Origin of the sequence: Micromonospora reichwaldensis (assembly GCF_031845925.1) — a bacterium.
In the GTDB taxonomy this organism is placed as follows: domain Bacteria; phylum Actinomycetota; class Actinomycetes; order Mycobacteriales; family Micromonosporaceae; genus Micromonospora; species Micromonospora reichwaldensis.
Window position 1 is genome coordinate 57,672 of the sequence record NZ_JAVRFL010000012.1, and the last position, 113,582, is coordinate 171,253.

Annotated in this window: 105 protein-coding genes, 1 tRNA gene, 2 pseudogenes and 1 riboswitch (2 of these 109 cut by a window edge); of the genes and pseudogenes, 48 read left to right on the plus strand and 60 right to left on the minus strand. The window is 73.8% G+C overall.

The window, feature by feature from the left end:
• On the plus strand, window positions 1–727 hold the final stretch of the coding sequence (locus RM555_RS12310) for a 5'-methylthioadenosine/S-adenosylhomocysteine nucleosidase family protein (RefSeq protein WP_311411860.1). 1,124 nt of this gene lie to the left of the window's left edge; the window shows 727 of its 1,851 coding nt (coding positions 1,125–1,851); its start codon lies off the left edge, out of view; the stop codon is at window positions 725–727.
• Window positions 728–729: 2 nt separating this feature from the next.
• Here RM555_RS12310 and RM555_RS12315 read toward each other — a convergent pair whose 3' ends face one another.
• Both RM555_RS12315 and RM555_RS12320 read right to left on the minus strand, forming a co-directional pair.
• A complete protein-coding gene (locus RM555_RS12315) occupies window positions 730–1,185 on the minus strand; it encodes a nucleotide triphosphate diphosphatase NUDT15 (RefSeq protein ID WP_311411861.1) in 456 nt (151 codons plus the stop codon).
• Window positions 1,186–1,347: 162 nt separating this feature from the next.
• On the minus strand, window positions 1,348–3,369 hold the full coding sequence (locus tag RM555_RS12320) for an N-6 DNA methylase (protein ID WP_396888746.1): 2,022 nt from the start codon (window positions 3,367–3,369) through the stop codon (window positions 1,348–1,350).
• Between the two features lie 672 nt (window positions 3,370–4,041).
• Here RM555_RS12320 and RM555_RS12325 point away from each other — a divergent pair.
• The gene (locus RM555_RS12325; protein WP_311411863.1) at window positions 4,042–6,132 is read left to right on the plus strand and encodes a hypothetical protein; all 2,091 of its coding nucleotides are present in this window, start codon (window positions 4,042–4,044) and stop codon (window positions 6,130–6,132) included.
• Between the two features lie 134 nt (window positions 6,133–6,266).
• On the opposite strand, the gene RM555_RS12330 is transcribed toward RM555_RS12325, so the two are convergent.
• Window positions 6,267–7,043: a DJ-1/PfpI family protein gene (locus RM555_RS12330; RefSeq protein ID WP_311411864.1), complete on the minus strand. Its 777-nt coding sequence runs from the start codon at window positions 7,041–7,043 to the stop codon at window positions 6,267–6,269.
• A gap of 204 nt (window positions 7,044–7,247) precedes the next feature.
• On the opposite strand from RM555_RS12330, the gene RM555_RS12335 reads away from it, so the two are divergent.
• Window positions 7,248–8,237 carry a GlxA family transcriptional regulator gene (locus tag RM555_RS12335; protein ID WP_311411865.1) on the plus strand — a complete coding sequence of 330 codons (990 nt, stop codon included), beginning with the start codon at window positions 7,248–7,250 and terminating at the stop codon, window positions 8,235–8,237.
• A gap of 12 nt (window positions 8,238–8,249) precedes the next feature.
• Here RM555_RS12335 and RM555_RS12340 read toward each other — a convergent pair whose 3' ends face one another.
• The 6 genes from RM555_RS12340 to RM555_RS12365 form a co-directional block, all read right to left on the minus strand.
• On the minus strand, window positions 8,250–10,238 hold the full coding sequence (locus RM555_RS12340; RefSeq protein ID WP_311411866.1) for a hypothetical protein: 1,989 nt from the start codon (window positions 10,236–10,238) through the stop codon (window positions 8,250–8,252).
• The gene (locus RM555_RS12345; protein WP_311411867.1) at window positions 10,235–11,389 is read right to left on the minus strand and encodes a 5'-methylthioadenosine/S-adenosylhomocysteine nucleosidase family protein; all 1,155 of its coding nucleotides are present in this window, start codon (window positions 11,387–11,389) and stop codon (window positions 10,235–10,237) included. The genes RM555_RS12340 and RM555_RS12345 overlap by 4 nt, the downstream gene beginning before the upstream one ends.
• Entirely contained in the window at window positions 11,386–12,120 is a 735-nt protein-coding gene (locus RM555_RS12350) for an NUDIX hydrolase (RefSeq protein ID WP_311411868.1), read from the minus strand. Before RM555_RS12350 ends, RM555_RS12345 begins: the two co-directional genes overlap by 4 nt.
• 132 nt (window positions 12,121–12,252) lie before the next feature.
• Complete coding sequence (locus tag RM555_RS12355) at window positions 12,253–13,245, minus strand: hypothetical protein (protein WP_311411869.1); 993 nt, start codon at window positions 13,243–13,245, stop codon at window positions 12,253–12,255.
• The gene (locus tag RM555_RS12360) at window positions 13,242–14,627 is read right to left on the minus strand and encodes a hypothetical protein (RefSeq protein WP_311411870.1); all 1,386 of its coding nucleotides are present in this window, start codon (window positions 14,625–14,627) and stop codon (window positions 13,242–13,244) included. Before RM555_RS12360 ends, RM555_RS12355 begins: the two co-directional genes overlap by 4 nt.
• A complete protein-coding gene (locus RM555_RS12365; RefSeq protein WP_311411871.1) occupies window positions 14,609–14,914 on the minus strand; it encodes a DUF6403 family protein in 306 nt (101 codons plus the stop codon). The genes RM555_RS12360 and RM555_RS12365 overlap by 19 nt, the downstream gene beginning before the upstream one ends.
• Before the next feature lie 164 nt (window positions 14,915–15,078).
• On the opposite strand from RM555_RS12365, the gene RM555_RS12370 reads away from it, so the two are divergent.
• Together RM555_RS12370 and RM555_RS12375 are read left to right on the plus strand one after the other, a co-directional pair.
• Complete coding sequence (locus RM555_RS12370) at window positions 15,079–15,873, plus strand: class I SAM-dependent methyltransferase (protein WP_311411872.1); 795 nt, start codon at window positions 15,079–15,081, stop codon at window positions 15,871–15,873.
• Between the two features lie 163 nt (window positions 15,874–16,036).
• Window positions 16,037–16,846 (plus strand): hypothetical protein, encoded by an 810-nt coding sequence (locus RM555_RS12375; protein ID WP_311411873.1) that lies wholly within the window; start codon window positions 16,037–16,039, stop codon window positions 16,844–16,846.
• Window positions 16,847–16,958: 112 nt separating this feature from the next.
• Here the strand turns inward: RM555_RS12375 and RM555_RS12380 are convergent, their stop codons facing one another.
• Window positions 16,959–19,085, minus strand: coding sequence for a DUF4153 domain-containing protein (locus RM555_RS12380; RefSeq protein WP_311411874.1), 2,127 nt, complete (start codon window positions 19,083–19,085; stop codon window positions 16,959–16,961).
• A gap of 466 nt (window positions 19,086–19,551) precedes the next feature.
• Between RM555_RS12380 and RM555_RS12385 the strand changes: the two genes are divergently transcribed.
• The 3 genes from RM555_RS12385 to RM555_RS12395 all read left to right on the plus strand — a co-directional run bounded on the left by RM555_RS12385 (window position 19,552) and on the right by RM555_RS12395 (window position 21,712).
• Window positions 19,552–19,821: a hypothetical protein gene (locus RM555_RS12385; protein WP_311411875.1), complete on the plus strand. Its 270-nt coding sequence runs from the start codon at window positions 19,552–19,554 to the stop codon at window positions 19,819–19,821.
• A complete protein-coding gene (locus tag RM555_RS12390; RefSeq protein ID WP_311411876.1) occupies window positions 19,821–20,858 on the plus strand; it encodes a hypothetical protein in 1,038 nt (345 codons plus the stop codon). Before RM555_RS12385 ends, RM555_RS12390 begins: the two co-directional genes overlap by 1 nt.
• A 176-nt stretch (window positions 20,859–21,034) precedes the next feature.
• Window positions 21,035–21,712, plus strand: coding sequence for a hypothetical protein (locus RM555_RS12395; RefSeq protein ID WP_311411877.1), 678 nt, complete (start codon window positions 21,035–21,037; stop codon window positions 21,710–21,712).
• A 91-nt stretch (window positions 21,713–21,803) separates the two neighbouring features.
• Here the strand turns inward: RM555_RS12395 and RM555_RS12400 are convergent, their stop codons facing one another.
• Window positions 21,804–22,961 (minus strand): acyl-CoA dehydrogenase family protein, encoded by a 1,158-nt coding sequence (locus RM555_RS12400; RefSeq protein ID WP_311411878.1) that lies wholly within the window; start codon window positions 22,959–22,961, stop codon window positions 21,804–21,806.
• A gap of 174 nt (window positions 22,962–23,135) precedes the next feature.
• On the opposite strand from RM555_RS12400, the gene RM555_RS12405 reads away from it, so the two are divergent.
• A complete protein-coding gene (locus tag RM555_RS12405; RefSeq protein WP_311411879.1) occupies window positions 23,136–24,065 on the plus strand; it encodes an LLM class F420-dependent oxidoreductase in 930 nt (309 codons plus the stop codon).
• A 96-nt stretch (window positions 24,066–24,161) separates the two neighbouring features.
• Here the strand turns inward: RM555_RS12405 and RM555_RS12410 are convergent, their stop codons facing one another.
• Entirely contained in the window at window positions 24,162–24,365 is a 204-nt protein-coding gene (locus tag RM555_RS12410; protein ID WP_311411880.1) for a hypothetical protein, read from the minus strand.
• Between the two features lie 75 nt (window positions 24,366–24,440).
• Between RM555_RS12410 and RM555_RS12415 the strand changes: the two genes are divergently transcribed.
• The gene (locus RM555_RS12415; RefSeq protein WP_311411881.1) at window positions 24,441–24,995 is read left to right on the plus strand and encodes a hypothetical protein; all 555 of its coding nucleotides are present in this window, start codon (window positions 24,441–24,443) and stop codon (window positions 24,993–24,995) included.
• Window positions 24,992–26,251, plus strand: coding sequence for an FAD-binding protein (locus tag RM555_RS12420; RefSeq protein ID WP_311411882.1), 1,260 nt, complete (start codon window positions 24,992–24,994; stop codon window positions 26,249–26,251). Before RM555_RS12415 ends, RM555_RS12420 begins: the two co-directional genes overlap by 4 nt.
• On the opposite strand, the gene RM555_RS12425 is transcribed toward RM555_RS12420, so the two are convergent.
• The 3 genes from RM555_RS12425 to RM555_RS12435 all read right to left on the minus strand — a co-directional run bounded on the left by RM555_RS12425 (window position 26,248) and on the right by RM555_RS12435 (window position 28,430).
• Entirely contained in the window at window positions 26,248–27,396 is a 1,149-nt protein-coding gene (locus RM555_RS12425; protein ID WP_311411883.1) for a site-2 protease family protein, read from the minus strand. The two genes, RM555_RS12420 and RM555_RS12425, sit on opposite strands and share 4 nt — an antisense overlap.
• 205 nt (window positions 27,397–27,601) lie before the next feature.
• The gene (locus tag RM555_RS12430; RefSeq protein ID WP_151453711.1) at window positions 27,602–27,805 is read right to left on the minus strand and encodes a cold-shock protein; all 204 of its coding nucleotides are present in this window, start codon (window positions 27,803–27,805) and stop codon (window positions 27,602–27,604) included.
• Window positions 27,806–28,109: 304 nt separating this feature from the next.
• Window positions 28,110–28,430, minus strand: a complete 321-nt coding sequence (locus tag RM555_RS12435; RefSeq protein WP_311411884.1) for a MerR family transcriptional regulator — start codon at window positions 28,428–28,430, stop codon at window positions 28,110–28,112.
• 950 nt (window positions 28,431–29,380) lie between these two features.
• On the opposite strand from RM555_RS12435, the gene RM555_RS12440 reads away from it, so the two are divergent.
• Both RM555_RS12440 and RM555_RS12445 read left to right on the plus strand, forming a co-directional pair.
• Window positions 29,381–30,508 (plus strand): DUF3103 family protein, encoded by a 1,128-nt coding sequence (locus RM555_RS12440; protein WP_311411885.1) that lies wholly within the window; start codon window positions 29,381–29,383, stop codon window positions 30,506–30,508.
• A gap of 363 nt (window positions 30,509–30,871) precedes the next feature.
• The gene (locus RM555_RS12445) at window positions 30,872–31,510 is read left to right on the plus strand and encodes an N-acetylmuramoyl-L-alanine amidase family protein (protein WP_311411886.1); all 639 of its coding nucleotides are present in this window, start codon (window positions 30,872–30,874) and stop codon (window positions 31,508–31,510) included.
• Between the two features lie 134 nt (window positions 31,511–31,644).
• Here the strand turns inward: RM555_RS12445 and RM555_RS12450 are convergent, their stop codons facing one another.
• Window positions 31,645–31,941 carry a GYD domain-containing protein gene (locus tag RM555_RS12450; protein WP_311411887.1) on the minus strand — a complete coding sequence of 99 codons (297 nt, stop codon included), beginning with the start codon at window positions 31,939–31,941 and terminating at the stop codon, window positions 31,645–31,647.
• Window positions 31,942–32,103: 162 nt separating this feature from the next.
• Here RM555_RS12450 and RM555_RS12455 point away from each other — a divergent pair, with 162 nt between their 5' ends.
• The 3 genes from RM555_RS12455 (at window position 32,104) to RM555_RS12465 (ending at window position 35,238) form a co-directional block, all read left to right on the plus strand.
• A complete protein-coding gene (locus RM555_RS12455) occupies window positions 32,104–32,385 on the plus strand; it encodes a hypothetical protein (protein ID WP_311411888.1) in 282 nt (93 codons plus the stop codon).
• A complete protein-coding gene (locus tag RM555_RS12460; protein WP_311411889.1) occupies window positions 32,382–32,792 on the plus strand; it encodes a type II toxin-antitoxin system VapC family toxin in 411 nt (136 codons plus the stop codon). Before RM555_RS12455 ends, RM555_RS12460 begins: the two co-directional genes overlap by 4 nt.
• Before the next feature lie 298 nt (window positions 32,793–33,090).
• Window positions 33,091–35,238 (plus strand): prolyl oligopeptidase family serine peptidase, encoded by a 2,148-nt coding sequence (locus RM555_RS12465; protein WP_311411890.1) that lies wholly within the window; start codon window positions 33,091–33,093, stop codon window positions 35,236–35,238.
• Between the two features lie 14 nt (window positions 35,239–35,252).
• Here the strand turns inward: RM555_RS12465 and RM555_RS12470 are convergent, their stop codons facing one another.
• The 5 genes from RM555_RS12470 to RM555_RS12490 all read right to left on the minus strand — a co-directional run bounded on the left by RM555_RS12470 (window position 35,253) and on the right by RM555_RS12490 (window position 39,340).
• On the minus strand, window positions 35,253–35,672 hold the full coding sequence (locus tag RM555_RS12470; RefSeq protein ID WP_311411891.1) for a PIN domain nuclease: 420 nt from the start codon (window positions 35,670–35,672) through the stop codon (window positions 35,253–35,255).
• Complete coding sequence (locus tag RM555_RS12475) at window positions 35,669–35,878, minus strand: type II toxin-antitoxin system VapB family antitoxin (RefSeq protein ID WP_151456768.1); 210 nt, start codon at window positions 35,876–35,878, stop codon at window positions 35,669–35,671. Before RM555_RS12475 ends, RM555_RS12470 begins: the two co-directional genes overlap by 4 nt.
• Before the next feature lie 150 nt (window positions 35,879–36,028).
• Window positions 36,029–36,934 (minus strand): L,D-transpeptidase, encoded by a 906-nt coding sequence (locus tag RM555_RS12480; RefSeq protein WP_311411892.1) that lies wholly within the window; start codon window positions 36,932–36,934, stop codon window positions 36,029–36,031.
• An 83-nt stretch (window positions 36,935–37,017) separates the two neighbouring features.
• Entirely contained in the window at window positions 37,018–38,466 is a 1,449-nt protein-coding gene (locus RM555_RS12485) for an alpha-amylase (RefSeq protein ID WP_311411893.1), read from the minus strand.
• Window positions 38,467–38,839: 373 nt separating this feature from the next.
• Complete coding sequence (locus RM555_RS12490; RefSeq protein ID WP_311411894.1) at window positions 38,840–39,340, minus strand: YcxB family protein; 501 nt, start codon at window positions 39,338–39,340, stop codon at window positions 38,840–38,842.
• A gap of 157 nt (window positions 39,341–39,497) precedes the next feature.
• Here RM555_RS12490 and RM555_RS12495 point away from each other — a divergent pair, with 157 nt between their 5' ends.
• From RM555_RS12495 to RM555_RS12505, 3 genes are all read left to right on the plus strand, one after another.
• Window positions 39,498–39,923 (plus strand): NUDIX hydrolase, encoded by a 426-nt coding sequence (locus tag RM555_RS12495; RefSeq protein ID WP_311411895.1) that lies wholly within the window; start codon window positions 39,498–39,500, stop codon window positions 39,921–39,923.
• Window positions 39,924–40,047: 124 nt separating this feature from the next.
• The gene (locus RM555_RS12500) at window positions 40,048–41,514 is read left to right on the plus strand and encodes a ferric reductase-like transmembrane domain-containing protein (RefSeq protein ID WP_311411896.1); all 1,467 of its coding nucleotides are present in this window, start codon (window positions 40,048–40,050) and stop codon (window positions 41,512–41,514) included.
• The gene (locus RM555_RS12505) at window positions 41,511–42,977 is read left to right on the plus strand and encodes an NADH-ubiquinone oxidoreductase-F iron-sulfur binding region domain-containing protein (protein ID WP_311411897.1); all 1,467 of its coding nucleotides are present in this window, start codon (window positions 41,511–41,513) and stop codon (window positions 42,975–42,977) included. Before RM555_RS12500 ends, RM555_RS12505 begins: the two co-directional genes overlap by 4 nt.
• 22 nt (window positions 42,978–42,999) lie before the next feature.
• Here the strand turns inward: RM555_RS12505 and serS are convergent, their stop codons facing one another.
• The 5 genes from serS to RM555_RS12530 all read right to left on the minus strand — a co-directional run bounded on the left by serS (window position 43,000) and on the right by RM555_RS12530 (window position 48,470).
• On the minus strand, window positions 43,000–44,283 hold the full coding sequence (gene serS / locus RM555_RS12510; RefSeq protein WP_311411898.1) for a serine--tRNA ligase: 1,284 nt from the start codon (window positions 44,281–44,283) through the stop codon (window positions 43,000–43,002).
• A gap of 169 nt (window positions 44,284–44,452) precedes the next feature.
• Window positions 44,453–45,529 (minus strand): DNA polymerase III subunit beta family protein, encoded by a 1,077-nt coding sequence (locus RM555_RS12515; RefSeq protein WP_311411961.1) that lies wholly within the window; start codon window positions 45,527–45,529, stop codon window positions 44,453–44,455.
• A 90-nt stretch (window positions 45,530–45,619) separates the two neighbouring features.
• Window positions 45,620–46,801 (minus strand): saccharopine dehydrogenase family protein, encoded by a 1,182-nt coding sequence (locus RM555_RS12520; RefSeq protein ID WP_311411899.1) that lies wholly within the window; start codon window positions 46,799–46,801, stop codon window positions 45,620–45,622.
• A gap of 44 nt (window positions 46,802–46,845) precedes the next feature.
• Window positions 46,846–48,024, minus strand: a complete 1,179-nt coding sequence (locus tag RM555_RS12525; RefSeq protein ID WP_311411900.1) for an alcohol dehydrogenase catalytic domain-containing protein — start codon at window positions 48,022–48,024, stop codon at window positions 46,846–46,848.
• Window positions 48,021–48,470, minus strand: a complete 450-nt coding sequence (locus RM555_RS12530; RefSeq protein ID WP_396888748.1) for a hypothetical protein — start codon at window positions 48,468–48,470, stop codon at window positions 48,021–48,023. The genes RM555_RS12525 and RM555_RS12530 overlap by 4 nt, the downstream gene beginning before the upstream one ends.
• A gap of 192 nt (window positions 48,471–48,662) precedes the next feature.
• On the opposite strand from RM555_RS12530, the gene RM555_RS12535 reads away from it, so the two are divergent.
• The gene (locus tag RM555_RS12535) at window positions 48,663–51,539 is read left to right on the plus strand and encodes a helix-turn-helix transcriptional regulator (RefSeq protein WP_311411901.1); all 2,877 of its coding nucleotides are present in this window, start codon (window positions 48,663–48,665) and stop codon (window positions 51,537–51,539) included.
• Window positions 51,540–51,660: 121 nt separating this feature from the next.
• Here the strand turns inward: RM555_RS12535 and RM555_RS12540 are convergent, their stop codons facing one another.
• Complete coding sequence (locus tag RM555_RS12540) at window positions 51,661–52,206, minus strand: DsbA family protein (RefSeq protein ID WP_311411902.1); 546 nt, start codon at window positions 52,204–52,206, stop codon at window positions 51,661–51,663.
• 83 nt (window positions 52,207–52,289) lie between these two features.
• A complete protein-coding gene (locus RM555_RS12545; protein WP_151457639.1) occupies window positions 52,290–52,976 on the minus strand; it encodes a BON domain-containing protein in 687 nt (228 codons plus the stop codon).
• A gap of 280 nt (window positions 52,977–53,256) precedes the next feature.
• On the opposite strand from RM555_RS12545, the gene RM555_RS12550 reads away from it, so the two are divergent.
• On the plus strand, window positions 53,257–55,971 hold the full coding sequence (locus RM555_RS12550; protein WP_311411903.1) for a cellulose binding domain-containing protein: 2,715 nt from the start codon (window positions 53,257–53,259) through the stop codon (window positions 55,969–55,971).
• Window positions 55,972–56,214: 243 nt separating this feature from the next.
• On the plus strand, window positions 56,215–56,853 hold the full coding sequence (locus RM555_RS12555; RefSeq protein WP_311411904.1) for a maleylpyruvate isomerase N-terminal domain-containing protein: 639 nt from the start codon (window positions 56,215–56,217) through the stop codon (window positions 56,851–56,853).
• A 291-nt stretch (window positions 56,854–57,144) separates the two neighbouring features.
• Here the strand turns inward: RM555_RS12555 and RM555_RS12560 are convergent, their stop codons facing one another.
• A complete protein-coding gene (locus tag RM555_RS12560; protein ID WP_121400322.1) occupies window positions 57,145–57,552 on the minus strand; it encodes a hypothetical protein in 408 nt (135 codons plus the stop codon).
• A gap of 161 nt (window positions 57,553–57,713) precedes the next feature.
• The gene (locus tag RM555_RS12565; RefSeq protein ID WP_311411905.1) at window positions 57,714–57,863 is read right to left on the minus strand and encodes a hypothetical protein; all 150 of its coding nucleotides are present in this window, start codon (window positions 57,861–57,863) and stop codon (window positions 57,714–57,716) included.
• A gap of 328 nt (window positions 57,864–58,191) precedes the next feature.
• On the opposite strand from RM555_RS12565, the gene RM555_RS12570 reads away from it, so the two are divergent.
• A complete protein-coding gene (locus RM555_RS12570) occupies window positions 58,192–58,554 on the plus strand; it encodes an STAS domain-containing protein (RefSeq protein ID WP_088998998.1) in 363 nt (120 codons plus the stop codon).
• 56 nt (window positions 58,555–58,610) lie between these two features.
• Here RM555_RS12570 and surE read toward each other — a convergent pair whose 3' ends face one another.
• Both surE and RM555_RS12580 read right to left on the minus strand, forming a co-directional pair.
• Window positions 58,611–59,435, minus strand: coding sequence for a 5'/3'-nucleotidase SurE (gene surE, locus RM555_RS12575; RefSeq protein WP_311411906.1), 825 nt, complete (start codon window positions 59,433–59,435; stop codon window positions 58,611–58,613).
• Entirely contained in the window at window positions 59,432–60,409 is a 978-nt protein-coding gene (locus RM555_RS12580; RefSeq protein WP_311411907.1) for a 1-phosphofructokinase family hexose kinase, read from the minus strand. Before RM555_RS12580 ends, surE begins: the two co-directional genes overlap by 4 nt.
• A 177-nt stretch (window positions 60,410–60,586) precedes the next feature.
• Here RM555_RS12580 and RM555_RS12585 point away from each other — a divergent pair, with 177 nt between their 5' ends.
• Window positions 60,587–61,054 carry an SRPBCC family protein gene (locus RM555_RS12585; RefSeq protein ID WP_311411908.1) on the plus strand — a complete coding sequence of 156 codons (468 nt, stop codon included), beginning with the start codon at window positions 60,587–60,589 and terminating at the stop codon, window positions 61,052–61,054.
• A gap of 87 nt (window positions 61,055–61,141) precedes the next feature.
• Here RM555_RS12585 and RM555_RS12590 read toward each other — a convergent pair whose 3' ends face one another.
• The 4 genes from RM555_RS12590 to RM555_RS12605 form a co-directional block, all read right to left on the minus strand.
• On the minus strand, window positions 61,142–62,227 hold the full coding sequence (locus RM555_RS12590) for a coiled-coil domain-containing protein (RefSeq protein ID WP_311411963.1): 1,086 nt from the start codon (window positions 62,225–62,227) through the stop codon (window positions 61,142–61,144).
• Between the two features lie 13 nt (window positions 62,228–62,240).
• Window positions 62,241–62,372, minus strand: a riboswitch (cyclic di-AMP (ydaO/yuaA leader).
• Between the two features lie 153 nt (window positions 62,373–62,525).
• Window positions 62,526–63,443, minus strand: a complete 918-nt coding sequence (locus tag RM555_RS12595; protein WP_311411909.1) for a cation diffusion facilitator family transporter — start codon at window positions 63,441–63,443, stop codon at window positions 62,526–62,528.
• A gap of 76 nt (window positions 63,444–63,519) precedes the next feature.
• On the minus strand, window positions 63,520–65,637 hold the full coding sequence (locus tag RM555_RS12600; protein ID WP_311411910.1) for a HelD family protein: 2,118 nt from the start codon (window positions 65,635–65,637) through the stop codon (window positions 63,520–63,522).
• A 265-nt stretch (window positions 65,638–65,902) separates the two neighbouring features.
• Window positions 65,903–66,838, minus strand: a complete 936-nt coding sequence (locus RM555_RS12605; protein ID WP_311411911.1) for an alpha/beta fold hydrolase — start codon at window positions 66,836–66,838, stop codon at window positions 65,903–65,905.
• 147 nt (window positions 66,839–66,985) lie between these two features.
• Between RM555_RS12605 and RM555_RS12610 the strand changes: the two genes are divergently transcribed.
• Complete coding sequence (locus RM555_RS12610) at window positions 66,986–67,573, plus strand: carbonic anhydrase (protein WP_311411912.1); 588 nt, start codon at window positions 66,986–66,988, stop codon at window positions 67,571–67,573.
• 166 nt (window positions 67,574–67,739) lie between these two features.
• Here RM555_RS12610 and RM555_RS12615 read toward each other — a convergent pair whose 3' ends face one another.
• A complete protein-coding gene (locus RM555_RS12615; protein ID WP_074313395.1) occupies window positions 67,740–68,069 on the minus strand; it encodes a hypothetical protein in 330 nt (109 codons plus the stop codon).
• Between the two features lie 307 nt (window positions 68,070–68,376).
• Between RM555_RS12615 and RM555_RS12620 the strand changes: the two genes are divergently transcribed.
• Complete coding sequence (locus RM555_RS12620) at window positions 68,377–68,868, plus strand: DUF3145 domain-containing protein (RefSeq protein WP_121400330.1); 492 nt, start codon at window positions 68,377–68,379, stop codon at window positions 68,866–68,868.
• 77 nt (window positions 68,869–68,945) lie between these two features.
• Entirely contained in the window at window positions 68,946–70,685 is a 1,740-nt protein-coding gene (locus RM555_RS12625) for a glycoside hydrolase family 3 protein (protein ID WP_311411913.1), read from the plus strand.
• A gap of 6 nt (window positions 70,686–70,691) precedes the next feature.
• Here RM555_RS12625 and RM555_RS12630 read toward each other — a convergent pair whose 3' ends face one another.
• Window positions 70,692–71,342 (minus strand): lipoprotein, encoded by a 651-nt coding sequence (locus RM555_RS12630; protein WP_311411914.1) that lies wholly within the window; start codon window positions 71,340–71,342, stop codon window positions 70,692–70,694.
• A 74-nt stretch (window positions 71,343–71,416) separates the two neighbouring features.
• A complete protein-coding gene (locus RM555_RS12635; protein WP_311411915.1) occupies window positions 71,417–72,316 on the minus strand; it encodes a helix-turn-helix domain-containing protein in 900 nt (299 codons plus the stop codon).
• A gap of 89 nt (window positions 72,317–72,405) precedes the next feature.
• Here RM555_RS12635 and RM555_RS12640 point away from each other — a divergent pair, with 89 nt between their 5' ends.
• Window positions 72,406–72,624 carry a hypothetical protein gene (locus RM555_RS12640; protein WP_311411916.1) on the plus strand — a complete coding sequence of 73 codons (219 nt, stop codon included), beginning with the start codon at window positions 72,406–72,408 and terminating at the stop codon, window positions 72,622–72,624.
• A gap of 58 nt (window positions 72,625–72,682) precedes the next feature.
• On the opposite strand, the gene RM555_RS12645 is transcribed toward RM555_RS12640, so the two are convergent.
• From RM555_RS12645 to RM555_RS12680, 8 genes are all read right to left on the minus strand, one after another.
• On the minus strand, window positions 72,683–74,122 hold the full coding sequence (locus RM555_RS12645) for an acyl-CoA carboxylase subunit beta (protein WP_225852393.1): 1,440 nt from the start codon (window positions 74,120–74,122) through the stop codon (window positions 72,683–72,685).
• A gap of 10 nt (window positions 74,123–74,132) precedes the next feature.
• Window positions 74,133–75,359 carry a beta-ketoacyl-ACP synthase II gene (gene fabF, locus RM555_RS12650; RefSeq protein WP_311411917.1) on the minus strand — a complete coding sequence of 409 codons (1,227 nt, stop codon included), beginning with the start codon at window positions 75,357–75,359 and terminating at the stop codon, window positions 74,133–74,135.
• Between the two features lie 2 nt (window positions 75,360–75,361).
• Complete coding sequence (locus tag RM555_RS12655) at window positions 75,362–75,601, minus strand: acyl carrier protein (RefSeq protein WP_007072348.1); 240 nt, start codon at window positions 75,599–75,601, stop codon at window positions 75,362–75,364.
• Between the two features lie 83 nt (window positions 75,602–75,684).
• Window positions 75,685–76,629: a beta-ketoacyl-ACP synthase III gene (locus RM555_RS12660; RefSeq protein ID WP_311411918.1), complete on the minus strand. Its 945-nt coding sequence runs from the start codon at window positions 76,627–76,629 to the stop codon at window positions 75,685–75,687.
• Entirely contained in the window at window positions 76,626–77,795 is a 1,170-nt protein-coding gene (locus tag RM555_RS12665; RefSeq protein WP_311411919.1) for an acyltransferase domain-containing protein, read from the minus strand. Before RM555_RS12665 ends, RM555_RS12660 begins: the two co-directional genes overlap by 4 nt.
• Before the next feature lie 78 nt (window positions 77,796–77,873).
• Entirely contained in the window at window positions 77,874–79,262 is a 1,389-nt protein-coding gene (locus tag RM555_RS12670) for a PucR family transcriptional regulator (protein ID WP_396888753.1), read from the minus strand.
• A 3-nt stretch (window positions 79,263–79,265) separates the two neighbouring features.
• Window positions 79,266–79,934 (minus strand): response regulator transcription factor, encoded by a 669-nt coding sequence (locus RM555_RS12675; RefSeq protein ID WP_311411920.1) that lies wholly within the window; start codon window positions 79,932–79,934, stop codon window positions 79,266–79,268.
• A 16-nt stretch (window positions 79,935–79,950) separates the two neighbouring features.
• Window positions 79,951–81,141 carry a sensor histidine kinase gene (locus tag RM555_RS12680; RefSeq protein ID WP_311411921.1) on the minus strand — a complete coding sequence of 397 codons (1,191 nt, stop codon included), beginning with the start codon at window positions 81,139–81,141 and terminating at the stop codon, window positions 79,951–79,953.
• Window positions 81,142–81,366: 225 nt separating this feature from the next.
• Here RM555_RS12680 and RM555_RS12685 point away from each other — a divergent pair, with 225 nt between their 5' ends.
• Together RM555_RS12685 and RM555_RS12690 are read left to right on the plus strand one after the other, a co-directional pair.
• A complete protein-coding gene (locus RM555_RS12685) occupies window positions 81,367–81,714 on the plus strand; it encodes a hypothetical protein (RefSeq protein ID WP_311411922.1) in 348 nt (115 codons plus the stop codon).
• Window positions 81,715–81,750: 36 nt separating this feature from the next.
• The gene (locus RM555_RS12690; RefSeq protein ID WP_311411923.1) at window positions 81,751–82,677 is read left to right on the plus strand and encodes an NADP-dependent oxidoreductase; all 927 of its coding nucleotides are present in this window, start codon (window positions 81,751–81,753) and stop codon (window positions 82,675–82,677) included.
• A 43-nt stretch (window positions 82,678–82,720) separates the two neighbouring features.
• On the opposite strand, the gene RM555_RS12695 is transcribed toward RM555_RS12690, so the two are convergent.
• Entirely contained in the window at window positions 82,721–83,371 is a 651-nt protein-coding gene (locus RM555_RS12695) for a hypothetical protein (RefSeq protein WP_311411924.1), read from the minus strand.
• 243 nt (window positions 83,372–83,614) lie between these two features.
• Between RM555_RS12695 and RM555_RS12700 the strand changes: the two genes are divergently transcribed.
• Window positions 83,615–84,241, plus strand: a complete 627-nt coding sequence (locus tag RM555_RS12700) for a copper resistance CopC family protein (protein WP_311411925.1) — start codon at window positions 83,615–83,617, stop codon at window positions 84,239–84,241.
• 184 nt (window positions 84,242–84,425) lie between these two features.
• Here the strand turns inward: RM555_RS12700 and gltX are convergent, their stop codons facing one another.
• The 3 genes from gltX to RM555_RS12715 form a co-directional block, all read right to left on the minus strand.
• Window positions 84,426–85,835, minus strand: a complete 1,410-nt coding sequence (gene gltX / locus RM555_RS12705) for a glutamate--tRNA ligase (RefSeq protein ID WP_311411926.1) — start codon at window positions 85,833–85,835, stop codon at window positions 84,426–84,428.
• 86 nt (window positions 85,836–85,921) lie between these two features.
• Window positions 85,922–87,199, minus strand: a complete 1,278-nt coding sequence (locus RM555_RS12710) for an MFS transporter (protein ID WP_311411927.1) — start codon at window positions 87,197–87,199, stop codon at window positions 85,922–85,924.
• Entirely contained in the window at window positions 87,196–88,527 is a 1,332-nt protein-coding gene (locus RM555_RS12715; protein ID WP_311411928.1) for a GH1 family beta-glucosidase, read from the minus strand. The genes RM555_RS12710 and RM555_RS12715 overlap by 4 nt, the downstream gene beginning before the upstream one ends.
• A gap of 186 nt (window positions 88,528–88,713) precedes the next feature.
• On the opposite strand from RM555_RS12715, the gene RM555_RS12720 reads away from it, so the two are divergent.
• Window positions 88,714–89,160, plus strand: a complete 447-nt coding sequence (locus RM555_RS12720; RefSeq protein WP_311411929.1) for an SRPBCC family protein — start codon at window positions 88,714–88,716, stop codon at window positions 89,158–89,160.
• Between the two features lie 138 nt (window positions 89,161–89,298).
• On the opposite strand, the gene aceE is transcribed toward RM555_RS12720, so the two are convergent.
• On the minus strand, window positions 89,299–92,043 hold the full coding sequence (gene aceE, locus RM555_RS12725; protein WP_311411930.1) for a pyruvate dehydrogenase (acetyl-transferring), homodimeric type: 2,745 nt from the start codon (window positions 92,041–92,043) through the stop codon (window positions 89,299–89,301).
• Between the two features lie 253 nt (window positions 92,044–92,296).
• Between aceE and RM555_RS12730 the strand changes: the two genes are divergently transcribed.
• The 6 genes from RM555_RS12730 (at window position 92,297) to RM555_RS12760 (ending at window position 97,134) form a co-directional block, all read left to right on the plus strand.
• Window positions 92,297–92,701 (plus strand): YjbQ family protein, encoded by a 405-nt coding sequence (locus tag RM555_RS12730; protein WP_311411931.1) that lies wholly within the window; start codon window positions 92,297–92,299, stop codon window positions 92,699–92,701.
• 67 nt (window positions 92,702–92,768) lie between these two features.
• The gene (locus RM555_RS12735) at window positions 92,769–93,251 is read left to right on the plus strand and encodes a MarR family winged helix-turn-helix transcriptional regulator (protein WP_311411932.1); all 483 of its coding nucleotides are present in this window, start codon (window positions 92,769–92,771) and stop codon (window positions 93,249–93,251) included.
• A gap of 51 nt (window positions 93,252–93,302) precedes the next feature.
• Complete coding sequence (locus RM555_RS12745; RefSeq protein WP_396888752.1) at window positions 93,303–95,879, plus strand: transketolase C-terminal domain-containing protein; 2,577 nt, start codon at window positions 93,303–93,305, stop codon at window positions 95,877–95,879.
• Between the two features lie 112 nt (window positions 95,880–95,991).
• Window positions 95,992–96,429 (plus strand): DUF3052 domain-containing protein, encoded by a 438-nt coding sequence (locus RM555_RS12750; protein ID WP_132237238.1) that lies wholly within the window; start codon window positions 95,992–95,994, stop codon window positions 96,427–96,429.
• An 83-nt stretch (window positions 96,430–96,512) separates the two neighbouring features.
• A complete protein-coding gene (locus RM555_RS12755; protein ID WP_121400357.1) occupies window positions 96,513–96,980 on the plus strand; it encodes a peroxiredoxin in 468 nt (155 codons plus the stop codon).
• A 79-nt stretch (window positions 96,981–97,059) separates the two neighbouring features.
• Window positions 97,060–97,134, plus strand: a tRNA-Val gene (locus RM555_RS12760).
• A 273-nt stretch (window positions 97,135–97,407) separates the two neighbouring features.
• Here RM555_RS12760 and RM555_RS12765 read toward each other — a convergent pair.
• The 4 genes from RM555_RS12765 to RM555_RS12780 form a co-directional block, all read right to left on the minus strand.
• Entirely contained in the window at window positions 97,408–98,202 is a 795-nt protein-coding gene (locus RM555_RS12765; protein WP_311411933.1) for an ATP-grasp domain-containing protein, read from the minus strand.
• A 101-nt stretch (window positions 98,203–98,303) separates the two neighbouring features.
• Window positions 98,304–99,206 (minus strand): aminoglycoside phosphotransferase family protein, encoded by a 903-nt coding sequence (locus RM555_RS12770; protein WP_311411934.1) that lies wholly within the window; start codon window positions 99,204–99,206, stop codon window positions 98,304–98,306.
• Between the two features lie 247 nt (window positions 99,207–99,453).
• Window positions 99,454–99,789, minus strand: coding sequence for a DUF6204 family protein (locus tag RM555_RS12775; protein WP_311411935.1), 336 nt, complete (start codon window positions 99,787–99,789; stop codon window positions 99,454–99,456).
• Window positions 99,790–100,020: 231 nt separating this feature from the next.
• A complete protein-coding gene (locus tag RM555_RS12780; RefSeq protein ID WP_311411936.1) occupies window positions 100,021–100,893 on the minus strand; it encodes a hypothetical protein in 873 nt (290 codons plus the stop codon).
• A gap of 132 nt (window positions 100,894–101,025) precedes the next feature.
• Between RM555_RS12780 and RM555_RS12785 the strand changes: the two genes are divergently transcribed.
• From RM555_RS12785 to RM555_RS12795, 3 genes are all read left to right on the plus strand, one after another.
• Window positions 101,026–102,906 (plus strand): sigma-70 family RNA polymerase sigma factor, encoded by a 1,881-nt coding sequence (locus RM555_RS12785; protein ID WP_311411937.1) that lies wholly within the window; start codon window positions 101,026–101,028, stop codon window positions 102,904–102,906.
• A 144-nt stretch (window positions 102,907–103,050) separates the two neighbouring features.
• Window positions 103,051–103,521 carry a GNAT family N-acetyltransferase gene (locus RM555_RS12790; protein WP_311411938.1) on the plus strand — a complete coding sequence of 157 codons (471 nt, stop codon included), beginning with the start codon at window positions 103,051–103,053 and terminating at the stop codon, window positions 103,519–103,521.
• A gap of 65 nt (window positions 103,522–103,586) precedes the next feature.
• On the plus strand, window positions 103,587–104,384 hold the full coding sequence (locus RM555_RS12795; RefSeq protein WP_311411939.1) for an alpha/beta fold hydrolase: 798 nt from the start codon (window positions 103,587–103,589) through the stop codon (window positions 104,382–104,384).
• Between the two features lie 17 nt (window positions 104,385–104,401).
• On the opposite strand, the gene RM555_RS12800 is transcribed toward RM555_RS12795, so the two are convergent.
• Window positions 104,402–104,983, minus strand: coding sequence for a dihydrofolate reductase family protein (locus RM555_RS12800; RefSeq protein ID WP_311411940.1), 582 nt, complete (start codon window positions 104,981–104,983; stop codon window positions 104,402–104,404).
• Between the two features lie 73 nt (window positions 104,984–105,056).
• Here RM555_RS12800 and RM555_RS12805 point away from each other — a divergent pair, with 73 nt between their 5' ends.
• The 3 genes from RM555_RS12805 to RM555_RS12815 all read left to right on the plus strand — a co-directional run bounded on the left by RM555_RS12805 (window position 105,057) and on the right by RM555_RS12815 (window position 107,345).
• The gene (locus RM555_RS12805) at window positions 105,057–105,635 is read left to right on the plus strand and encodes a TetR/AcrR family transcriptional regulator (RefSeq protein ID WP_311411941.1); all 579 of its coding nucleotides are present in this window, start codon (window positions 105,057–105,059) and stop codon (window positions 105,633–105,635) included.
• A gap of 20 nt (window positions 105,636–105,655) precedes the next feature.
• Window positions 105,656–106,132 (plus strand): GNAT family N-acetyltransferase, encoded by a 477-nt coding sequence (locus RM555_RS12810; RefSeq protein ID WP_311411942.1) that lies wholly within the window; start codon window positions 105,656–105,658, stop codon window positions 106,130–106,132.
• 67 nt (window positions 106,133–106,199) lie between these two features.
• The gene (locus tag RM555_RS12815) at window positions 106,200–107,345 is read left to right on the plus strand and encodes a polysaccharide pyruvyl transferase family protein (RefSeq protein ID WP_311411943.1); all 1,146 of its coding nucleotides are present in this window, start codon (window positions 106,200–106,202) and stop codon (window positions 107,343–107,345) included.
• Between the two features lie 9 nt (window positions 107,346–107,354).
• On the opposite strand, the gene RM555_RS12820 is transcribed toward RM555_RS12815, so the two are convergent.
• A complete protein-coding gene (locus RM555_RS12820; protein WP_121400365.1) occupies window positions 107,355–107,561 on the minus strand; it encodes a hypothetical protein in 207 nt (68 codons plus the stop codon).
• Between the two features lie 83 nt (window positions 107,562–107,644).
• Here RM555_RS12820 and RM555_RS12825 point away from each other — a divergent pair, with 83 nt between their 5' ends.
• Entirely contained in the window at window positions 107,645–108,166 is a 522-nt protein-coding gene (locus RM555_RS12825; RefSeq protein ID WP_311411944.1) for a DinB family protein, read from the plus strand.
• Between the two features lie 43 nt (window positions 108,167–108,209).
• Here the strand turns inward: RM555_RS12825 and RM555_RS12830 are convergent, their stop codons facing one another.
• Window positions 108,210–109,082 carry a carbohydrate kinase family protein gene (locus RM555_RS12830; RefSeq protein ID WP_311411945.1) on the minus strand — a complete coding sequence of 291 codons (873 nt, stop codon included), beginning with the start codon at window positions 109,080–109,082 and terminating at the stop codon, window positions 108,210–108,212.
• 135 nt (window positions 109,083–109,217) lie between these two features.
• Between RM555_RS12830 and RM555_RS31010 the strand changes: the two are divergent.
• The 3 genes and pseudogenes from RM555_RS31010 to RM555_RS12840 form a co-directional block, all read left to right on the plus strand.
• A pseudogene (locus RM555_RS31010) lies at window positions 109,218–110,220 on the plus strand (ATP-dependent helicase); the annotation flags it as partial.
• A 65-nt stretch (window positions 110,221–110,285) separates the two neighbouring features.
• A pseudogene (locus RM555_RS12835) lies at window positions 110,286–112,445 on the plus strand (DEAD/DEAH box helicase); the annotation flags it as partial.
• Complete coding sequence (locus tag RM555_RS12840; RefSeq protein ID WP_311411947.1) at window positions 112,442–113,497, plus strand: SWIM zinc finger family protein; 1,056 nt, start codon at window positions 112,442–112,444, stop codon at window positions 113,495–113,497. The pseudogene RM555_RS12835 and the gene RM555_RS12840, both read left to right, overlap by 4 nt.
• Window positions 113,498–113,528: 31 nt before the next feature.
• On the opposite strand, the gene RM555_RS12845 is transcribed toward RM555_RS12840, so the two are convergent.
• A protein-coding gene (locus RM555_RS12845; RefSeq protein WP_121400370.1) for a DUF3040 domain-containing protein crosses the window boundary here: on the minus strand, window positions 113,529–113,582 show its 3' end. Its footprint extends 204 nt past the window's final position; the window shows 54 of its 258 coding nt (coding positions 205–258); its start codon lies beyond the right edge, outside the window — the gene reads right to left on this strand; its stop codon occupies window positions 113,529–113,531.

Consider the following 113,582-nt stretch of genomic DNA (forward strand, 5'->3'; position numbering starts at 1 on the left):
GATCGTCACGGCGACCCTGGTGGAGAGCCGCGCCGTCTTCGATGCGGCTTCTGCTGACTGGAATGCAACGCCAGCACTGCACCACGTGGGGGACAAGTCGTACTGGGACCTCGGCCAGGTCGCCGGTGCCCGGGTACGGCTCGTGCAGACGGAGATGGGCAGCGGCGGCCCGTCGGGTTCGATACTCACCGTGACCGACGCGATCGCGGCCCTGAACCCCGGAGCGGTGGTGATGGTCGGGATCGCCTTCGGCATCGACCCTGAACACCAGGAGATCGGGGATGTGCTCGTGGCGCGCCAACTCCTGGCCTACGACCTGCAGCGAGTTGGCACGAACGGTAACCGCACGAGTGTCGTTCCTCGGGGTGATCGTGTGAGCCCTTCGCCTCGGCTCCTCGACCGCTGCAGGGCTGCCGCTGTGACATGGCACGGGTGCGCGGTGCACTTCGGTCTCGTGGTGTCCGGCGACAAGCTCGTCGACAACCGGGCGTTTCGTGATGCTTTGATGAAACTGGCCGGGGGAGAAGTGGAGGGCGGTGAGATGGAGGGATCGGGTCTCTACGCAGCCGCGCATCGGCGCAAGATCGACTGGATCCTGGTGAAGGCGATCTGCGACTGGGCGGATGGAGCCAAGGGGTTCCGAAAGGCGGAGAGGCAGGAGACTGCGGCTCGGAACGCCGCGCAGTTTCTGTGCCACACGCTTCGCCAGGGAGGTCTGACAGGCTAGGTTCACCTGGCTGAAAGGGTCGCCCCCCGAGGAGCCGGCAGGCAATCGCGCAGCAGCGAGTCCAGATCTGTCTGCCCCAATAGTTGCTTCCACGGATGAAACAGCGGGCCAGGAAGCTGGTCGGTGCCGACCCAGCGCAGGTCGGTGAACTTGTCGGGTTCACGCACCGTCGCCACTCCGCGGTGGAAGTCGCTGACCATCCAGATGGTCACATAATGCAGTCTCTCCTCGAACAGGTCGTTGGTGATCGCCCCGAAGCGGGTATTGTGGATTTCGACGCCTGTTTCTTCCCGCACCTCTCTTTGTGCGGCTTCGTCGAAGCTCTCCCCGTGTTCGAGATGCCCCCCCGGCAGCGACCAGGTGCCCTGACCGTGCGCTCCTTTCCGGAGACCCATCAGGAAGCGGCCGTCCCGTATTACGAAGACGCCTATTCCAATTCTGGGCGGTTGCATGTCCATTGACCCGAGAATCCTTCCGATCATTGCCCGGTAGTTGGCGGTACGTAATGTACCTGACCTCTCCCCGGTCTCACGGTGCGAAACCCTTCGACGCTCTCGTACGGGCGATCCCCGCCGCCGTCATGTGCCCGCCTTGAGCCTGTGGAGTCGCGCTGGAGGCGCCTAACTCGTCGCACCACCGGCGCGGCGAAGCCGGGTGAGGACGTCGGCGATCTCCTGGGTCTCATCGTGGTCCGGCCCGTAGAGCAGCAAGAGGTCCTCGTGCAGCGGCACCAGCTCGGCCACCGCCTGTGCCACGTTGCCTTCGGCGAGCAGCAGCATGCCGATGTTGCGGCGAAGCTCCAAGGCCTCGGCGGAAACTTCACCCTCGGCGGCGCTGACGTGCGTGAGCGGGAGCAGTGCACCGCCGGTGAGGCCGGCGGCCAGGGTGCGGGCGGTCTCGTCGGCGAGGCGGTTGGCGATGTCCGCCGCCACGCGGAGCGCGTGGAGCTGGTGGAACGCCCTGCCGTACCGCTGCTGTTCGGCGAGCGGCAGCAGGGGAATCCGCAGGCGTCTGGGGTCGACCCGGACCACGGTGGTGCCGGATGATGCTGCGCTGAGATTGTCCTCCGCGGCCAGGAAGCCGGCCAGGAACCACGGATCCAGGCGGGTCGGGTCGGGACGCAGCAGGTGGAGGTGTCGGCCGAGGAGCTGACCGGCGTCGCGGGTGTCGGCGACGCGGGCGGTGCTCACACCCTCGTGCAGCAGCTCGGGAAGGATGACGTCTCCCGCCTCGATGGTGACGTCCTCGTCCGAGCGGCTCTTTTCGGCGGCCCCCGAGGCCGGCCTGCGGGACACCACGTCGCGGGCGGTGAGTGTCCGGGGCGCCTCGGAGTCCTTCAGGGCGGGACTTGAGCTGCTGCGGATCGCCGCCGGCGCGCGCAGCAGGGTGAGGGCCCCGCCCCGCAGCAGGTCGGCGACGCTGGCGGTCCGCCAGGACCGCGCATCGGCGCCGGCGGGAGGCCAGGTCTGCCCGCCGCTGAGGGCCACCAGCCCGGTGGCCGCCAGCCGCAGGCGGCTCTTCAACTCGTACGCCATCTCGGCGAGTTCGTCGGGGTTCGCAGGCACCGGCGCGGCGAGTACGTGGCGGGCAGGGCTGAGGTCGACCGCCTCGTCGAGCAGATCGACGACCGGAACGGCCCGCGCCACGCCTGGCACCGGATCGTAGCTGTCGGGACGCCTGTCGAAGTCGCGCCAAGCGTCGAGCGCCGCGCTGCGGATCGCGGGCCAGTCCGACCTTCTACCCGGCACGTCATCGGCCCCAGCTGTTCCGCCGCCGACGGTGTCGACCATCAGGACGGTCGACGGCAGCGTCGCCTGGGGGTGTGGTCGTTCGAGCCGCCACAGCTGGAGTCCGATGTGCAGCGGTGGGGCCGTCCCGGGGGGTAGCGCGATCACGGCTCGCAGCGCTCCGCTGCGGATCATCTCGGCCCTGATCCGCCGCCCTGACGGCCGGAAGGCGGCGCCGGGAGGCATGAGCAGGACAGCCTGGCCACCCCGGGCCAGGTGCGCGAGGCAGTGCTGTAACCACGCCAGTTCCGACTCGCCCTTCGGCGGCAGCCCGAACATCCACCGCGGGTCGTACGCCAGATCCTCGTGGCCCCAGTCCCGGTGGCCGTAGGGCGGGGCGCAGAGCACCGCGTCGGCGAGCAGTGCCGGGAATGCGTCCTCGCGCATGCTGTCACCGGCCATGACCTGCGCGGCCGTCCCGTCGGCCTGGACGGCGAGGCGGGCGGCGGCCTGCGCTGCCACCGCCGGCACCAGGTCCTGGCCGTACAGCTCGCGCGCCCCGTGCGAGGCGGCGGCCAGGAGTAGGCCGCCGACCCCGCACGCGGGATCGAAGACCCGGTTCGGGTACGGCTCGCCCGGGGCGGCGAGAAGCTCTGCCATGAGATCGGCGACGGTCGCGGGTGTCCGGTAGAGGCCACTGGCCTTGCCGTCGTTGACTTCGCCCTCGGCGAGGACCTCCAGCGTCTGCGTCGCGCCCTCCTCGACGCAGCAGCGCAGCAGCGCGCCAAGCAGCTCGGCCTCTGCGGGTTGATAGGTGAGGCCACCCGCGCCGGGGATGTGGTCGGCGTACGACCGGCTTGTCTTCTGGGCCCATGCGGACAGCTGGTCATCGGGAAGCCGGACGGCTTTCTCCACCTCGATGTCGGCAATGCGACTCGTCGCGACGACGAGCGGTAGCAGTCTGCTTCGGTGGGCGAGGTCGGTCGCACTGGTCCGGAGGGCCGTACGCAGGTCATCGGCGGGTGAACTGGCAGGCAGTTGCCCACGCGCGGAGAGCCAGGCCCGGACGGCGTCCAGGTCGTACGCAGGGCTTGACTCCGTCCCGCCCGACGGGATGGGAAAGTCGGGGTGACGCCTACGCCAGTTGCTCACGGTTGCGCGTGTGACGCCAGCCAGTCGGGAGATCTCGGCGGCGGTCACCCGAGCGGGCTGCGGCATGGACGTCCTGTCGGTTGTGCTGCTTCTCGCCGACCACCCTACACGACCCCGATTGCGCTAGTGCCGTTTGACAGTGCTTTCAGTGAGAAGTGTGCTAGGGTCGCTTCGTCGAGACGGGCCGATCTGCGCGGCCGTCGCTGATTCCCCCTGCCCGCGTTCGACCACTCGGGCCTGCCATCCCCTCCAGGAGGACCCTTCGTGTCCATCGCCGTGCAGCCTCTCCACACCGCCACCAGGAGCCGTAACCAGAGTCGGGAGAGCTGGTCGGTCATCTTTCGGCACCCGGGCAGGATCGATGTAGGTACGGGTAAGCCCGGCCGCCGGGTTCGTCGGGGACTCGGGACGGCCGATGATGCCGAGGCTGGCCGGATGGTCGAGCAGCTCAACGAGATCCTGCGGACGCCGGATCTTTGGGAGCTGACCGCTCGGGTGAGCGCCGAAGCGCGATTCGACGCCCGGATCGTGGACATCTTCTACGAGGACTTGGAGCCTGTGCAGCTCGACTTCGCAGGCGTACGCGAAGAGCTTCTTCCGCTTCCCACCGCAGCGGACGGCTACGAGACCGTGATGATGCTCGGTACGACCGGGGCTGGCAAGACGACGGTGGTGCGGCAGCTCCTCGGCACCGATCCGGAGACCGAGCGCTTCCCGTCCACGTCGACGGCGAAGACGACCGTCGCCGATACAGAGCTGATTACCAGCACGGACCGGACGTACCGCGCCGCCGTGACGTTCACGCCTCGCGACGAAGTGATCGATTACCTCAGCGACAACGTGTCAGCCGCCGCGCTGACCGCCTTCAACGGCAAGGGCGACGCCGAGGTCGTCCGGCAGCTCCTCGATCACGTCAACCAGCGGTTCCGGTTCAGCTACGTGTTGGGCCGCGCCACCGTGCCGACCGCCGACGACCTCGTGGACGACGACGTCGACGACGGCGAGGATGTCGACCCGGCCGAGTACGGCCAGGTCGACATCGAGTTCACCCAGCAGGTGATCCAGAAGGCGGTGCGTTCGGTCCGGGCGATCGTTGAGAGGTATGCCAGTGCGATCCGTGACGAGTTCGGTTCCAGCGAGGAAGACGAACGGGTCGTCGCCGAATACATCGAGGAGAACCTCGATACCGAGTTGCGGCAGTCCGAGGAGTTCCACGGCGTCGTGGATTCCCTCATCGACGAGATCGAGAAGCGCTTCTCGACGCTGGAGGTCGGCCTCCTACGGCGAAATCGACAGGGCTGGCCGGTCAGCTGGTCGTGGAGCACCGACGACAGGGCGGCGTTCATCAAGAACGTCACCAGATTCTCCAGCAACTACGCGCCGCTGTTCGGTCGCCTGCTGACGCCCCTCGTCAATGGAATCCGTGTCAGCGGTCCGTTCGTCCCGGAGTGGGCCGCGCAGCCAGCCAAGCTCGTCCTGGTGGATGGTGAGGGTCTCGGCCACACCCCGAAGTCAGTTGCCACCCTATCCACCCGGGTCGCCGTGCAGCTTGAGAAGGTCGACGCCGTGCTTCTGGTCGACAACGCGGCGCAGCCGATGCAGGCGGCCCCGGTAGCAGCGCTGAAGGGCATCGCCGTCGCGGGCAACGCCATGAAGCTGCACTTCCTCTTCACCCACTTCGACCAGGTCAAGGGCGACAACCTGCCGACTTTTTCCGCCCGGGAGGAGCACGTCCTGGCTTCCGTGGAGAACGTGCTCAAGGCGATCGGCGACGAACTCGGCCCGGCCGCCGAGCGTGTCCTGCGTCGCCGCCTCGACAGTGCGCGATTCTTCGTCGGCGGGATCCACGAGCCACTCAGTGCGAAGAAGAAGATGGGTGGACGATCGATCCAGGAACTCCAACGGCTGCTTGATGTCCTGGCCCACCCGGAGCATGCCGTCGAAGCCGGCCCCAGCCGTCCTGTCTACGACCGGATGAATCTCTCTCTCGCGGTGACCGAGGCCGCGAAGAATTTTCACCTCCGGTGGCAGGGGCTGCTCGGGCTCGAGGTGAACCCGGACGCGCCGAAGGAGCACTGGACCCGCATCAAGGCGTTGAGCCGCCGTCTGGCGGAAGGGTGGGTGGACGAGTACGACAACCTCAGGCCGGTCGCCGATCTCCGCTTCGAACTTCAGCGACAGGTGTATCTCATGTTGCAGCGGCCAGTGCGCTGGGATGGGGGCGAGCCGAGCGACGACGAGAAGCAAAGAGTCATCGACGACGTCTCAAATGCCGTCACGAAGAAGCTGATGGATCTGACCCGGCGCAGGATGCAGGACGAAGTCCAGCCCGGCTGGCAGGCGGCCTACAGTCAGAGTGGCACGGGATCCACGTTCGTCCGCGCCCGCATCATCGCCTCCGATGTCTACGGCAAGGGTGCGCCGGTGCCGACCGTCAGTGCATCGCCGGACCAGAACCGCTTCCTCAAGGATGTCGCCGAAATCGTCTCGGAAGTGGCCCAGGAATTCGACATCGTGCTGGAGTGAGAGTTTCGTGACGTTCAAGGCGGCCTCGCGGCCCCGTCCTCTGCCGGGACGTCGTGCCCCCGGGCACCGTTACGACCCAGGGCGGCGCGATCGACGCCCTGGGCCGACGGGTACGGGTCGCGCTCGCGCTGCCGTCAGCGGGGTGCGGGCTGCCCCAGCAGTTCCAGCGCCAGGCGCACCAGTTCCGGGCCGGCCTTCTCGGGGCTGCCCGTGTCGAACGGCGGGTCGGGGTCGTATTCGACGACCAGTTGGAGCGCCTGCGCGACCCGTTCGCCGGCGATCCTCGCGGCGAGGTGCAGGGACATGTCGATCCCGGCGGACATGCCGGCGGCGGTCATGATCCGGCCCGCCTCGACGTAGCGGCCCGGGACGAACGTCGCGCCGTACTGGGCGAGCTGGTCCCGCAGGCTCCAGTACGTCGTCGCCCGCAGTCCGCGCAGCAGGCCGGCCGTGCCCAGGACCAGGGAGCCGGTGCAGACCGAGACGGTCCACGTCGTGTGCCGGTGGATGCGTTGGATCCAGCGGATCGTGTCGGGGTCGGTCTGGACGCCGTGGACGTTCCCTCCGGGCACCAGCAGCACGTCGGCCCGGCGTACCTGGCTGAGCGTGCGGTCCACCCCGAGGGTGAGCACGCCGTTGTCCGTCCGGACCGGGCCGGTCCGCTTGCCGACGGTCACCACGGAAGCGCCCGGGATCCGGGACAGCACCTCGTACGGGCCGATCGCGTCTATCGGGGCGATCCCGTCGAAGAGCAGGATCGCGATGCGGGGTCCCCGGGCGGGCCCGTCCGGGTCGGTGGGCTGACCCGCCCGGGCCGAGTCGCCGAGGCCGGTGGCGGCCAGGCCGACGCCGGCCCCGCCGGCCACCGCCGCCCGCAACACCGTCCGCCGGTCCACGTCCATGCTGAACATCGATCGCCTCCTGTCGGTCGAGCTGAGCTTCCGCATGTCCCGGTGGTCGGTCACCCCGCCGCCCTGGTTCCGCGGGCCGCGAGGCAGGTCCGGATGCGAGGGACCCCGGTCCGTATCGGCGGGGCCGTTGCCGCATCCCGCTCCGTACGTGCCGAAGGTGCCGCCCGTGGGAACCAGCCGGCCGTTACGGCGGACCTACAGAGTGTGACGGCAGAGAACGGGCACGAGATCGTCCTTGCGGTGTGGGACGGCGCGGTCCTCCTGGACGTGGCGGGGCCGGTCCAGGTCCTGAGCGGCTCCGGCGGCTACCGGACGCGGCTCGCGTCGCCCGACGGGAGACCGGTGCGCACCGACGTCGGCGTGCCCTTGGGGGTCGACCTGGCGCTGCCGGAGGTCCGTACCCCCGTCGACACGTTGATGGTCGCGGGCTACGGCACGAAGGCCGGCCACCGCCCACCCGTCGCCGTCGTCGAGCAGGTGCGGCGGATCGGCCTGGCGGCCCGGCGGGTCGCCTCGGTCTGCACCGGGGCGCTGGTGCTGGCCGAGGCGGGCCTGCTGGAGGGGCGGCGGGCCACCACCCACTGGGCGGCCTGTGCCGAGCTGGCGGCACGGTTTCCGCGCGTGGTGGTGCAACCCGACGCCATCTGTGTCCGCGACGGTCCGGTCGCCACCTCGGCCGGGGTGACCGCGGGCATCGACCTCGCGCTCGCCCTCGTGGCTGAGGACCTCGGCGTCGACCGGGCGCGGACCGTCGCCAAGCATCTGGTCGTGTTCCTCGAGCGGCCCGGTGGCCAGGCACAGTTCGACGCCCCGGGTGCCGGGCCCGCGCCGCGTGAACCGGTCCTGCGCCGGGTGCTCGACGCGGTCGTGGCGGAACCGTCGGCCGATCACAGCCTCGCCGCGATGGCCGCCCGCGCCGCGGTCAGCGAGCGCCACCTGACCCGGCTGTTCCGTCGCGGCATCGGCACCACTCCGGCCCGGTACGTCGAACGGATGCGGGTGCACGCGGCACGCGCGCTGCTCGAGACGGGGAACGCCGGCGTCGCGTCCGTCGCCCGCGCCTGCGGCTTCGGCTCGGCCGAGACGATGCGCCGTGCCTTCCTGCGGGTCGCCGGCGTCACCCCGGCCGAGCACCGCCGTCGCTTCCGCGGCCAGGACAAACCCGGTGCCGCCGTACGGTCGGCACCGCCGTGAGCGGCGCCGGTGTCAGCCGATCAGGCCGGTGACGGTGGCCGTGACCTCCGAGAGCCGTTCGTCGGCCCGTCGGTGCTGGTGCCTGATCCACTGCTTCCCCTCGGCCGCGATCCCCTCCAGGACGTTGAGGGTGTGGAGCAGGCCCGACGCGTCCAGCGCGACCCGGGACAGCACCCCCGGATCCTCGCCCGGCTGGATTCCGTCGGTGCTCGACTCGGTCACCCGGACGCGGATCGGATCGCCGTTGACGAGGGTCAGCTCGAACGTCTGCTGTTGGGTCGCCACGCCGTCGATGCGTACGGCGGCGACGGTGTCGAAGCGGTAGTTGAGCCGTTGGGTCCCGCGGGCCACACTCTCCTCGAAGTCGAGGTCGATGTTCACCTGGCGCACCCCGTCGGCGGTCAACAGGAAGAGCAGCAGCCGGTACCTCGAGTAGCGCCACGGCCCCCGGGGCACCCGGGCCCGCTTGTACGACCCGGCGGGCGCCTCGATGAAGGCGTGCGCGATTACCTGACTGGGCCGGAGCCGGTAGTGCCGCATCGCCTCGTCGACGAGGATCTTGCGGTCGGATTCCAGCCAGGAGGCCATCTCCGCGTCGGACGGCTTGCGGGACAGCTTCTTCTGCCAGCGTTCGTACGCTGCCTCGCGCTCCGCCAACTGCTGCGCCCGTTCCGCCTCGTCGGCCGGTACGCGTCGCCGCTCGGCGACGATGCGGAACCACGCCCGCGCCCCGATCACGGCGGACCCCACGGCGAGCAGCACCGACGCCGTACCGGTCAGCGGCGCTGTCAGCGCGGCGGCGGGCGCCACCCAGAGGGCCCCGGCGACGACGGCGGCCAGCCCGACCACGTACAGGGCCGTGCTTCGCCACGGGGTGCGAAGCCCGGTCCGGTAGGCCGACAGGGTGTCGTTCTCCCACCGCTGTCGTACGTCGCCGACCAGATGACGGACCAGCCAGGCGATCTCGCCTGCGTCGACCCGCTGCTCGCGGTAGATCTCGACGAGTTCGTCCCGCAGGTGTCTCCGGATCCCCGCGGTCTGGACCAGCCAGTGGGAGCGGCCCGTGTCCCTGGGCACGTAGCGCCCGAAGTAGGTGTCGAAGAGCCGGTCCACCTTGCGGGCGAAGCCGCCGGCCGGCGGCTTCGCCCGCCGCTGCGTCGGCGGGGTGAACTCCGCCTCCTTCAACCGCAGCCGCTCCCGCCGGAAGTGCCGGTCCGCCCCACCGACCACGAAGGCGGCGACTCCCGCCGCGGACACGAGGTAGGCGAGCATCGGCGGCAGCTCGTCGCGGTGCAGCAGCAGCCGCGCGATGTTGCCCGCGGCGAGGGCGAAGGCCACCGTGGCGGCGAGGGCACGCGACCATTCGCCCACCGGTGTCGCGGCCGGCTGGATGGGACGGACCCTCGGCGGCGCGGGGGAGGGGTGGAAGAACAGCCGGATCCGGTTCTTCCTGTCGCCGGCCTTCTGTCCGGCTCTGGCCCGCTCGACCGAGCGGTGCCACAGCTGGTCCTCGACCGGGCCTTCGAGCAGCACCCCGAGGTGGTCGAGGATCTTGTCGCGTTGGCGCGGCCCGAGCTCGTCGAGTTCCTTCACGATCAGCTCGGTGTCGGCGGTGTTCAGCGAGTTGAGCAGCCGCAGGACCGACCGCAGGCCGGCCGTCCACTCGCCCCGGCCGTGCACCCGGGTGATGCGCCCGCAGATGGCGGAGAGCGTGGTGAGGTCCTCGTTGCCCAGTTGTCGCAGGCTGCGTCCGCTCAGTAGGGCGAGCAGCCAGTGGAAGCGCACCTCGTCGGTCTCGTACCCGCGCGCGACGGCCTCCTCGATGAGCTCGCGGGCCCTGCCCGGCATCCGGGCGTCGAGGTACTTTACGCCGATACGGAACCTCTCCTTCGGCGAGGCGTCCGGGGGCAGTTGGTAGTAGACGTCGCCGTGGATCGCCTGGGCCTGGACCCCGACGTGGGCGTCGCCCTGCGCGACGTTCGTCGTGGTCGGCGTCGTCACGACAACCCCTTCGCCACGGCTATGATCGCGGCCAGCCTGGCGGCCAGCTCGGTCACGTCGGCCACCAGGCCGCGCATCCTCCGCAGCGACACCACCAGGGCGCTGCGGCCCTGCGGTGTCTCGTCCTTGAGGCAGTCACCGGCCGTGTCCAGCTCCGTCTCCGCCGCCGCGTAGGTGGCCTCGTCCAACTGGCCGTCCTGGTGGGCCTGTCGGAGCAGGCCGCGAAGGTCGCCGATGGCCGTCGCCAGGTCGGCCGGCGGCTCCGGCTCCCGGCCCACGGTCACGTTGCCGTGGATCTGCCCGGCCTGGACGCCCACCCGGGCGTTGCCGCTGGCGACGTTCCTGTTGGTCATGCCCATCTGCGCCTGCCTGTCCCTCTGCGCCGTCTCCCGTTGGCCGGCCGCCCCGTCGGCGACCAGTTCCTGCGCCAGTGCCGTCGCGAACGCGGCCGCGTGGGCCACCGCCCGTGGCTGCCAGTTCTCTCCGTCCGTGGCCGTCTTGGTGCCGTCGGCCCGGTCGCTGATGCCCCGCACCACGACCACGGGCAGCGCACGGTTGAGGTGACCGGCCTGTGCGACGCCGGCGGCCTCCATCTCGATGGCCACGGCGTCGTTGTAGTGCTGCCGCACCCACCGGGCCTGGTCGGAGACCGCCGAATCCTGCACGATCTCGCCCGCCGCGATCGGAGCGAAGTGGACCCGGGGCGCGGCGTCCCCGGGCCGGCCCCGGAACCACTCGCCGCCGCGCGCCAGGTGTTGCGCGATCTGGCCCGCGCTGTGCGGGATCTCCCATGCCTTCGGCCGGGCCTTGAGGCCGTCGTCCTCGCTCGTGCCGCCGTGGTAGGCGTAGACCTGGGACGCCACCACCACGTCCCCCAGCCGGATGCTCGGCCAGAGGGCCCCGGCGACGCCGACGAAGATCACCGCGGCGGGGGAGAACTCGGCCATGGCGCGCTCGGCCAGCACCGCCGCGGGGTGGTTGCCCTTGCCCACCAGGCCCAGCGCCACCCGGCAGCCGTTGCCACCGAGCCGGCCGACCTCGAAGCGGGTGCCGGCGGGATGCCGGTGCACCCGCAGGTCGGTCAGCCTGCTCCGGACCGCGTCGTACTCCAGGTTCAGGGCCGTGAGAATCACGACGAGACTGCTGTTCATGCCTTCGCCGTCTCCTTGTCTGCCGGACCCGTCGGTCGGGTCATGGGGGGATGCAGCGCCTCGCGCGGGCCTGGCCGGAACAGCCGTGCGGGCCGTCCGGTGTCCGTCCTCCTCGTCGTGCCGGCGGGCACGATGAAGCCGTCGACGCTTTGGACCTTGCGGTAGAAGTTCCGGGGATCGAGGCTGACGCCCCAGACCGCCTCGTAGACGTCCTGCAACTCGGAGATGGTGAACGTCGGACCGCAGAACGCGGTCGCCAGCGCCGAGTACTCCAGCTTGGCGCGGGCGCGCTCGACGCCGTCCGCGACGATCCGGCGGTGGTCGAAGGCGAGCCGGGCCTCGGCCGACAGGGCCCGGTCGGTGGAGGTCCAGCACGCGTCGGAGGCGTCGGTGCCGGCGGTCGGCTCGGGCAACCGGGGCGCGATGGCCAGGTAGGCCACGGAGACGACGCGGCCCCGGGGGTCGCGCCCCGGCGTGCCGTAGACGCCCAACTGTTCGAGGTGCAACTGGTCCGCCGACAGGCCGGCCTCCTCGGCCAGTTCCCGGTGGGCCGCCGCCGGCAGGTCCTCCTCCACGTGGTTCAGGAAGCCGCCGGGAAGGGCCAGGTCGCCCCGGTACGGCTCCACGCCGCGCTGCACGAGCAGCACCTGGAGCCGGGACTCGCGCATGGTGAGGATGACGAGGTCCACCGCGAGGAGGACGGTGGGCGGAACCCAGCGATCGTCCGACATGGATCCCACCATAGACTTGCTGTCACTCTGACAGGAAGTCCGGCCAGGTGTCGGCTTTCAGCAGGATCCGACGCGCGACGGCAGGGGCAGGGAACCCCGCGCCCCTGCCATGTCCCGGTGCCGACCCGTTGGTCAGCCGCCGGAGGGCGGTGCGCTGCCGCTTCGGGCGGCCTTCGGACGTGCCCCGTGCCCGGTCGCCGACCCGGTGAGCGCCGCCGCGCGGCCGCTCAACGCGTCGACGCGTTCGACGAGTCGGCGTACGGCGTCCTCGTCGTCCGCGTCCACGGCCGTCACGTGTTCGAGCAGCGCGGCGTAGTCCGACGTCAGCGCCAGGTACTTCCTGCCGAACGTCTCCTTGGCGCCATCGACGTAGGCCTGGCGCTCCGCCATGGCGTACCACCGGTCGAGGTCGATGATCTGCTGGGCGAGCACGGCGGCGACGGCGCTGAGCGCGCTGCGGGCGTCGGCGTTGTCGTCGCGGCGGCGGCGACGGGCGTCCGCGAGCCGGCCCGCGCGGCGGCCACCGACGTAGAGCACCGTCGCCCCGGCGACGACGGCCACGATCGCCGCGGCGGCGAGCAGGAAGCGGGGCAGCGACGGGCTGATCGTCCGCGCGCCGTCGGGAACGGTGCCGGCCTTCACCAGCAGGTCGTAGTTGACGGTGACGACCTTCAGCGCCTCCAGGGGGCGGTCGGCGAAGGCGTCGACGCCCCGGCTGACGGCCATCTCCGCCACGAAGGCCCGGCCGAAGTTCCCGTCGTCGCGCCCGGGCAGCAGCGCGCACCCATAGGTGTCGTACTCGTCGCCGTCGCGGCTCATCACCAGCACGACGGTCCCGTCAGCGGCGCGCTCGACCTGGCGGCAGCCCTGCCTGAGGTCGGCGCCCGGTGCCAGCATCAGCACGACCAGCCGGCGGTTGCCGATGATCCGTTCGGCCGCCGCGCGGTCCAGCTCGACGCCCGGCGCGACGTACACGGAGGAGGCGCGCACGTGGCGGGCGACCGGGCCGTCCAGCGCCCCGCCGCTCCACAACGCCCAGCCGGCCAGCGCCAGGCAGGCCAGGACGGCGACGCCGAAGGGCGTGCCGAACAGGTCGGCGAGCCGACGTCGTACGGACTGGCTCACGACAACCTGCCCCGGAGGTAGAGGTGCGGGCGGTAGCTGGCGATGCCCAACGTCCGGGCGCCGTCGTCCAGCTCGTCGGCCGCCTCGTCCAGCAACGTCCGCACGTGGCGGTCCGGCAGCCCCTCGTCGAGCGCGGCGCGGGCGGCCTGGAGCTTGACGATGCCCCGGGTCAGCGCCGGATCGCTGCGGGCGTCGGTGAGCAGGGACATCTCGACGGCGAGCGAGGTGAGACCGGCCAACCGGGCGGGCGTGCCACCCCGCCCGGGATCGCCCCGCCGGACCACCAGGGCCTCCGACCGGCGCAGCGACCGGACCGAGAGGATCAGGAACGTCGCCACGCAGCCCGCGAAGAGCCACGGCAGGGCGGGCAGCGCCACCCGCAGCGGGTCGATCGGCTGGTACGGCAGCGGGCGGTCGAACAGCCCCGAGTAGCGCAGGTCGGTGACCCGGTTCAGGTACGCCGTCAGGATGTTGCCCTGGGGGTAGTCGTACCGGCTCAGCCGGCCGCCGAACTGGCCGTAGAAACTCGCCCCGGCCAGCTCCGCGAAGTCGTCGGCCGCCGGGCCGTGGTACTCGATCCAGAGGCCGTACATCACGACGATCGGCGTGCCCGGGAACAGCTCGGCCAGCGCCGGACCGTACCGGGGCACCGGCTCGCCGAACGGCTGCGCGGGCAGCGCCACGTACCGGGCGCCGTCCGGGAAGGCGTTGCGCGCGGCCTTGTCGGGGACGCCGGTCAGCGTGGCCCCGGCCGCGAGGTGCAGGCCGGTGGCCCGCAGGTCGGCGGCGACGGCGGCCAGTTCCCGGTCGGTCGGGTCACGCCACCGCAGCTCGTCGTGCTCGGGCGGGTCGGGCGCGTCCCGCAGCGCGGCGATCAACGCCACCAGCATGCCTGTCACGTCGGCGGTGGCGAACTGGGCGCGCCAGCCGGGCAGGGTGTCGGGTACGGCCTGGTAGATGCCGCCGCTGACCTCGGTGCCGATCACCCGGACGGTCGCGTTCTTCACGTCCCGCACCCGTTCGCGTTCGTCCTCGTCGAGCCCGGGCGGCGCGACCAGGATGCGGACGGGTTCGGCGCCGGCGGCCTCGCGGACCCGCTGCTCGTTCCAGCGCGCGGTCGCGCCGGGGAGCCGCACCACGGGGTCGGCGGCCACCAGCGCGGTCATCTCGTCCACCGAGGGCACGCTCGCGTCGCTCAGCTCACCCGCCGAGCCTTCGTCGATCTTCGCCGGGGCGGCTGGCGACCGGCCGTAGCTGACGTCGACGCTCTGCCGCTGGGCGAGCAGGAAGACCACCAGGACGAGCACGGCGACGCCGAGCAGCGACCAGCGCAGCAGCTCGTACCGGTATCGCCTGCGGGGTGTCACTGGTGCGTGCGCCACAGCCGGTCGGCCTCCCTCGCGTGTTGCGCCGCCTCCCGGGCGGCGGACGCCCCGCCGCGCCCGGCGGCGATCGACTCGGCGCGGGTCAGCAGCTGCTCGGCCCGCGGCACCCGGGTCGCCGCCGCGTCCCGGCTGACGGCCGCGCTGTCGATGGCCGCGCGGGCGGCGGACCAGGCGGTTCGGCGCTGCCGCCCCCGCGCCCGCCACCGGGGCAGCAGGGTCGTCGCGAAGCCCGCGCCCACGAGCAGGACGCCGCCGACCAACCAGGCGAGGAGGGTGTGGGACATGCGCTCCAACCATCGGGCGAGGGGTACGGGGGTGCGCTCGGGAGCCGTCGGGGCAGGCAGGGGTACGACCGAGTCTGGCTCATCGAGGCGAATCGGTGCGAACCAGCCCCACCGGCCCTGGCCTGCGGTCGGCCCGGCACGCCGGGGCGTCGTATCGTCTCCGCATGACGCACCCGGTCTGGGCGGACGGCAGGGCCTACGAGGCGTACGTGGGCCGGTGGAGCCGCCCCGTCGCGCGGGAGTTCCTGCGTTGGCTGGCCGTGCCACCGGGCCGCCGCTGGCTCGACGTGGGCTGCGGCACGGGCGCGCTCACGTCGACCGTGCTGGCACTGGGGGACCCGAGGCACGTCTCGGGCGTCGACAGCTCGCCGGGCTTCGTCGCGTACGCCCGCGCGGCCGTCCGCGACGAACGGGCGGCCTTCCAGGTCGGCGACGCCCGGGCGCTGCCGCTGCCCGACCGCTGCGTCGACGTCGTCGTCAGCGGCCTCGCGGTCAACTTCGTGCCCGAGCCGGCGCGCGCCGTCGCCGAGTTCGCCCGGGTCGTCCGCCCCGGCGGGGTGGCCGCCGCCTACGTCTGGGACTACGCCGGCGGCATGGCGCTGCTGCGTCACTTCTGGGACGCCGCCGCCCTGCTCGACCCGGCTGTGGCCGAGCGGGACGAGGGCCGCCGGTTCGCGGTGTGCGACCCGGACTCCCTGCGCGGGCTGTGGACCGACGCGGGCCTGACGGCGGTGGCGCTCCGGCCCGTCGACGTGCCCATGGTGTTCGCGGACGTCGACGACTACTGGACGCCGTTCCTGGGCGGGCAGGGCCCCGCCCCCTCGTACGTCGCCTCCCTGACGGCGCCGCAGCGCACCCGCCTGCGCGACCTGCTCGCGGCCCGCCTGCCCGTGGCGCCGGACGGCTCGATCCGGCTCACCGCCCGGGCCTGGGCCGTCCGGGGCGCGGCGCCGGCCTGAACACCCCGCAGGTGCCCGCCGGGCCTTCGCGGTCGGAGGTGCGCAGCCAGGTGCTGCCGTCCGGCTGTCCGCTTCGAGACCCAGCGGTACCCGCCGCCGACGTCCTCGGTCAACCTGATCCGTGACGCCGGGTGTCCCGCCCGTCGTGGAGATCGGAGGACCGATGAAGGCCCGTTTCCGATGGCGGTCGACCCGGATGACGCTGTTCGCGGCCCTGGCCGCCGCGCTGGTCGCCGCACTGCTGCCCGCCTCGCCGGCGCTCGCGCTGCCCTCCGGTAGCGGCTGGTCGGCCTCGTGGAGCTACTACCATCCCACCGCCTACCAGTACGCCGGCACGCTGCCCGGCGTCCGGCTGACCGGCTACGCCACCGACAACTCAGGCACCAGCACCACGGTCGGCACGATCGAGGACACCGCCGACGACGGCCGCTGCGCCAGGGTGATGCTCTACGCCAACGGCGTCGGCTACGTCGCCGACCGGACCACCTGCGGCAGCGGCAGTTACCTGACCTACTCCACCGCCAGCTACAGCCAGGGGCTGCTGGTGATCGTCTACCGGATGGTCGCGGGCACCACCACCCACGACAAGGGCTTCGCCATGTTCGTACCCGGTTCGTCCGCCGACCCGGAGCTGCGCACCGTGGGTACGGGCGCCAGCTGGTCGTACTACACGTCGACGGCGTTCCAGTACACGGTCACCCGTCCCGGCGTACGGCTGACCGGCTACGGCGCCCACCAGTACACGGACCAGCGCTCCTCGCTGAACACGGTGGAGAAGACCGCCGCCACGGTCGGCTGCGCCACGGCCAAGGTCACCGGCGGCGTGTCCACCAGCGGCGGCACCTGCGTCAACGGCGGCAGCACGTCCTTCTCCCGCTCCGACCTGACCAACAACCTGGAGGCGTCCGCCTGCTACCAGCCGGTCCCCGGCACCCGGCGCTGCCTCGCGGTGGGCATCCCCGAGCCCTGGTGACCCGACCGGCACCGGGCGGACGCACCCGGCCCGCCGACCCGGCGGTCCCGCCGTCCCCGAACCGGCCCCGCAGTCCCGCCGTCCCCGGACCGGTCCGGGGACGGCGGGTCCGTCAGCGGCGGCGCTTCGGCAGGTCGAACTGGTCGGCGGCCCGGCAGTCGCGTGGACCGCCGACCGCGCCCGGCCCGGCCCGGTCGAGCGCCGCGCGCGCCCGGATCCGGCCCAGGTTCCAGGCGTACCAGGGGTCCGACTCGTCGAGGTCCTTGGCGACCCAGCTCAGCGTGCAGCGGCGCACCGGATCGGGCAGGCCCGCCAGGGCCGGCGTCGCGTCGGCCGAGAGCGCCCGCAGGTACCAGGCGTCGATCTTCCCCGTCTGCTCGTACCGGGCGATGTTGCGGCGGGCGGCGTAGTCCTCCGGGTTGAGCACGGCCAGGCCCAGCAGCATCACCACGGCGAGCGCCACCGTCGTGCCGGGGATCCAGGCACCGCGCCAGCGGAGCCCGGCCACCAGGATCATCAGGAACACGGTGCCGAGCAGCAGCTCGAACGCCATCACGAAGAGCCGCTCGCCGGTGAAGCTGTACGCCTTCTGGTACGTGTACATCCGGGACAGCGCCGACCCGACGATGACGAAGCTGAGCACGCTGAGCAGGCCCAGCAGGACCCGCAGCAGGTGGCGCTCGACGGCCCGGTCCCGTCGCGCCCAGCGGGCCACCCCGCCGAGCACGGCCAGCGTCAGCATCGTGACGACGACGAGCTGCCAGAACCCGCTGCGCGCGTACTCGGCGTAGCTGAGGCCGGCGGTGCGCAGCACGTGTCGCTGCCCACCGAACAGGACGGTGAACTGCACCGCCACGAAGCCGCCGAAGAGCAGCGTCAGGGCGCTGATGACCGGCGCCCACTCCACGAGGCCGAAGCGGCGCGTGCCGGGCCGGTCCACCGTCGACAGGTCGGGCGGCGCGGCCAGCGTGTAGACGGCGGCGACGGCGCAGAGCCCGCCCACGGCGGCGAGGAGGATCCAGCGGAACGCCGCGCCGCCGTTGACCTCGGGAATCAGCTCGCCGAGCATCACGGAGAAGGCGCCGTCGGCCGAGGACAGCAGCGCGCCGAAGACGATCAGAACGGCCACGGTGGCCGCGGTCGACCCGACGACCCGACGCGCCAGGTGCGGGTTCGCCGGGGCGCGCAGGTGCCCACGCACCCACGGCTGCCCCCGGAACGCCGCGAACGGCGCCGCCACCAGGCTGAACAGGATCGAGCGGATGAGTCGGCCGCCCACGATCGCGAGGGCCGCGCAGGCGAGCGCGCCGAGCACGCAGAACGTCACCAGCCACCAGGCGTTGCGGAAGGCCAGGACCGACAGCAGTGCCAGGGACGCCGTCGCCCAGCCGGCACGGATCAGCCGGTCGGCGCGCGGCAGTTCCGCGCCCGCCCGCCGGACCGCGAGGACCACCGCGACGGTCAGGGCGAGCCAGCCGAGGAACCAGCCGATGCCGGTGCGGGTGAGCGGTACGAAGAACGCCAGACCCAGCGCTCCGGCGAGGACCGCGAGCGGTACGGCCCGGTCCTGGGCGGGCGCGGGCCCGGGCCAGCGCGTGTCGAGGAACGACGGCGGGCGCGGAACCGGCTGGTAGCCGCGGTACGGCGCCGGCGCGCCGGCCGGCACCCCGATCCGGTACGGCGCCGGTAGCGGCGTGGCGGCGGGCTGCTGGACGGTGGTCGCCGGCGGGCGGGCAGGGGATGCGCCGGTGCCCGCCGACGGGGCGGCCGGTGCTCCAGCGGTGGCCGGCGCGGCGGTCGCGGGCGTCCCGGTGGTGGGCGCCGCTTCGGCAGCCGGTGCCGCGGCGTCCGCCGCCGTCACCGCGGCGGTCCGTGCCGGGAAGCTCTCCTGCGGCCCGACGACGGCCGTCGGGGCTGGCGCGGCGGTCGCCTCGGCCGGCCTGGGGGCGGGGACGACCGGTGTCGGGGCCGGCGGGCCCGCGGCGACCGGAGCCGCGGCGGCGGTGGCCGGCATCAGCGGGATGAACACCGCGTAACCGCGCGTCCCGGGCGGGATGCTGACGGGGATCGCCCAGGCGGGTGCGCCCTCCGCCCCGGGCCACACCATCGGGGGCGGCGCGCCCTCGAGGGACGGTATGACGAGCAGGTGCGGCGTCGCGTCTCCGGGGTCGTCTCCGTCGGTGCTGCCGGTCGGCTCGCCGGACCCCGGGGGGCCCGACACCGGTGGTGGCTGGGTCACGGAACCCCTCCTCGTTAGAACGGTCGGCACACTGTACGGCCGACTCCGGCGTTTCCGCCGCCCCGCGTACCGGCCGGCACCGAGGTGGCGAACGGGAAGGCGAAGCGGACTCATTCGGCATATCACCAGAGTTTCCGCAAGTGATGCCCTGTGGGATCAGCCGTCCGATAACGGACAGGACGCCGATCGCCTTTCCGGCGCACTGTTGTAGCAGGTCAGAGGCGTGAGGACGGCGGGCCGCAACCCATTCCTCGGGCCCGGCGGGGACAGCATCGTCCCCGCCGACACCGCCATCACCGAACCCGACCCCGCGACGACCCCGGCGTAGCGCAGCGCCGGCCGCCGACGCAGCGCCAGGTCGCGCTCCGGCAGTCACGTCCCGGGTGTCCCGTCCCACCCTGCCCACCGGAACCGGCCCTGGTCACGAGCCGGTCGGTCCGGTCACCGAGCACGAGAGGAGCCGGCAATGGCCGCTCCCACCGCCACCGCCTCCCTGAACGCCTCCACCTACTCACCCGGCGACCAGATGATCCTGACGGTCACCTACGGAGACGCCGACACCAAGCCGGTGACCGTCACGATCGTGGTGACCGACGCGCAGGGCAACAGCAGCGCGCCGGTCAAGGTCACCGCCGTCATCGACCCGCTCACCCTCACCGTCACCGACGACTCCGGCCGCACCTGGACCAAAGCGTCGGACAACGGGTCCGTCGCCGTCTACCGGGCGGTGGCGTGATGCCCCGGGTCACCGTCACGGTGCGCGACAACGGCGGGCGTACCGCCACCGCGACCGCCGACTACACGATCGCGCCGCCGGTGCTGGGCGGCTACTACCTCTCCGGCGGCGCCGACCCGACGGCCGACATGGCCGGCGGCAACTTCCGCTCGCTGACCCAGTACCGCAGCTTCGCCGACGGTTACACCTTCCCCGGCTACCAGCGGCCGTGGCTGATCACCCTCGGCAGGGCCGGGGTGCAGATGAACATGGTGCTGGAGCTGAAGCACTACGGCGCGCCCCACGCCGGGCCGCAGACCTTCACCGTGGACGGCGTGACCTACACCGTCCCGGCGCCCGCGATGACCATCCAGCAGCGCCCGGGCACGACCTGGCCCCGGGCGTACGGCTACAGCCAGGTCCTGGCCGGGCACTGCGACGGGCTCTTCGCCCGCGCCCTGTCCCAGTACCGGACCCTGGGCTTCGGGGTGAACATCCAGCTCGCCTCCGAGCTGGACACCGACCACGAGTTCGGCACCACCGAGTCCGGCGTCACCTACAACTGGGCGCAGTCGGACGCCCGCGCGGTGCAGGCGATGACGTACATCGTGAACTGGTTCAGGGCCCGCCAACTGCCCGCCGGCACGACGTTCTCGGTCGGGGTGGGCGGCTTCGACCGGGCCTGCTTCCAGCGCACCCACCCGGAGGCGCTGATGGCCAGGCTCGACTTCCTCCAGTGGAACGCCTACGCCACCAGCCCCACCCACACGGCGCTGGCCCGGTTCCGCCGGGCGAAGGACTGGGCGGTGGTCGACCTCGGCCCGGTCGCCCTCTCCCGCCCGGTGATCATCGCCGAGTGGGGCGTACGGGTGGCGGAGGTGCCGGACCAGGCGGGCTGGATCGCCACCGTCCCGGCCGCCATCGCCCAGCTCAACGCCGAGCGGGGACCCCGGATCGCGCGGACCAACTACTTCAACTCGGGCTGGGGCACCCTGTCGCCGAAGTCGACGGGGCTGGCCGCGCTGAAGGCGGCGTACGCCACCCGGCCGTACGTCTGAACGGCCGGCCGGAGGTCCGCCAGGAGCCCGGGAGACCGGCGGCGGAGGATAGACGTCGATCATGAGGTCCATCGATGGTGGTATAAGATCCGCCGGATCGTGCGCAGGCCCGCTCGTGCGCCTCCCGGTGCGATGTCCACTGAGCCCCGCTGCGCCAGAACAGCCATGGAGATCATGTGAAGTTCAGTCGTCTCGGCCCTGCGATGGCCGCCCTCGTGCTCGCGGTCGGCGCCGTGGTCGCCCCGGCCGGCGCCGCGCAGGCGCATCCGGCAGCGGACACGGTCAACGTCTATCCGCCGATCCAGGGATCGTCCACCTGGGACCGGTTCGGTCTCTCCGGGCCGACCTCGCACCACATCGTCTTCGGCCACTGGGGCTACCCCAACGACTGGGCCGTCGACATCTACCGCGGCCCGGGTGCCACGATCGTCTCGCCGTTCGGCACCAAGACCGCTTCCGGGCACCCGGTCGCCGTCAAGGTGGTCACCGTCCAGGCCGGCTGCGCGACCCGCAATCTCGCCGACGGCGGCTACCGCATCGGGCTCGAGGCCCGGGACACCACGACCGGGCAGATCCTCGGCCGGGCGGACGTGATGCACGTGAACAACAAGCCCGGTGGCATCGTCGTCGGCGCCTCGGTCGGTCCGTGGACCAAGCTCGGCGAGACGGGCCGCTTCCGCTGGTCCAGCTGCTACCAGGTCAACGGTGACAGCGGGGTCCACATCCACCTCGAAGTCATCAACCAGCACCGCTACTCGTGCTACGTGGCCCGCGGTGCGAACACCGGCCTGACCGACCTGACCGTGGTGGGCAAGGTCGGCGTGCACTACACGGGGCAGCGGCAGCGCTGCTGATCCGTCGATCGACGGCGGGCGGGTGCCCCGGCTCCGGTCGGAAGCCGGGACACCCGCCCGGGTCGGGCGCCCGCGCCGCTGCACCCCGGGGTCAGTAGGCCAGCTCCACCGGCCGGCCGAGCACCCGCGCGCCGTTGTTGGCGAGCCAGCCCTCGGCCGCCGCCGCGTGCTGGCTGAACGTGTGGATGTCGCGGAACCGGCGCTGCAACGGCGACGAGTCCCGGGCCGCCCCGCCGCCGGCCGCCCGGTAGCAGGTGTCGACCGCGGCGGCTGCCCGCTCCGTCACCCAGGGCAGCGCGGCGGAGATCCGTGGGTGCAGCGCGGGGATCGCCGCCGGATCGGTGGCGCAGGCCGCCCAGAGCTCGTCGGCCAGGTCCCGCAGCAGCGCCCGGGCGGCCCGTACGTCCAGGTCGGCGCGGCCCAGCTGGAGGCGGAAGGCCGGCGAGTCGGCGAGCGACTGCCGGGCGTAGAGCCGCTGCCGGCCGCCCTCGATCAGCGCGACCATGTCGTCCAGCGCGCCCTGCGCGATGCCGACCGCCACCGCGCCGAGGTGCAGGACGAAGTGGACCAGCGGCGCCACGAAGCCCGGCCCCGGTACGCAGGGCACACCGGTGAACAGGTCGAAGCTCTCCTCCGTGGGGCAGAAGGCGTCCGCCACCTCGATGTCGTGGCTGCCGGTGCCGCGCAGGCCGAGCACGTGCCAGGTGTCGTGCACGGTGACCCGGGAGGCCGGGAAGAGCATGGAGCGCATCGCCGGCGGTGCCCCCGCCGGCCCGCCGTCCCCGGTCAGCACGCAGTTGCCGAAGATCCAGTCGGCGTGCCGGGCGCCGCTCGCGAACGCCCACCGGCCGGTGACCCGGAAGCCGCCGTCGACCGCCTCGGCGCGCCCCTGCGGGGCGAACCCGCCCCCGACGACCACGTCCGGCCCGTCGGCGTAGAACTTGTCGAACCGGTCGCGGGAGAGCATCGCCACCAGGTGCGGCGTCTCGGCGCCGATCATCACCGTCCACCCGGTGGAGCCGTCGGCCCGGGCCAGCGACTCCAGCACCCGCAGCCCGGTGTGCAGGTCCGCCTCGTACCCGCCGTGGCTGCGGGGGACGAACATCCGGAAGCAGCCGGCCGCCCGCAGCGAGTCGAGCAGATCGGCGGGCAGCCCCCGGGCCGCCTCGATCTCCCCGGCCCGGCGGGACACCTCCGGGAGCAGCGCGTCCACCGCCCCCGTCAGCCCGTCCCGGTGCTGGTCCTCCATGGGATCCTCCTCGCCTCGTCGCTCGGCCTCCACTCTGGACCGGTGGACGACCCGGGGCCAGGCTCGCCGCTATCGGATGCCCGCCACTTCGCGCGGTGGGCATCCGCCCGACGCCGCCGCCCGGGAGCGGGCCGGAACGGCACGCCGGCCCGGCCCGCTCCCTATGCTCGACGCATGGAACTGCGGATCTTCACCGAACCCCAGCAGGGCGCGACGTACGACGACCTGCTCGCCGTGGCCCGCTGCGCGGAGGAGGCGGGCTACGGCGCCTTCTTCCGTTCCGACCACTACCTGAAGATGGGCGCGGTGAGCGGCGACCCCGGCCCGACGGACGCGTGGACCACGCTCGCCGGCCTGGCCCGGGACACCCGGCGTATCCGGCTGGGCACGTTGATGACCGCCGCCACCTTCCGGCTGCCCGGCCCGCTGGCCATCACCGTCGCGCAGGTCGACCAGATGAGCGGCGGCCGGGTCGAGCTGGGCATCGGCACCGGCTGGTACGCCGAGGAGCACACCGCGTACGGGATTCCCTTCCCGTCGCTGGGGGAGCGCTTCGACCGGCTGGAGGAGCAGCTCGCGGTCGTCACGGGGCTCTGGGCGACGCCGCCCGGCGCAACCTTCGACTTCGCCGGGACATACTACCCGGTCAGCGCCTCGCCCGCCCTGCCGAAGCCGGTGCAGGACCCGCGCCCGCCGATCCTGCTCGGCGGCATGGGCCCGAAGCGCACGCCCCGCCTGGCCGCCCGCTACGCCGACGAGTTCAACCTGCCGTTCGCCTCGGTCGAGGACTCCGCCGCCCAGTTCGACCGGGTCCGGGCCGCCTGCGCCGAGACCGGCCGCGACCCGGGCGAGCTGCGCTGGTCCAACGCCCTGGTGCTCTGCTGCGGGCGGGACGACGCCGAGGTGGCCCGGCGGGCCGCCGCGATCGGCCGGGAGCCGGACGAGCTGCGCGAGAACGGCCTCGCGGGCACCCCCGCCGAGGTGGTCGACAAGATCGGCCGGTACGCCGAGATCGGCAGCGAGCGGCTCTACCTCCAGGTGCTCGACCTGGCCGACCTCGACCACCTGGAGCTGGTCGCCGCCGAGGTGCAGCCCCAGCTCTGAGCCGGCGGGCAACCGCCGCCCCACCACCGCGTCGACCTCCTGCGCCGGCGACGGCGGCAAGTCGCGCGCGGGGCGGCGGCCCCGTCGTGCCGGCCGTCAGGCGCGGCCCATCTTGGGCGCCGGCCCCGGATGGGGCACCGGGTGCGGCGGGGGCGTCGGCGGCGGCGCCGGCTTGGGGCGGGGCGTGGTGCCCGCCGGGTACGCCCCGGCAGACGACACCGGTCCGATGCCGGTCGGGTCGATCTCCTCCTCGGAGGGGAACACGTCGCCCCGCGGGGCGGGATCGCGGTAGCTGCTCATCGGCGTAGGGTTCCCCGACGGGGGCGCGGTAACCGTGCCCGATCGACCGGTTTCCGTCCCGCCGGTGCTCGTCGGATGATGCGTCCCGACGACCACGGTGTCGAACGGGGGTACGACATGGAGCTGCACCGCAACCGGGGGGCGTTGGTGCTGCCCCTGGCCTGCGTGATCGGGGGCGGGGTGCTGCTGGTGCTGCCGGGGGAGCACGTGCTGCTGCGCCGGCTGGTGGCCGTCGGCGCCGTGCTGCTGGGTGGGGGCGTGCTGGTCGGCCTCCTGCGCCCGTTCCGGTTCGTCGTCGGCGCCGACGGCCTGAGCGTCCGCCGCCCCGGGCTGCGCCGCACGATCGCGTGGGCGGAGGTCGCGGCGCTGGCGCTGGCGCGGCCTCCGGCCCGGCAGGGGCTGCCGTCGACGCCGCGACTGCTGCTGGTTCCCGCGCCGGGCGCGCTGGCCGACCTGCCGGCCGACGCGCACCATCCGGTCGACGGCCGGGCCGCGGTGGAGCTGCTGGACCTGGCGCGGGTCCGGGAGAGGCCCGCCGAGGTGGCGGCGGCGCTGACCCGGCACGCCGGGGACCGTTTCGTCGACGCGCTCGGCGGGGCCCCGGCCGCCGACCGCCACCGCACCCTGTGACCACCGCCGATGCCGGGCCGCGGCACAACTGGGCGGGCAACGTCCGCTACGCCGCCCGCCGCCACCACCGCCCCTCCTCGCTCGACGAGCTGCGCCGGCTGGTGGCGGGCAGCGACCGCCTCCGGGTGGTGGGCACCGGGCACTCGTTCAACCGCCTCGGCGACACCACCGGCGACCTGGTCTCGCTGGCCGGGCTGCCCGCGACCGTCGCGCTCGACCCGGACCGCCGGGCCGTCACCGTGCCGGCCGCCATGCGGTACGGGGACCTCGCGGCCTGGCTGCACGCGCGCGGGTACGCCCTGGCCAACCTCGCCTCGCTGCCGCACATCTCGGTCGCCGGGGCGGTCGCCACGGGCACCCACGGCTCGGGGGAGACGATCGGCAACCTGGCCAGCGCGGTCGCCGGGCTGGAACTGGTCACCGCCGGCGGCGACCTGCTGACCGTGGACCGGGCGGCCGACGGGGACACCTTCGCCGGGATGGTCGTGTCGCTGGGCGCGCTGGGCGTCGTCACCCGGGTCACCCTGGACGTGGTGCCGACCTTCGAGATCCGCCAGCACGTCCGCCTCGGCCTGTCCCGCGCGGCGCTGGACGCGGCGTTCGCCTCGGCGTACAGCGTCAGCGTCTTCACCGACTGGCGGTCGCCGCGGCTGCGGGAGGTGTGGGTCAAGCAGCGCGCGGACGCGGCCCCGCTCCCGGCGGACTGGCTCGGCACGACGGCGGCCGACGCGCCGCGGCACCCGGTGCCGGGCATGCCCGCGCGGAGCTGCACCCCGCAGCTCGGCGAGCCGGGCCCGTGGCACGAACGGCTGCCGCACTTCCGGCTGGGGTTCACGCCCAGCAGCGGGGCGGAGTTGCAGTCGGAGTACCACGTGCCGCGCGGCTCGGCGTCGGCGGCGCTGGCCGCGCTCGATCCGGTGGCGCACCTGATCGCGCCGGTGCTCCAGGTCTGTGAGCTGCGGGCGGTGGCCGCCGACGGGCTGTGGCTCAGCCCGAACCACGGGCGGGACAGCCTGGCCATCCACTTCACCTGGACCGCCGACGCGGCGGCGGTGCTGCCGGTGGTGGCGGCGGTGGAGGAGCGGCTCGCGCCGTTCGCGCCGCGCCCGCACTGGGGGAAGGTCTTCGGCCTCGCCCCGGCGGCGGTCGCCGCGGCCCTGCCCCGGTACGCCGACTTCCTCGACCTGGCGTGCCGGCTCGACCCGGCCGGCACGTTCCGCACCGACCTGCTCGACCACTACCTTCCCCGCGACTAGCGACCGGGCCGGCCGCCCTCCAGCTGCTCGCGGAGGCTGCCGCGCTGCACCGCCCGGCTGATGTCGCTCGGCGAGACGATCCCGACGAGGCGGCCGTCGGCCACCACCAGCGCACGGCCGTCGGCGCACTCGCTGAGCCGGGGGAGCAGCTCGTTCAGCGGCTCGTCCGGCCGGGCGAGCACCAGCTCGTCGGCGCGGCAGGCCACCTCGGCCAGCGTGGTGCCGGCCCGGCGGTCCGCCGGGATGCCGCGCACCCGGTCGAGGGTGACCAGGCCGACGGGCCGGTCGTCCTCGGTCAGCGGCAGCGCCGTGTGCCGGTACGCGAAGAGGTAGTGGTCGACGAAGTCGCCCACCGTCATCTGTCCCGACGCGGTCTGCGGCTGCGGCGTCATCACGTCGGCCACCCGGATGCCCTGGAGCGCGCTGCCCATCCGGGCCTGCCGCTCCTCCATGCCGGCGGCGCCGATCAGGAACCAACCGATCAGGGCCAGCCACAGCCCGCCGAAGCCGACGCCGGCCAGGAACTGCCACAGCCCCAGCCCGATCAGCACCGCGCCGAGCACCCAGCCGGCCCGGGCGGCGACGACCGAGGCCTTCGTCCGGTCGCCGGTCGCCTTCCACACGGCGGCGCGCAGCAGCCGCCCGCCGTCCAGCGGGGCGGCCGGCAGCGCGTTGAAGACCGCCAGCAGCACGTTGATGCCGGCCAGCCAGGCCAGCGAGCCCAGCAGCAGCCCCTCCACCCCGGCCACGGCGAGCACCACCGCGATCGCGCCGAAGAAGAGCCCGATCAGCAAGCTCACCAGCGGGCCGACGCCGGCGATGCGCAGCTCCGCGCCCGGGTCGCGCGCCTCGCCGCGCAGCTCGGCCACCCCGCCGAAGAGCCAGAGGGTGATCCCGCCGACCTCCAGCCCGTTGCGCTTGGCGACGATCGCGTGCGACACCTCGTGGGCGAGCAGGCCGAGGAAGAAGACCACCGCCGCCGCGAGCCCCGCCAGGACGTACGCGGCGACCGGCCGGTCCGGGTAGGCCCGGGGGAACTGGTTGGCCGACAGCCCCCAGGCGATCAGCGCGAAGATGACCAGGACGCTCCAGTTGACCCCGACCGGCACGCCCGCGATCCGGCCGAGCCGGAAACTCGCCCTCATGTTCGGGTACTACCCGCGACAGCCCCGCCCATGCCAGTTCGGAGGGGCATGCTGGCCGATGCCGCGACGGGCGGACCGTCGATGACGAGGTCATGGCCGGTAGCCGCGCCGGGACCTGGCGTGGTCAGCGCTCAGGCCCACCGCCAGCGGAAATGACGGACGGCGACCCGCTGAACCAGTCGGGCCGCCGTTCGCAGAATGGAGATCAGAGCGGGCGGATGTTCTCCGCCTGCGGGCCCTTCTGGCCCTGGGTGATGTCGAACTCCACCCGCTGGTTCTCATCGAGGCTGCGGAAGCCGCTCGATGCGATCGCGGAGAAGTGGGCGAAGACGTCGGGGCCGCCGCCGTCCTGGGCGATGAAGCCGAAGCCCTTGTCGGCGTTGAACCACTTCACGGTACCTGTAGCCATGTCTGCTCCTTCGCAGGCTGTTGGAGACCGCACGGTGTGCGGACTCTTACGCCGCCGCGTTGATCGCCCGCGCCGAACCGACACGACAAACGAAAAGAGCGCCTGGAGGAGGTTTCAGATAACCCCATCAGGCGCCGGAAACGTCTACGGAAATCAAAACTGCAACAAGGAGACCGTAGCACAGGCGGGTGACAGCCCCTGGCCTCGCTGCGTGTGTACCTGTCCTGGCGGTGTCACATCCGCAGGTCTTCGGGGTGCGGCAGACGGTCCTTCTCGTGGTGGAGAAGGACCGTGCGGCGCGGGGTCAGGTAGCGCCGGCCTGCTGGCGGCACTGGTGGTCGCGGTTGTGCTGGAGGGCTTCTTCCAGCTGGTCTTCGAGGATGATGATCCGGCAGGCGGCTTCGAGGGCGGTGCCCTGATCGACCATCTCCCGGGCCCGTGCGGCCAGGCGCAGCTGGTAGCGGGAGTAGCGGCGATGTCCGCCGGCGGAGCGGAACGGGATGATCAGCTTCGCCTCGTCAAGGCGGCGCAGGAAATCCTGCGAGGCGCCCACGATCTCGGCGGCGCGGCCCATGGTGTAGGCGGGGTAGTCGTCGTCGTCGAGCATGTCGTCGGGTTGGGCCATGCATTCCTCTTCGTGAACGAGGGCCCCGGCGCAACACGCGCCGGGGCCCAGGGTTACGGGTTGAGTACACCATCTACCGACAGGTTCGTCGGGTTCTCGTTTCCGCACCGTGCCGCTATCGGCAGGCGGTGCGAGGATCGCATAAGCGTGACCGGAGACCACCTCACGTTCGATGGGACTACGGCGTCCACCTCAGAACTTGCACTACGTCCTGACGGCGGGCGATCCAACGGCGTCCAGCCCTCCCTTTCCTCTTCTTCCATTGCCCACGGTTGCTATCCGCCGATGCCGGAGCCCCACGCGACTTCATGGCCCCGCACATGTGCGGCGGATCCTTGCTGCATCAGGCGGAGCCCCGAACCTTGCGTCGGCCCTGCCTGCGGTCTGCCCTGACCTGGAGTTACGTCAAGGTCTTGTCCTGCACTTGCCGTGGTGCGTGCGGTGATGTGGTTCCACCGCAGTTGCCGAGCGAGCCGCGAGAAGTTCCGGGCCCTGCTTCGACGCTCAGCCTGCTCTCGTCAGCGTCTTTAACCGATCTCTGTCGTCAACGGAGGCAACATTACCCAGCCCCACCGAGAATGTCTAGTCTCGGGAGACCAGATTTTCTCGGCCGCTGATCACGGGTTTCCCCACCGGGCCGCCGGCCCGCGGCAATGTGCACCCGGCGACGCGCAGGTCAGCCAGGGCTTCGAGATGACCCGCGCGGTACGCGAGGTCCTGCTGGGGGCGTCTGGCATCGGCCGCACTCGCCGCTCGCCTGGCGGGTCTGGACCGGGCCGCCACAGTGCTCGGCGAGCCGGTCCGGTTCGTGGCTGTCTGAGCTGTGGCGTGCAATCAACTGTCGCGGCGACGTTGACGGCCTCCCGGTGGACGTATACCTATGTAGTCATCGTCGTCAATCTCTTGGTCGCCGCCACGAGCCGATGGCCGGGAGACGCAGAGGAGTCCATGTGAACCGACGTACCTTCCGCCGCGCCGTCCTGTCACTCGGCATCGCGACGACCACCCTGGTCGCAGCGATCGGCACCCCGGCGTACGCCCGGCCCGACCACCCCGCACCGGCCCCGGCGGTCGCCAGCCCGGTGTTCGCCATCACCGACGGCGTGGCCCGTCAGGTGGCCCTCACCGGTCGGTCCGAGCTGACCCGGTTGGGCGGCTCCGCCGTGAACGGCCCGGTCGACCTGCTCGCCGCCGGCGTCGACGCCCGGCTCGCCGGTGACCTCCGCGCCGCCAACCAGCGGCTGCTGGTCGCCAAGGGCCTGCCGGGCGGCACCGGCTCGCTGTTGCGGTTGCGGCTGGCCCACCCGGACATGCGCGCGGCGCTGGCCCGCGGCGAGGCACCGCTGGTGGCCGCCACCCCGCCCGACGACTCGGCGACGAGCGTGACCGCCTACGACCGCTCCGGCGGCACAGTGGTGCTGGATGCCACGCGGGTGCCGCGGCAGCCGGTGCTCGTGGTGGACGTGGACACCGAGCGGGCGCTCACCGCGGGGCTGGCGATGATGCGCCAGGAGTTGGGCGAGAGGGGCATCGGCCAGGCGGCTCCGGCGCGTCCGGCGACCCGCGCCTCCGGGGTGACCGCGTCGGCCGGTTACTGGGCCACCAAGGTCGACGCGGTCCGGCTGAGCGACGACGAGGAGCCCTGGATCAAGGGGGACGCCGAGATCTACAACCTCGTGGCCGGGTTCGGGTTGGACGGCAAGGTCAAGGTCGACCTCGTGCAGATGCCGTACCTGGACCACGACGGCACCACCTACCAGCCGAACCAGCTGCTGGTGCACTTCTCGTCGTACAAGTACAACCTGGCCGACGTGGTGATGATGGAGGACGACGGGGACACCAACTACGCGGCCCTGGTCAAGGCGATCGCGGGCGCCCTTCTGGTGATCGTGGACGGTGGCGCGTACACCCCGTTGGTCAACGCGATCCTGGATGCCGTCCCCACCTCCTGGTACACCGACGACCCGGACTTCGTGGACGCCTGGTACACCCTGAGCACCGCCAGCAGCGGCCGGAGGCACGGCGCCGCCGCCAACGGCTGGATGGACCTCTCCCCGTACTGGGTCGCGCAGTTCTGACCGGCCCGCTCTTCGGGCATGGTGGCGGGGTGGCGCGGTTGACCGTGGCGACCGACGATCCGTACCTCTGGCTGGAAGATCTTGATGGTGCGGACGCCGCGCGGTGGGTGCGGGACCGCAACGCGGAGACCGTCGCCGCCCTGACCGGCGGCGACGCCTTCGCCGCCCTGCGCGCCGGGTTGCGGGAGGTGCTCGAGGCGGAGGAAATGTCTGTCAGTTCCGCTCGACCCCGCTGGACGTCTTCGGGCAGCGGATCGTCTATTCATTTATATATTTCCATGCATTACAGTGGCGCCGTGCCAGCCCGTACGGGTACAGGCGGCCCACGGCGGCCTCCCGGCATCCCCTACTTTCCGTGGAGAGGTGCTCGTGATCGGTAACTCCTCAGCGCGCCGCCGCACCCTGCTGGCTGCCGCCGCTGGTCTCGTCGTGGCTCCGTGGGCGGCGACCGGCGTCGCGCACGCGGCGGTCCCGAAGGTCTACCTCGACCCCGGGCATGGCGGCACCGACCCCGGCGCCGTCGGCAACGGCCTGACCGAGAAGGCCCTGACCCTCAGCATCGCGCTTCAGACCCGCGACATCCTCAAGGCCAGTTACAGCGTCGACGTACGGATGTCCCGCACCTCGGACATCACCCGCAGTCTCACGTACCGCACGAGCGACGCCAACGCGTGGGGCGCCACGATCTTCGTCAGCATCCACATCAACTCCGGCGGCGGTACGGGTTTCGAGAGCTACCGGTACCCGGGCACCTCCAGCGCCCTGCACAGTCCGGTGCACTCGCGGGTCCTGTCGGGCATGCGCACCGTCGGCTCGGTCACCGACCGCGGCCTGAAGACCGCCAACTTCCATGTGCTGCGCGAGACCGCGATGCCCGCCGTCCTGACCGAGAACCTGTTCATCGACACCGTGGCCGATGCGAACCTGCTCAAGCGCGCCGCCTTCATCACCGCCACCGCCCGGGGGCACGCCAACGGCATCGCCGCCTACCTCGGTCTCTAGGGTGCTGCGTCGCTGAGCCGCCTGCACGCCGCGGCGGGTTCGGCGAGGACGCCCGTCCGTGGTCCTGGCCGTATGTTCGGGGGTGGCTGCTCGTCCGGGTCGGCAGTCACCCCATGGTCATGGCCGTGATGGAGTCAGCCAGCGGCTTTGGCGACGATGCGACTGATCTCCTCCTGACCGAAGGCCCGCATGGTCGTGGTGCGGACGTTGCCCGCCCCGCCGAGCCGCAGGAGCGCCGCGGAGGCGGTCTCGTCGTCGGGGGCCTCGACGGCGGCCACGAGGTCGTACGGACCGGCGGTCCACCAGATGTTCAGGAGATTCGCCCCGAGCTTCTGTGTCGCTGCGGCGAAGGCCTCGGCGCGCTTCGCGGTGTCCTTGAAGCCTTGGATCCCCTGATCGGTCCAGTTCAGCAACGCGACATACGTCGGCATGGTCCTTCACCTCCATGAAGAGATCTCAGCGTAAGGCAGTTTTCTGGGACATAAGGGTCGAAATTGACCAGGCATTCGGCGTCGGTGGTGGACTGGGGTGCGGCCGGTGTGGCGTGACGAGCTGCTGACATTCCGTCAGTATGCAGAGGGTATGGTCAGAGTATGACTCGCCGCATCACGATCAGCCTGCCCGACGACGTGGCCGCGTACGTCGAGCGCACGCAGGGCACCACGTCCGGTTTCATCGCCGGGATCCTTCGTCGGAAGATGCGTGCCGACAGTCTTCGTGCGAAGTGGGCACAGCTCGGCTACGTGGTCACCGACGAGGACGTCGAGCAGGCCCGCGCCCGCCTGGCGGCTCTCGCGCCCGTCAGTGACGAGCAGCACGCCCGCAACGTCGAGTGGCTCAGCCAGTTCGACAACGAGGGGACTGCCGCCGCGTGAACGGTCTCGTCCTCGACACCTCCGCCCTGCTGGCGTACGCGTCGGGCACGAGCGTCGAGCCCGGTGCCATGCTGACCCTGGCCGAGGAGGATCCCGACCAGCAGGTGTGGATTCCGGCGCTCTGTCTCGGGCAGGCGCAGCTCGAACTCGCGGGCACGCCCGCCGCCAGCATGCTTGATCTGCTGTTCACGGAGGACCGCGACATCCAGGTGGCGGTCTACGACGCCGCGACGAGTCGGCGGGTGGCCCGCATCGCGGCGGCGTTCACCGTGTCACTGGATGTCGCGCACGCGATCGCCACGGCGATCCTCCACCGCTGTTATCTGGTGACCCGGGACCGGAAGGCCATCGAGGCTGCGGCGCCACCCGGCTTGGACGTCTTCGACATCGGCGAGACCTGGGACTGACGCGCAGCGGTGGTGGCGGCCGGACCTGCCGCAACGGCGGGTGGGGCGGCTTGCCACCGCGTCAGTCGGTGGTGCCGGCCGGGGCCACCCGGGGCTTGGGCCAGCGGGCGAGGGCCGGCCTGTCCAACAGGTAGTGCTCGTGGTTCACGCCGCGTCCGGCTTGGTGGCGTCGACCGGGCCCGTCAGGTCGGGTGGTCCTCCGCTCTTGAGCCAGTCGGCGAACTGCCGCCGCTTCTCGTCGCCATGCCGACAGCCGGCCGGGTCCGAGTGTGTCCGCCCCGTCGGGGATAGTGGCGAGGTGGCTGGGTTGACCGTGGAGAGCGACGACGCGTACCTCTGGCTGGAAGATCTTGATGGCGCGGACGCCGCGCGGTGGGTGCGGGACCGCAACGCGGAGACCGTGGCCGCCCTGGCCGGCGGAGAGGCGTTCGCCGCCCTGCGGGCCGAGCTCCGCCAGGTGCTCGACGCGGACGACCGCATCCCCTACCCCGGGTGGCGCGGCGACCATCTCTACTACAACTTCTGGACCGACGCGGCGCGCCCGCGCGGGGTCTGGCGACGGACGACCCTGGAGCAGTACCGCCGGTCGGAGCCGGAGTGGGACGTGCTGCTCGACCTGGACGCGCTGGCCGCCGAGGAGGGCGAGAGCTGGGTCTGGGGCGGCGCGACGGTGCTGCGGCCCGGCTACGGGCGCGCCCTGGTGAGCCTCTCCCGGGGTGGGGGCGACGCGGTCGTGGTGCGGGAGTTCGACCTCGACCGCCGCGTCTTCGTCGAGGACGGCTTCACGCTGCCCGAGGCGAAGAGCGACGTGGGCTGGATCGACGCCGACCACGTCTACGTCGCCACCGACTTCGGGCCCGGCTCGCTGACCTCCTCGGGCTATCCCCGGGTGGTCCGGCGGTGGCGGCGGGGCACGCCGCTGGCCGAGGCCGAGATCGTCCACGAGGGCCACGCCGACGACGTCGCCGTGTGGGCCTCGCACGACCCGACGCCCGGCTTCGAGCGTGACTTCGTGGGCCGCCGGCTGGACTTCTACCGCTCGGAGCAGCACCTGCTGACCGCGACGGGGGAGCGGATCCCGGTGGCCGTGCCGGAGGACGCCGGGTGGGACGTGCACCGGGAGTGGCTGCTCGTCCGGCCGCGCTCGCCGTGGACGGTCGACGGGGTGACCCACCCCGCGGGCGCCCTGCTGGCGACCCGGTTCGACGCGTTCCTCGCCGGGGAGCGGGAGATGACGGTGCTCTTCCGCCCCGACGACCGTACGGCGCTCAGCGGCTGGTCCTGGACCCGTAACCGGCTGATCCTGGCGGCCCTCGTCGACGTGAAGAGCCGGCTGGAGGTGCTGACGCCCGACGGGGAGGGCTGGCGGCGGGAGGCGCTGCCCGGGGTGCCGGAGTTCGACAACAGCGAGGTCGTGGACACCGACCCGGACAACGACGACGCCTACCTGCTCGTCTCGGAGGGGTTCCTCCAGCCGGCGACGCTGCGCCTCGGGCAGGTCGGCGGAGCGGTCGGGACGCTCAAGCGGGCACCGGCGTCCTTCGACGCGGACGGCCTGGCGGTACGGCAGTTCTTCGCCACCTCGGCCGACGGCACGCGGGTGCCGTACTTCGTGGTGGGCGACCCGGACGCGCCCGCCGGTCCGACGCTGCTCACCGGCTACGGCGGGTTCGAGATCCCCCTGACCCCGCACTACAGCGGGGTGATCGGCCGGGGCTGGCTGGCCCGGGGCGGCACCTACGTGGTGGCGAACATCCGGGGCGGCGGGGAGTACGGCCCCGGGTGGCACCGCGCTGCGCTACGGGAGAACCGGCCCCGCGCGTACGAGGACTTCGCGGCGGTGGCGGCGGACCTGGTGACCCGGGGCGTCACCACGCCGCAGCGGCTCGGGGTCGAAGGCGGCAGCAACGGCGGCCTCCTGACGGGGGTGATGCTTACCCGCCACCCGTCGCTCTTCGGGGCGGTCGTCGCGCACGTGCCGCTGCTGGACATGCGGCGCTACCACCGGATGCTGGCCGGCGCCTCGTGGATGGCCGAGTACGGCGACCCGGACGTGGCGGCCGACTGGGAGTTCCTGCGCGGATACTCGCCGTACCACAACGTCGACGGCGACCGGGCGTACCCGCCGGTCCTGCTCGTCACCTCGACCCGCGACGACCGGGTGCATCCCGGGCACGCCCGCAAGATGGCGGCCCGGCTGCTGGAGCGCGGCCACGACGTGTCCTACTACGAGAACGTCGAGGGCGGGCACGGCGCGGCGGCCAACAACGAGCAGCGCGCCTTCGTCTGGGCGCTGACGCTGGAGTTCCTGTGGCGAAAGCTGGCCGGGCAGGCGCGCCCGCCCCTGCCGCGCCAACCTGTGCCGGTCGACGTCGAGTCCATCGACCGGGCGTCCGGGGCGACTGCACCGGCCCGCCGGGCGGGAAGGCAGACAGCCGACGGCTGAGCGGCTACCCGGTGTCAGTCGGCGGTGCCGGCCGGAACGACCCAGGTCGTGGGCTGTCCGGTGATTGAGGTGATCATGTCGAAGTCGCCGTCGTAGTGGAGGACGGTGACTCCATGTCGCTCGGCGGTGGCCGCGATGAGCAGATCCGCCATCGAAAGTGCACGGTGGTTGCCCTTGTGCAGCGCCTGCACCTGGATGTCGATCGCCCGGTCCCAGATCTCGTCGGGCGTGGACAGCCACCGGAAGCCGCTCAGCAGCCACCGGGCACGCTGTGCGTCCTTGGCGGTGCGAGCACTGTGGATGACCTCGATCTCCACCGCCCCGCAGACCGCGAGTAGCCCCCGCTCGGAGAGCTCCTCGAGTACCGGGGCCACGCGTGGCTTGGGCCAGCGGGCGAGCGCTGACTTGTCCAGCAGGTAGTGCTCGTGATTCACGCCGCGTCCGGCTTGGTCGCCTCGACGGGGCCGGTGAGATCGGGCAGCCCGCCGCTCTTGAGCCAGTCGGCGAACTGTCGCCGCTTCTCGCGGTCGACGATCGCCTTGAGGGCCGCGTTGACGGTGGCCTTCTTGGTCGTGGTGCCGAGGATCTTGCCGGCCTCGGCAAGCAGCTCGTCATCGACGTCGAGAATCGTCCGGCTCACGGTTGACTCCTCGGTAGGTGGGACCTGCCGATGATATCAACCTGGCCTAAAGTTGATATCATTACCGCGCGCCTGGCTGCTGGCGGTGCCTGCCTGGTCCGACCGCGACTGTTCTCGACGGCGGGGTGTCGGTGAGGTCGGGACCGGCGTTCAGGCCGTCGGGGGCGGGGCGGGTAGCTCGTCGACCACCACGACCTCGGTGCCGGGGCGGACCTTCGCCAGCAGCTCCCGCTGCCCGCTCTTCGTCAGCCGGATGCAGCCGTTGGTGGTGTTCCGGCCCAGCTCGCCGTCGTGGTACCAGCTGTGGATGCCGATGTGCGCCCCGCGTAGGCCGGCCGGCACCGAGTCGGGGTCGTCGGGCACCGAGCCGAGGGCGTAGATGTCGACGCCCCCGTACACGCTCTGCGGCGGCGGGGTGCGGCCGAGGATGAAGGTCCGGCCCAGCGGGGTCTCCTGGCCGCGCTGGCCGAGGCTGACCTCCCAGCTGCGCACGGCCCGGCCGGCGCGATACCAGGTGAGGCGGTGGTGCCTGCGCTCGATCACGATCTGGTCGGTCAGCGCCACGGTGGTGTGGCCGCCGGGCGGCAGCCAGGCGAGCGTGCGGTTGGCCGACGGGAGCAGCACCGCCGTCCAGCCGGCCCGCCGTTGGGCGATCGGCATGGTCAGCTCGACGCCGCTGATGGTGGGGTCGAGGAACGCCAGCGGCCGGCCGCCGGGGGCGGTGTAGGCGGCGACGCGGCGGGTCGGGTGCAGGCCCTCGGTCAGCGGCGTGGTGTCCATCGTGTCCGGATCGGCCGGGAAGCCGGTGGGAGCCGGGCCGTAGTCGACCACCGGCAGGTCGTCCGGCGCGGGCGCGGCGACGGGCACCCGCTCCGGCGTGGCGCTGGTCGGGGCCGCGCCGGTCGGCGCGGGCGGCCCGACGACGACCGGCGGCGCGGTGGGCTCGGCCCCGGGGGTCAGCACCCAGCCGGTGGCCCCGCCGGCCAGCAGGAGCAGGGGTACGCCGACGGCGGCTAGCGCGCGGACCTGTCGCCGGTCTATTCGGTCAAAACGCACATACTAACTGTAACGGGTGAACGGCGGCGAAACCCCGTCCCGGCCGGAATGCCGGCCGGGACGGGGTCCACAGGGGCGGAGCCTCAGCTCAGCCGCGCGCCCACGTGGATGGCGATCGCGTCGTGGGCGGGCACGTTCGCGGCGAACCAGCCGCCGCCGTCCACGGTGATCACCGGCCCGCTGCACGTGCCGTTGCTGAAGGTGCCGTGGACGACGTCGCAGTAGCGGCCGGCCGGCAGCCCGCTCTGGTATGACCGGCCGTTGACCGCGGAGTCCTCGTCGTTGATCGTGACGTAGCCCTTGCCGGACCGGCCGAAGGCGATGTGGTTGTTGCCGTTGTCGTACCAGTTGACGACGCCGGCGCCCTCGGTGGCGTTGCGGAAGCCGACCATGTTGGCGATGACCGGCCAGCGGTGCTCGCACTCCCAGCCGGAGTAGCAGGTGGCGTTCAGGGTCCGTCCCGAGCTGTCCGAGGGCGGGCCCTGGTCGCGCTGGCTGAACGTGTAGCTCGACATCACCGTCGGGGAGCCGTACGGCCAGGCGAGCATGAACGCGTTGGCCAGCGCGTAGATGCCCCGGTCGCGGTAGGTCAGCACCCCGCCGACGTCGCGCTGGGTGTCGTGGTTGTCCACGAAGACGGCCGCCGACCCACTGGGCAGGTGCCCCCACCCCTCGCCGAAGTTGCGCAGGTAGGCCAGCTTCTCGGAACGGAAGACCCGGGCCAGGTCCTTGCCGTAGCGGAACTCGTGCACGTCGCCGTTGCCGGTGTACTCGCCCGGCTGGATCGGCTCACCGGCGCCGTGGATCACCTCCTGCACGATGTACGCCGAGCGGGACAGCTTGCCCCTGATGGCGGCGATGTCGGCGGCCGGCATGTGCTTGCTGGCGTCCATCCGGAAGCCGTCGACGCCCAGCGAGAGCAGGTCGTTGAGGTAGCCGGCGATCTTCGTCCGGACGTAGTCCGACTCGGTCTTCAGGTCGGCGAGGTTGACCAGCTCGCAGTTCTGCACCTCCCACCGGTCGTTGTAGTTGGCGATGTCGTCGCCGCCGTTGCGGCCGCAGTGGTGGAAGTCCTGCGTCTGGTAGATCCCCGGGTAGTCGTAGTGCCCGTACGCCGAGCCGGCCCAGCCGGTGCCGCCGTTGTCCTGCCCGGACATGTGGTTGACGACCGCGTCGACGACCACCTTCACCCCGGCGGCGTGGCAGGTGTCGACCATGGACTTGAACTGCGCGCGGGTGCCCTTGCGGGACTCGATCCGGTAGCTGACCGGCTGGTACGCCAGCCACCACTGCGAGCCCCGCACGTGCTCCTGGGGCGGCGAGACCTGCACCCAGCCGTACCCCTTCGGGCCGAGATTGGTGCGGCACTCGGTGGCCACCGACGACCAGTTCCACTCGAAGAGGTTGGCGATGACCTTCTTGCTGCCTGCCGGGGCCGCGCCGGCCGGGGGAGCGGTCGCGGCGGTGGGGACGATCAGGCCGGCGATCACGCCGAGGGCGACGATCGCCGACAACCGTCGACGTCTCTGCATGGAGGACTCCTGACGGGGGATGGGGGACGGGGCGGTGGCGAGGCCGGGAGGCCCCGGTGGTGCCAGGATCTTGCAGTACGGCTTGAAAATTTCCGAAAGGTTACAAGCGCATTGCAAGCGCTGTCAATGCATGGGCATGCGTGGATGTATTCGGGGCTGCCGGCCCCGTATGACGGCCAGGCGCCGGCGACCGAGTGGTCAGGTGGCCGCATCATGGTGGCGTACGACCGGATCGACCGCCACCAGGTCGAACAGCCAGGAGTAGTCGCCGCGCGGCTCCGCAGACACCATGGCAGCTTGCCATCCCCGCCCGTCCGGGAAGCAGCGGCACCGGCAGGCGTCAGGAGAGGTGCCGGGCTCGCCTGAAGACTTGTCAGGCGGAGCCGACGAGCAGCCCGCGATCGGCCATGAAGGCCCGCAATGTCTCCGCGTCCTCAGCGGACATCAGGCGGCGTGGGATCACGGTCGCCGGCATCCGGCCGACGTACACGATCCAGAACTCGGGGGTGTCCCGCACCCGGGCCACCCCGTCCCAGGCGATACCACCGGACTCCGAGCCGCTGCGCATCATGATGTTGTCGTCGGTGATGTCGTAGGCGCCCTCGACGGCGTAGCGACCGGAGCGACGCCGGGCCCGCCACTGCACCCACGGCGAGTACATCATCGACAGCAGGCCACCCAGGACCATCGCCATGCACAGCGACGAGACCCGGTCACCCCACGAGAACCCCCGCGAGACGGCGAACCCGATCGCCCCGACCGCTGCCAGTGCCGCGCCGACGTAGCCGAACTTGCGCAACCGGACACTGCCGAGCGCAGCGGCCACGCGGCCCGGGTAGGCGGGATCGGCGGGGACGTCGAAACGGATGTGCACGTCAGAACGATAGTGCCCCCCACCGTTCGTCGGCAGCGCCTGACTCGCACCGGCTGGCCGGATCGTCCGTCATCAGCGGTACGACCCTCGACGCACCGCCCCGGGATGACCTTCTCGCCTGCCTCGTCGCAGCAGGATCGGGTGGCACAATGCGCCTGTGTCGATCTCCGCGGAGGGCTCTCCCAAGGTTCGCATCGTCACGGCGTTGCTGCGGGACGACAATCGGGTGCTGTTGTGCCACCGATCTCCTCAGCGCCGTTGGTATCCCGACGTCTGGGACATGCCCGGTGGGCACGTGGATCCCGGGGAGCTGCCCGGCGCGGCACTCGCCCGGGAGCTTCGGGAGGAGCTGGGCATCGACATCGCGGCGCCGTTGGGTCCGCCCGTGCACGAGGTTCATGCCGACACGTTCGACATGCAGATCTGGCTGATCGAAGCGTGGACGGGGTCTCCGGTCAACGCCGCGCCGGACGAACACGACGCCATCGCGTGGTTCACCGAGGACGCGCTCGGAGAACTGTCCCTGGCTCATGACAGCTACCTCGCGTTGTTCAGCAAGGTCCTTGGCGAGCATCGAGCCTGACCACGACCGGACCCTCTGAAGATCACACGCGGGCCCCCGCTCCGGCACCGGTGCGCGGAATTTCCGCGCGCCGGTGATCCGCCCGCCCTGCCCGTCCGTACTCGATGGGGAACAGGGCCGGCCGGTGGTGCGCCGCCGCGAGACGATCGAGGAGCAGATGGCCCGGGCACAACGGAACCAGAAGCCGCCCACCGTCCGGACCACCAGCACCAGCCGGGGGGCCCGCACCCGGTCCCGGCCCGCGGTGGCCCTGCTGACCCTCTCGGCGCTCGCCGCGCTGTGGGCCGCCACCATGCTGACCGGCGCCGGCTCGGCCGCGTACGCGTACGGCTTCTTCTTCACCGAGTTCTTCGCCGGGGTCGTCGCCCTCGTGGCGTTGAGCCTCACCGTGATGATGGGGCTGCTCGCCACCGACCGGCTGGTGCTGCTGATCCGGCACCGGGTGCTGCTCCAGTCCGCGCACCGGGCCACCGGCATCCTCGGCGTCGCCGGGCTGGTCTTCCACGTGCTCACGAAGATCGCCACCGGGCGGGCGGCGAGCACCGACGCGGTGGTCCCCTTCGTCGGTGGGCGGGGCCTCTACGTCGGCCTCGGCACGGTGGCCGCCCTGCTGATGGTGAGCGTGCTCTGGACCGGTGTCGTCCGGGCCCGCTTCGCCGGGGTCGGTCCGAAGTGGCTCTGGCGGACCCTGCACTCGGCCGCGTACCTCTCCTGGCCGTTCGCCATCGTGCACGGGCTCAACGCCGGGCGGCCCGCGAAGCCCTGGGTGCTGCTGAGTTATCTCGCCTGCGTCCTGCTGGTCGTGCTGGCGCTGCTGGTCCGCCTCTCCGTCAGCCTCGGCCGGCGCCGCCGGGAGCAGCACCAGGCCGCCGCGATGAACCAGGCCCTGGCCGGTCGGCCGGCCGAGGACGCCCCGCGCCGGTCGCTGTTGCGGGGTCGGACCCGCCGCGCCGACCGGACGGCGGAGCCGGAGCGGCGCGCGGCGACCTGGGCCGGCGCCACGATCGCCGGTGCCACGGTCACCGGCACCTGGTCCGCCCCCGCCGCGCGCCGCCGCGACCCGGAGCGGTTCACCGTGCCGGCCGTGCCCGAGCCCGGCACGCTCCGCGACCCGGCACGCCCGCGCCGACGTGCGGCGGAACCCGTCCCCACCGGCCGCCGCCGCGCCGGCGGCGAGACCACTCGCCGGGACCGGGCGGAGCGGGACGGGGCGCGGCGCCCCTCCGCGCCGCCCCGCCGCCGCGAGGAGGCCGAGGCACCCTGGGACAGCCCCCGACGCTGGGAGCCGAGCGACCCGATCTACGCCGGGCCTGTGTCCGCCGGGCCCGTGTCCGCCGCGCCGCGCAGCGGCGGTGGCCGGCACAGCGTCGAGGACGACCGGGACCTCGAACCGGACTACTGGCGGCCCCCGGTCCGGTACGTCCCCGAGGAGGTCCCGCTGCCGGCCGACGACACCCCGACCCTGGTCGACCTCGCGTCCCGGCGGGCACGCCGGGCCGCCGGCGAGAGCCGGTCCGTGCGCCGCCGCCGGGTCAACGCCGACGCCGTCGACGGGGCGTACTGGGCCGGGCTGCGGGGTGAGGCGAAGTGATCCGGACGACCGTGCCCCCGGTGGCCTGCGTCGGCGAGCCCCGGCTCACCGCCGGCTTCGCCGAGTTCGGCCGGCTCGACCTGCCCGCCCACGAGGAGGTGCACGGGCCGGTCGGGCCGATGGAACCGGCCATCCTGCTCCGGCTCGCCGAGGGCGTCCAGCTCAAGGGCAAGGGCGGCGCGGGCTTCCCGTTCGCGAGGAAGCTCCGCGCGGTGCTGGAGTCCTGCGAGCGGCGGGACCTCCCGGCGGTGGTGGTGGTCAACGCCACCGAGGGGGAGCCGGCGAGCTGGAAGGACAAGGTGCTGCTCACCCGGGCCCCGCACCTGGTCCTCGACGGCGCCGCGCTGGCCGCGTACGCGCTGGACGCCGAGGAGATCGTCGTCGGGGTGGCCGACGACGGGGTGGGCCGCGACTCCCTGACCGAGGCGCTGGAGGAACGCCGGATGCCGTCGCCGACCAGCATCGTCACCGTGCCGCACCGGTTCATCTCCGGCGAGGGCGGAGCGCTGGTCAACGGCATCAACGGCATGCCGCACATCCCGCCGGGCACCAAGCGACGCTCCAGCGACTCCGGCGTCGGCGGCCTGCCCACCCTGCTCTCCAACGCCGAGACGTACGCCCAGCTCGCGGTCGCCGCCCGGCTCGGCCCGTACGAGTACGCGGCGCTCGGCACCGACGACGAGCCGGGCACCGTGCTGCTCACCGTCACCGGTGCGGCGGGACGCCCGGCGGTGGTGGAGTGCGCGGCCGGCACCGCGCTGCGCGAGATCCTCGACCTGTGCGAGGCGCCGGACGGGCCGGGCATCCTGACGGGCGGCTACCACGGCAGGTGGATCACCCGGGAGGCGGCCGACCGGGCGGAGATCTCCCGCAAGGGGCTGGCCGCCGTGGGCGGCACCCTCGGCGCGGGCATCCTCGTCCCGCTCGGCGCGGACACCTGCCCGCTCGGCGAGGCCGCCCAGGTGGTGCGCTACCTGGCCGGCGAGTCCGCGGGGCAGTGCGGCCCGTGCCGGATGGGCCTGCCCGACCTGGCCCGCGCCGTCGACCTGGCGGTCTCCGGCAGCGCCCCGGTGGAGGTGGTCCGCGCCGCCGCCGGCGACGTGAAGGGCCGCGGGGCGTGCAGCCACCCCGACGGTACGGCCCGGTTCGCGCTCTCCGCGATGGAGGTGTTCGCCGAGGACCTGCGGCTGCACACCACCGGCGAGGGTTGTGGCCGGCGGGTCCGGGCGGTGATGGGCCTGCCGGGCGCCCCCGACCCGAATCCGCAGCGGCTCACGCTGGACTGGTCCCGCTGCGACGGGCACGGGCTGTGCGCGCACGTGGTGCCGGACTTCATCCGGCTCGACGGGAACGGCTACCCCGCCTTCCCGCCCACCCCCGTGCCGACCTGGCTGCGCGAGGGCGCGCGCAAGGCGGTCAAGGTCTGCCCCGAACTCGCGCTGCGACTCACCCCCGCCCCCTGAGGGGGCGGGGGAGGCCGGCGGGTCAGCGGGGGGTGAGGCGGTCGGTGCCCAGACGGGCCTGGAGGACCTCGGGGACCAGCACCGAGCCGTCGGGCTGCTGGAACTGCTCCAGGATGGCCGGGAAGAGCCGGCTGGTGGCCAGCGCCGACCCGTTGAGGGTGTGCACGAAGCGGGTCTGCTTGCCGCCCGGCTCGCGGTAGCGGATGGCCGCCCGGCGCGCCTGGTAGTCGCCGGCCCAGGAGACCGACGACACCTCCTTGTACTTGCCGGTGCTCGGCATCCACACCTCGATGTCGAGGGTCTTCTTCATCGACGCGCTGGCGTCGCCCGCCGACAGCAGGGTGCGCTGGTAGTGCAGGCCCAGCTTCTCGACCAGGCTCTCCGCGTGCAGGAGCATCTCCTCCAGCGCGGCGTCGGCCTGCTCCGGCAGGCAGAACTGGAAGATCTCCACCTTGTTGAACTGGTGGCCCCGGACGGTGCCCCGCTCGTCCGAGTGCGAGCCGGCCGCCTCGCGGCGGTAGCAGGGGGTGTACGCGAACGCCTTCAGCGGCAGCTTCGCCGTCTCCAGGATCTCGTCCTGGTACGCCCCGAGGATCGCCGTCTCCGACGTGGGCAGCAGGAACTGCCCGCGCGGGGCGGACTCCCGGTCCAGGTGGTAGACGTCGTCGTAGAACTTCGGGAACTGCCCGGCGGCGAAGCCGGCGGTGTCCAGCAGCAGGTGCGGCGGGAGCAGGAACTCGTAGCCGGCGCGGATGTGCTCGTCGACGAAGAAGTTGAGCAGCGCCCACTCCAGCCGGGCGCCCATGCCCGTGTACATCCAGAAGCCCGAGCCGCCGAGCTTGACCCCGCGCTCGTGGTCGACCAGGCCCAGCATCCGGCTCAGCTCGATGTGGTCGCGGACCTTCTCGATCGCCGGCGGCTCGCCGAAGGCCCGGACGACCCGGTTGGCCTCCTTGCCGCCCGGCAGCACGTCGTCGGCGGGCAGGTTGGGCAGCTCGCTCATCACGGTGCGCAGCCGCGCCTGCACCTCGTCCAGCTCGGACTCCAGCTCGGCGAGCTGCTTGCGCCCCGCCTCGGGCGTGGAGACCTCCGGCTCGGTGCCGGCGCGCTTCGCCGCCGCGTAGGCGCGCGCCTCGGCCTTGCGGCGCTGCCGCTCGCCGTCGATGCCACTGATCAGGGCGCGGCGTTCCTGGTCGAGCCGCTGGATCTCGTCCAGGGCGCGGTTGACCTCGGCGGGATCCAGTCGCTTCGCCAGCGCGGTCGCCACCGCCTCGCGATCCTTCCGGATCAACTCCATGTCGAGCATGCTGCTCCGTACGCTCCGTCCGGACGTCGGGTGGACCCACCGATGCTACCGCCGCGGCCCGCTCGCGCCCCGGCCCGGTCTCGACGACCTCCGCCGCGCTTCGGTGTAAGGAAGGGCACCTTCCTAACGCATTGCGTTAGGAAGGTGCCCTTCCTTACACGTCAGGCGGTCAGAGCCGGATGGGCATCAGGACGGAGAACGCCTCGACGTCGTCCGGCCGGCGCACGGCCAGCGGGGCGATCGGCCCGTCCAGCTCCAGTAGCAGCTGGCCCCGGCCGGCCGCGTCGAGGGCCTCCAGCAGGTAACCGCCGTTCACCCCGACGCGGAACGCGTCCGACTCCCCGGCCAGCTCGTCCGCCCCGAGCAGCCGCACCCCGCCCCGGCCGTCCGGGCCGAGCACGGTCACCGCGAGCGGGAGGCCGTCGTGCCGTCGGGTGACGACGGGGGCGTCGGCGCTGGTCAGGGCCGCACGCAGGGCGTCGGCGTCGACCGTCAGCCGGTGCGCCGGCCCGTCGTCGGGCGTCGGGCGGAGCAGCCGGCGGTGGTCCGGGAAGTCGTACGGCAGGACGGCGGCGTCGACCGTGCGGCCCGCGACGGAGACGGAGATCGTGCCGGCGGCCACCGTCATCCGGGCCTCGGGGGTGCTCCCCGCACCGGTGTCGAGCAGGGCCCGCACCTCGTCGACGAAGGCGACCGGGGCGAGCACCCGCACCGCCGGCCCGTCGACCCGGGCGTCCGCCCGCGCGACGGCCAGCCGGTGCCGGTCGGTCGCCACCAGCCGTACGCCGTCGACGTCGGACTCGAACAGCACGCCGGCCAGCACCGGCAGGTCGGGGTCGGTGCCGACGGCGAAGCGGACCGCGTCCACGGCGGCGGCCAGGTCGGCGCGGGACAGGACGAGACGGGTGGTCATGGCGGGCTCCCCGGTGTCGATGAGCGTACGGATCCGGGAGAGCTCCCTGCGGGCGCCGGCGAGACCGTCCTCCAACCGGCGCAGGTGCGCGTCGAGCAGGCGGTGGATCTGGGCCGGCTCGGACCGCAGGGCGGCGGCGATCCCGGCGACCGGCATGCCGACCCGGCGCAGCCCGGCCACCAGCCGGGCGGGGGCCACCTGGTCGCCCGTGTACCAGCGGTAGCCGGTCACCGGGTCGACCAGGGCCGGGGCCAGCACCCCGGCCGAGTCGTAGAACCGCAGGGCGCTCACGGTCAACCCGCTGGCCCGGGCCAGCTCGCCGATGCTGCGCAGGTCGCTCTCCACGGCGCTGATCCTGTCGTCTCAACCTGGTCGAGGGTCAACCCGCGCCGGGCCGGGCGGCCCGACGGTCGAGGGCTGCGCTCAGCGGGGCCGGTCCAGCACCCGGAAGGTCATCCCCGCCCGTACCAGCCGGTCCAGCAGCGCGTCGCCCATCGCCGCCACCGGCGTGACCTGCCCCGCCGTGGCCGGCAGTTCGTCGCCGGCCAGGCAGAGCGCCGACTCGCCGAGCATCTTCGCCGTCTCGTCGTAGCCGGGGTCGCCGCCGGCCACCTCGGTCAGCACCCGCCGCCCGCCGCCCGTGGCGACGAACCGGACCCGGAACCAGGACTTCGCCCGCTGCTGCGGCGTCGGCCCCTGCCCGGAGGCGAGCCGGCCGAGCAGCCAGCGCCGGGTCGGCGGCAGCTTCACCAGCGCCACCAGCCCGCCCAGCCCGACTCCGCCGGCCAGCACCGTGGGCAGCCGCTTCACGGCGGCGAAGTGCCGGTAGCGGAAGTCCGGCCCGTACTCCGGGCGGGCGGCGGCCGAGCGGCGGACCACCTGCGGGTCGATCGTCGGCAGCGGCACGATCCACATGCCCAGCTCCTTCGAGCGGGCGAGGCGGCCGGGCACCGCGCGTACCCGCCGCCCGGTCGGTCGCGGCTCGACCTGCCGCCGCTCGCGGGCCGCCCGGGACGCCTCGGCGGTACGGGAGAAGGCGGTGAGCGCCGAGTGGTACGTGCCGGCGGAGAACCGCCCGCCGGCCCGGACGAAGCCGTCGACGGTGATCGGCACGTCGTCCGGGAGGTGCTTGAGCGTGAACCAGACGCCCAGGTCGTGCGGGATCGAGTCGAACCCGCAGGCGTGCACGAGCCGCGCCCCGGTGCGCTCCGCCTCGGCGTGGTGGCGCACGTACATCAGGTCGACGAACTCGGGCTCGCCGGTGATGTCGAGGTAGTCGGTGCCGGCGCGGGCACAGGCGGCGACCAGCGGCTCCCCGTGGTGCACGTACGGGCCGACGGTGGTGGCCACCACCCGGGCGCTCTCGGCGACCGCCCGCAGCGACTCCGCATCGGTGACGTCGGCGGTGAGCAGGGGCAGCCCGGCCAGCGCCGGGTCGATGGCGGCCAGCCGGTCCCGTACGGCGGCAAGCCGGCCGGGGTTGCGCCCCGCGAGCGCCCAGCGCAGCCCCGGCGGAGCGTTGCGGGCCAGGTACTCGGCGGTCAGCCCCCCGGTGAAGCCGGTGGCCCCGAAGAGGACGACGTCGTATGTCCGCTGCTCACGCATCCGCCGAGTCTGCCACCCGGCACGGCGGGCCGCAGCGCTCCGCCTCAGCCGGCGGCGGCCGGAAGATCGGGGCTGAGTACGGCGCGGACGCAGCCGTCGGCCCGGTCCCGGAACAGCGCGTATCCGTGCGCCCCCCGCTCCAGCGGCAGCCGGTGGGTGGCCAGGTGCTCGGTACGCAGCTCGTCGCGGGCCATCCGCTCCAGCAGCATCGGGATGTAGCGCTGCCCGTGCTGCCGCGCGCCCCGCACCGTCAGCCCCTTCTGGGTGACCGCCCCGAGCGGGAAGGTGTCGACGAAGCCGGTGAACTCGCCGAGCAGGAAGACCGAGCCGCCCTTGCGGCAGGCGTGCACGGCCTCGCGGACGGCGGCCGGTCGCTCGGCGCCGCCGGTGAACCGCTCGGCCAGCGACCGGGGGCCGTGCCCGTCCCAGGCCGCCCCGACCGCCTCGACGCACACGTCCGGGCCCCGCCCGCCGGTGCGCTCGCGCAGCTCGGCGACGACGTCGGCGAGCCGGTGGTCGATCGTCTCCGCGCCGGCGTGCCGTTCGGCCATCCGCAGCCGCTCCTCGTCGGCGTCGACGACGACCACCCGCTCCGCGCCGAGCAGCCCCGCCGCCCGGGCCGCGAGCTGCCCGACCGCGCCCGCGCCCCAGACCGCCACCACGTCGCCGGGGCGCACCTGGCCGAGGTCCGCGCCCATCCAGCCGGCCGGCGCGGCGTCGGAGGCGAACAGGGCGCGGTCGTCGCTGACCACCTCCGGCACGGTGAACGCGCCGACGTCCGCGTACGGCACCCGGACGTACTCCGCGTGGCTGCCGGCGAAGCCGCCCATCGCCCGGGGCTGGCCGAACGCCCCGCCGGTGGGATGGCCCCAGGCCGCCTCGGTGACCGCCGGGTCGGCGCTGCCGTTGTCGCAGCAGGAGGGCAGGTCGCGCCGGCAGTACCAGCAACTGCCGCAGGCCACCGACGAGCAGACCACCACCCGGTCGCCGACCCGGTGCCGGCGTACCTCCGGCCCGGCCTCGACCACCTCGCCGAGGAACTCGTGGCCGAGCACGTCCCCGACGGCGAGGAACGGCACCCGACCGGCCAGCAGCGGCAGATCCCCGCCGCAGGTGGCGCTCTGCCGGACCCGGACGATGACGTCGTGGCCGTTGCGCAGCTCCGGGTCGGGCACCTGCCGTACCGCCAGCTCGCCCGCGCCCACCCAGCACAGCGCCCTCACCGCGGCGGTCCCGGCGGACGGTCGGCCGGCCAGCGGTCCGCGCGGAGCACCTCGCCGGTCTCGGCGAGCTGCTTGACCTCCCGCAACGCCCGCCGGACCAGCAACCCGGGATCGTCGCCGACCAGGTGGGCGGCGAGCCCCGCCGGGGCCGCCGCGCCGGGCACCGGCCGGGCGGCCAGCTCCGTGCCCCGACAGCCGGGGGCCGGCCGCAGCTCGACCTGCACCGCGCGGCCGAGCCGACGCAGGGGCTCCGGCCAGCGGCCGCCGGGCAGCACCTCGCCGGGCGGGCGGTCGACGGTCACCACCTGCCAGCGCGCGGGCCGCGGGTCGGCGCCGGCCGCGCGGGGCCAGGCCGACCAGTGCCGCCGTACGGCCAGCGCCCGGCCCGCCGCCGCGACGGCGAGCGCCACCGTGGTCGCGCCCGCCAGCCGTCGTCTCCGGTCCACCTCGGCCCCGCCTCCCGGTCCCCTCCCACGCCGGACGCGCACCGGCGCGCGCGGCCGGTCGCCCGCGTACGACCAGGGTCGGCCGGGGTGGGGTGAAGCCGGCTCCCCCCGAAGGGGTGAACGGGCCCGCGCCGGGTAACCGCCGCCGGCGGGACCTGGGGGAGTGGACGCGTCGGTGGAGGGCGGGGCCGGATGCCGGAGGACGTACGGGACACGGGAGTCGTCACGGTCGCACCCGGGCCGGCCGGCACGCCGCTGCTGACGTCGCGGCTGTGCCCCGCCCCGCCGCCGGAGCCGCTGGTGCTGCGGCCCCGGCTGCTGCGGGCGCTGGACGAGGGGACCGCCGGGCCGGTCACCCTGGTCCGGGCCCCCGCGGGGTGGGGCAAGACGACGCTGCTCGCCTCCTGGTTCCGGGCCGCCGGGGAGGCCGGCGCGCCCCGGGGCCGGGTGGGGCAGGGGCCCGTGACCGCCGCCGCCGGGGGGCGCCGGGACGACGGGTTGACCGGTGCCGCGCCGGGCGACTTCGGCGCGGCGGCCGGCGTACCGGCGGAACCCGGCCGGCCCCGGGCGGCCTGGGTCTCGGTGGAGGCCGGCGACGACGGGGACCGGCTCTGGTCCTACCTCGCGGCGGCGCTGCGCGCGGCCACCGGTTCCGCCGACGACGTGCCGGGGCCACCCGTGCCCGACCGGCCACCCCGCCCCGACCAGTTGGAGGTGCTGGCCGCGGCCCTCGCCGCCCGGGAACGGCCGGTGCTGCTGGTCCTGGACGACCTGCACCGGATCACCGACCCCGAGGCACTGGCCGGACTGGAGTTCCTGCTCCGCCACGCCGAGCAGCGGCTGCGGCTGGTGGTCGGCGCCCGCGCCGGGCTGCCGCTGGCCGTGCACCGGCTGCGGCTGGCCGGCGAGCTGACCGAGGTCGGCCCCGACGAACTGGCCTTCGGTGACGACGAGGTCGCCGATCTGCTCACCGCGCACGGGGTGGCGCTGCCGGCGGCCGGGGTACGCCGGCTGCGGGAACGCACCGGCGGCTGGCCGGCGGCGCTCCGCTTCGCCGCGCTGGCGCTACGCGGGCAGCCGGACCCGGCCCGCTGGGCCGAGCAGTTCGGCGGCGACCAGCCGGACGTGGCCGGTTACCTGCGCGAGGAGGTGCTCGCGGGGCTCGACCCGGACGCGCGGGACGTGCTGCGCCGCTCCGCCGTCGCCGACGCGGTCTGCGCGGGCCTCGCCGACGCGCTGACCGGCCGGACCGACGCCGAGCAGGCGCTGGCCGGCCTGGCCGGCGACGGCGGGCTGCTGCGCCGCGACGACAGCCGCCCGCCCTGGTACCGGTGCCCCCCGCTGCTGGCCGACCTGCTGCACGCCGAGCTGGGCCGGCTGCCCGCCGACGAACTGCGCGACCTGCACCTGCGCGCGGCCGGCTGGTACGCCGACAACGGGCGGCCCGGCGAGGCGCTGCGGCACGCGCTCGCCGGCGGCGACCACGACCGGGCCGCCGCGCTCTTCGTGGCCCGCTGGCCGGAGCTGGTCCCGTACGACCGGGAGACGCCCGCCGGCCGTCCGCCCGCGCCCCCGCCGTCGGAGGCCGTGCGCCGCGATCCGGAGCTCGGGCTGGCCTGCGCCGCCGAGCGGGCCCGGGCCGGCGACGCCACCGCCGCCGCCGGGCACCTGCGCGACGCCGTCGAGGCCGCCCGGATGCTGCCGGCGCCGCGCCGGGACCGGTTCCGGCGGCTGGCCACCGCGCTGGAACTCACCCTGGCCCGGCTGGCCGACGACCCCGAAGCGGTACGCGCCGCCGCGGCCCGGCTGCTCGCCACCCGCCCCGCCCCGTCCCCGGCGTCGCCCGACCCGTCCGTCGCCCCGGCGTCGCCCGCCGAGCCGCGCGGCGCCGCCGCCGAGGACGCCGACGTGCGGGCGGTGGCCGGCACCGCGCTGGGCCTGGCCGACCTGGCGGACGGGGACCTGCCCGCCGCCGGCCTCGCCTTCGCCCGGTCGCTGTCGGCGGCCCGGGAGGCCGGGCGACCGCGTACGGAGCTGGTCTGCGCCAGCCGGGCGGCCCTGCTGCACGCCGTCCGGGGCGAGCTGCGGGACGCCGAGACCCTCGCCCGGGACGCCCTCGCCATGCCGCCCTGCCACGGCTGGTCCTGCCGGGAGGACTGCGCCCACGCGTACCTGGCGCTGGCCCTGGTCGCGCTGCACCGGGACCAGCCCGAGGAGGCGGAGGCGAACCTGGCGCTGGCCGCGCCGGCCACCGGTGAGCCCGTGGTGGGGGCGGTGGCGGCGCTGTGCCGGGCGTACCTGCTGCGGGACGCCGGTGACCTGCCCGAGGGCCACCGGGTGCTGGCCGAGGCCCGGGAGCGGCTGGCCGACCGCCCCCGGGCCGGCGAGCTGACGCACTGGCTGCTGGCCGCCGAGTCGGACGTACGCGGGGCACGGGGTGACCTGGGCGCCGCCCGGGACCTGCTCGGGCGGGCACCCGACGCGACCGCCCCGCCGCTGGCCGTCGCCCTCGCCCGGGTGGAGTTGCGTGCCGGCGACCCGCGTGCCGCCGGGTACGCGCTGCCGGACTGGGAGGCGCCGGAGGCGGCCGGCTGGCCGCTGCCCGTACGCCTGGACGCCGCCGTGCTCGACGCGGTGCTGGCCGGGCGCGCGGGCGACGACCGGCGGGCCGGACGGCTGCTGGAGCGGGCTCTCGACCTGGCCGGGCCGGAGGGGTTCCGGCGGGCGTTCACCCGCGCCGAGCCCGGGGTGCGTGACCTGCTCGCCGCGCATCTGGACGCCGGTACCGCGCACTGGCCGACGGTCAGCGACCTCGTCCGGGGCGCCGACGCGCCGGCCGAGCGGGCCCCGGCGGAGCGGGGCACGGGGGCGCTGGACGAGCCGCTGACGGAGCGGGAGTTGACGATCCTGCGCTACCTGCAGAGCATCCTGTCCAACGTGGAGATCGCGGCCGAGCTGTCCCTGTCGGTCAACACGGTCAAGACCCACGTGCGCAACATCTACCGCAAGCTCGACGCCACCCGCCGCCGGGAGGCCGTCCGCCGAGCCCGCGCCCTCCACCTCATCTAACCCCGCCCCTCCACTGCGTCGATCATGCAGTTGTGGTGGGCGAACTGCCCCCTGCCACCCCATTTGCGAGGCACCAGCACTGCATGATCGACGGGGTGGGCGGCGTGGGCAGGGGTGGGGGTTACGGGGTGGCGGCGTCGACGGCCGTCAGGAGGTCCGCCAAGTCGAAGTCGCCGTCGTGGCGGGTGCCGTTGACGAACAGGGTCGGGGTGGCGTGGACGCCGCTGCGGATGCCGCCCACGAAGTCCCGCCGCACCCGGTCGCCGTGCGCCTGCCGCTTCACCTCCCCGGCGACATCGTCGGCGGGCAGGCCGAGCTGCTCCATGCCGAGCGACAGGTGCACGGGGTCGAGCTGGTCCTGGTGCTCGTAGAGCCAGTCGTGCATCGTCCAGAACTGCCCGCGCCGGCCGGCTGCCTCGGCCGCCTCGGCGGCCTGCTCCGCGTACGGGTGCATGTTGGTGATGGGGAAGTGCCGGTACACCAGCCGCACCGTGTCGGCCCGCTGTCGCAGCAGCTCCCGCAGGTTCGCGTACGCGGCTCCGCAGAACCGGCACTGGAAGTCGGCGTACTCGACGATGGTCACCGGCGCGTCCACCGGCCCGCGGACGTTGTCGTGCCCGGTCACCGGGGTCCGCAGGCGGGCGGTGACCTGGAGTGGCGTGGTCATCGGGTCACCTCAGTCATGTCTCCCAGCCTTCCCCGTGACGGGGTGAGGGTGGCTCACCCCGCCCGGGTGGTCCGGCGCCCGGCTCAGCCCAGCACCGGGGCGACCGCGATGTGGTTCTGCACCTCGCGGATGCCCGGCGCGCACCAGACGGTCCGTTCCACCTCGGCCCGCTCCGGCATCGAGTGGACCAGTCCGCCGAGCAGCACGGTGTCGCCGTGCACCCGGACGGTGATCCGCTCCGCCTCGGTGGCCCCGTTGCGGGCCAGCGCGTCGACGATGCGTACCGCCAGGTCGTGCCCGTCCGGCCGGGTGTCCGGGCGGACGGTGATGCCGTTGCTGACCCCGCGTACGCCGGTCAGCCGGGCCACGGCGCGTTCGGCGGCACGGCGCTGGTACTCCCAGTCCACCTCGCCGTGCAGCGTGACCCAGCCGTGCGAGACGGTCACGTCAAGCTGCTCCAGGGGCACGAACGCGTCCCACTCCAGCGTGTGCCCGGCCGCGGCGGCGATGTCCGGGTCGGCGCGTTCCGCGCCGGTGCCGAGGCGTACCGCCAGGTCGTTGGCGACCGCCCGGACGCGCGCCACCCGGTGCGCCGCCCGCTCGGCGGCCCACTTCTTGGCGTAGCTGTCCACCCGGCCGGTCAGTGTGACCACACCCTCGGCGACCGTCACGCCGATCTCGTGCGGCCGTACCCGGGGTTCCCAGGTCAGCTCGTCGAGGACGGCCGACTGGATGTCCTGGTCGGTGCGGCTGATCGTCTCGATGGCCATCTGTCACTCCTCACGGGATAGCTGCCGGTGCGCGCGGATCCGCCGGGACCGATCCTGGCGCCGGCCGGGGTGAGGGCCCCTCACCCGACCCGGGTGGCTTCTGGGAGCGCTTCCAGGCGGCCGGTCGGATCGGTTAGGGTGAGCGCGTTCCTCGGGTGCGGGAGCCGTCGCGCCGATGACCGGAGCCAGGGCAGCTCCGGCGCGATTCCGCACGCTCCCGTTGCCGGGTCCGGCCGTCACCACGTCGGCTCCCGGCGTCCGAACCCGGAAGGAACCGCAGATGCGCAGAAGTTACGCCGGCGCGGTCGTGTCCGCGCTGGTCGTCGCCGCGGCCGTCGTGGCGGCACCGTTCACCGCGGCCGGCGCGCCCACCGCCGCCGCAGCCGCCGCAGAGCCGTACACCTGGAAGAACGTCCGGATCGACGGCGGCGGCTTCGTCCCCGGCATCGTCTTCAACCCCACCGAGAAGAACCTGATCTACGCCCGCACGGACATCGGCGGGATGTACCGGTGGACGCAGGCCACGCAGTCCTGGACGCCGCTGCTGGACTGGGTCGGCGCCGACAGGTGGGGCTGGAACGGCGTGGTCAGCGTCGCCACGGACCCGGTGCAGACCAACCGCGTCTACGCGGCCGTCGGCATGTACACCAACGACTGGGACCCGAACAACGGCGCCATCCTCCGCTCGGCCGACAAGGGCGCCACCTGGCAGGTCACCGAGCTGCCGTTCAAGAACGGCGGGAACATGCCCGGCCGGGGCATGGGCGAGCGGCTCGCCGTCGACCCCAACCGGAACAGCATCCTGTACTACGGCGCCGAGGGCGGCAACGGCCTGTGGCGCAGCACCGACTTCGGGGCGACCTGGGCGAAGGTGACCAACTTCCCCAACGTCGGCAACTACCGGGCCGACCCGAGCGACCCGAACGGCTACAACGGCCAGAACCAGGGTCTGACCTGGGTCAGCTTCGACAAGAGCACCGGTACGGCCGGCACCGCCACGCAGACCATCTACGTCGGCGTGGCCGACAAGGAGAACCCGGTCTACCGCAGCACGAACGGCGGCGCCACCTGGGAGCGGATCGCGGGGCAGCCGACCGGCTACCTCGCGCACAAGGGCGTCGTCGACCCGGTGGGCGGCTTCCTCTACATCGCCACCAGCGACACCGGCGGCCCGTACGACGGCGGCAAGGGCGACGTCTGGAAGTTCAGCCGCGCCACCGGCGCATGGACGCGGATCAGCCCGGTCCCGTCCACCAGCACCGACGCGTACTTCGGCTACAGCGGCCTCACCATCGACCGGCAGAAGCCGAACACCCTGATGGTGGCCACCCAGATCTCGTGGTGGCCGGACGCGATCTTCTGGCGCAGCACCGACGGGGGCGCCACCTGGACCCGGATCTGGGACTTCACCAGCTACCCCAACAGGTCCAAGCGCTACACCATGGACGTCAGTTCCGTGCCGTGGCTGACCTTCGGCAGCAACCCCGCCCCGCCGGAGGAGACCCCGAAGCTCGGCTGGATGAACGAGTCGGTCGAGATCGACCCACACGACAGCAACCGCTTCATGTACGGCACCGGCGCCACCATCTACGGCAGCACCGACCTCACCAAGTGGGACACCGGCGGCCAGTTCACCATCAGGCCGATGGTCAGGGGCCTGGAGGAGACCGCGGTGCTCGACCTGGTCAGCCCGCCCTCCGGGGCGCCGCTGGTCAGCGCGCTCGGCGACATCGGCGGCTTCCGGCACACCGACCTGGACGCCGTGCCGCCGATGCTCTTCACCCAGCCCACCTTCACCAGCACCACCAGCCTGGACTACGCCGAGACGAAGCCGGCCGTGATGGTGCGCGCCGGCAACTTCACCGACGCGGACCGGCCGAACGACAGCCACGTCGCGTTCTCCACCGACGGCGGTGCCAACTGGTTCCAGGGCAGCGAGCCGTCCGGCGTCAACAGCGGCGGCACGGTCGCCGCGTCGGCCGACGGTAGCCGCTTCGTCTGGGCCCCGGGCGACGCCGGTCAGCAGGTGGTGTACTCGGTCGGGTTCGGCAACTCGTGGACCGCGTCGACGGGCATCCCGGCCAACGCGACGATCGAGTCCGACCGCGTCGACCCCAACAAGTTCTACGGCTTCAGCGGCGGCAAGCTCTACGTCAGCACCGACGGCGGGGCGAGCTTCACCGCCTCGGCCGCCGCCGGCCTGCCCAGCACCGGCAACGTCAGGTTCAAGGCGCTGCCCGGCGGGGAGGGCGAGCTGTGGCTGGCCGGCGAGGGCGGGCTGTGGCGCTCCACCGACTCCGGGGCCACGTTCACGAAGCAGGCCGGGGTGAGCACCGCCGGCAACGTCGGCTTCGGCAAGGCCGCGCCCGGCCGGACGTACCCGGCGCTGTACCTGTTCGGCACCGTCGACGGCCGGCCCGGCGTGCACCGCTCGGACGACACCGGCGCGACCTGGGTGCGGATCAACGACGACCAGCACCAGTACGGCAACGCGGGCGAGGCGCTGACCGGCGACCCCCGGGTCTACGGCCGGGTCTACCTCGGCACCAACGGCCGCGGCATCCTGGTCGCGGACCGGCTCGGCGGCACGCCCGACCCGACGCCGACCACCTCCACCCCGCCCCCGACGACGCCTCCTCCGACGACCCCGCCTCCCACGACGCCGCCCCCGACCACCCCGCCGCCGACCAGCGGTTGCACGGCGACGTACCGGGTGACCGGCTCCTGGCAGGGCGGCTTCCAGGGCGAGCTGGTGGTCCGCAACGCCGGCAGCGCGGCGATCGCCGGCTGGACGGTGGGCTGGACATTCCCCGACGGTCAGCAGATCACCCAGCTCTGGGGCGGCACCCACACCCAGACCGGGGCGACCGTCTCCGTCCGGGACGCCGGCTGGAACGGCGCCCTCGGTGCGGGCGCCACCGCCACCGCCGGCTTCCTGGGCAGTACGACCGGCGCGAACACCGCCCCGGCCACCGTCACCTGCACCGTCCGCTGACCGCCTCGCTCCGCCGACCGCGCACCCCCGTCCCCACCAGGGGCGGGACGTGCGCGGTCGTGCGGAGCGGGTGGCGGCCCGGTCTCCTACCGGCGCGGACGGGCTCCGGCTGTCCCGTTCCGGTCGGCGCCGCCTCCGGTTCGTGGCCGGGAGGGGAGGCGGGCTACCCGGCACGCACCGAGAGGGCCGGTGCCCCCGCAAGCCATAGGCTCGGAGCTTCGCCCGTCGAAGGAGGGATCCTCCGTGAGTCCGATCAGGACGGCCTACCTCACCGCCGCGCGTTCGGCGGTGGACCTGCTCGCCGACCCCGCCGTAGCAACCCGCTGGGACGAACCGAGCGCCCTGCCCGCGTTCGGCGTGGGGGGCCTGGCCGGCCACCTCGCCAGCCAGGTGCTCGGCGTCCCCGCCGTGCTGGCCGCAACCGTCCCCGCCGGCGACCCCGTGGGACTGCTCGACCACTACGCGCGCGGCACCTGGCTCGGCGCCCCGGTCGACGCCACGGTGAACGTCGCCATCCGCCGCGCCGGTGACGGCCTCGCCGCCGACGGCCCGGCCGCTCTGGTCGACCGGTGCGCCGCCACGCTGCGCGAGTTGACGGACGTGCTGGCGGCGGAGCCGTCCGATCGGGTGGTGCACGTCGCCCGTGGCCCCTGGTCGCTCACCCTGGACGACTACCTGGCCACCCGGCTGATGGAACTCGTCGTGCACGCGGACGACCTCGCGGTCAGCGTCGGCGTGCCCACCCCGGAGCTGCCGGCCGAGACCGTCGACCCGGTGCTGACGTTGCTGGCCCGTCTCGCCGTACGCCGGCACGGGCAGCCGGCGGTGCTGCGCGCCCTGAGCCGGGCGGAGCGGGCCCCGGCGATCGTCGCCGCCCTCTGACGCGACCCTCTGCAGGGCCGCGAGCCTTCAAACAGGGCCGCAGGCCACGGGCCGCAAGCCGCAAGCCGCGGGCTGCGGGCCACGAGCCGCGGGCTGCGGGCCACGAGCCGCGGGCTGCGGGCCGCGAGCCGCGAGCCGCGCTGCGGGCTGCGGGCCGCGAGCCTCTGAACAGGCCGCGAGACGCGGGACGGCGGGCCGCCTGTCGCGGCACGTCATATGGAACAGGCGCGGGCCCCGGCCGACCTCGATGGTCGACCGGGGCCCGTTCATCGCGAGCGTGTGCCGGACCGGTCAGCCGTCGAGGCCGACGGGGGAGTTGGGTCGGTCGACGTCGACGAACTCGATGTCGTCCATCGCCCGGTCGCCCCGGCTGCCGGCGGCCCGCGCGGCGGTGCCGGCGGCCCAACCGATCGCCGCGCCGACCAGCGTGGCGCCGATCAGCAGCGTCCAGGGCAGCGCCGGCCGGCGGCCGGCCAGCGCGTCGAAGGCCTGGGTGGCCCGGCGCCGGGCCTCGTCCGCCGCCGAGCCCACCAGGTCGCCGGCCTCGTCGGCGAGACCGGAGCCGCCTCGGCGGGCCGAACGGGCGGTGTCGCGGACGCTGTCGCTGGCGGAGCTGACCGCCGAGACCAGGTGCTGCCACGCCTGGTCCGTGATCCGCTCAGGCTTGCTGCGGCGGTCCAGCAGGTTGCTTCCGAACATGGTGGTTACCTCCTCGGGGCCGAAGCCGGCGGCCATTTTCGGACTTCGGCGTCGCACCGGCGTGTGACGGTTCGCTCGTTTCCGCCTGTGCCCCGTGGGGCTGCTCCGCAAACCCCGTGCCGCGGGTGCGACGCCCCGGGCGGCGGTGCGCGGGCGCGGCGTCAGCGGACGGCGACCGCCACGGTCACGCCCCGGGCGAAGTCGTCGTCGCCGTCGTCGTCATCGTCGCCTCCGCCGCCGCCGAACCCGCAGGCCAGTACGAGGGCCAACAGCGCGCTGACGCCGGCCAGCGCGGCAAGTCTCCTGAGCATCGATCGTCCTCCCGGTCGCAGTCGTGTCTCCGAGCCGATGCTAGGCAGAACGGGCAAGGCGCGGGGCCGAAGCGGTACGGGCCACGCCGGGGGACCGGCTGTTGGGCGGTGCCGGCGGGAGCCGGCTACCCTGGGGCGCGACGTGTCAGCGGTAGCTGATCGTTGGTCGGACAAAACGTCAATAGTCCGGATAAGGGTGACTTGCTGTGCCCTGATCCGCGAATTGCTCATCCCGAGGGGTGGCGACCGAGGCCGTCAGAGGAATACTCTCGGTCGCGGCCCGCGTACTGATGAGGCGCCCGTCGGACGGGCGAGTGGAGGTGCTCGCGTGAGCCTGTCGATTGTGAAGTCGGTCCTGCCCGGTGGTGTCATCGAGATCGCCCCGCGGGGGGAGATCGACGTCGACACCGCATACGAGGTGCGCGAGGCCATCGCCGAGGTCCTGACCAAGGGGCGCCCCGGTCGGATCGAGCTGAACATGCGGCTCGTCACCTTCATCGACTCGGTCGGCATCAGCGCGATGGTCGCCGGCTTCCAGACCGCCGAGGTGAGCGGCGTCAAGCTCGTCGTCACCGAGCCGAGCCGCTTCGTGCACCGGCAGCTCTGGGTGACCGGCCTGCTCGGCCTCTTCGGCGCCCCCGAGCCCTACTACGCCGGCGCACCCACCCCCGAGGTCCTCCCCGGCGCCTGACCCGCCGCCGACCCGCCGCCGACCTGCCGCCGGCCGCGAGGTCGGAGGCGGGCCGCTCAGGCGTCGCCGAGGCCCGACAGGTCGACGTCCGCCACCTCGGTGACCGCGCGGATCGCCGTCACCGAGGCGTACCCCTCGGCCAGCAGCGCCAGGTCGGTGCCGGGCTGCACGGCCTGCCCCGGCTCCTCCAGCGACGTGCGGACGAAGCCGTGCCCGGCCTCCGCCACCGTCATCTGCACCTGGCCGAAGGTGGCCAAAGTGCCCCGGCGCACCCCGCGCAGGCGGCCGTGCGGCAGGTCCGGCGCGTTCACGTTGAGCACGCTCTCCACCGGCCCGGCGGTGAGCCGGGGCAGCAGGTCCAGGGCGACCCGGGCGGCGGTCGGCCAGTGCCGCTCGGCGTCGCGTACCCGGGCGGCGGCGGCCACCGCGGCACCCCCGCTGGCGGCCGTGGCCTCCCCGGCCGAGAGCACGTCGAGCGAGACGGCCATCGCCCGGCAGCCGTTCGCGGCGGCGGTGAAGGCCGCTCCCACCGTGCCCGAGTGCAGCACCGCGCGACCCGCGTTGGCGCCCCGGTTGATGCCGGACAGCACCACCGCCGGCGGAGGCCCGAAGGCGCCGTGCACGGCGATCAGCGCGATGAAGCCGGGGGAGCCGCCGACCGCGAACGCCGGCACCCCCGGCACCTCCGGCAGCGGGTGCGCGTGGACCACCACCTGCCCGTCGCGCTCCACGGCGGTCATCGCGGCGCTGGTGCCGCTCGCCTCCTCCAGCGGCGCGGCGACGACCACGTCCAGGCCCCGGTCCGCCGCCGCCCGCGCCAGCGCCTGGATGCCGGGCGCGGCGATCCCGTCGTCGTTGGTGACCAGTACCCGCAGCGTCATCGCTCGACCGCCCGCTCGGCCAGTTCGTCGGGGCTGGTCCGCTCCTGCGGCCGGCTGCCGGCCGGTACGAGACGCACCCGGTCGACCAGGCCGGTGATCGAGTCGAGCCGGCCGGTGCCCAGGCCGTGCCGGGTCACGTTCAGCGCGCCGGCCGCCGCGCCGGTACGGATCGCGGTGCGCACGTCACCGCCGCGCGCCACCACGGCCGCCACCCCGGCGGTCATCGAGTCGCCCGCCCCGCGCGGGTCGGCCGCCTCCAGCCGGGGCATCTCGACCTCGAAGACCTCGCCGTCGACCAGGGCGAGGGCGGGCTTGTCGGCCCGGCTCACCACCACGTTCTCCGCGCCGCCGGCGTGCAGGTCGTACAGGGCCCGGGTGAGCTGCTCCTCGTCGTCGCCGTCGGCGCGGCCGTCGGCGATCAGCTCCTCGTGGCTGACCTTGAGGAAGAAGACGCCGCTGTCCAGCACGGCGTCGAGGTGCTCGCCGCAGAGGTCGACCACCACCCGGCTGCCGTTGGCCCCCAGGTCGGCGGCGAACCGCCGGTAGAGGTCGGCCGGGACCAGCGACGGCTCGTTCGGCCCGCTCAGCACGCTGACCGAGGCGCGCAGCCCCTCGCCGAGCGCCAGGTTGTAGAGCTCGTCCAGCTCGTGCCGGCTGAGCGGCTGGCCGGGGACGTCCACGATCTCCTGCCGGGAACCCTCGCGCCGATCGTGCACGTACCCGCCGCTGCCGGAGTCGCGGACCACCACCTTCAGGTTCACCCCCTCGCTGACCAGCAGCGGCTCCAGCACCTGGCCGATCTCGCCGCCGAGGGCGGCGCAGAGCACCACGTCGACCCCGAGCGACATCACCATCCGGGCCTGCCAGACGCCCTGCCCGCCGGGGTGCAGGTGCAGCTCCGGTGCCTCGCTGGGCTGGTCGACGGTCACCGTCAGCCGGGGCGTGGGCGCGAAGACCATCACGTGCCCGCTCATCCGTCGTGCCCGTTCATGCGCCCATCCTCCGCCGGTCGACACGTGCCGTGACCATCCATCAGCTGACCGTAGTGTGGACGGCGGCCGGACGTCCGGACTCCGGGCGGGATCGGCGCGGCGTTGCCAGGGGGCCCGGCATGCGCGACGATCGGGCGACCACCGACGCTGGGAGACGGCGTGCTCAGGCGAAGTTCCTTCAGCTACACCGTCCAGGCGCGCTGCTCCCTCGCGGAGGCCGCGGCACTGCTCGCCGACCCCACGCGGCAGGAGGACCTGCACCCGCTGATCGTCCGGGTGCGCCGGGTGCCGCCGCGTGCTGGCGCGCGGGCCAGCTACGACATCACCGATCGACTGGCCGCCGGGCCGGTGCGCCTGCCGATCACGTACCGGGCCGACGTCCTCGTCGACGATGCCGACGAGATCGTCACCGTGGCCCGGCAGTGGCCTGCGACCACGGTGCGCAACCACACCCGGCTGCGGGCGGAGCCCGACGGCATGGTCCGCATCGAGGTCGAGATCACCCTCGCCGCGCCCGCGCCGCTCTTCGGCTACGCGTTCCGCCAGGCCCGCGCCGCCCACCTCAAGCTGGCCGCCCGCCTCGCCACGGCCCTCGACACGAGCCCGCCCGGGTCGCCGGCCGACTGACCACCGGACGGGCCGGCAGTGGCCGGAGGCGACGGACGCTGGCGCGCCCCGGTGACCCGCGACGGGCGGGGCACCGGGGCGCGGGCGTCAGTAGACCGACAGGTGCACGTGGTTGGTGTGGTCGCTGGACGGGTCGCCGTTGGCCCCGCTGTACGACTTCCAGCCGCTGCTGGGCAGCCAGATCTGCCTGTACCAGATCACGTAGAGCACGGCGAGCCGGTCGGCGTTGCGCACGAAGTACGCCGACAGGTTGTTGCCGTACGTCCGGTCGCCGCCGGTGGCGTCGCCGCCGAAGCCGCCCTTCTGGGCCGCGAAGTCGCAGGCCCGGCCCTTCGGGTGTTCGCCCGAGCCGCCGGGGCGGTAGCAGGAGACGTAGCGGGTGAAGCCCGCCGCCTTGGCCTGGTTGAGCGCGTGCAGGGTGCGCGGGGTGATGCAGCCGTTGGCGGGGGTCGGGTCGTTGACGCTGCACGACTCGCGCGGCCAGGAGCCGTCGGAGTTGCGCGGGGCGGCCTTCGCCGTCTTGCTGGAGGTGCCGCCCGGCGAGGTGCCCGCCCCCGTGGACTGCTGCCGCTGTTGCTGCTGCTCGCGGTTGGCGACCGTCAGCGCCCGTTCGGCCTGCTCCTTGCGCTTGGCCATCACGGTGACCTGCTTGCGCTGCTCCCGGATCTCGCCGTCCAGGGCGAGCTTGGTGCGGGTGGACTGGTCCCGGGTCTCCTGGAGCTCGCGCAGGGCCCGGTCCTCCTTGGCGGCCACCGCGTCGAGGGCGGCGGCGCGGTCCATGAAGCCGTCCGGCGAGCTGCTGTTGAGCAGGGCGGACGCCACGCTGAGCCGGCCGGTGCGGTAGGCCGCCCCCGCGATCTCGCCAACCTTGGCGGTGTGCGCGGCCAGCTCGACTTCGGTGGTCTTGAGCTGCGCGGCGAGCTGCTGCTGCCGCTTGGCCGACGTGTCCAGGGCGCGCTTGGCGTCGAGGTAGCCCTTGCTGGCGGCCTCCAACTGGGCCCGCAGGGCGGGGGTGCCGCCCTCCTCGTCCTGGCCGGGGGCCGCGGCGAGCAGGCCGGTCCGGGTGGCGGCCGCCGCCGGGGCGGCGGTGACCGGGGCCACCGCGGCGCCGAGGGCGAGCATCGTGGCGATCAGGGCCGCCGTCCGGGCGGCACGTCGTCGTACAGGTGCCATCACTGGCATACACGTGTCCTTCCGTCAGCCGCCGACCGGGTTAGCTGACGGGTTCGGGACGGAAGATCCCTACCGCTGACGCGGATGCACCCCACGAACTTGGTTCCCCGGTTCGCCCCGCCGGGCGATTAGGCGGCGGCCACCGCCGGCACCGGTGGGTGCCGCCTGGCGGAGGCCGAAGCCGAGCCTACCGGTGCCGGTGTGACTGATGCAGCGCAGGTGACGCAGGGTGTACGCCCACTAACAGTCAAATCCGGCATAAGCGCACAATACTCTCCCAGATTTAAGGTTGTCCTCATTACCACTCAACCGACCCGCAGGCCCCGCGCGACGCTCCGGGCTCGATCTGCAACGTGGCGTGCTCGATGTGGAAGTCGTCGTGCAGCGCGGCCCGGGCGGCGCCCAGCACCGCGCCGACCTCCGCGCCGGGTGCCATGGTCAGGTGGGCCGAGGCCACCTCCATCCCGGAGGTCAGCGTCCAGACGTGCAGGTCGTGCACCTCGGCGACGCCGGGCACGGCGGCCAGCCGGTCGTGCACCGCGGTCACCTGGAGGTGCTCCGGCGCGGCCTGCACCAGGATGCGCAAGGCGGCCCGCCCGAGCCGCCAGGTGCGCGGCAGGATGAACACCCCGATCGCGACCGCCACCAGCGGGTCCGCCCACCACCAGCCGGTGGTGGCGATCAGCAGCGCGGCCCCGATCACGCCGAGTGACCCCAGCAGGTCGCCGAGCACCTCCAGGTACGCGCCGTGGACGTTGATGCTCTCCTTCGCCCCGGAGCGCAGCAGCGCGAAGGCGCCGATGTTGGCGAGCAGGCCGAGCGCGGCGACCACCAGCATCGGGCCGGCCAGCACCTCCGGCGGGTCGCCGAAGCGGCGCACCGCCTCGATCACGACGTAGACCGCGACGCCGGAGAGCAGGACGGCGTTGGCCAGTGCGGCCAGCACCTCCAGCCGGTAGAGGCCGAAGGTGCGCTGCGGGTCGGCGCCCGCCCGCCGGGTCGCGGCGATCGCCGCGAGCGCCATGCCGATGCCGAGCACGTCGGTGAACATGTGCCCGGCGTCGCTCAGCAGGGCCAGCGAGCCCGTGCGGAAGGCGGCCACCGCCTCCACCACCATGAGGCCGGCGAGCAGCCCGAACGCCGCCCAGAGCCGGCCCCGGTGGCGGTGCGCGGCATTCGCCACCGACCCGTGATGGTGGTCATGACCTGCGCCCACGCGCCCACCCTCCGTCAGGCGTCCGGATTCGCGTTCAATCTATGTTCACATCGCTATGTATGCAAGTAACGGCGGCTCAGCCGATCGGGTCGACGGTGGTCAGCCGCTGGGTGGCCCGGGACAGCGCCACGTACAGCGTCCGCACCCCCGACCCCGGGTCGGCCCGGATCTCGCCCGGGGCGACGAGGACGACCCCGTCGTACTCCATGCCCTTGGCCTCCAGGCTGGTCACCACCTGCAAACGTGGCGCGCCGAGCCCGCCCAGCCAGCCCGCCACCTCGTCGCGGCGCGGCACCGGCGTGATCACCCCGACGGTGCCCTCGACGTCGGCGAGCAGCGCGCCGGCCGCCGCCACCACCGCGGCCTCCAGCTCCGCCGGCGGCACCGACAGCGCGACCGGGTCGACGCCGGTGGAGCGCACCGCCCGGGGCAGCGGCAGGTCCGGGTGCAGCCGGCGGATCTCGGCCGCCGCCACCGCGAAGATCTCCGCCGAGTTGCGGTAGTTCGTGGTGAGGGTGAAGTGGTGCCGCTTGCGCCGGCCCAACGCCTGGTCCCGGGCCCGGGTCAGCTCCTCGGGATCCCCCGTCCACGCCGTCTGCGCCGGATCGCCCACCACCGTCCACGAGGCCAGCCGGCCCCGCCGGCCGATCATGCGCCACTGCATCGGCGAGACGTCCTGCGACTCGTCGACGACCACGTGCGCGTACTCCCGGTAGTCCTCCGGGCGTTCCCGCGCCGCCTCGCGGGCGGCGCGCTGCCGGTCGGCGAAGGTGCTCAGCTCGCGGACCCCGCCGGCCAGCTGGAACGGGTCCCGCTTCGCCCGGGCGGGCTTCATCGGCTTGCCGAGCAGCGCGTCCAGCTCGTCGAGCAGCGCGATGTCGGCGATCGTCAGCCCGGCGGCGTCGAGGCTGCGGTACGCGTCGGTCAGCAGCCGGATCTCGGCGCGGGAGAGGATCCCCTCGGCGTAGCGGTGCAGCCGGTCCGGACGGGCCAGCCAGCCCAGCACGTGCCGGGGGTGCAGCCGGGGCCACCACGCCTTCAGGAACTCCCGGAACTCCGGCCGCTCGGCGATCTCGTCCTCGAACGCGCGCTGCTCGGGCAGCCGGCCCACGCCCAACCTGCGGGCCTGCGCCCACAGCGCCGCGAAGACCCCGTCGAAGCCGGCCCGGCGCACCTCGTTGCGGCGGGCGCCCCGGGGCATCGCCCGGTCCCGGATGCCGTCCAGCTCGCGGCGCTCCAGCCGGAGCAGCTCGCCCCGGTAGAGCAGGCGCAGCTCGGTCGGGCCGCCCGGCACCGCGTCCCGGACCGCCCGCTCCAGCACCCGCCGCATCCGCAGCGAGCCCTTCACGGCCGCCACCGCCGGCGGGTCGGTGCGGGTGGCGGTCAGGCCCGCGAAGAGCGTGCCCAGCGAGTGCAGGGTGGCGGTGTCCTCGCCGAGCGAGGGCAGCACCGAGGCGATGTACTCGACGAAGACCGACGACGGGCCCACCACCAGGATGCCGCCGCCGGCGAACCGGCTGCGGTCGGAATAGAGCAGGTACGCGGCCCGGTGCAGGGCGACGGCCGTCTTGCCGGTGCCCGGGCCGCCGGACACGATCGTCACGCCCGAGCCGGGGGAGCGGATGGCCTCGTCCTGCTCCCGCTGGATGGTGGCGACGATGTCGCGCATGCCCCGGCCGGTGGCCTTCGACAGCGTGGCCAGCAGTGCGCCGTCGCCCACCACCGCCATGTCGGCGGGCGCGGCGACGGGATCGAGCAGGTCGTCCTCGATCCGGGTGACCCGCTCGGCGGAGGACTGGATCGTGCGCCGCCGCACCACGCCCAGCGGCTGCGCGGGGGTGGCCTGGTAGAAGGCGGCGGCGGCCGGGGCCCGCCAGTCGACCACCAGGGTGGACGCGTCGTCGTCGCGGATGCCGAGCCGCCCGACGTGCAGCACCTGCCGGTCCAGCAGGTCCAGCCGGCCGAAGACCAGGCCCTCGTGCTCGGCGTCCAGCATGTGCCGCCGCCGTGCGGCGTGGAACACCATCGCGTCCCGTTCGACCAGCGCCCCGAAGTTGCCCACCCGGGCGAGCCGGTAGCCCTCCTTCTCGGCGCTGACCGCCGACCGGCGCAGCTCGGCCAGTCGGGCGTACACCCGGTCGAGATGCCGCTGCTCGACGGCCATCTCCTGTTCCAGGGTGGTCTGGTCGGTCACCGCTCGCTCCTCCTGACGTCGGCGGCGGGCGGCGCGAACCGTGCGAACCGCGCCAGGCCAACCGCAAGAGGGTACGGCCCGCAGGCAACCAGCGGCGCCACCGGTGCGGGAAAGGAACCCGCGTCACGCCCGCAGGGGCCGCGCCGCGCTCCCCGCCGGGCCCGGTCCGGTCCGTGTCGCGCTCCCCGCGAGGCCCGGTCCGGTCCGTGTCGCGCTCCCCGCGAGGCCCGGCTCAGTCCGTGTCGCGCTCCCCGCCAGGCCCGGCTCAGTCCGCGCGGGCGGCGGCGGTGGCACCGGCCCCGGGGGCGGTGAGCACGCGACGGAGCACGCCGCCGAGCGCCGCGTTGACCTCGTCGGGGCGTTCCATCATCAGCATGTGCCCGGCACCCGGGCAGACGGTCAGCTCGGTCGCCGGCAGCGCGCCGGCGATCGACTCGGCGCAGGGCGGCGGGGTGAGGCGGTCGCGGTCGCCGACCAGGGCGGCGGCCGGCAGGTGGGCCAGCGCGGCGAGGGTGTCCAGCCGGTGCTGCGCCCCGATGGACGCGCGGAACCCGCCGATCGAGCGGAGGGTGGCGCGGGCCACCGCCGAAGTGACCAGCCGGATGTCGTGCGGGTCGCAGCGGTCGCCGAAGAGCATCCAGCGGATGCTGGGACGCAGCGCGCGCAGCAGCGCCCGGGGCGGTCGCCAGGCCCCGCACCGGGCCAGCACGCCGGCCCCGGTGGTCTCGGCGAGCCGGATCAGCCGGGCGATCCGGGGCGAGAGTCCGTACGCGGTGTGCGTGTGGCCCTCGGCGGTGGTGGAGACGAAGACCAGCCCGGCCGTCCGGGCGGCGAAGTGCGCGGGGTGGCGGTGCGCGTACTCCATGATCGTCATGCCGCCCATCGAGTGGCCGACCAGCACGACACGACCGGCCGGGGCCACCTCGTCCAGCACCGCGGCGAGGTCGTCGCCGAGCTGGGCCACGGTGGCGGTGGGCAGCGCCATGCAGCTCGACCGGCCGTGGCCGCGGGCGTCGTAGGTCACCACCCGCACCGCGTCGCCGAAGCGTTGCCGCAGGTCGACGAGTTGCCGGTGCCAGGCCCGTCCGTCCAGCGTCCAGCCGTGCAGCAGCACGACGGTGACCTCGGCGTCGGCCGGTCCAATCGCCTCGACGTGCAGGCGTACGTCGTCGGGAAGACGCACCTCGACGTGCTCCGGCATCGTCACCTCCCCAGGGCCGCACGGAACCGCAACACCGGGGATACCCGGTGGTAACACCGGCTACCCGTCATGAGACCACGGCAACCATGTCGGTGAGAAGGTTCGCAACCCGCTCCGAGTGTGCGGCTGGCCCGCCAAGCTGGGGGCATGGGGTCGCCCCGGGCCGCGCTGGCCGAGCTGCTCGCCGGCAACCGCCGCTTCGTCAGCGGCCAGCCGGTGCACGGCCACGACGTCACCGCCGCCGCGGCGGCCTCGGGCGACCAGCAGCCGTACGCGCTCCTGCTCGGCTGCATCGACTCGCGGGTGCCGCTGGAGGCGATCTTCGACCAGACCTTCGGCTCGATCTGCGTGATCCGCACCGGTGGGCACGTACTGGACCGGGCGGTGCTCGGCTCCATCGAGTACGTGGTCGGCGAGCTGGGCGTGCCGCTGGTGATGGTGCTCGGGCACGAGCGGTGCGGCGCGGTGGCCTCCGCCGTGGACGCGTTGCGGCGCGGGCGGTCGCCGGGCGGCGCGCTGGCCCACCTCGTCGACCAGATAGCCCCGGCGGTGACCGAGGTGGGCGTCGACGACCCCCGGGTGCACCCGATGGCGGTCCGGCGGCACGTGCTCCGTACGGTCGCCGCCCTGCGCGCCGACGACCGGCTCGCCGTCCCGGTCGCCGCCGGCCGCCTTACGGTGGCCGGCGCCCTCTACGACCTGACGACCGGCGAGGTGACCCTGCTGGAGGTGTAAGGAAGGGCACCTTGTTAACGCCTGGTGTATAGGAAGGGCCCCTTCCTTGCACCCAGGCCCGGCGCTCAGGCGGCGGAGGCCGCGGCGGGTGGTGGTGGGGTGGGAACGCAGAACCGCCCGCCGGGATGATCCCGACGGGCGGTTCAGGTGTCGCGTGGGGGAGGGCTCAGCCCTCGAAGACGCCGGCCTCGACGAGGCGCTTCTCGGTGGCGTCCCAGCCGTCACCCGGGTGGGTGGTGTTGAGGTTGTTGATCTCGGCGCGGATCTTCGCGGCGTGGCCGGCGGCGGCCAGCACCCGGATCTCCTCGACGAATGCCTCGGAGTCGGTGCGCAGGTGCGCGGTCTTGCCGTTGGTCAGGTTCCGCACGTAGGCGTGCTTGCCGCCGTTGAGCGGGATGAGGTACTTGAACTCGCCCAGCACGCTGAGGGCGCCACCCTGGCCAGCCTGGCCGGCCCGGACTGACGCGCGCGCGGTCTTAGAGGTGTTGCTCGCCACGGAGGTACTCCTTGCAAGACGTACGGGAGGACGGAACGTCCGGGGGCTGTGCGGACGACACCCTGGTGGGTGGGCCCGCGGAAGATGTGCGCGGCACAGGCCGCCGATGGAACTGTACACGACCGCGGTCCCTGGCTGGTCATCGCGTCGTGAGGGGTCAACCGGGGTACTCGTCCGACTATTCCGACCCGCGAATTTTCCGATTCCCTGGCGCATCATCCGTCACACCAGTCATCATGTGTTCCAGCAACCACTCGGGTGGTCGAGGTCGTAGGGGAAGACGCACCTCGCTCTCCGGGAGGTCACCGTGCCAACGCGTGGCGTCGTATACGTCCACTCGACCCCGCTCGCCGTGTGCTCACACGTCGAGTGGGCGATCGCGCGCGTCCTCGCCGCGCCGGTCAACCTGCAGTGGACGGCTCAGCCCGTCGATCCCGGCGCACGCCGGGCCGAGTGCGGGTGGACCGGTCGCCCGGGGACGGGCGCCGAGCTGGCTGCTGCCCTCCGGCAGTGGCCCATGATCCGTTTCGAGGTCACCGAGGAACCAAGCCCCGGCGCCGACGGCGAGCGCTTCATGTACGTGCCCGGACGCGGCCTGTTCCGGGCGAGCGTCGGCGCGGCCGGCGACATCCAGCTCGGCGAGGACCGCCTGCGCAGCATCATGGCGGGCGCGCGGGCGCCCGAGGCCCTCGCGCACGCCCTCGACAAGGCGCTCGGCACGGCGTGGGACGCCGAGCTGGAGCCCTACCGGTACGCCGGCGACGGCGCGCCGGTGACCCTGCTCACCCGCGTCGGCTGACGCCGGGGCCCGGACCGGGGCCGACTCCTCCTGGCGGGTGAAGGTCAAGTTGCCCCGATAAGGGGTGAACTGGTGGGATGGGCCGCGTGTCGACTACCCCGCGACGTGCCGGCGTCGCGCTCGCCGCCCTGACCGCACTGCTCGTCTCCGGGTGCTCCGGGCCGGCGGACCGCCGCCCCGACCCGGCCCCGACGAGCGCCGCCGCCCCGCCGGCCACCCCGACACCCGCCGCGAGCGTCCCCGGCACCGACCCCGCCGCCCGCGCCGCCGCCCTCGTGGCCTCGCTCGCCGACGAGGACCTCGTCGGCCAGGTGCTGATGCCGTACGCCTACGGCGACGCGGCCACCCGGGTCTCGCCCGGCTCGGCTGCCGGCAACCAGGCGCTGGCCGGGGTGGACACCCCCGCCCAGATGGTCGAGAAGTACCGGCTCGGCGGGCTGATCCTGGTCGGCTTCAGCGCCGACGACCCGACCAAGGGCAACCAGGAGACGACAAACGTCGACAACCCGAAGCAGGTACGCGCGCTGACCGACGGCCTGCGTGCGGCCGCCGGTCGGCTGCCCGCCGGGCCGGCGCCCTTCCTGATCGGCACCGACCAGGAGCACGGCGTGGTCACCCGGATCACCGACGGCGTGACCCTGCTGCCCAGCGCCCTCGCCGCCGGCGCCGCCGGGCGACCGGAGCTGACCGAGGCCGCCTGGCGGGCGGCCGGCACCGAACTCGCCGCGATGGGGATCAACCTCGACTTCGCTCCCGTCGCCGACGTGCTCGCCACCCGCAGCACCGTGATCGGCTCCCGGTCGTACGGTGCGGACCCGAAGTTGACGGCGGGGCAGGTCGCGGGCGCGGTCCGGGGCCTGCAGGCCGCGGGCGTCGCGGCCACCGTCAAGCACTTCCCGGGGCACGGGCACAGCGCCGCCGACTCCCACGAGGGACTGCCGGTGCTCGACCAGCCCCGCCGGACGCTGGAGACCGGGGCGTGGCCGCCCTTCTCCGCCGCCATCGACGCGGGCACCATGGCCGTGATGTCCGCCCACCTCGACGCGCGGTCGGTGGACCCGGGCACCGCGGCGACCTTCTCGCACAAGCTGCTCACCGACGTGCTCCGTGGCCAGCTCGGCTTCCAGGGCGTGGTGATCACCGACGGCATGAACATGCCGCCGGCCAAGCGCTGGTCGCCGGGCGAGGCCGCCGTGCGCGCGCTGAAGGCGGGCAACGACCTCATCCTCATGCCGCCGAACGTCCGCCAGGCGTACGACGGGTTGCTCGCCGCGCTCCGCGACAAGTCGCTGCCCCGGACCCGCCTCGTCGAGGCCGCGACCCGGGTGCTGACGATGAAGTTCAAGCTGGCCGACCGGCCCACGCCCGAGCTGTCCACGCTGGCCGGCCCGGCGCACCGCAAGGCGGCGGAGGACCTGGCCGCGGCGGCGGTGACGGTGCTGCGGGGCGCCTGCGGCGGCGGCGTACGGGGGCCGGTGACCGTGACCTCCTCCGGCGGGCGCGAGCACACGCGGGCGGCGCTGACCGAGGCGCTCAAGGCGGCCGGGGTCAAGGTCGTGGCCGGCGGCGGCACGGTGGTGCACCTCGTCGGGTACGGCGACGGCGCCGGCGACCTGCGCGCCGACGCCGCCGTCACGGTCGCGATGGACACCCCGTACGTGCTGGCGAAGGCCAAGTCGCCCACCCTCCTGGCGACCTACTCCTCCAGCCGGGCGTCGATGACCGCCCTCGCCGGGGTGCTGGCCGGCAAGACCCGACCGGGCGGCCGGTCCCCGGTGCCGGTGACCGGCCTGTCCGCCACGACCTGCGGGGCCTGAGCCGCGTCAGTCCCGGTTGATCCGGGCCGACTGCTTCACCAACTGGTACGCCGGCAGCAGCTCCACGGGGTCCGAGGTGTCCAGGCTCAGCACGATCGGACCGTAGAGGGAGGAGATCGCGATGGCCCGGTCGTGGACCGTGCCGCCGTCCTTCTTGGGGTAGCTCGCCTCGACGGCGTCGACGGTGCCGGCCTTCACCCGCCGGTACACCGCGTCCGTGGTCTTCGGCGCGTAGGCGTCGAGGAAGTACTTCAGGTGCGCCTGTGCGCCGCCGGCGACCCCGTCGACCCGCCACACCCGCAGGAACCCGGTGGAGCCGGTCGGCCGGGCGTCGATCTCGCACAGCATGAGGGCCTTGCCGAGGCGGGGCTCGCCGAACTTCGCCGAACCCTTCACCGCCTCGACCTTCCACTTCGCCGGCACGGAGAAGGTGACCGGCAGCTCGCAGGGCGTGCCCTTGCCGCCCACCGTGGTCCCGGCGGGAGCCGCCACCACCTCGTCGTGCCAGGGCGGGCCGGGGGTCACCGGGGAGGCGGTGACGCTCGGCGAGGCCGAAGGGGAGCCACCGGCCGACGGTGCCTCCTTCCCGTCGGCGCAGCCGCCGGTCAGTCCGATGGTGAGCGCCGCGAGCACGGCGGCGCGGGTACGACGTTGCATGGTGTCCATTCCCCGTTGACGACGAGAGCCGGCACATCAAAGCGGCGCCGAGCTGCGGCGTCAATCCGGTTGATCTACGGTGCCGCACGCAGGGCGGCCACCAGCCACTCCACGGCGGGCACCGCGGGCGGGAACGGGGGCCGCCGGTTGAGCACCCCGATCAGCTGCCAGTACCGCTCCACCTGCCGGTCGGTGAAGGTCGCGATGCCGTCGGCGAGCGCGAGCCGTTCGGCGCGGGACAGCCCCGGATCCACCATCTCGTCGAGCACCGCCCGCGCCCGCCCGGAGTCCGGGGCGATCCCGGCGGCGAGCGCGGCGCGCGCCGGCTCGACGGAGGGCATCGCTGGCGGCGGGGACGTCGCCGCCGCCCCGGCCACCGCCATCGCCCGTACCCGTAGCCGGAAGGCGGGGTCGGCGACCAGACCGGCCAGCTCGACCCAGGCGTCCACCTCCTCGTCGGTGGGCTCGTCGGGCAGGTCGGCGGGGAGCGTCCGCATCGCCCGGGCCAGCCCGTCGCCCTCGGGACCGGGCTCCACGCCACCGAAGACCTCGGCGACGAACTCGTCGATGATCCGTTGCCGCTCGCGGGCGGAGAGGCGGGCCAGGTCGTTCATCAGTCTCAACTCCTCGGTCGTGCTGCCACGTCGGGCGACCGACCGCAGCACCGCCCGGCGCAGCCGCAGGGTGCGGATCTCCGCGTCCAGGGCGCGGCTGTGCGCCTGGGCGACCTCCCGGACGCTCGTCCGCCGCTGGAGGATCCGGCGGACGTCGTCCAGGCCGATCCCCAGCTCCCGCAGGCTCCGGACGAGGTCCAGCCGGGCCACGGCCGCCGCGTCGTAGAGGCGGTAGCCGCCGGTGGACCGGGCGGTGGGCGGGAGCAGGTCGAGGTCGGACCAGAAGCGGATCGTCCGGACGGACAGGCCGGTCCGGCGGGCGAGTTGCCCGATGGTGAACAGGTCGGTGCGGTCGGCCACGTGGATGAGCCTCCTGTCTCCAGCCGCTGGAGGGTCAAGCGGGAAAACCGGGTCGCCCTCGGCCGTCCCACCTGGCACCCTGTGCGCCCATGGGGACAGCAGAGGGTTTCACGTACGTCGAGCGGCCGGACGGCACGGTGGTCATCACCCACCACGGCCGGGCGGCGGGCACCCTGCGCGGTGGCCGGGCGGCGGAGTTTCTCGCCGAGGTCGACGGCGACCCGCAGCTCGTGATGGCCCGGTGGACCGGGAACTACCGCCGGGGCAACGAGCGGACCGCCCGCCAGCATCCCCGCAACCGGGGCTGAACGACGCGCAAGGGCCCGCGCTCGTGCTGAGCGCGGGCCCTTGCGACGGTGTGTGCGGCTACAGCGGGATGTTGCCGTGCGCGCCCCGGGCCGCCGGGGCGGCGGCGAGGGCTTCGGCGATGCGGCGGCGGGTCTCGGCCGGGGTGATCACGTCGTCGACGACGCCGATCTCGAGGGCCCGGTTGACGCCACCGGCGATGCGGGTCTGCTCCTCGACGAGCTGCGCGCGCAGCGCCTCGCGCTCCTCGGCCGGGGCGGCGGCGAGCTTCTTGCGGTGCAGGATGTTGACGGCGGCGCCGGCGCCCATCACCGCGACCTCCGCGTTGGGCCAGGCGAACACCGCGGTGGCGCCCAGGGAGCGGGAGTTCATCGCGATGTACGCCCCGCCGTAGGCCTTGCGGGTGACCAGGGTGACCCGGGGCACGACGGCCTCGGCGAAGGCATGCAGGAGCTTCGCGCCCCGGCGGACGACGCCGTCCCACTCCTGGCCCAGGCCGGGCAGGTAGCCGGGGACGTCGACCAGGACGATCAGCGGCACGCCGAGGGAGTCGCACATGCGCACAAACCGGGCGGCCTTCTCGGCGCTGGAGGCGTCCAGGCAGCCGCCCAGGCGCAGCGGGTTGTTCGCGATGACCCCGACGGTACGCCCGGCGAAGCGACCCAGGGTGGTCACCACGTTCGGCGCCCACTTGGCGTGCAGCTCCACCCCGGGGGCGTCCAGCAGCGCCTTCACCACCGGCTTGACGTCGTAGGCCCGGTTCGTCTCGACCGGCATCTTCGCCGTCAGGTCGTGTCCCCCCTCGTCCTGGGCGGACACGTCGTCGGGCGACAGGCGCCCCTGCCGGCCGAGCAGCGCGGCGAGCTTGCGCGTCTCGGCCAGCGCCGTCTCGTCGTCGGCGCAGGTCACGTGGACCACCCCGGAGCGGCGGCCGTGCGGCTCGGGCCCACCGAGGCGGGCCATGTCGACCTGCTCGCCGGTGACGCTGCGGACCACCTCCGGGCCCGTCACGAAGATCCGGCCCGCGCCGCTCATCACCACGATGTCGGTCAGCGCCGGCCCGTACGCGGCGCCACCGGCCGCCGGGCCCAGCACCGTGGAGATCTGTGGTACCCGCCCCGAGGCCCGCACCATCGCCGCGAACACCTGACCCACCGCGTCGAGGGCGACCACGCCCTCGGCCAACCGCGCACCACCCGAGTGCCACAACCCGATCACCGGCACCCGCTCCCGCACCGCGGTGTCGATCGCGTCCACGACGTGCCGGCACCCCTCGGTGCCCATCGCCCCGCCCATCCGCGTCGCGTCCGTGGCGTATGCGACGACCGGCGAGCCCTCGACCTCACCGCGCGCCCACAGCACACCCGAGGTGTCCCGTGGCACCGACAGCCGCAACGAACCCGCGTCGAACAACGCCCGGAGCCGAACCTCCGGATCCCGATGGTCCGCGACGGACGATGCGTCCACGCCAACGGCGGTGGTGGTCACGTGAGCCTCCATGGCTGTGGTCTCAGGCCCGCGTGAAGACGAGAGCCACGTTGTGCCCGCCGAAGCCGAACGAGTTGTTCAGCGCGGCGGGGATGTCCATGTGGCGCGCCTCGTTGGCGGCCACGTCCAGGCTGAGCCCGTCGTCGGGGTCCTCCAGGTTGATCGTCGGCGGTACGACACCGTCGCGGATCGCCAGGATGGTGGCGATCGACTCCAGCGCGCCCGCCGCACCCAGCAGGTGACCGGACATCGACTTGGTCGAGGTCAGCACCGGGTGGTCACCCAGCGCCGCGCGCAGCGCGGTGATCTCCGCGACGTCCCCGACCGGGGTCGACGTGGCGTGCGCGTTGACGTGCACGATGTCCGCCCTGGCGACACCCGCGTCCGCGATCGCCTTCGCGATCGCCCGGATCGCGCCCTCGCCCTCCGGGTGCGGCTGGACGATGTCGTAGCCGTCGGAGGTGAGTCCGGCGCCGGCCAGCCGGGCGTAGACCCGGGCGCCCCGGGCGGCGGCGTGCTCCGCCCGCTCCAGCACCACGATGCCCGCGCCCTCACCCAGCACGAAGCCGTCGCGGCCCTTGTCCCACGGCCGGGAGGCCCGCTCCGGCTCGTCGTTGCGGGTCGACATCGCCCGCATCGAACTGAACCCGGCGATCGGCAGCTGGTGGATGACCGCCTCGGTGCCGCCGGCCACCACCACGTCGGCCCGGCCGGCCCGGATCATGTCCATGCCGAGCGCGATCGCCTCGGCGCCGGTCGCGCAGGCGCTGGCCACCGAGTGCACCCCGGCCTTCGCGCCCAGCTCCAGCCCCACCCAGGCGGCGGGGCCGTTCGGCATCAGCATCGGGATCGTGTGCGGGGAGACCCGCCGCGGGCCGGACGCCTCCAGGATGTCGTCCTGGGCGAGCAGCGTCAGCGCGCCGCCGATGCCGGAGCCGACGCTGACGCCCAGCCGCTCCGGGTCCAGCCCGGAGTCGGCCAGGCCGGAGTCCGCCCAGGCCTGCTGCGCCGCGATGATCGCGATCGCCTCGGAACGGTCGAGCCGGCGGAGCTTGACCCGGTCGATCAGGCCGGTCGGCTCGACCGCGAGCCGGGCGGCGATCCGGACCGGCAGTTGCTCGGCCCACTCCTGGGTGAGCGGACCCACCCCGGAGCGGCCGGCGAGCATGGCGTCCCAGGTCGACGCGACGTCCCCGCCCAGCGGGGTGGTCGCGCCGAGCCCGGTGACGACGACGTCGGTGTGAGCCATGATCAGGACTGCGCCTCGATGTAGCTGACGGCGTCCCCGACGGTCTTCAGGTTCTGCACCTCGTTGTCCGGGATCTTGACGCCGAACTTCTCCTCGGCAGCCACCACGACCTCCACCATGGAGAGCGAGTCGACGTCCAGGTCGTCGGTGAAGGACTTCCCCTCGGCCACGTCGTCCGGGTTCACCCCGGCAACCTCTTCGAGGATCTCGGCGAGGCCGGCGGTGATCTCGTCACGGGTCATTGCGGTTGGTTCCTCTCATCGTGGATCATTCGACGGCCGACGACGCCGGCCGTCACTCCCCGGCACAGCGGCCGGAGGGGCTTTCAGGGGCAGCGGACGACCTGACCGGCGTAGGTCAGGCCACCGCCGAAACCGAAGAGCAGCACCGGGGCGCCGGAGGGCACCTCCCGCCGCTCGACCAGCTTGGACAGGGCCAGCGGCACACTCGCCGCCGAGGTGTTGCCGGACTCGACGATGTCCCTGGCGATGATCGCGTTCGGGATGCCGAGCCGCTTCGCGATGCCGTCGATGATCCGGGCGTTGGCCTGGTGCGGCACGAAGGCCGCCAACTCCGACGGGTCGACCCCGGCGCGCTCGCACGCCTGCCGGGCCAGCGGCGCCAGCTCCGTGGTGGCCCAGCGGAAGACCGACTGCCCCTCCTGCTGGATGGATGGGCGCCAGCCCTCGATGCGTACCGCGTCGCCCTTCTCCGGCACCGAGCCCCAGACCACCGGGCCGACGCCGGCGGGCTCGCCCTCGCCGACGGCCGACACCACGGCGGCCCCGGCGCCGTCGGCGAAGATGATGCAGGTGGAGCGGTCCGTCCAGTCGACGATGTCGGACAGCTTCTCCGCGCCGATGACCAGGGCGTTGCGCGAGGCGCCGGCCCGGATGGCGTGGTCCACGGTGCCCAGCGCGTACGCGAAGCCGGAGCAGGCCGTGTTGAGGTCGAACGCCCCGGGCGCGGTGATGCCGAGCTTGGCGGCGACCCGGCAGGCCACGTTCGGGCTGCGGTCGGCGGAGCTGCACGTCGCCACGACGACCAGGTCGATGTCGGCGGCGGTGAGCCCGGAGTTGGCCAGCGCCTTGCCGGCGGCGGCGGCGGCCATGTCGGCGACCGTCTCACCGTCGGCGATCCGCCGGGTGACGATGCCGACCCGGTCCCGGATCCACTCGTCGCTGGTCTCGACCAACTGGGCGATGTCGTCGTTGGTGACCACGCGGGAGGGCTGGTAGTGCCCCAGCGCGACGATCCGACTGCCGGTCATGCGTGACCTCCGATGCGGACGAGCGGTTGGCCCGGTGCGACCGGGTCGTCGTGGTGGGCGAGCCACTCGGTGAGTACGCCGCTGCCGTGCGCGGTCACCTCGACCGGGCCCTGCCGGGTGGCCACGTGGCCGACGACCTGGCCGGCGCGGAGCGTGTCGCCCTCGGCGAGCTCCCGCGCCGGCTCGAAGGTGCCGGCCGACGGGGCCACCACCACGCGGAACTGCATGGTCGGCTCGTGGCCCGGAGCCATGCCGTGCCGGGCGATCAGGTCCCGGGCGGCGGGCAGGTCGTCGGGGGTGTTGAGGGTGACCACCTCGGGGGCCCCGGCCCCCTTCAGCTCCCGCTTCACCAGGCCCGCGAGGGTGCCGGCCGGGGGCAGCTCGATCACGCCGGTCACCCCGAGGTCGGCCAGGGTACGCATGCAGAGGTCCCAGCGCACCGGCGCGGTGACCTGGCGGACCAGGCGCTGCACCATGTCGCGCCCGTGGTTGACCGCGGTCCCGTCGAGATTCGACAGCAGGATCCGGGCCGGGTCGGTCGGGGTGATCCCGGCGGCCACGGCGGCCAGCGCCGTCTCGGCGGGGGCCATGTACGGCGTGTGGAACGCGCCGGCCACCTTCAGGCGGATCACCCGGGCCTTCGCCGGCGGCTCGGCGGCGAGCTTCTCCAGCCCCTCGACGGAGCCGGCGGCGACGAACTGGCCGGCGCCGTTGCGGTTGGCCGGGTGCAGCCCGTGCGCGACGATCGAGGCGAGCACCTCCTCGGGGTCCCCGCCCAGCACGGCCGCCATCCCGGTCGGCTCCAGGGCGCAGGCCGCGGCCATCTCCCGCCCGCGTACGCCGGCCAGGGTGATCGCCGCCTCCGCCGGGAGCACCCCGGCGAGCGCCGCCGCGCCCAGCTCGCCGACGCTGTGGCCGACGGTGAGCGTGACGTCGTACATCGGCAGGTGCTCGGCGGCCAGCAGTGCGGCGGCGACCAGCAGCGGCTGGGTCCGCGCGGTGTCCCTGATCTCGTCCGCGTCGGCGGCGGTGCCGAGGTGCACCAGGTCGACCCCGGCCAGCGCCGACCACCAGCGCAGACGTGCTTCGGCGCCGGTGAGGTCCAGCCAGGGAGTCAGGAAGCCGGGTTTCTGGGAACCCTGGCCGGGTGAGAGTACGGCGAGCACCCCTATGACTCTCCCGGATACGCGCGGGTAGCGCTGTGCCGCCCCCGACCAAACCGCACTAGAACCTTTGGAGGGTTCCTACAAAAATCGGCGGCGATCATCACCTGTGTGTGGCGTTTTACCGGCACTCGGGGTCATTGTCTGAGTTGGTACCACCGGGACCACCGGATCGAGCCGGCCGACGGTGAGGGCCACCTGGAGCGCGAAGGCGTCCCGCGCCGCGAGCGGCGAGAAGCCGGTGACGTCCGAGATCCGCCGCAGCCGGTAGCGCACCGTGTTCGGGTGCACGAAGAGGGACCGCGCGGCGCTCTCCAGCGTGCCGCCGGCCGCGAAGAAGGCGTCGAGGGTCTCCAGCAGTTCCCCGCCGGCCCGCACCAGCGCGGCGTAGACGTCGTGCCGCAGCCGCCGGCGCGCCTCCGCGTCCCCGGCCAGCGCCCGCTCCGGCAGCAGGTCGTCCGCCGGCACCGGCCGGGGCGCGGTCGGCCAGGCCGGTGCGGCCCGGAAACCGGCCAGCGCGGCGCGCGCCGACTCGGTCGCCTCGTCCAGGCTCGGCACGGCCGGACCGACCACCACCGGCCCGTCCCCGAAGGCGCCGAGCAGCTTGCCGGTGGCCGCGACCGGGTCGGCGGCGCCGCCCAGCACGATGACCAGCCGGTCGCCGTGCACCCCGCCGATCACCTCCGTGCCGATGCGCCGGGCCTGCCGGTGGACGGTGTGCAGCACGGCGGAGACCTCCCCGCCGGGGGAGCGGCCGACCGCCACCGCCACCGGCGGGGCGTCCGCCCAGCCGAGCGCCGCCGCCCGGCTCGCCAGCACGTCCGGCGAGTCGCCCCGCAGCAGCGCGTCCACCAGCAACGCCTGCAACCGGGCGTCCCAGGAGCCACGCGACTCGGCGGCCCGGGCGTACACCCGGGCGGCGGCGAAGGCGATCTCCCGGGAGAACCGCAGCACGGCCTCGCGCAACTGCTGTTCCTCGCCCTTCGCCGCCAGGTGCGAGACCTGCTCCTCGACGACGTCGATCATCACCTTCACCAGCGCGACGGTCTGCTGGAGGCTGATCGAGCGGGCGAGTGCCTGCGGCGCGGTGGCGAAGACCTCGTCCGAGACCTCCTGGGTGCTGTCCGCCGTGCCGCCGCCGTCGCGTAGCCACTGCACCAGCGACCGGGCGCCGGCCTGGGCCACCAGCATCACCCAGGAGCGGTGGTCGGGCGGCAGGTCGCGGAACCAGGGCAGCGTCTCGTCCATCCGGGCCACGCTGGCGCTGGCCAGCGCCCCCGCCGCCCGCTCGATCCGGCGCAGCGTGGCCGACAGTTCCGTCCCGCCCGGCTCGCTCACCGCCCCAGCCTGACACGCCCCGACCTGCGCCTCCGCGCCGGGCGGCCCGCCGTGCCCCGGCCCGCTGCGCCCCGGGCTGCCAGCCTGCCGTGGCCCCGGGCGGGCCGCCCGTCGTGGTGACGGGGCCCACAGCCGTCAGGCCGGCGGCGGGACGGGCAGTCCCAGCTCCTGGGCCAGGATGGCGGCCTGCACCCGGCTGCGCAGGTCCAGCTTGGCGAGGATCCGGCTGACGTGGGTCTTGGTGGTGCTCTCGGCCATCGCCAACCGGTCGGCGACCTGCTGGTTGGACAGGCCGAGCCCGAGACAGGCCAGCACGTCGCGCTCCCGGGGGGTCAGCGCGTCCACCGCCTGCCGGGTCGCGGCGGAGGTGGTGGGGGCGGTCGCCGCGAACTCGGTGATCAGGCGGCGGGTGACCGCCGGGGCGATGAACCCCTCGCCCCGGGCGACCGTCCGCACCGCCGCCACCAGCCCCGCCGCGTCGATGTCCTTGAGGACGAAGCCCGCCGCGCCGGCCCGCAGCGCCCCGAAGACGTACTCGTCGACGTCGAAGGTGGTGAGCACGAGCACGTCGGCGAGCCGGTCGGCGGCGATCTCCCGGGTGGCCGAGATGCCGTCCAGCCGGGGCATCCGCACGTCCAGCACCGCGACGTCCGGGCGCAGCTCCCGGCACAGCCGGACCGCCTCGGCGCCGTCCTCGGCCTCGCCCACCACCTCGACGCCGGCCGCCCCGGCCAGGATCAGCGCCAGCCCGGCACGCACCGCCGACTGGTCGTCGGCGAGCAGCACCCGGATCACCTCGGCCATGCCACGCCCCGTTCCCTCACGGCGCCACCTCCGTCGGCAGCTCCACCCGTACCCGCCAGCGGCCCCCCGCCGGGCCGGCGGCGAACCGGCCGTTCAGCAGCGCCGCCCGCTCCCGCATCCCGATCAGGCCGGCGCCCGCGCCGGTCAGCGTGCCCCGGCCGGCGCCGACCGGGTTCTCCACGCCCACCACCACCCCCGCCGGCTCGTACGCGACCAGCAGGTCGGCCTCGCCGGCGCCGTGCTTGAGCGCGTTGGTCAGCGACTCCTGCACGATCCGGTACGCGGCCAGGTCCACCCCGACCGGCAGCGCGCGGGGCTCGCCGCGCCGGGTCGCCCGGACGGTCAGCCCGGCGGCGCGCACCCGGTCCACGAGAGCGTCGACCTCGCTGAGCCGCGCCCGGGTCGTCTCGTCGGTGGCGTCGACGGCGGCCCCGCCCTCCGCCGGTTCCCGCAGCAGGCCGATCATCTGCCGCATCTCGCCCAGCCCCTGCACGCTGCTCTCCCGGATCACCCGCAGCGCCGACTCGACCTGCGACCGGTCGAGCCCGGGCACGGAGAGCGCGGCCGTGGCGTGGATGGCCACCGCGCTCAGGTGGTTGGCGACCACGTCGTGCAGCTCCCGGGCCATCCGGGCCCGCTCCGCGCCGACGGCCTGCCGGCGGTCCAGCTCCACCAGCCGGGCCGTCTGCTCGGCCCGGGCCCGTTCGGCGACCGCCTGGTCCCGGTACTGCCGCACGCTGATCCCGGTGAGCACCGGCAGCACCCCGGCCAGCACCACGGGCGCCCCGATGCCCACGCCCCGCCAGTCGCCCCTCAGCAGCACCCCCACCGCCGTGCCGAGGACGCTCAACCCGATCGTGACCTGGAGCAGCCGGCGCCAGGTCCGGGCCGAGCCGAACACGCACGCGTCGTAGAGCACCTGGGTGTAGACGAGGACGGTGGCCAGCGAGCCGCCCATCGCGAGGTCGGCCAGCACCGCCACCGTGCCGAGCGCCAGGCTGACCCGGGTGGCGACCCGGCGCAGGCCCACCGCCGTGCAGACCACCGCCAGCGGCAGCAGGAACAGCGGCTCCGGCAGGTCCGGGTGCCAGGACAGTTGCGGCTGCGTGCCCAGGCCGTACAGGACCGCCCCGCCAACCAGGGAGGCGCACGCCAGCACGACGTCCCGCCCGCCCGTCCCGGCCCTGACCCACCCCGCCGCCCGCACCCCCCGATCCCACCACACCCTCACCCCGCCCGTTTCCGCCGATCATGCGGTCGTGGTGGGGGACGAAAGCTGCACCGGCGTACGAAATCCCCACCACGACTCCATGATCGCGAGGAAGGGGGCGGGGGCGGTGGGGGAGTCGGGTGGGGCGTCGGTGCCGGCCAGTACGGTGACAGGGCCCGTCGGAGCGACCCCGGCGGGCGGGGCGAGCGTGAGGAGACTCCGATGGCGCACGGGGAGGCCGAGCACGGCTGCGCCCAGGGCGAGCCCTGCCGGCCGGGCCACCACGAGCAGCAGGCGGCAGCGAAGCACCGCCGGCTGCCCGGAGGGCTCCCGGCCCACTCGCCGGAGCACCCGGCCCGCGCGCCCGAGCGTCCCGAGCGTCCCGAGGACGACGTCACGGTGCCCCGGCAGCGCGTCGCGGAACCGGCTCCGACCGGCGAGGCCGAGTTGGCGGCGGCCCCGGGCTGCCGCAGCGACCTGCCCGGCTGGGCCGGCGCGCACCAGCACGGCCCGGTTCGCCCCCGGCAGCGCGGCACCCGCCGCGAGCGGCCGCCACGCCGCTGGTGCTGACCACGGCGACGCCGCCCGACCGCTAGCGTGACCGGTGTGAAGGCGATCGCGATCGACACGTACGGCCCGGCCGACCTGCTCACGGTCCGGGACCTGCCCGTCCCGCCGGTCGGCCCGGACACGGTGCTCGTACGGGTCCGGGCGGCCGGGGTGAACCCGGTCGACTGGAAGGTGCGCGAAGGACACCTGGCCGGTGCGATCCCGGGTCACTTCCCGCTCGTCCCCGGCTGGGACGCGGCCGGGGTGATCGAGGCGGTCGGGCCGGCGGTGACCGGGTTCGCCGTCGGCGACGAGGTCGTCGGCTACGTCCGTCGCGACCACATCCAGTACGGCACGTACGCCGAACTCGTCCCGGCGCCCGAGCGGGCGCTGGCGGCCAGGCCGGTGCGGGCGTCCTGGGCCGAGGCGGGCGGCCTGCCCCTGGCGGGCCTCACGGCGTACCAGGCGCTCCAGTCGGCCCGCACCGGCGCCGGCGACACGGTGCTGGTGCACGGGGCGTCCGGCGGGGTGGGCCACCTGGCGGTGCAGATCGCCCGCGCGTTCGGCGCCGACCGCGTGATCGGCACGGCCGGCGCGGCCAACCACGACTTCGTCCGGTCGCTGGGCGCCGAGCCGGTCGCGTACGGCGACGGGCTGGCCGACCGGGTCCGCGCGGTCGCGCCCGACGGGGTGGACGTGGTGCTCGACCTGTTCGGCGGCGATGCGCTCGACGTGTCGGCCGAGCTGATCACCCGTCCCGCGCGGCTGATCTCGACGGCAGACCCGGAGCACGTCACCCGGCTGGGCGGCAGCTATCTGTTCGTCAAGCCGTCGACCGTGGACCTGGGCATGCTCGCCGGGCTGGTGGACGCCGGCCGGCTGACCGTCCACGTCGAACGGACGTTCCCGCTGGCGCAGGCGGCGGACGCGCAGCGCCTGGTGGAGGCGGGGCACGTCCGCGGCAAGGTGGTCCTGGAGATCTGACCCCCGCCCGGGGCCGGCCGTCCGGCGGGCGCCGGCGGCGGGCTCAGCGGGTGCGGCGGCGGACCAGCAGCGCGATCCCGGCGAGCCCCGACGTGATGACCAGCACCACCGCGACGTTGAGCAGCAGCAGCCGCTGCAACTCGCCGAGCGCCTCGTCGATGTCCTTGGCCGGGTTGAGGGCGTCCTCCGGGATGACCCGCTCGCCGCCGCCGACGCCCCCGCTGACGGTGTCGAACTGCCGCTCCAGCGGCACACCCGCCGTGCGGAGGGTCTCCGACATGTTGAGCCGGCCGAGGAACCAGCCCGCGGAGGTCTTGCGGGCGTCCGGCTGCTTGGCCGGGCGGAAGACGCGCGGCCCGCCGACCGCCTTCGGGTAGAGGTCGTACGTCTGCTTCGCGACGTCACCGGCGAACACCACGACCGTGTACTTCGGACCGAGGTCGGCCGCCTTCGGGCCCTTGGGCTGCCCCGTACGGCCGAGGAAGTTGACCTGGTCGATGACCGCCACCACGTGCGCGGGCTGGGCCTCCGCGCGCAGCCGCAGCGGTTCCGCGAGCCCATGCCCGGTGATCTCCACTCCGGCCGGTGGGGTCTTCGGCGCCGCCGTCGCCGTCCCGGCGGAACCGAGCGACAGGACCGCCGCCGCGAGCCCGCCCGCCAACACCGCGACCAGCCGCCGCATCGTTCGGACCATCGCCGCCTCCTCGCCCCGTTCGATGGATGGCTTGCTGCAGGTCACGCGTTGGTTGGCTGACGGGGGTGACCGAACCCGTGCAGGGTGCCACCCTCAAGACTGCGCAGAACGTCGATCGGTTGCAGCTCGTGGAACAGTAATTGGAACTATCTGTGATCCCGGCCCGACCAATGAACGGTAGCCGTGGATCAGCGGGCGGATCGTACCTTTACGGAGGGGTTCATGGGGGGCAGGTTCCCACGGATGGCGCGCACCTGGCCAGTGGTGGTCGGCGTGGCGATCGGTGTGTCGTTGGTGCTGCCGGCCGCGCCGGCGGCCGCCCACAACTCGCTGACCGGCAGTGATCCGCGTAACGGCGCCCGGGTGGCCGAGGCGCCGTCCCGGATCGAGCTGCGTTTCCTGGCGAAGGCGGACCCGAATACGACGAAGATCACAGTGACCGGTCCGGACAACGTGGCCGCGCTCGGCGGCGCGCCGGCCTACTCCGGCTCGCGGGTGAGCGTCCCGTTCAAGCCGGGCCGGGCGGGGCTCTACATCGTCGGCTATCAGTTGGCGTCCAGCGACGGGCACCCGGTCTCCGGCGAGGTGCGGTTCACCCTGACCACCGGCACCCCCGCCGAGTCGCCGACGGGCGCGGGCACCGCCGGCCCGAGCGCCCCGGCGTCGGCCGTACCGCCCTCGTCCGGCGCCGCGCCGACCTCGGCCGCGCCCGACCCGACGGGCGCGGGCACGCCGGGGTCCGCGGTGCCCGCGGCGAGGGAGAGCGACGCCGCGGCCGGACGCGGCTGGTTGTGGGCGCTCGGCGGCGTGCTTCTCCTCGCCGCCCTCGCCGCCGGCCTGCTGCTGCGCCGCCGCTCGGCCCGCCGCTGACCGGCGCGGGCCCGCGACGCCTCAGCGCCCGGACCCACCGGTCCGGGCGCTGAGCGGGTACGCCGCCGTCAGGACCACCCCGAGCCGGAGCCGGAGGTCGAGGACCGACGTGGCGGCGGCGCCGCAGGCGCGCGGGTGGGCCGTCCCGGCAGGGTGGTCGTGGCCGTCGGGAACTGGCCCGGGCTCAGAACAGGCGGACCCGGGCGGCGCGCAGCCGGCTCAGGGTGCGCTCTCGGCCGAGCACCTCCAGCGACTCGAACAGCGGCAGCCCGACGGTACGGCCGGTGACCGCGACGCGCACCGGCGCCTGGGCCTTGCCGAGCTTGAGCCCGCGCTCGGCGCCGACCGCCTCCAGCGTCGACTTCAGCGTCTCGGCGTCCCACGACTCCAGCGCCTCGAACGCCGCCGTGGCGGCGTCCAGCAGCTCCGCGGAGCCCTCCTTCATCGCCTTGGCCCAGGCGGCCTCGTCGATCAGGGGCGCGGCGAGGAAGAGGAAGTCGACGTTCGGCACGATCTCGCTGAGCAGCGCGATCCGGGTCTGCGCCAGCGGGGCCACGGCCGCGAAGGCGTCGGCGTCGAACTCCTCCGGCTGCCACGGCGGCGGGGCGATGGTGCCGGTGCCCGTCAGCCACGGCCGGCAGGCCTCGACGAACTCCTCGACCGGCAGCGCCCGGATGTACTCGCCGTTGAACGCGCGGAGCTTCTTCTCGTCGAAGAACGCCGGCGAGGGGTTGACGTCCGCCAGCCGGAACTCCTCCTCGATCACCGACCACGGGACGATCTCCCGGTCGCCCGACGGCGCCCAGCCGAGCAGCATCAGGTAGTTGCGCATCGCCTCAGCCAGGTAGCCCTCGTCCCGGAACGCCTCCAGGGCCACCTTGTCCCGGCGCTTGGAGAGCTTCTGCCGCTTCTCGTTGACCACGACCGGCACGTGCGCCCAGACCGGCGGCTTGACCCCGAGGGCGTCCCAGAGGAGTTGCTGCTTGGGGGTGTTGGGCAGGTGCTCCTCGGCGCGGATCACGTGGGTGATGCCCATGGTCATGTCGTCGACCACGTTGGCGAGCAGGAAGACCGGCGAGCCGTCGCCCCGGGCGATGACGAAGTCCTCGATCAGCTTGTTCTCGAAGGTCGGCTCGCCGCGGATCAGGTCGACGACCACGGTCTCGCCCTCGTCGGGCGTACGGAAGCGCAGGGCGCGCCCCTCGCCGGCCGGCAGGCCCCGGTCCCGGCAGAAGCCGTCGTAGCCCTGGTACTGCGAGCCGGTGCGGGCCTGTACGGCCTCGCGGGTGCAGTCGCAGTAGTACGCGCGGCCGGAGTCGTGCAGCCGCGCGGCGGCGGCCCGGTGCTCGCCGGCGTACTCCGACTGGAAGTGCGGGCCCTCGTAGCTGCCGCGCTCGATGCCGATCCAGTCCAGCGCGGAGAGGATGCCCTCGGTCCACTCCGGCTTGTTGCGGGCCGCGTCGGTGTCCTCGATGCGGAGCACGAACACCCCGCCCTGCTGCTTCGCGTAGATCCAGTTCTGCAACGCCGAGCGGGCGCCGCCGACGTGGAACATACCGGTCGGGGAGGGGGCGAAGCGCACACGTACCGTCACGTCCCCCAGCCTACGGCGGCGCGCAACGGTGTAAGGAAGGGCCCCTTGCAATCGCTACGCGATTGCAAGGGGCCCTTCCTTACACCTCAGGGCACGGAGCGGATCTTCAGGACCAGGACGCTGCCCAGCACGGTGACCGCCGCGGTGACCGCGTAGAGCACCGGGTAGCCGCCGAGGTGCACCACGAGCGGGGCGGAGAGCGCCGGGCCGAGCACCTGCGGGGCGGAGTTGGCGATGTTGATCACGCCCAGGTCCTTGGCCCGGTCGGTCGCGGCGGGCAGCACCTGGGTGATGAGCGCGGCGTCCACCGACAGGTAGACGCCGTAGCCGGCGCCGAGCAGCAGCGCGGCGGCCACGGCCACCGGCCAGACCGGCGCGACGGCCAGCAGCAGCGCGGCGACCGCCATGATGCCGCCGGCGGTGATGACGAAGACCTTCCGCTTGCCGGAGCGGTCCGACAGCCGCCCGGCCACCACGGCGGTGGCCGCCAGGCCGGCCGTGTAGAGCAGGATCAGCACCAGCAGGCCGCCCTCGGGATCGACGTGGCGCACCTCGTCGGTGAGGAAGTAGAGCAGGTAGAGCGTGCCGAGCGCGTTGCCGAGCTGCACCAGGAACCGGGTGATCCAGGCCCAGCCGAAGTCGGGGTGGCGGCGCGGCGAGATCCACATCGACGCGAGCAGGGCGCGCCACCGCAGCGCCGGCCGGTGCGCCCGGGGCAGCGGGTCGTCGGCGGTGAGCAGCGCGAACGGCAGGGCCAGCAGCAGCACCGCCGCCGCCATCGCCAGGTAGCCGGCGGCGGTGCCGCTCACCACGGCGGTGACCAGCACCACCCCGAGCACCAGCCCCAGCGCCTGGGGGATGCCGACCCAGCCGGAGACGCCGCCACGCTGGGCGACCGGCACCCGGTCCGGCACGGCGGCGGTCAGGCTGGCCAGCATCGCGTTGAAGCAGACCTGGGCGGCGACCCAGCCGAGCGCGACCCCGGCGACGGTGCGTTGCTGCGCCAGCAGCACCAGGGCCGCCGCGCCGAGCAGCGCGCCGCCGGCGGTCCAGACGTGCCGCCGGCCGAACTCCCGCCCGGCCAGCCGCAGGCAGGTGCGGTCCGACAGCGCCCCGGCGAGGGGGTTGGCGAGCACCGCGGCGAGCGCGCCGAGGCCGGTGACCACGGCCAGCGCCGTCTCCTTGTCGGCCGGGGCGATCCGTTCCAGCTGCTGCGGCAGCAGCACCTGGATGGGCGTGAAGAACGCCATCCAGACCCCGAGGTTCGCGGCGAAGATCAGCGCGATCCAGCCCCGCCGCACCGGCGCGGTCGGCTCGGCGAGCGCCGCCGGCAGCGACGCGGGCGTCGGGTCGACGGTGGTCACGGCCGGGCGATCAGGTCACGGAACCAGGCGTACGAGGACTTGGGCGTACGGAGCTGGGTGTCGAAGTCGACGTGCACGAGGCCGAAGCGCTTGGTGAAGCCCTCCGCCCACTCCCAGTTGTCCAGCAGCGACCAGACGAAGTAACCGGTCACGTCGACGCCCTCGTCCATCGCGGCGCGTACCGCGCGCAGGTGCCCGTCGAGGTAGGCGATCCGCTCCGGGTCGTGCACCCGGCCGTCGGCGTCGGGCGTGTCGTCGTACGCGCAGCCGCTCTCGGTGACCTGGATCGGGGGCAGGTCGTCGGCGTACGTGCGGTGCAGCCAGCCGAGCAGCTCGTGCAGCCCGTCGGGGGCGACCGGCCAGTCGAAGGCGGTACGCGGGTATCCGGCCAGCGGCACGAACTCGAACGGCAGGGGCGAGCCCTCCTGCGGGGCGCGTACGCCGGTGGGGTTGTAGTAGTTGACCCCCAGCACGTCGATCGGCGCGGCGATCACGTCGAGGTCGCCGGTGCGCACCGCGGCGGTGTCGAAGCCCAGCTCGGCGGGGTAGCCCCGGCCGAACAGCGGGTCCGTGAAGAGGCGGTTGTGCAGCGCCTCGTACGCCGCGGCGGCCGCCCGGTCGGCGTCGGTGTCGCCGGCGATGCGCACCGGCGAGTAGTTGTTCGCGATGGCGACCGGGCTCGTGGTGCGCGCCCGCAGCGCGGCGACGGCGAGGCCGTGGGCGAGCAGCTGGTGGTGGGCCACCGGGAAGGCGTCGAAGAGCAGCGTCCGGCCGGGGGCGTGCTCGCCCGTGCCGTGGCCGAGGCTCATGTGGATGAAGGGCTCGTTGAGGGTGATCCAGAGCTTCACCCGGTCGCCGAGGCGGGCGGCGGCCGCGTCGGCGTACTCGGCGAAGCGGTGGGCGGTGTCCCGGTTCAGCCAGCCGCCCGCGTCCTCGAGGGCCTGCGGCAGGTCCCAGTGGAAGAGCGTGGCGACCGGGTCGACGCCGTGGGCGAGCAGGTCGTCGACGAGCCGGTCGTAGAAGTCCAGCCCGCGCGCGTCGACCGGGCCGTCGCCGGTGGGCCGCACCCGGGGCCAGGCGATCGAGAAGCGGTACGCCGAGACGCCCAGCCCGGCGAGCAGCGCGACGTCCTCGGCGTGCCGGTGGTAGTGGTCGCAGGCCACGTCGCCGGTGCTGCCGTCGGCGACCCGGCCGGGGGTGTGGGCGAAGGTGTCCCAGATGGACGCTCCCCGCCCGTTCTCGTCGACGCCGCCCTCGATCTGGTGGGCGGAGGTGGACACTCCCCAGCGGAATCCGGGGGGGAACTCGGGCATCGCTGCGGTCGACATGCGCCCTCCCGTCGTACGTGAATCGTGCTCGCGACTCTAGGGGGCGGTCGGTCGATGCGCCATAGGCCGTACGGCGCCGTGGCGCAATGGATTTCGGCGTGTCTTTTCCGAACCCGTCCCAGTACGTCCGAATTTGCGCATAGAGTGCCGATATCGTGGGATGTCCTCACTGGAGGAAAGACGGAAATGATCCTCGTGGAACGCAGTGCGCACGTGATGGCGCCAGTGGAAGCGGTCTGGGACGTCGTGCAGCGGGCCGAGCAGTTGCCGGCCTGGCTGGCGGGGGTCCGTGCGGCCGAGGTGCTCTCGGGAGAGGGCTTCGGGCGCCGACAACTCGTCCAGGCCGGACGTGGCGCCGCGCATGAGGCCGAGGTGATCGCCTATCAGGCGCCGACCCTGATCGGCTGGCGCGAACGCGCCAAGGGCGCCGGTGCCCGGGCGGAGGCGCGCACCGAGATCTACGTCCAGCTCACCGCAGGCGAGGAGGAGGGCGGGACGATCGTGCGGCTCATCGTCGTACGCTGGCCGGCCGGTCCGGTCAAGGCCGCCCTGCTCCGCCTCGGCCTGCGCAGGGTCGGTGCCGACCTGGAGGACTCGCTCGCCCGGCTGACCGATCTGGCCGCCGTCGGCTGAGCCGGGCACGTCCTGGCGCCACCCGCGACGGCGGTGGCCCGGTGTCCCCGCCAGGGACTCCGGACCACCGCCGGTCCGCTCGTCGGCGGACGACGAAGGGCCCGGCGCGGGAAGCGCCGGGCCCTCGTCTCGTACGTCCTAGCTGTCGCCGCCGGTCTCGCCGACCGGGGCCGCGTTCACGTCCTCGATGGCGTACTTCTTGGCCGCCTCGGCCGGCACGCTCGCCGGTACCGCGCCGCGCAGGGCGAGCTGCCGCAGCGTCGCGACCACCACCGACTCGGCGTCGACGTGGAAGTGCCGGCGCAGGGCGTGCCGGGTGTCGGACATACCGAACCCGTCCGTGCCGAGCGAGGTGTAGTCGCCGGGCACCCAGCGGGCGATCAGGTCCGGCACCGCGCGCATCCAGTCGCTGACCGCGACCTTCGGGCCCTCGGCGTCGGCCAGCTTCTGCTGGATGTACGGCACCCGCTGCTCCGCGCCCGGGTTGAGCAGGTTGTGCTCCTCGCACTGCACCGCGTCGCGGCGCAGCTCCGTCCAGGAGGTCACCGACCAGACGTCGGCGGCCACGCCCCAGTCCTGGGCCAGCAGCTGCTGCGCCTTGATCGCCCACTGCATGCCCGTGCCCGAGGCGAGCACGTTGGCCTTCGGCGCGTCGTCGCCCACCGACGGGGCGGGGGAGTAGCGGTAGATGCCCTTGAGCAGCCCCTCCACGTCCACGCCCTCCGGCTCCGCAGGCTGGAGGATCGGCTCGTTGTAGATCGTCAGGTAGTAGAAGACGTTCTCCTGCGCCTCGCCGTACATCCGGTGCAGGCCGTTCTCCAGGATGTGCGCGATCTCGAACGCGAACGCCGGGTCGTACGCGACCACCGCCGGGTTGGTGGCGGCGATCAGCAGCGAGTGGCCGTCCTCGTGCTGGAGCCCCTCACCGTTGAGCGTGGTCCGGCCGGCGGTGGCGCCGAGCAGGAAGCCCCGGGCCATCTGGTCGGCGGCGGCCCACAGCCCGTCGGCGGTGCGCTGGAACCCGAACATCGAGTAGAAGATGTACATCGGGATCATCGGCTCGTCGTGCGTGGCGTACGCCGAGCCCGCCGCCGTGAACGAGGCGACCGAGCCGGCCTCGTTGATCCCCTCGTGCAGGATCTGCCCGGTGGTGGACTCCTTGTACGACAGGAACAGCTCCCGGTCGACCGAGGTGTAGCGCTGGCCGTGCGGCGAGTAGATCTTCTGCGTCGGGAAGAGCGAGTCCATGCCGAAGGTGCGGGCCTCGTCCGGGATGATCGGCACCCAGCGCTTGCCGAACTCCTTGTCCTTCATCACGTCCTTGAGCAGACGGACGAAGGCCATCGTGGTGGCCACCTTCTGCTTGCCCGAGCCGCGCTTGACGTCGGCGAAGCGCTCCGGACCGGGGATGGCCAGCCGCTTCTGGCCCGAGCGCCGCGACGGCAGGTAGCCGCCGAGCTGCTGGCGCCGCTCCTTGAGGTACGCGATCTCGTCGGACTTCTCGCCCGGCGTGTAGTACGGCGGCAGGTAGGGGTTGTCCTCCAGCGCCTTGTCCGGGATGTCCAGGTAGAGCCGGTCGCGGAAGGTCTTCAGGTCCTCCAGCGTCAGCTTCTTCATCTGGTGGGTGGCGTTGCGGCCCTCGAAGTGCGAGCCCAGCGTCCAGCCCTTGATCGTCTTGGCCAGGATCACGGTCGGCTGACCGGTGTGCTCCATCGCCGCCTTGTAGGCCGCGTAGAGCTTGCGGTAGTCGTGCCCGCCCCGCTTGAGGTTCCAGATCTCGTCGTCGCTGAGGTCCTCGACCATCTTGCGGGTCCGCTGGTCGCGGCCGAAGAAGTGCTCCCGGACGTACGCCCCGGACTCCGCCTTGTAGGTCTGGTAGTCACCGTCGGGCGTGGTGTTCATCAGGTTGACCAGCGCGCCGTCGGTGTCCGCGGCGAGCAGCGGGTCCCACTCCCGGCCCCAGACCACCTTGATGACGTTCCAGCCGGCGCCCCGGAAGAACGCCTCCAGCTCCTGCATGACCTTGCCGTTGCCGCGCACCGGCCCGTCGAGGCGCTGGAGGTTGCAGTTGATCACGAAGGTGAGGTTGTCCAGCTCCTCGCGGGCGGCCACGCCGATCGCGCCGAGCGTCTCCGGCTCGTCCATCTCGCCGTCGCCCAGGTATGCCCACACGTGCTGGTCCGAGGTGTCCTTGATGCCCCGGTGGTGCAGGTAGCGGTTGAACCGCGCCTGGTAGATCGCGTTCAGCCCGCCCAGGCCCATCGAGACCGTGGGGAACTCCCAGAAGTCCGGCATCAGCCGCGGGTGCGGGTACGACGGCAGGCCGCCGCCCGGGTGCGACAGCTCCTGGCGGAACCCGTCGAGCTGGTGCTCGGTCAGCCGCCCCTCCAGGAACGCCCGCGCGTACATGCCGGGGGAGGCGTGGCCCTGGTAGAAGATGTGGTCGCCGCCGCCCGGGTGGTCCTTGCCCCGGAAGAAGTGGTTGAAGCCCACCTCGTAGAGCGAGGCCGAGCTGGCGAAGGTGGAGATGTGCCCACCGACGCCGATCTCGGGCCGCTGCGCCCGGTGCACCAGCATGGCCGCGTTCCACCGGACGTACGCCCGGATCCGCCGTTCCACGTGCTCGTCACCCGGGAACCACGGCTCGCGCTCCGGCGGGATGGTGTTGATGTAGTCGGTGGTGGTCAGCGACGGCACCCCGACCTGGCGCTCGCGGGCCCGCTCCAGCAGGCGCAGCATGACGTAGCGGGCGCGCTTTGTCCCGCGCTCGTCGATGACACCGTCGAGCGACTCGACCCATTCGCTGGTCTCTTCAGGGTCGATGTCCGGAAGCTGGCTCGGCAGACCAGCGGTGATCACCGGGCGCTTGCGTTCCGTAGCCACAGGCGTTCCCTCGGTTCTGTGTGGGATAGGTCTCTAGCGCCATCCTGCCCCCTGGTGGCACCTGTCGTCACGCCCACCGCCCGGAGACGCGACGCGCGACACAGGTACCCGCCGGTAACTTTGCGCAACCGGCCGGCTGGCGCGCAAGGAAGGGCCCCTTCCTAACGCTATGCGTTAGGAAGGGGCCCTTCCTTGCATCCGGGCGAGCGGCGTCCGGCGGCGGGTGTCGGTCCACTCGGGCAGAATGCGCCGTATGCGCAGTGAGGTGATCACCGTCCAGACCGGGGCCCGGCCGACCGTCCGGGACATCACGGCGGAGGCCGAGCGGTTCGTCTCCGGGCAGGGCGACGGCCTGCTGCACGTCTTCGTGCCGCACGCCACCGCCGGGTTGGCGATCATCGAAACCGGCTCGGGGTCCGACGACGACCTGCTGGCCGCGCTCGACGACCTGCTGCCCACCGACGACCGGTGGCGGCACCGGCACGGCTCGCCCGGCCACGGGCGCGACCACGTCCTGCCGGCGTTCGTCCCCCCGTACGCGACGCTGCCGGTCGTCGACGGCCGGCTGGCGTTGGGCACCTGGCAGTCGGTCTGCCTGGTCGACCCCAACGGCGACAACCCCACCCGGACCGTCCGCTTCTCGTTCCTTCCCGGCTGACGCCGAGTTCCGGGCGAACCGCCGATGGTGGAGCTGCTCAACTTTTGACGCGCGTAGGATATGAGGCATGGCGCCGCAGCCCGTCCCCACCGTCCCGCCGGATCCCGCCGACCGCGCGGCGCTGGCCGGCGACGTCGTGCGCCGCATCACGCACGTCGCCGCCGCGCTGCGCCACCACCAGGACCGGGAGATCGCCGAGCTGGGGCTGACCCCCGCGACCGCGCGGGCGCTGCACGAGCTGGACCCCGACCTGCCGCTGCCCGCCCGCGACCTCGCCGAAGGGCTGGGCTGCGACCGCTCCAACGTCACCGCCCTGGTCGACAAGCTGGAGCGGGCCGGGCTGGTCGAGCGGCACGCCGACCCCGCCGACCGGCGGCAGAGGACGCTGGTGGTGACCGGGCCCGGGCGGCGGGTGCGGGCCCGGGTGCACCAGGTCATGTCGGACTCCCGACTGCTCGCCGGGCTCACCGTCGAGGAACTGGCGACCCTGCGCGAGCTGGTCTGGAAGGTCTCCGACGGCGGCTGCCCCGAGCGGTGCGACGACGACTGACCCACACCGCGTGGTTCGTGTCCGAGTGGGCGCACAGGCCGCTCGTCGGTAATGCTGTCCGACGTGACCACCCCGCAAGATCTCGACGACCGGTTCCGGGAGACGCTGGCCGCGCTGGCCACCCCGTCGCAGCGGCGTGACCCCGCACGGCCGGTCACCGACGACACGACGCTGACCGGCGCGCGGGCGCTGGACCTCTTCGACGCGCAGGCCATCAGCCGCCAGCTCGACCTGGCCGGCCGGTGGCTGCGCAGCTTCGGCGAGGGCTATTACACGATCGGCTCCGCCGGCCACGAGGGCAACGCCGCGGTCGCCGCCGCGCTGCGCGCCACCGACCCGGCGCTGCTGCACTACCGCTCGGGTGCCTTCTACTGCGTCCGCGCCGCCCAGGCCGCCGGGTGGACGCCGGCCGAGCGGCCCGAGGCCGACCGGGACGGGACCGACCAGCCCGAGGCCGACCAGCCCTCGGGTGAGCGGTCCGACGCCGAGCGGTCCGATGCCGAGCGGGTCGGCACCGACCGGCCGGCGGCGGCCGACGGGCCCGTCGAGGCCGCGCCGGGCGACCCGGACGGTCCCGGCGACGGTTCCGCGCCGGACGCCTCCGACGCGGAGGAGCCGACCGGCGGCGCCGGGTCCGCCGTGGACCGGCCGCTCCGCCCGGGGTACGCCGAGGCGGCCCGCGACGTGCTGCGGGGCATGGTCGCCTCCAGCGGCGAGCCGCTCGCCGGTGGTCGGCACAAGGTCTTCGGCCGGGCCGACCTGGCCGTCGTCCCGACCACCTCCACGATCGCCTCGCACCTGCCCCGCGCCGTCGGGATGGGGCTGGCCGTGGAACGGCTGCGCCGGCTGGAGACCTCCGGTCGGCGGGACGGGGTGCCGCCCAGCGGCGGTGGGGGCGCCACGCACACCTCCTGGCCGCCGGACGCCATCGTGGTCTGCTCGTTCGGCGACGCGTCGGTCAACCACGCCAGCGCCACGGCCGCGTTCAACACCGCCGGCTGGTACGACCACACCGGCCTGCGCATCCCGGTGCTCTTCGTCTGCGAGGACAACGGCCTCGGCATCAGCGTCCGCTCCCCGAAGGGGTGGGTGGAGACCACCCTGCGGTCGAAGCCGGGGGTCCGTTACTTCTCCGCCGACGGCGGCGACCTGCTGCGGGCTTACGAGGCGGCCGCCGAGGCGGCGGCCTGGGTGCGCCGGCACCGACGCCCCGCCGTGCTCCACCTGTCGACCGTACGGCTGATGGGACACGCCGGCGCGGATGCCGAGACCGAGTACCGGAGCCCCGGAGAGATCACGGCCGACCTCGCCCGGGATCCGCTGACCGCCACGGCACGGCTGCTGGTGGGGGCGGGCCTCGCCACCGGCGAGGAGCTGCTGGCCCGGTACGACGAGATCGGCTGGCAGGTGCGCCGGATCGCCGAGGAGGTGCTGGACGAGCCGAAGCTGACCGCACCGGCCGACGTGGTCGCCCCGCTGGCCCCGCGCCGGCCGGCACGCCTCGCCCGGGCGGTGGCGGACGCGGCGGCGCGTGCCGGCGGCCCCGGCGCCGGTGCGCGGGCGGAGGCGTTCGGCGGGAAGCCGCCGGAGCTGACCGGCCCGCTGACGCTGGCGCAGAGCATCAACGCCGCGCTCGCCGACGGGATGCTCGACCACCCGCAGATGGCGGTGTTCGGCGAGGACGTCGGCGCCAAGGGCGGCGTGTACGGGGTGACCAAAGGGCTGCGGGACCGCTTCGGCGTGGCCCGGGTCTTCGACACGCTGCTCGACGAGACCTCGATCCTCGGGCTGGGGCTCGGCGCCGGGCTGGCCGGGATGCTGCCCGTGCCCGAGATCCAGTACCTGGCGTACCTGCACAACGCCGAGGACCAGCTGCGGGGCGAGGCCGCCACGATGCAGTTCTTCTCGCAGGGTGCGTTCCGCAACCCGATGGTGGTGCGGGTGGCCGGCCTGGCGTACCAGGAGGGCTTCGGCGGGCACTTCCACAACGACAACTCGGTGGCCGTACTCCGGGACGTGCCGGGCCTGGTGATCGCGGTGCCGGCGCGGCCGGACGACGCCGCACCCATGCTGCGCACCTGCCTGGCCAGCGCGGCGGTGGACGGCAGCGTCTGCGTCTTCCTGGAGCCGATCGCGCTCTACCACACCCGCGACCTGTACGCCGACGGTGACGGTGAGTGGCTGTCCCACTACGCCGAGCCCGGCGCGTGGACCGGCGGTCACGTGCCGATCGGGCGGGCCCGCGTCTACGGCGTCGGCTCCGCCGAGGACGTTACGATCATCACGTTCGGTAACGGGGTGCCGATGTCGTTGCGCGCGGCGGCGACCCTCGCCGACGAGGGGATCGGCACCCGGGTGGTGGACCTGCGCTGGCTCTCCCCGCTGCCGGTGGCCGACGTCATCCGGGAGGCGGCGGCGACCGGCCGGGTGCTGGTCGTGGACGAGACCCGCCGCTCCGGCGGGGTCGGCGAGGGGGTCATCGCGGCCCTGGTGGACGCCGGATATGTCGGAGCGGCGCGGCGGGTGGCCGGAGTTGACTCTTTTGTACCATTAGGTCCGGCGGCCCGTCACGTTCTGGTCTCCGAGGAAGCAATTACCCAGGGTGCCCGCACGCTTCTGGCACGGTAAATTCCGTTCCACCCGGTGCGCCACTTGCGCGGGGAGCCACAACTGTGTGGACTTTGCCTGACGGCGTCGACGCGACGCCGCGGGCAAGGATGAGATGAGGAGGCACGCGACAGTGAGCGCGACCGCTGGTCAGGCCGCCGACGGGGTACGCAGCCTGGCGGACCGGTTCGGGATCGAACCGGGGATGGTCGTCATGGAGATGGGGTACGACGACGACGTCGACCAGGATCTCCGGGACGCCCTGACCGACCGCTGTGGAGATCTGGTCGACGAGGACACCGACGAGGTGGTCGACGCGGTGCTGGTCTGGTACCGCGACGGCGACGGTGATCTCTTCGAGCTTCTCGTCGATGCCCTCGGCCCGCTGGCCGACAACGGTGTCGTGTGGCTGCTCACGCCCAAGGCGGGGCGCGAGGGGCACGTCGAGCCGAGCGAGGTCGCCGAGTCCGCGCCCACCGCCGGCCTCCAGCAGACCTCCACCGTCAACGCCGGCCGGGACTGGAGCGGCGCCCGCCTCGTCCTGCGCCGCGGGGCCAAGGGCAAGAAGTAGGCCGGCGCCGGCGATCACCCGGCGGCGCCCGCTGCCGGGTGTGGCAGGCTGTTGCCCATCCGACCCCATCCTGAGGAGCTCGCATGCCGATCGAGGTTGGCGCCGAGGCGCCGGACTTCGTGCTCAAGGACCAGAACAACCAGGAGGTCCGGCTCTCGGACTTCCGTGGCAAGCGCACCGTGCTGCTGGTCTTCTACCCGCTCGCCTTCACCGGGATCTGCCAGGGTGAGCTGTGCGAGGTGCGGGACAACCTCAACGACTACGTCAACGACGACGTCCAGGTGCTGACCGTCAGCGTCGACTCGGTCTACGCCCACAAGATCTGGGCCGACAAGGAGGGCTACCAGTTCCCGCTGCTGGCCGACTTCTGGCCGCACGGCGCGGTCGCCCAGTCGTACGGCGTCTTCAACGACGTCGCGGGCATCGCCAACCGGGGCACCTTCGTGATCGACAAGGCGGGCGTGGTCCGCTTCGCCGAGATGAACATGCCGGGCGAGGCGCGCGACCAGCAGGGCTGGCGCAAGGCCCTCGCCGAGGCCGTCGCGGCCTGACCGACCGGGCACGCCGTACGACCGGGCCGGTGGGGGCAGGGTAAGCTTGCCACCCTCCGGCCCGCCGTACGGGCGTTCCGGGCGCGTAGCTCAGTGGGAGAGCACTCGCCTTACAAGCGAGGGGTCGCAGGTTCGAAACCTGCCGCGCCCACCATCACCACCGCCACCATCACCGGTCCTGACCCGCGACGCCCGGTTGGACGATCTGCGGCTTCAGCCGGTGGTGGGCGTCGCGACCCAGCGGTCGGGTCTCTCTTCGCGCCAGGTCAGCTGGCCCGTGAAGTGCCAGTGCCCACGGAGGTGTGCGAGGAGGTCTTGCTGGGCGGCCTCGACAGGTGCGCCTGGTGGCGTGTCGGGTAGGTCGCCGCAGCCGATGGCCTCCGGTGTCTCCCAGACCGAGATCCGCCACGCTCGAATGTAGGCGCGGTCATCGTGTACCGCTGTCCGCAGCGGGCCGACGGGCTGCTGCGGGTCGCTGCGGCTGTCGGATGAACCGTCGGTCGCGCGCGCTGACCGAAGCCGTCGGGCCGGCTGCTCTGAGGACGACGTCGAGGACCAGATCCGGGTCTGCTGCGTAGGCGCCGCTGGCCCACGCGGCATTCGCCTCGATGACGGCCCAGCGGCCGTCGGTCAGTCCCACGTCCACGACGACGGCGGACGGCAGCGTGTGCCCGTATCCGGCGAGGAGGTCGGTGCCGAAGGCCAGCGCGTCGGTCGAGGCAGGGCCGAGGCGTGGTCGGCCGTGCGCGGCGTACTGGCTGCCCGCGTGGACGACACCGTCGAGCAGGTGCAGCCGGTACTCGGCGGTGAAGTCGGCGATGTCGCTGACGAGCACCGGAGTTCGTCGGTCGACGGCATCCGGGCCGGGAAGGCGGGAGCCGTCGGTGTAGATCATCGCCGGGATGTTCTTGTCGTTGGGTGACTTGATGAACGCCGGTCGACGGAGTTCGTAGGCCTCGCCGATGGCGACCAGGTCGATCTCCCGGCGGGTGAGGTCACGGGGAAGCCGAGCCAGCCAGTTGGGCGCGGCCTCCAGGAGGGCGATCCCGAGCAGCGGTGCGACGACGTCGGCGAAGCTCGGGCCCGCAAGGAGGTGACCGGCGCGCGTCCCGGCGGGTACCTCGAAGGTGCGGAGCTGGATGGTGCGTAGTCCGCGTCGGTGAGCGGCGTCGCGCAGGCTTTCGGCCGAGGCGGTGAGGCGCGGCGGCAGGACCAGGGTCACGGCCGAGGACCCTGCCCCGGCCTGAACATCAGGGTTCGTCGCGTACGGCGCTGCGACTGGCGGGTCCGCTGAGCGCGGAGGCATCCGGCCGGCAGTGGCGCTCACGCCAGTTCGGCGATCACTGCGCGGACCATCCGGCGGCCGTGCTCGGCCATCCGGGGAAAGGTGCGCCGGTAGTAGTCGATGCCGGTCAGCGACGGTGCGAGGGCCCAGCCGCAGGCGCGGTGCCAGGTGGCGTCGTCGTACTCGATTGCCTTCCGGTACGCGTCCCGAGCCGCGCCGGTGAAGGTCCATAGCGCCGGTGCCACGTCCGGTGCCGGGTCGCCGACACCGAGTGCGCCGAAGTCGACGACCGCGGCCAGCCGGCCGGCGTCGGTGATCAGATTGCCCGGCTGTAGGTCGCCGTGGATCCACACGGGGTCCCGGTCCCAGTCGGGAGCGGCGAGGCAGGCGTCCCAGGCGGTCGCGGCTGCCGCCACGTCGAAGCCGTCGTCATGCTCGGCGAGGCGCGGCAGTACACGGCGGACGGCCCCGTCGACGTGGCGCAGGGCGGACCCGCGCGAACCCGGTGGCTTGACCGGACCTCCGGCGGGATCCACCCGGTGCAGGGCGTGGACGAAGGCCGCCACGTCGACGGCCAGGGTCACGTCGTCGCAGCCGAGCCGGGGCGGTGTCTCGCCCGGAACCCACGGCACCACCGTCCACCGCCACGGGTAACCCTCGCCCGGCTCGCCGACGTGCAGCGGAACGGGGATCCGCACCGGCAGGTGAGGCGCCAGCACGGGCAGCCATCGAGCATCGGAATCGGCTTGGTCCACCGCCGAGGCGATCTTGGGCATACGGGCGACGAGGTCGTTGCCGATCCGGAACAGTACGTGGTCGGTGCCCTCCAACTCGTCGGCCAGGGGCGTCACGGGAAGGTCGGCCCACGGCGGGCACTGGGCCGCCACCAGGCGGCGCACCTGACCGACGGTGGCGCGGACCTCGTCATGGTGGATGGGCACGACCAGCACGGTAGTGCGGTGCGGCGGCGCGATACCAACCGATTAGTCCGGCACTGCACTTTGCCTGCGCTCGCAGCGTTGGTCGCTTGGCAGCGAGCGCAGTTGGTGACAGCCCGGGGAACGCCCAGAAGTTGCAAGCGAGGGGTCGCAGGCTCGAAACCTGCCACGCCCACCACCTGACCAGCAAACGAGCGGACCGCCGGCTGCCCGGCGGTCCGCTGTCGGTCGCGCAGCCTTCGGCCAGGCGTCATCGCCCCCGCTGGCGGACCTTGATGCTGTCGAGATCGGTCGACACCGACGTGAGGTCGCGGTAGCCGACCCCGAGTCCTCGGACGGCGGCTGCGGCGAGCGCTTCCGCCCTGCCGATCACGACTTCTTCCTCGTCGTCCTCGCTGGCCCGGACGACGCAGCGGAAGGTGAACGAACTGAGCAGGGACCGCTCGTAGGTCACGGTGCCCTCCTCGGTGAAACCGGCCCGGAACACGTCGTGTTCGTCGGCCTTGGCGAGCAGCGCGGCCCGCTGCTCGTGACTGAGCGACGCGAACTTGCCGCGCACGATGACCTGATAGGTCTTGCGGGTCATTTTGGAGACCTCCGGCCTGGCTGATCGTCACGATCGGACACCGGCCGCGGCTCAACCTGGCCATCGTCCCGCCGCCCTCGACTCGTCGCCGGCAACATATCAACGAGCTCCATGGCGCCGTCGCCGATTCATGACCGCCCCGGCGGAGCCGCGCGGAACCGCTCTCGATCGACCCGGCGGCCCGGTGGTCCCGCGCCGGACGCCCGGCGCGGGACCACGGGTACCGGCGGGTCAGTTCGCGCAGACGGCGTACGCGCGCACCTTCCAGTTGCCGCTGAAACCGTTCTCGTCCTCGGCGGCGGAGACGGTGACGACGGTCGAGGTGGTGGCCCGCATCTGGGTCAGGCGCACCTGCCCGTCGCCGCCGAGGATCTCGCCGCCCACCCCGTGCACCCGCGTCCCGGTCGGGCAGGTGGCCGTGATCGACCGGGTGGCGGCGGAGCTGTAGACGCTGTCGTCGATCACGCGCTGCTCGCCGGGCAGCGGGTCGGCGCAGATCGCGACCGCGTCCAGCCACCAGCTGCCGGCGAATCCGGTGCCGTCCTCGGCACCCGCCACGACGACGCTGTTCTGGTGGATGCGCAGGTCCTCCAGGACGACCTCGCTGTTCGCCGCCCCGACGACCGCGCCACCGACCCCGATGGCGTGCTTGCCTGCCGGGCAGGACTTCTCGAACCAGTTCGACGTGCCGAAGCTCGGCGCCGAACTGCCGGACACCATCACCAGACCGGCCGGCGGCGTGGCGCAGATGGCGTTCGCCGTGACCGCCCAGTTGCCGCCGACGCCGTTCTCGTCCTCGCGACCGGTGACCGAGTACGCGTCCCCGCCGATCAGCGGACGCATGATGTCCATGCCGACCTGCCCGAGGCCGGAACCGGTGATCGCGCCACCGCCGCCGATGACCTTGGTGCCGGTCGGGCAGGGCGTGTTCTGCGTCTTCGCGCTGCTGTTGCTGGGACCGGTCGTCGTCTTGATGCTCAGGCCGGGCACCGCCGCCACCGGCCCGGCGAGGGCAAGCTGGCCGAGGACGAGCGCGCTCAGCGCGGCCCCGCCCACAGTGGCCGTCCGACGCGCCAACCGGATGTGCTTCGATCCTTCTCGCATGGTGTCTTCCCTTCGGGTTCTTCGTCGCGATGACACCGGTAGGAGTCGGGGCGGGTCGGGATGCCAACAGAAACTTCGGAGAAAAATATTCCGCCGCTTTACTGGACCCGTCGACGAGCAGTGAGGGACACGATGGACACGGCGGCACAGGACGACTCCACGCTGGTCGAGGCGGTGCGCCGCGGTGAGCGGGCCGGGCTGGAGGGCATGTACCGGCGCTACGCCGACCGGCTCTACACGTACGCCCGGACCATGCTGCGCGAACCGGAGGCCGCCGCGGACGCCGTCCACGACGCGTTCCTCACCGCCAGCCAGCGCATCGACCAGCTCCGCGAGCCCGACCGGCTGCGCTCCTGGCTGTACGCGATCGTGCGCAACGAGTGCCTCCGGCAACTGCGGGAGCGGTCCCGGTCCCTGCCACTGGAGGAGGCCGGCGAGCCGGCGGCCGACATCGCCGACCCGGGCACGGGCGTCAACGCCGATCAGGTACGCGACCTGGTGCACAGCGCGGTGGCGGCGCTGAACCCGGGCGACCGTGAGGTGGTCCACCTGGCCATCCGCCACGACCTGTCGTCCGCCGACATCGGCGCGGCTCTCGGGGTGCCCACGAACCACGCGCACGCCCGCCTCTCGCGCGCCCGCGCGCAGCTCGAACGGGCGCTGGGGGCGCTGCTGGTGGCCCGTACCGGAGCCCGGGACTGCCCGGGTCTCGCCGACCTGATCGACGGCTGGCAGGGCCGGCTCACCCCGACGCTGCGCAAGCGGGTGTCGCGGCACATCGAGAGCTGTGCGGTGTGCGGGCTGCTCCGGCGGGAACAGCTCAGCCCGGCCGCGCTGCTGTCGGCGTACACGGCTCCGGCCTTCCTGGTCGTCGCCGACTCGGTGTGGCCGCGACTGGCCGAGGCCCCGACCGGCGCCCCGGCCGATCCGGTACCCGGCGCGGGGACCGATCCGGCGGGCCCGGTCACGGCCGACCCCGCGCCGGCCGATCCGGCGCTGTCCGCCGATCCGGCGCCGCCGCCCGGCCCGGTACCCGACCCAGCGCCGCCGGCCGAGGCACTCCCCGGGATGGGGGACACCGGACAGGCACAGGGGGCCGCTGAGGGGACCCCGGCGGATGGCGCGGCCGACGGGCCTACGCCCGCGGCGAACGGGCCGGTGACCCCGGACGGTGCGGCGGCGGGGCCCTCGGGCGGTGTGACGGCAGTGTCCTCGGCCGGTGTGGCAGCGTCCTCGAACGATGTGGCAGCCGCTCCGGGCGGCGCGGTGGCGTCGCGCGGTGCGGCGCATCCCGTGCGGACGACCTCGCCTGCGAACCGCAAGCGGCACCGCCGGCAGTTGGCCGCGTCCGTGGCGCTGCTGATCCTCCTCGCCGCACTCGGGACCTGGGCGCTGGCACCCGGCCGCCCGACCGCCGCGCAGGACGCCGCCGGCCAGCCGGTGTCGGAGACGCGCGGACCGGCGGCCGGCGGTCCGGTGACGCCCGCCTCCGCGTCGCCGTCGGGCACCGCCCCGGTGACCGGCACGCGGGCCGCCGAACCGCCGCCGGCCGGTGCCGTCGGTCCGACACCCGGGCCCGTGGTCACGCCCGGGGACGGCGACGGGGTCACCCGGACTGACGCGCCCGACGCCGTGCCAGGTGGCCCCGCACCGGCACCGACCACGGCACCGACCAGACCTCCGGCCGTGCCCCGGCCGACCGTCACGCCGAAGGTGGCGGCACCGTTCACGGTCTCCGCCACCGCCCACGTGCGGTGCGGCTCGGACACGTACACCCTCGTGGTGCAGGCCACCGGCAGTGCCGCGCTCGGCGGCGCCGAGGTTCGCTGGACACCCGCCGGGGGCAGGACGTCGACCCGGGCGATGACGGTGGACGGAACGACCGCGCGGGCGAGCGTCGGGCGGCTGCGCGCACCGACGCTGACCTGGTCGGTACGGGCGACTGCCGGGGACGGCCGCACGGCGGGCAGCCCGACCTACACGGTCACCGATCCGTGCGTGCGACCGGGCTAGCCGGAACGGTCGCGGGCGGCCTGCGGAATGAGAGGCCCATCGGCGTCACTGTGGACGGAGTCAGGTCGGGGCGGATGTGGACCCCGCTGTCCTGATTGTCCTTCCCGGGCGGCCCGGTGCGTGCGGCTGAAATACGGTGTCGGGGTGGCGACGCTGAGACTTGAGCCGATGACCGCCGAGCAGTACCTCCGGTATCGGCGGCGGGCGGAGGCGAGCTACGCGCAGCACATCGCCGAGTCCGGCGCGCTGCCGGCACCGGAGGCCGAACAGAAGGCCCAGGAGGACTACGCGAGGCTCCTGCCCGACGGGCTGGCCACGCCAGGGCACCATCTCTGGACGGCCCACGACGGTGACGACGAGGTCGGCATGCTCTGGCTGCACGTCGAACAGAAGTCGGACGGGCCGCACGCCTTCTGCTACGACGTCGAGGTGCGACCGGGACTACGGCGCAGGGGCCACGGGCGGGCCATGTTCCAGGCCGTCGAACAGCGGTGCCGGGAGTGGGGGGTCGTCTCGATCGGCCTGAGCGTCTTCGGCTTCAACCTCCCCGCGCGCAGGCTCTACGAGCAACTGGGCTTCGAGGCGACCGCCATCCAGATGCGCAAGCGGCTGTAACCCACGGGCGTGCCCGGACGGCCGATCGGCCGCGTACGTCGTACGGGCCGGGGTTGGATGGGGCGATGAGCTACGCGGAGGTCGCCGGGCTGCGCCTGTGGCACGAGGAGCACGGCGCCGGCCGCCCGCTGCTGTTGTTGCACGGCGGCTTCGGGTCGGTGGAGACGTTCGCGCCGATCCTGCCGGCGCTGGCCGCGCGTCGTCGGGTGATCGCGGTCGACCTCCAGGGCCACGGGCGCACCGCCGACGTCGACCGTCCGCTGCGCTACGAGTCGATGGCCGACGACGTCGCGGCGCTGATCGGGCACCTCGGCCTGGCCGAGGCCGACGTGCTGGGCTACTCGCTCGGCGGCGGCGTGGCGCTGCGTACCGCGATCCAGCACCCGGCGCTGGTGCGCCGGCTGGTCGTCGTCTCCGCGCCGTGCCGGCGGCTGGGCTGGTATCCGGAGGTGCTGGCGGGCATGCCCGAGCCCGACGAGGAGGCGGGCGAGCGGATGCGGGGCACTCCGCCGCACGCGCTCTACACCCGCGTCGCGCCCCGGCCGGGGGACTGGTCGCGGCTCTGGGCGAAGACCGGCGAGCTGCTGCGCCGCGACTACGACTGGTCGCCCGAGGTGGCCGCCCTCGCCGTGCCCACCCTGCTGGTCTTCGCCGACGCCGACTCGGTCAGCGCCGTGCACATGGTGGAGTTCTTCGGGCTGCTAGGCGGCGGCCACCGGGACGCCGGTGGGGACGGCACCGACCGCCCGGCCTCCCGGCTCGCCGTCCTGCCGGGGCTCACCCACTACGACATCGTCGTCTCGCCGGCGCTGCCCGCCGCCGTCCTGCCGTTCCTCACCCACCCGGTGTCGCCGCCCGGCTGACGCCGGACGGGCGCCGGTCACTCCGCCCCGGCGGGGCGGGCGTAGTGGAGCATGACCACTCCGCTGTCGAAGGGGCGCGTGTCGACCAGGTCGAAGCGGCGCGGGTCGAACCCCCGGGTGACGAGCGGGACGCCGCTGCCGATCACGCACGGGTTGAGCTTGACGACCAGCTCGTCGACGTCGGGCAGGAGCTGGCCGGCGAGCTGACCGCCGCCGCAGAGCCAGATGTCGCGACCGGGGCGGCGCTTCAGCTCCCGGACGAACTCCACCGGATCCGTGGAGACGATCTCCACCTCCGGTTCGGCGGCCGGCGGCAGGGTGCGGGAGAAGACGTACTGCTTCAGGTGGGCGTACGGGCTGGTGACGCCCATTTTGAGGCCCGGGTCGTAGGAGGCCCGGCCCATCAGCACCGCGTCGAAGCGGCCCTCCGGCTCGTCGATGCCGAACTGCGGGTGGGCGAACGTGGGGAGCGTTTGCGGCCAGTTCGCCGTCAGGTGGGCCGCCAGGTCGGGATCCAACCGCAGGAAGTCGTACGACCCGTCGGGGCCGGCGATGAAGCCGTCGAGGGTGCTGGCGACAAAGTACACGAGCTTGCGCAAACCGATCCCCAATCACTACTGATGTCGTGGATCAAAGTACTACACCCATAGTGGTTCTTGCTAGGGTGTTCCCGTGGCGAAGAACGTGGAACGACGGGCGGCCCTGGCCGACGCGGGGCTGCGGGTGCTGGCGGCGACCGGGGCCCGCGGCCTGACCCACCGGGCGGTCGACGCCGAGGCGGGCGTGCCGACCGGCACCGCCTCCAACTACTTCCGCTCCCGCGATGCGCTGCTCGGCGCGCTCGGCGAGCGGATCATGGAGCGCTTCGCCCCCGACGAGCGGGTCCTGGCCGAGCTGGGGGCCCGTGAGCCGTCGCTGGAGCTGTTCACGGACTACCTGCGCTACATCGTCGAGCGGACCACCCGGCAGCCCGACCTCACCCGGGCGCTGATCGAGCTGCGGCTGGAGGCGGCCCGCCGCCCCGACCTGGCCCGGATCCTCGGCGACACCCTGCGGCGGGGTTACCGCGACGACGTCGCGTTCCACCTCGCCTCCGGATTACCGGGTGGCGCGTTCGAGGTCGCTCTGCTGCACTACGCCATGGACGGGCTGCTGCTCGATCTGCTCGGCACGTCCATCGAGGCGGGATTCGACCCCGACGACGTGGTCGTGGCGTTCGCGTCCCGGCTGGTCGGCGCCGTCGACCGGTGACCGGAGACAGGGGGGACGCGGTGGAACTGAGACCCATGACGGCCGACGAGTTCGCGCGGGTGCGGGAGCCGCTCGTGCGCTCGTACGCCGAGGCGATGGTCACCGATCGCGGCCTGGCCCCGGCCGCGGCCCTGGACCGGGCCACCACCCAGCTGCGCGAACAGCTCCCCGACGGCGTCGACAGCGCCGGCGCCCTGCTCCGCACGGCCCGGGTGGGCGACGTCGAGGTGGGGTGGATCTGGGTCGGCCTCCCCGGCGGCCCCGCCGGGCCCCACACCGCGTGGCTCAACAACATCGAGGTGCACCCCGGACACCGCAGACAGGGGTACGGGCGGCGGATGATCCAGCTCGTCGAGGCGGAACTCGCCGCCCTCGGGGTGCCCGAGCTGGGGCTGAACGTCTTCGGCTCCAACACCGGGGCCATCCACCTCTACCACGGCCTCGGCTACCGGGTGGCCGCCCAGCAGATGACGAAGCGGATCTCCCCGGCCGGCTGAGCCCGTCAGGAGTGTTCCCCGGTGCAACGGGAACCCCGCCCCGGACGCACCTGGGGAGGAGCGACGGATGAGGCATGGTGGCGGACTGACCATCGGTGTGCTCGGCTCGTACGGCGGTCGTAACCTCGGTGACGAGGCGATCCTGAGCGGTCTGCTGGCCGATCTGCGCGAGCAGGAGCCGAACGGGCGGATCATCGTCTTCTCCCGGAACCCGGCGCACACCAGGATCGCCCATCCCGACGTGGAGGCGGTGCCCTGGGAGGGGATCAGCCGGACCGACTCGGCGCTGGTCCTGGCCCAGCTCGACGTGCTGATCCTCGGCGGCGGCGGCATCCTCTACGACCGGGAGGCCCGCCGCTACCTGCGGGTGGTCCGGGTCGCCCAGGAGCGGGGCCTGCCGCTGCTGACGTACGCGGTGGGGGTCGGGCCGCTCAGCGAGGACGTGGACACCGGCATGGTGCGGGAGACCCTGGCCAGCGCCACCCAGGTGACCGTACGGGACCAGGAGTCCCGGATGGTGCTGGAGGAGGCGGGGCTGCTCAATCCGATCACCGTCACCGCCGATCCCGCGTTCCTGATCGAGCCCGAGGACTTCCCGGCGGAGCTGCTCCGCGAGGAGGGGGTGCCGGCCGGCAAGCGGCTGGTCGGGATGAGCGTGCGGGAACCGGGCCGGGCCGCCGAGCGGCTCGACGTCGACGGCTACCACCGGCTGCTCGCCCAGATCGGCGACTTCCTGGTGCACCGGATCGACGCCTACGTGCTCTTCGTCCCGATGGAGCGCGACGACATCCGGCACTCGCACGGCGTGCTGTCGCACATGGTCGCCGCCGAGCGCGGCCGGATCCTGCACGGCACCTACTCGCCCCAGCAGGTGCTCGGACTGATGCGCCACTTCGACCTGGCCGTGGGCATGCGGCTGCACTTCCTGATCTTCGCCGCGATGGCGGGCACGCCGTTCCTGCCCCTGCCGTACGCCGGCAAGGTCTTCGACCTCGCCCAGCGGCTCGGGGTGCCGGCGCTGCGCGGCGTGGAGCGGGAGGTCGAGGGCCCGCTGCTGGCCGAGGTCGACCGGCTCTGGGACGAGCGGGAGCAGCGGGCCGAGGCCACCGCCCGACGGGTGGCCGAGGTGTGCGACGAAGCCCGGGGAACCTCCCAGGTCACCCGCGCCGTGCTGGACAGCCTGCGCGCCCGCACCCTGGCCCCGGCGGTCTGACCCGCCGGCTCAGACCGCCGGCCCCCGCCAGCGGTAGCACCACCGGTCGGCGTCGGCGTCCACGGACTCCAGCTCGTAGATCTCCGCCTCGGCCAGCCCCTTCGCGCCGAGGTGGTGATGCGTCAGCGGCGGACGGCCGTTCGGGTCCAGCTCCACGGTGACGGTCTCGCCGTCGGCCACGCCACCCACCAGGGGGATCTCTGCCGTTGATGCCATGCGCCCATCCTGCCCCGCCCAGGGAGAGCCCGCAGCGGATAGCGGGGCAGCGGGCCGGGACGTCCCGGCACTAGGGTCTGTGGATGGCGGAGATGGCGATCGATCCCACGCTCGGACCCGTGCTGGCCCGCACCGGCGACGAGCGGGCCGTGCTCGAGTCGTTCCTCGACTTCCACCGGGGCGTGCTGCTGCGCAAGGTGCGCGGGCTCTCCGACGCCGACGCGGCCCGCCGGCTGGTGCCCTCGGCCACCACCGTCGCCGGCCTCGTCAGACACCTGACGCTGGTGGAGCGGAACTGGTTTCCGTGCCTGCTGGCCCCCGGCCCGGGCGACGTCTACCTCACCTCGGAGGAGGACGCGGCGGCGAGCTTCACGCTCACCGACGACGACACCGTCGAGCGGCTCGCCGCCGCGTACGAGCAGGCCTGCGCCCGGTCCCGGGAGGTCGCCGGCCGGTTCGACCTCGACCACGTCGTGCCGCACCCGCAGCTCGGCGAGGTGTCGCTGCGCTGGATCCTGGTGCACATGATCGAGGAGACCGCCCGGCACGCCGGGCACGCCGACATCCTCCGCGAGTTGACCGACGGCACCACCGGCGCGCTCTGACCGCCGCACCGGTCCGGCCCGGTCCCGCCGCCGGCCTGCGGCGTCAGCGACGCGGCAGCAGGCCGGGCGGATACTCCATGCCGTCGTGGGTGCAGGCCGCCGCGGCGACCCGGGCCGCGTACACCGCCGCGTCCGTCAACGCCGCGCCGCGCAGCCGCCCGGCGATCACGCCCGCCGCGAAGGCGTCCCCCGCGCCGTTCGTGTCGACCACCGGCGCGGGCGGCGCGGCGGCGGGCACCGGCGTCGGCTCGCCCGCACCGTGGTGCACCTCGGCGCCGTCCGCGCCCCGGGTCACCAGCACCGTACGCGGGGCCAGGGCGGTGGCTAGCACGCCGGCCCCCGCGCCCAGCCGGACACCACTGACGAAGACGAGGTCGGCAACCTCGGCGAAGGGCCGGTGGTAGGCGTTCGCCCCGTCCCAGTCGTGCAGGTCGGTGGAGAGGGCGACCCCGTCGGGCAGCGCGGCGCGCAGGGCGGGCAGCAGCGGCAGCGTCCAATCCATGATCGACAGATGTACGTGGGTCGCCCGCCCGGCCAGCGCGGTCACCTCGCCCGCCGGGAACGGGGGCGGCCCCTGCCAGGGGCGCGGGTCGTAGAGCGACATCCGCCGGCCGGCCGGGTCGACCAGGTTCACCGACCGCCGGGTGCCGGCCGGGGCGTCGCCCAGCACGGCGTGCACGCCGGTGCGGGCCAGCGCGGCCCGGACCACGTCGCCGGCCGGGTCGGCGCCGATGACGTCGACCACCGCCACCCGCAGCCCGAGCGCGTGCGCCGCGAGGGCCACCCCGGCGCCGGTGTTGCCGATCCGCAGGTCGATCGGGTCGACGGGGACGGAGTCGGCGGCCGGCAGCGGGATCGCGGGCACCCGCACCCGCACGTCGACGCCGAGACCGCCGATCACGAGGAGGTCGTACACGCGCCGACCCTAGCCCGTCGGTGCACCACGGGGGTCTGCCGGCCGTCGCCAATCGGGCGGCCCGACGGTGCGCTGGTCGGGGCCGCCGGGGCCGGACCGATATCCTCGCCGGGGTCGTCGCGAGGAGGGGGACGCGTGCTGGTCGTCCACGGGGTCTGGCGGTCCGGCGTGGGGCTCGCCGTCTGGGCCGAGGACAGCGCGCTGCCGTCCCACGCGCCGCGCCGTCCGGGCCGGGCGCCCCGGGAACGGCCGCACCCGTTCGCCGCCGACCACGCCACGCTCACCGCCGCGCTGGCCGCGACGGCCGAGCCGACGGACCTCGGCACGACCCTGCTCACCCTGCCCACCCGGGCCGGCGCGCCCCTGGACTCGCCGGAACTCGTCCGTCCCGAGGTCGCCGGCGCGGCCCGCGGGGCGGTCACCCTCGCCGGGTGGCGGGTCCCCGTCCTCCGGTACGCCCCCGACGCCGCCCTGCCCCTGCTGCGTGGCCTCGACGCGGTGGTCGCCGTGCCGGGCGCGACCCTGCGCCACCTCGCCGAACTCGCCGACTTCGCGGTCGACCTGGCGGCCCGGGGCCGGGTCCTGCCGGGCCTCACCGAGGCGCCCCCGGCGGCTCGCGCCCGGGCGGGCGGGGAGCGGGCGGAGGCCGGCGCCCGGGCGCTCTGGCGACCGCTGCTGACCGGCACGGACGCCGCCTGGGCCCGGGCGCTGGCGCTGGCCCTGCCCCCGGCCGCCCGCGCCGCCACCGGCCCCGACGCACCGGGCGACCCCGGCGCCGCCGCCGGGGCGGGCACCCCGTCGGGGCCGGTCGCCGCTCGGCGCGCGCGACCCGGGCCGCCCGCCGGACGCCACCGGTCCGCACCGGTCGCCGTCGACGCGCCGGGCGCGCTGGTCGCCGACGCGCTCGACGCGCTCACCGACGCCGCCGTCCGGGCGGCCCTGGCGGAGACCGCGCTGGCCCGGGGCGTACGCCCGAACGGCGCGGTGCCGGCCTGGCTGGCCGCGCTCACCGGGCCGGTGCGGGAGTTCGCCGCCGACCCGGCCGCGCTGGACACCCTCCGCGCCGAACTGGACGCCTGGCAGCGCGACGCGGCCGGCGGCGCCGTACGGGCCAGCTTCCGCCTGGTCGAGCCGCCGGCCGAGGAGCTCACCGAGCCGGTCGTCGTGGTGCCCGCCGACCCGGCGGCGACGGCGCGACCGGCCGGGCGGTGGCGCATCGAGTTCGGGCTCCAGGCGGCCGACGAGCCGAGCCTGCACGTGGACGCCGGGCAGGTCTGGCGGGCGCCGGCGAGCGTCGCCGGGCTGGCCGGTCGCGGCGACGACCCGCAGGAGACCCTGCTCGCCGAGCTGGGGCGCGCCAGCCGGCTCTGGCCCGAGCTGGACACCGCCCTGCGGACGGCCACGCCGGAGGCGCTGGAGCTGGACGTCGAGGGGGCGCACCGGTTCCTCCGCGAGGGCGCGCCGGTGCTGCACGCCGCCGGGTTCGCCGTGCTGCTGCCGTCCTGGTGGCGGCGCCCCTCGTCCCGCCTCGGCGCCCGGTTGCAGGCCCGCAGCCGGACCGCCCCGGGCACCGTCGCCGCCACCGCCGGGGGCGTCGGGCTGGACGCCCTCGTCGACTACCGCTGGGAGGTGTCCCTCGGCGACCAGCCGCTCACGGCCGAGGAACTGGCGTCGCTGGCCGCGCTGAAGACCCCGCTGGTGCGGCTGCGCGGGCAGTGGGTGGAACTGGACCCGAAGCGGCTCGCCGCCGGCCTGCGGCTGCTCCGTTCCTCCGGCGAGCTGACCGTGGCCGACCTGCTCCGGCTCGGCCTGGCCGACGCCGAGCAGCCGGACGCGCTGCCGGTGCTGGAGGTCGGCGCCGACGGCGCGCTGGGCGACCTGCTCGCCGGGGCGGTGGAGCGCCGGCTCGCCCCGCTGGACCCGCCGCCGGGCTTCCACGGCACGTTGCGGCCGTACCAGCGGCGGGGGTTGGCCTGGTTGGCGTTCCTCCAGTCGCTGGGGCTCGGCGCGGTGCTCGCCGACGACATGGGGCTGGGCAAGACGGTGCAACTGCTCGCCCTGCTCGCCGGGGACCCGCCGGACGCCGGCCCGACCCTGCTGGTCTGCCCGATGTCGCTGGTGGGCAACTGGCAGCGCGAGGCGGCGCGGTTCACGCCGGGGCTGCGCGTACACGTGCACCACGGCGCGGAGCGGGCGCGGGGCGAGGCGTTCGGCGCGGCCGTGCACGAGGCGGACCTGGTCCTCACCACCTACTCGGTCGCGGCCCGCGACGCGGTCGAGCTGGCCGGGATCGACTGGCGGCGGGTGGTGGTCGACGAGGCCCAGGCCATCAAGAACGCCGCCACCCGGCAGGCCGAGGCGGTCCGCGCGCTGCCCGCCCGGCACCGGATCGCCGTCACCGGCACGCCCGTGGAGAACCGGCTGGCGGACCTCTGGTCGATCATGCAGTTCGCCAACCCCGGCCTGCTCGGGCCGGCGGCGACCTTTCGCAAGAAGTACGCCGAGCCGATCGAGCGGCACGGCGACGCCGAGACGGCCGAGCGGCTGCGCCGGATAACCGGCCCGTTCGTGCTGCGCCGGCTCAAGACCGACTCCTCGATCATCTCCGACCTGCCGGAGAAGCTGGAGATGGAGGTGCTCTGCAACCTCACCGCCGAGCAGGCCTCGCTCTACCGGGCGATCGTCGACGACATGATGGCGCGGATCGAGTCCAGCGACGGCATCGAGCGCCGTGGGCTGGTGCTCGCCGCCATGACCCGGCTCAAGCAGGTCTGCAACCACCCCGCGCAACTGCTGCGCGACGGCTCGGCGCTGCCCGGCCGCTCCGGCAAGCTGGCCCGCCTGGAGGAGATCCTGGACGAGGTCCTCGCGGCGGGGGAGCGGGCCCTGCTCTTCACCCAGTACGCCGAGTTCGGCGGCATGCTGCGCGGGCACCTGTCGGCCCGGTTCGGCCGGGAGGTGCTCTTCCTGCACGGCGGGGTCGGCAAGGCCGACCGGGACGCCATGGTGACCCGGTTCCAGTGCCCCGGGGGACCGGCGATCTTCGTCCTGTCGCTCAAGGCCGGCGGCACCGGACTCACGCTCACCGAGGCCAACCACGTGGTGCACGTCGACCGGTGGTGGAACCCCGCCGTCGAGGACCAGGCCACCGACCGGGCGTTCCGGATCGGCCAGCGGCGCCGGGTGCAGGTCCGCAAGTTCGTCTGCGCCGGCACGGTGGAGGAGAAGGTGGCGGCGCTGATCGCCGACAAGCGCAGCCTCGCCGCCTCGGTCGTCGGCACCGGCGAGCAGTGGGTCACCGAGCTGTCCACGACGCAGCTGCGCGAGCTGTTCACCCTGGAGGCCGGGGCGGTGGTGGAGTGAGCGGGCAGGGGCAGGGCGACGGCGGCGCCAACGGCCGGTTCGCCGACTACGGCCGGCCGCGCCGGGTCGACGGCGGGCTGCGGGCGCGCAGCACCCGGGGGGCCATCGGTCGGTCCTGGTGGTCCCAACGCTTCCTGGAGGTGCTGGAGTCGTTCGCCCTCGGCACCCGGCTGACCCGTGGCCGGTCGTACGCGCGGGCCGGCCAGGTGGTGCGCCTGGAGGTCGCCCCGGGCACCGTCGACGCCGTCGTGCAGGGCTCCCGCGCGCAGCCGTACGAGGTGAGCATCGCGCTGCCGCCGTTCCCGGAGGCGATCTGGGCCCGCGTGGAGGCGGAGCTGGCCGCCCAGGCGTTCTTCAGCGCCCGGCTGCTCGCCGGCGACCTGCCCCCGGAACTGGAGGAGCTGTTCGGGGCCGCCGGCGCCCCGCTCTTCCCCGCCGGCGTGGCGGAGCTGCGTCAGCGGTGCAGCTGCCCCGACCACGCCGTTCCCTGCAAGCATCTCGCGGCCACGTTCTACCTGCTCGCGGAGGCGTTCGACGCCGACCCGTTCCAGTTGCTGCACTGGCGGGGCCGGAGCCGGACGCAGCTGCTCGACCGGCTGCGTGTCCTGCGGGCCACCGCCGCAGGCGCCGACGACCAGCCGGCCGCTCCCGAGGCCGTACCGACGGCGCCGTCCCTGCCGGACGGTGCCGTGCCGCCGGCCGCGCCGTCCACGTCGGACGGTGCCGCACCGGCCCCGCCGTCCATGCCGGACGGTGCCGTGGCGCCGACGGCGGAGTCCACGCGGGACGGCGGCGTGCCGGGCGCCGGGCGGGACGCCGTGGCCGTCCCGCCGGTCGGGGCGTCGCGGGCGCTCGCCGGCCTGCCGCCGGCGCCGCTGGCCGAGGCGGTCGACCGGTTCTGGCTGCCGCCGGTCCCGTTGCCCGACCGGCCACCCAGCCTGTCGACCGGACCGGACCTGCTGCTGCGGCAGCTCGGCGCGCCGGCCCCCGCCATCGGCGGGCCCGGTCTCCTGGAGCGGCTGCGGCGGGCGTACCGGCTCCTCGGCGGGTGAGACCGCCGGCGGAACGGTACGCGGCCCCCGTTCACAGCCAGCGGCGGCGGAACCGCCACATGAGTGCGGCGTTGGCCACCAGGAC

Excerpts from the sequence above, each read along its gene's own strand:
- RM555_RS12315 (WP_311411861.1), bottom strand. The coding sequence starts at position 1,185 with ATGGACATGCAACCGCCCAGAATTGGAATAGGCGTCTTCGTAATACGG.
- RM555_RS12325 (WP_311411863.1), top strand. The coding sequence starts at position 4,042 with ATGGTCGAGCAGCTCAACGAGATCCTGCGGACGCCGGATCTTTGGGAG.
- RM555_RS12330 (WP_311411864.1), bottom strand. The coding sequence starts at position 7,043 with ATGTTCAGCATGGACGTGGACCGGCGGACGGTGTTGCGGGCGGCGGTG.
- RM555_RS12345 (WP_311411867.1), bottom strand. The coding sequence starts at position 11,389 with ATGAACAGCAGTCTCGTCGTGATTCTCACGGCCCTGAACCTGGAGTAC.
- RM555_RS12350 (WP_311411868.1), bottom strand. The coding sequence starts at position 12,120 with ATGTCGGACGATCGCTGGGTTCCGCCCACCGTCCTCCTCGCGGTGGAC.
- RM555_RS12365 (WP_311411871.1), bottom strand. The coding sequence starts at position 14,914 with ATGTCCCACACCCTCCTCGCCTGGTTGGTCGGCGGCGTCCTGCTCGTG.
- RM555_RS12370 (WP_311411872.1), top strand. The coding sequence starts at position 15,079 with ATGACGCACCCGGTCTGGGCGGACGGCAGGGCCTACGAGGCGTACGTG.
- RM555_RS12375 (WP_311411873.1), top strand. The coding sequence starts at position 16,037 with ATGAAGGCCCGTTTCCGATGGCGGTCGACCCGGATGACGCTGTTCGCG.
- RM555_RS12385 (WP_311411875.1), top strand. The coding sequence starts at position 19,552 with ATGGCCGCTCCCACCGCCACCGCCTCCCTGAACGCCTCCACCTACTCA.
- RM555_RS12390 (WP_311411876.1), top strand. The coding sequence starts at position 19,821 with ATGCCCCGGGTCACCGTCACGGTGCGCGACAACGGCGGGCGTACCGCC.
- RM555_RS12400 (WP_311411878.1), bottom strand. The coding sequence starts at position 22,961 with ATGGAGGACCAGCACCGGGACGGGCTGACGGGGGCGGTGGACGCGCTG.
- RM555_RS12405 (WP_311411879.1), top strand. The coding sequence starts at position 23,136 with ATGGAACTGCGGATCTTCACCGAACCCCAGCAGGGCGCGACGTACGAC.
- RM555_RS12410 (WP_311411880.1), bottom strand. The coding sequence starts at position 24,365 with ATGAGCAGCTACCGCGATCCCGCCCCGCGGGGCGACGTGTTCCCCTCC.
- RM555_RS12415 (WP_311411881.1), top strand. The coding sequence starts at position 24,441 with ATGATGCGTCCCGACGACCACGGTGTCGAACGGGGGTACGACATGGAG.
- RM555_RS12425 (WP_311411883.1), bottom strand. The coding sequence starts at position 27,396 with ATGAGGGCGAGTTTCCGGCTCGGCCGGATCGCGGGCGTGCCGGTCGGG.
- RM555_RS12430 (WP_151453711.1), bottom strand. The coding sequence starts at position 27,805 with ATGGCTACAGGTACCGTGAAGTGGTTCAACGCCGACAAGGGCTTCGGC.
- RM555_RS12435 (WP_311411884.1), bottom strand. The coding sequence starts at position 28,430 with ATGGCCCAACCCGACGACATGCTCGACGACGACGACTACCCCGCCTAC.
- RM555_RS12450 (WP_311411887.1), bottom strand. The coding sequence starts at position 31,941 with ATGCCGACGTATGTCGCGTTGCTGAACTGGACCGATCAGGGGATCCAA.
- RM555_RS12455 (WP_311411888.1), top strand. The coding sequence starts at position 32,104 with ATGACTCGCCGCATCACGATCAGCCTGCCCGACGACGTGGCCGCGTAC.
- RM555_RS12485 (WP_311411893.1), bottom strand. The coding sequence starts at position 38,466 with ATGCAGAGACGTCGACGGTTGTCGGCGATCGTCGCCCTCGGCGTGATC.
- serS (WP_311411898.1), bottom strand. The coding sequence starts at position 44,283 with ATGCTCGACATGGAGTTGATCCGGAAGGATCGCGAGGCGGTGGCGACC.
- RM555_RS12520 (WP_311411899.1), bottom strand. The coding sequence starts at position 46,801 with ATGCGTGAGCAGCGGACATACGACGTCGTCCTCTTCGGGGCCACCGGC.
- RM555_RS12535 (WP_311411901.1), top strand. The coding sequence starts at position 48,663 with ATGCCGGAGGACGTACGGGACACGGGAGTCGTCACGGTCGCACCCGGG.
- RM555_RS12540 (WP_311411902.1), bottom strand. The coding sequence starts at position 52,206 with ATGACCACGCCACTCCAGGTCACCGCCCGCCTGCGGACCCCGGTGACC.
- RM555_RS12545 (WP_151457639.1), bottom strand. The coding sequence starts at position 52,976 with ATGGCCATCGAGACGATCAGCCGCACCGACCAGGACATCCAGTCGGCC.
- RM555_RS12550 (WP_311411903.1), top strand. The coding sequence starts at position 53,257 with ATGCGCAGAAGTTACGCCGGCGCGGTCGTGTCCGCGCTGGTCGTCGCC.
- RM555_RS12560 (WP_121400322.1), bottom strand. The coding sequence starts at position 57,552 with ATGTTCGGAAGCAACCTGCTGGACCGCCGCAGCAAGCCTGAGCGGATC.
- RM555_RS12565 (WP_311411905.1), bottom strand. The coding sequence starts at position 57,863 with ATGCTCAGGAGACTTGCCGCGCTGGCCGGCGTCAGCGCGCTGTTGGCC.
- surE (WP_311411906.1), bottom strand. The coding sequence starts at position 59,435 with ATGACGCTGCGGGTACTGGTCACCAACGACGACGGGATCGCCGCGCCC.
- RM555_RS12580 (WP_311411907.1), bottom strand. The coding sequence starts at position 60,409 with ATGAGCGGGCACGTGATGGTCTTCGCGCCCACGCCCCGGCTGACGGTG.
- RM555_RS12590 (WP_311411963.1), bottom strand. The coding sequence starts at position 62,227 with ATGGCACCTGTACGACGACGTGCCGCCCGGACGGCGGCCCTGATCGCC.
- RM555_RS12605 (WP_311411911.1), bottom strand. The coding sequence starts at position 66,838 with ATGCCGGAGCACGTCGAGGTGCGTCTTCCCGACGACGTACGCCTGCAC.
- RM555_RS12610 (WP_311411912.1), top strand. The coding sequence starts at position 66,986 with ATGGGGTCGCCCCGGGCCGCGCTGGCCGAGCTGCTCGCCGGCAACCGC.
- RM555_RS12625 (WP_311411913.1), top strand. The coding sequence starts at position 68,946 with ATGGGCCGCGTGTCGACTACCCCGCGACGTGCCGGCGTCGCGCTCGCC.
- RM555_RS12630 (WP_311411914.1), bottom strand. The coding sequence starts at position 71,342 with ATGCAACGTCGTACCCGCGCCGCCGTGCTCGCGGCGCTCACCATCGGA.
- RM555_RS12640 (WP_311411916.1), top strand. The coding sequence starts at position 72,406 with ATGGGGACAGCAGAGGGTTTCACGTACGTCGAGCGGCCGGACGGCACG.
- RM555_RS12645 (WP_225852393.1), bottom strand. The coding sequence starts at position 74,122 with ATGGAGGCTCACGTGACCACCACCGCCGTTGGCGTGGACGCATCGTCC.
- fabF (WP_311411917.1), bottom strand. The coding sequence starts at position 75,359 with ATGGCTCACACCGACGTCGTCGTCACCGGGCTCGGCGCGACCACCCCG.
- RM555_RS12655 (WP_007072348.1), bottom strand. The coding sequence starts at position 75,601 with ATGACCCGTGACGAGATCACCGCCGGCCTCGCCGAGATCCTCGAAGAG.
- RM555_RS12660 (WP_311411918.1), bottom strand. The coding sequence starts at position 76,629 with ATGACCGGCAGTCGGATCGTCGCGCTGGGGCACTACCAGCCCTCCCGC.
- RM555_RS12675 (WP_311411920.1), bottom strand. The coding sequence starts at position 79,934 with ATGGCCGAGGTGATCCGGGTGCTGCTCGCCGACGACCAGTCGGCGGTG.
- RM555_RS12685 (WP_311411922.1), top strand. The coding sequence starts at position 81,367 with ATGGCGCACGGGGAGGCCGAGCACGGCTGCGCCCAGGGCGAGCCCTGC.
- RM555_RS12695 (WP_311411924.1), bottom strand. The coding sequence starts at position 83,371 with ATGGTCCGAACGATGCGGCGGCTGGTCGCGGTGTTGGCGGGCGGGCTC.
- RM555_RS12700 (WP_311411925.1), top strand. The coding sequence starts at position 83,615 with ATGGCGCGCACCTGGCCAGTGGTGGTCGGCGTGGCGATCGGTGTGTCG.
- RM555_RS12715 (WP_311411928.1), bottom strand. The coding sequence starts at position 88,527 with ATGTCGACCGCAGCGATGCCCGAGTTCCCCCCCGGATTCCGCTGGGGA.
- RM555_RS12720 (WP_311411929.1), top strand. The coding sequence starts at position 88,714 with ATGATCCTCGTGGAACGCAGTGCGCACGTGATGGCGCCAGTGGAAGCG.
- RM555_RS12730 (WP_311411931.1), top strand. The coding sequence starts at position 92,297 with ATGCGCAGTGAGGTGATCACCGTCCAGACCGGGGCCCGGCCGACCGTC.
- RM555_RS12735 (WP_311411932.1), top strand. The coding sequence starts at position 92,769 with ATGGCGCCGCAGCCCGTCCCCACCGTCCCGCCGGATCCCGCCGACCGC.
- RM555_RS12745 (WP_396888752.1), top strand. The coding sequence starts at position 93,303 with ATGCTGTCCGACGTGACCACCCCGCAAGATCTCGACGACCGGTTCCGG.
- RM555_RS12755 (WP_121400357.1), top strand. The coding sequence starts at position 96,513 with ATGCCGATCGAGGTTGGCGCCGAGGCGCCGGACTTCGTGCTCAAGGAC.
- RM555_RS12775 (WP_311411935.1), bottom strand. The coding sequence starts at position 99,789 with ATGACCCGCAAGACCTATCAGGTCATCGTGCGCGGCAAGTTCGCGTCG.
- RM555_RS12780 (WP_311411936.1), bottom strand. The coding sequence starts at position 100,893 with ATGCGAGAAGGATCGAAGCACATCCGGTTGGCGCGTCGGACGGCCACT.
- RM555_RS12785 (WP_311411937.1), top strand. The coding sequence starts at position 101,026 with ATGGACACGGCGGCACAGGACGACTCCACGCTGGTCGAGGCGGTGCGC.
- RM555_RS12795 (WP_311411939.1), top strand. The coding sequence starts at position 103,587 with ATGAGCTACGCGGAGGTCGCCGGGCTGCGCCTGTGGCACGAGGAGCAC.
- RM555_RS12815 (WP_311411943.1), top strand. The coding sequence starts at position 106,200 with ATGAGGCATGGTGGCGGACTGACCATCGGTGTGCTCGGCTCGTACGGC.
- RM555_RS12820 (WP_121400365.1), bottom strand. The coding sequence starts at position 107,561 with ATGGCATCAACGGCAGAGATCCCCCTGGTGGGTGGCGTGGCCGACGGC.
- RM555_RS12825 (WP_311411944.1), top strand. The coding sequence starts at position 107,645 with ATGGCGGAGATGGCGATCGATCCCACGCTCGGACCCGTGCTGGCCCGC.